Below are 110,873 nucleotides of genomic sequence, written 5' to 3'. Positions count from 1 at the left end.
GATCGCGCCGCTCCAGATGTTCAGGCGCGCCGTGGACTCCCCAATCGACCGTAGCTGCTTGGGAGACAGGTTCAGCGGCGTCGGCGCCGGCGTGCTCACAGGCCGCCCCCCGACTCGATCTCGCCGATCACCTCGGCCTCGAGAATGCTGTCCGTGTCGGGGTCGGGCAGGGCGTGCTTCTGCTGGATCTGGAGCAGCAGGTTGCCCAGCAGGCTGGCCATGTCGCCGTCCGCGACGCCGTTGCGGTTGATCAGGTCCAGGCCCAGCAGGGTCGCCCGCCGGTTGATGCACTTCAGCGCGGTCTCGGCGGCGTTGACCTCGCCCTTGAGCACCTTCGGCCACAGGCTGGCCATGATGCGGTCGAGCCGGTCGATCTCCAGCTTGAGAAGCTGCTCACTGGCCATCTGCTCCTGCTTGGCGGCCTTCTGCAGCGCCCGGTCGATGTCCTTCGACACCGAGGCCGCGCCCGAGTACCCCAGCCGCTCGGCAATGACCGTGGGCGATACTCCAGCGATCCGCATCTGCACGGCCTGGTAGCGCCGCTGGGAGATCTCGACCTGGCGGGCCTTACTGACGACCATGAGGGGCGCTCCTGATCTACTACGCTTCTCGGGTGCGGATGCGGATGCTGACCGTCCGGCAGCCATGGGCGGCGCTGCTCGTCGCGGGCATCAAGGACGTGGAGAACCGGAGCTGGACCACGCCGTATCGGGGCAGGCTCCTGATCCACGCGGGCCTCAAGACCGACCCCGAGGGCTTCGAGCTGATGGAGGAACTGGGCGTCACCCTCGACGGGCCGCTGCTGCGCGGCGTGATCCTCGGATCGGTGAACCTCGTCGAGATCCGCCAGGACAGCCGTTCGCCGTGGGCCCGCCCAGGCGAGAATCACTGGCTGGTCGCCGACGCTCTACCAGCGGTCACGCCGATGGCCGCGGTCGGCGCGCTCGGGCTGCGGCCGGCTCCGGCCGGGTGGACGAAGGCCTTCGCGGCTTAGAGCGCCTAACAGAATGATCTACGTTGTGCTTTGATCTCTCGCTGTAGCCAGCGAGAGGAGCGCGAGTGGCCAAGCCGAAGCCGTGGGAGGTCAGCGACGAGCTGTGGGCGGTGATCGAGCCCTTGCTGCCGCAGCGTCAGCGGCGGTTCCGGCATCCGGGACGCAAGCGGCTGGATGACCGGCTGGCGTTGCAGGGCATCTTGTTCGTGCTGCACACCGGGATCGCCTGGGAGCACCTGCCGCAGGAGCTCGGCTACGGCTCGGGCATGACGTGCTGGCGGCGGCTGGCCGAGTGGAACAGGGCCGACGTCTGGCAGCGGCTGCACGAGGTCCTGCTCGACCGGCTACGGGCCGCCGACGCCCTCGACTTCTCCCGGGCAGCGGTGGACTCTTCCCAGATCAGAGCGTTAAAAGGGGGGCGCAGACCGGTCCGTCACCGGTCGACCGAGGGCGGGCCGGCAGCAAGCACCACCTGATCACCGAGGCCACCGGCATCCCGCTCGCGGTGATCTTGACCGGCGCCAACCGCAACGACGTCACCCAGCTTCGCCCGCTGCTGGACGCCATCCCCAAGGTGCGCGGCAAGCGCGGCCGTCCCCGCCAGCGTCCCGACGTCGTGCTCGCCGACCGCGGCTACGACCACGACAAGTACCGCCGTCTGGTCCGTGAGTTGCAGATTCGCCCGCTGATCGCCCGACGCGGCACCGAGCACGGCTCCGGCCTGGGCAAACAACGCTGGGTCGTCGAGCAGACCTTCGCCCTGCTGCACGCCTTCAGACGCCTACGCATCCGCTGGGAGATCCGCGCCGACATCCACGAGGCATTCCTCAAGCTGGCCTGCGCACTCATCTGCTGGCGACGCCTCACCTCATTGCGTTAGGAGCTCTTAGGCGCGCGGCGCCACGTACTCAAAACTGACCAGGCCGAGACGGCGCGGGTCGAGCGTCTGCACGTGCATCCACTGGTGCTTGGAGCCGGTGCCGAGCTTCTTCTGGCCCTGGATCATCCGCCACCGCGGCGATCCGCTCCGGTAGGCGATCAGCGCCGGATGGCTGGACACCGACCGGTAGCGGAACCCCTGCTCGTACAGCCGTTGCCCCATCCACTCGGAGAAGCGGACGCCGATGCCGAGCCCCTGATAGTCGGGCAAGACCACCAGGCGGTGCTCCATCTTCAGGTTCCGCGTCGCAGGGTGCTGGAAGTGCCGGTACGCGAGGAACGCGACCGGCTCGCCGTCGACGAACCCGGCGAACTTCTTGCTGGAGCGGTGGAGCTCCCTGCTCAGATAGTGATGACGTGCGAAGACGGACCAGAGCTGCCCATCAACCGGCCGGATTTCGAGCTGGAGTCGGGGCCGGGCTTGAACCGACCTCCACTCGAACGACCCCGTCGAAACGTCCAGCACCCAATCCGGCTGCAGCCACTCCAGCACGTCGTAATGGCAGGTCACCGCAACGAACTGACGGCCACTGCGCCGTACGGTCTTCTGAATCGTATGGCTGGCGACCTTCGCAACCTGCCGGTCCACGACGCTGGTGAACTCGTCGATGACGACCAGGTCGCCGGACTCGGCCAGCGCCCGCGCGATCGTCGCCCGGAACGCCTCACCGTTGGACAAGGTCCGAAACGGCCGTAGCCACGCCGGCGGTGACGACAGGCCGACCGCGCCGAGCAGCGCCACGATGTCCTTGATGGACATGTCGGCCGGGAAGTCGTCCACCAGCGACCGGTCATCGGACCAGGTGTACGGGCTGGCGATGTGGTCGGGCCACAGGTGCCGTGCGACGCTGGTCTTGCCCGCCCCGGACGGGCCGACGATCAGCCCGACGTTCCACGGCTGCTCCTCGACCGGCACCTCCAGATGCCAGGAATTGCTCAGCCGCTCCTCCACGGGCACGTCGAACAGGCCCTGAAGCTGCAGGACGCGGGCGGTCTTGTGGACCGGTGCCGACACCGTGATCTCGGCTCGCACAGCACGACCTTCCAAGGGGTAGCGGGCGGGGGTTACATCAGGGCGCGGACGTTCCAGCCCTGACCGGCGAGCTGGTTGAGGAGTTGCACCTGCTCGGCCTCGCTGTCGCAGGTGACCACGACCCCCCAGACGACGGGCCGCGTGTGGGTCTCGGCGTCGCCCGGGTCGGGCAGCTCCTCCTCGTCGGCCGCGTCGGTGCCGGCCTGGTCGGCGCGGCCACCGCCCGAGGCCGGAGCGCGGTCGGAGGTGAGGGCTACCGCGTTGTCTGCGGCGATGGCTTCGGCCAGGTCGTCGAGGTCCTGCTCCGTCCAGCCGGTGCCGTCGAGGTCGTCGAGGCCGCGCAGCAGCTCGGCAAGGGCCTGGTCGTCGTAGCCGCCGATCTCCGCGGTGCGGTTGTCGGCGAGGAGGATGCGCAGCGCCGCGTCGTCGTCCACGTCGAGGATCAGGGCGGGCACCTGGCTCAGGCCCTTGGCCTTCGCGCCGCGCCAGCGGTGTTCCCCGGCGATGATCCGCATCCGGGACTTCTGGACCAGAATCGTGCCGTAGAAGCCGTTCTTCTCGATCGACTCGGCGATTACGTTCACGTCGCCCTGGTGGGGGTTATCCGGGTGCGGCTCAAGGTCAGCGACCGGGACCATGCGGTAGGTCTGGGAAACGACGCCGGGCACGGCAACCTCCGGAATCAGCTGAATGGCCAGCCGCCTGTGTGTAAGCTCCCGTGCAGCGACTCGGCGCACGTGATGCCGATAGCCCTCTCACATCGCGAAACTCATCGACACAAGCACTCGACACGCCACAGCTCAAACGATCCCCCACTAACGCTGCAGCTCTTCCTTGCGATCATCTAAATCACAAATAACGATCAAGCACAAATTCAAAGATCACAGGATTCAGCGATTTCGGGATCATGCGGCACGGCCCGTCCCCGCGTCCGTGGAGACGGTTGGCCACAGGGCACCTTCAGGCACTGCGCCTAAAGGTGCCCTCTGTCGGTGCAAGGACCTTGATGTCTGGTTTCCCTCTGTGGCTGTGCGTGCTCGTCGCAGCCTTGATGGCTCTGCCGTTAATGGTGGCGGTGCTGGCGTTCGTTCCAGCGCTCGCTCTATCAGTCGCCCTTCCGGAGGACCGACGAGACTGGCTTCTCCAAGTGCTTGATCGCTTCGTTGAGTGGTCAAGGCGATCTTCTCAGGCGCTGGAAAGATCGAGGAGGACAAGATCTGATGGGTGTGAGCCCCGTAGGCACTCGTTACTTGCGGGGCTCCTGCCCATTCCAGCAAGCAATCGCTATCGTGGCAGCATGGGCATGTCTTCCTGGCTCGCTGCAAGCACACCATTGCGGTGGATTCGAGGGCGCTTAGAGAAGATCGGCCGAGAGCTGTTCATGGACTTAGACGAGTTCGCCTTCCATATGGGCTGGACCATCTCAAAGCCATCATGGACCACTCGCGCCTACAGAGACGCCCGCTTTGACCAGCTAGCCTCCACAGGCAGGTTGGCCTACTCCGCTATATGGGGGGTAACAGACTCAGACAACGAGGGCGACGCCAAGCTCACTATTGATATGGCACCAGCAGTTGCCCAAGAGCTTGACGCTCTCTTTCGGGCCCTTGGGCCCCCACCCGATCAGCTTGGCGCCACGCATGGAGCATCCAGCCGGGGGGACGGCGGTGCAGCATCATGAACCTCGACCGACACACCGCTCAGCCCACTGGCATCGACATAGCCATGCTATGGACCAAACTCCCACCCGAACATCTGCGCGCAGCTCTGAAGGCGCTGGAGCCTCAATTGGTTCGCGACCACGCCTATCGCATGGAGTTGGCCAAGATTCAGGAGCGGAACGACGAGCGATCCCACCGATTGTTCATGGCGGGACTCCTTATCGGATGTGGAATCGCCGTAGCGATGCTGATAGCAGCCGTGATCGTAGGCATGAACGGGCAGGCATGGCTTGCGCTGGCATTCTCCGGTCCGAGCATGCTCGCATTGGTGGGTATGTTCGTACTGCGCCAATTCGACACCGCTGGACTCAGACAGATCCGTCGCGCTCAAGCAGCCGAGCCAGTAAATCCACTTCAGTCGGGGCCGGAGCCTGGCACGCCGTTGGCGAGTTGAGAGATCTCCGGCTCCACCGGACGCAGACGCCCCAAAGCACCGTGTGAGGGCGAGCCGGCCGTACCCGTCCACGACCGGCCGGTGGCCGCTCATGCGGCAGACGAGCATGAGACGGGGCAGGTCCGACAGCCACCACCCACGATCGACGAGTGCTCGGCTGCTGTCCTGCGCTTGTAGTTGACGGTGTGCCAGCGCATGACGATCTCCTTGAGGGACGGAAACAGCGCACAGCCCTTAATTTGAGTAGGTAAGATAAGCGCATGGCAGGTCTACAACGCATCACCCAGCCGACGCTCGACGTGCTGGAAGTGCTGCTACGCGCCCACAAGGAGGGCGAGAAGATCCACGGCTGGGCGATCATGAAGGAAGCGAAGCGCTCAGGCCCAACTGTCTACAACGCCCTCGATCGCCTCGAAGACGCTGGCTGGATCACTGGCGAGTGGGAAGAACTCGAACCCGACGCCAACCGGCCACGACGACGCCTCTACCGCCTCACCGGCGAAGGAGCACCAGCAGCCCGTGCTCTGCTGGTCGAGCGGCGACCAGCATCACCCAAGTACAAGCCCGCCCTCGGGTTCATACAGCTCGGCTGGTTGAGCATGCTGCAGTTCGGCGGTGAGCTTTGAACACGGCAGAGGTCATCCTCAGCATCGCTGCGGGGTTGGCAGTGAACGAGTTCTGCGACATCTGCCCATGGGCAGCCCGAAAGATTTCCACCTGGTCGGCGCACGCACGGTACGGGAAGTCCGAGCGAGCGGAGATTCGCGCCGAAGAACTTGCCGCCGTTATTGACAGCAGACCCGGAAAGCTATTCAAACTGCTTACCGCGCTGGCATTTGCCTGCGGGGCGACATCAACAAGAGCCTACAGAGTCCTTGTCTGGCTTCAGCTCTATTACAACGCGATTGGCGGCCGACCGAACCGCCGAAGGCCGTCCCGAAGGTATGGCGAGATCATTTACATCGGGCGTGGTTCGCCTACGGACTCCGAGGCAGAGAAGCGCTTCAGCATGTACCTCGGGAGCGAGCTGGTCTCGCACGGGATACAGCCTGACGAGCAAGCGGTCCTCCAGATCCGACCAACAGATCACATGCTACAGGCCCTAGGGCGCGTAAATCGTCGCGCTAGCGAGTGACCCATCGGCACGGCGGATGCAACTGTAGTTCCGGTGCCGCTTCTCACGTTTGTCGTTATGTCGGTGACCCGGAAAACAGCTCAGAGCGTTGCTAACAAGATCTACTTTAGGTCTATCCAATGACCACAGAAGGCTCGCGATCACCCATCAGCGTTGCTCTGAGACGCGCGAATCCCGCATGATCAGCGTTCCGAAAGTCCCGAAACGCGACGAATGCGAGGTTTGCGTACCTCACCAGACCCGCACGAGCCGGAACTGCTCGATGTCCTCGGCGTGGCCGACCGCGTACCGGCAGCCGCCGCACACCGCGCGGTCGGTCCACGTGCCCAGGTTGATCGCGCCGCAGTGGTGCAGCCATGCCGCCTTGTCCAGCGCGCTCGTTCTCGATCTGGGCACGTGATCCTCCTACTCCAGCAGCGACGCCACCACCTGCGAGGCGTCCTTCTCCAGCCGGTCCCGGCTGTGCAGATAGATCTCGGTCGTGGACACGTCGGCGTGGTTGAGGTCGAGCTGGATCTGCCGCATCGCGACGCCGGCCTCCTGAGCCAGCGACGCGTAGGTGTGCCGTAGGGAGTGCGGCGACACCTTCGACGTGATGCCCGCCTGCTTGGCGATGCGCCCTATCAGCTCGAAAGCTTTCGACCTGCTCCAGCTCTGGCCGGTCGAGGTCGCGAACAGGGGGCCCGTCAGGTCCTGCAGCTCAACCCCTTCGCGGCGCGCCCGCTCAGCGAGGTAGACGTCCAGCGCATGCGTCGTCTCCACCGGCAGCCGCCGAGTGATCGTGTCGCCGCCCTTGACCGTGATGCGCAGCGTCCGATATCCGCGGGCGAACCCGAGGTCGTCGATCTGAGCGTTGATCGCCTCGGAGATGCGGACGCCGGTCTGCAGCAGCAGCCGAATCAGTGCTGCGGTGCGCAGCCGTTCCCGGCCGTGGTCGGCGTCGGCCGCCCGGAGGAGGTCCTGCGCCTCCCCCTTGGTGAGGGCGACCGTCTCGGAGTGCTTGCGTGGGATTTTCGGCCGCCGCGTCTTCTTGAACCGGTTGGCGTCGAGCGCTTCGGTCGCGTGCAGGTACTCATACCATGACGACACCGACGACAGCACCTGAGCGACCGTCTTCGGCTTCGGTGGCCGGCGGGCCGTTTCCTGGTACCAGCGGGAGAACACGTCGCCGTGCGGCTTGCGCGCCTCCAGCGGGTCGAGGCCGGTCTCCGCGCAGAAATCGAACCACCGCCGGATGTTCCGTTCGTACGCCTCGCGCGTGTTCGGCGAGTCGTACGACCACAGCCACGCCCGGGTGAGGTCGAGGATGATCGACGGTAAGTCGAGCGGGAGCGCGAGGTCGCCGCGCGGCGCCTGGACCAGCTCGCCCGTCATCGGTCCGCCTCGTCGTCCTCGTCCTCCTGGTCGTCGCCGGTGGGCACCAGCGGGTCAACCCAGTCGAGGGTGTCGAGCACCGCGCCCTTCCGGCCGGCCCGCACCGCGGCGGCGACCAGCTCCCCGAGAGCGTCCATGTCGTGTTCGTCGAGGCGGTCGTACCGCTCCAGCCGATCGGACAACGCCGCCGCGCCGTCCCGCATGGAGCGGAGGGCCTGGCGCAACTCGATCACGGTTTCCCGGCGGAGGGCTCCGGTCTGGCTGCGGTAGCGGCGGGTGTCCTGCTCGTTCATCGCGCATCACCGACACGGGCGATCAGGTCGGGTGCGGCGGCCGGGTGGAGCCGGTCGCTGCTGTGGTTGCTCATGAGAGCACCTTTCACGAGGGAAGTGGATCACTCGTGACGGTACCACGGAGAGGGGAACATAACGTGGATTATGTTCCCCTCTTAAGGATCTTGTCGATTCGCGATTTCGATTCGATCACTCGGCTAGTGATCTTTGCCTGCCAACGCTCAAATAGCTCTGTGACCGACGAGCCGACCCACAAGACGCCCGACTCGCCCGGGGCGGGGCCCGTGCCACCGACCGCGTGGCAGCGCTTTTCCCGATCCCTGTGGCCAAGCCGCCTGGCGGGCGCTGCGGCCTTTGGTTACCTCATTGTGAGGGCGTTCGAGAGCGGTATCGCTGAGTCGCCGTCCTGGTTCCTCATAGCGCTCGGGCTCGGCGTCCTCGGCATTCTCCTAGCCGCCCTCTATACGACCAGAGATACGGCCAGAGATCCGACTCAGCCCTCGCCCACCATCGACCCCGCCGAACGACTTCGACAACGCATCAATGCCGTCAACCGTGCCGTTCAACAAGCCAACGTCGCGTTCATCGAGGCGGGAAAGCTCACAGACGAGCTACGACGCGAAGTAGCCGCGCAACAGGCCGCCCATCAACAGCTCACCGAAGAAGCTGAGCGGCAACGCACTCTCATCGCCATGGACCGTGAAGAAGCTGAGGCAGTGCAAGCCCTCATCCTCGGCAACACCGAGGCCGACAAACGTCGCCAGCGCCGTCGGGAGTGGATGTTCTTCCTGGCTGGTCTACTCTTCGCCGTGCCCCTCAACATCCTGTCGGATCTCATCGGCCCAAAGTAGGGTTCTTCCGCCTCTATCCGCCGCAGTCACGGGCGCAGGGCCGGCCTCTGGTTGCCGCCCCGCGGCCGCAGCGGCGCCCCCGCCTCCTCCAGAAGCCGGTGAACGAACCCGTACGAGCGGCCCGTCGAGATCGACAGCCCCCGAATCGACTCCCCGTCCATGTACCGGCGCTTCAGCTCCGCCTTCAGCTCCTCACGCTCCGCGCCCGCCACCCGCTGATACTTCCTGGCCATCACAGCCACCCCTGTCTGATCACTCTTATGCCGCCGCCGCCAGCCGAGCCCGCAACGCATCCCGGCCCTCCGGCGTCGACGGGACCTCGTCCCCCCGCCAGATACAGCCCTCGATCGTCGCCAAGTCGGCGAAGTCGTACACGACCTCGCGGCCCGACTTCCCCAGCACCCGCACGCCGTACCGGCGCGCCCACTGCCGGATGGTCACCGCCTCCCGGCCCAGCCGGGCAGCAGCGGTCTTCGCCGTCGCAGGGGACACGAACACCCCCCGAACAGCGGAAAGCCCTCGAACCATGATCGGTCCGAGGGCACACGTCTCTCCGTCGCCCGGAAGTGTTACACACCCCGCCGTCCGGCGCAAACCGAAAGCGGCACCGCAATCAGCGAGCCGCCTCCTGCTCCACCCGCCCCGACGCCTCCCGCTCCGAAACGTGCGCCCCGCACACGGCACACACGTAGAAGCCCGCCTTCACGTCCCAGTGGAACCGGCGCTCACCACACCGGCACCGCGCCGGCGTCCACGCCGGAGGCTCATCCCCCGCCAGCCGTTCCAGCACCGTCCGCCACGACAGGACGAAATCCACCAGCCCCACCAGATCCTCACGGACCAGGACGCTCTCCAGCCGGCCCGACTCCACCAACCAGCCCACCGCCCGCGACCGAGCAACCGCCGACCTCGCACCACCCAGACGCGGCCCCGCCCCCAGCCACTCCCGCGCCCGATCCTCGAAGTCCAGCAGCCCGCCCGTCAGCTTCTCCAGCAGCTCCCCCACCGGCGACACCGCAGGCTTCGGCCGCGACCCCGACACCCTCGACCACTTCGACGGCGGCCGGAACCCATCCGCCTCCCTCGCGAGCTGCGCAGCGAACGCATCCACCTCCAACAACGCCGCCCGCACCGACGCCGTACACCGACCGCACACCAGCGGCTCCCCCGGCCGCCACCGAACCACCGGCACCTCCGGCTCGACAGGAAGCTCCCCCACCTCGCCGCCCAGCACCCACGCGTCCACCAGATCCGCATGCGCATCACGAGCCGCCTCGAAAGCAGCCCACGCCCGCCGCGACCTCGCATTGCACGGACCCACGCACGCGCCCGACACCACCGACACCCTAGAAGCAAGACCAGACACGGCACCCCCGACCCCGAGACGAAACGCCACAAGGCTACAAGATCAAATTCTTTTCGCAGGAACCAAGCCGAATGCAGCCCTGGCCGGCCCCGATCCGGGGCCCCTGGGGGGCATGCGAAAGCGCCGGACCGCGCGATGCGGTCCGGCGCTGTCGGCGCGGCGCGCTACACGCGGACGCCTGCGCGGGCGGCAAGCTTACGCGCGCGGTCGGCGATCTTCGGAAGCGCGTCAGCTTGCCCCGTCCGGCACGTGTCGCGCAGCACTGACAGGAGGTAGAGCGCTGCCGAGATGTACTGCCGGGCGGCCACGTCGGGGTGCTTGAGCGCGCTGGCCTCTGCGGCGTTCAGGTCGATAGGGCTCCACCCGATACGGACGCCGCCGGGCCAACGCTCGACGGACACGGCAAGCGGAACGTTGTACTGCCCCAACGCGGCTGCCAGGACCTTCACGATGTCCCGCGTGGTGGCGTACATGGCCCGTTCCCGCTCCTCCCTGCCGGTGAGCTGTAGGGAGTCTAGGGAAGCCTCGAACGGGTCCATGTCGAAGTCACCCAGACGGTAGCCCGCCCACGGGTGGCGGACGGACAGACCATGCACCCGCCACTCGCGGCCCTGGTACTGCTTGCGCGGGCCGGTGTAGATGACCATGGTTCCGGTCGGCAGGTAGAGCGAAAGGGCGTGGCTGGCCTGCTGGGCGAACTTCGCCGCTCCGCGTTCGATGATGCTGCCCAACTGACAGGGGATCGGCTCGACAGAGCACACGCGGCACGTGGCCCTGTGCTGGGCAAGGGAGTGCAGGCCGTTGCGGGCGTGGTCGCGGGCAGCTTCGGCGCGCTCTCGGCTGAACATGACGGGGGTCTCCTGTGGCGTTGGTGGTGTTGGCTGGGGAGGGGCGGGCGCGCCCGTGGTGGCGACACAGGCGCGCCCGGTGGGGTTAGGCGTCGGACCTCTCGGCGGCCTTGACCATGGATTCGGCGGTCAGAAGCTCGATGATCTCCATGACCCGACCGAACGAAAGGCCGCGCTCCTCCATGACCTCGGCGTACGTCTCTTCGTTGTGGTCGGCCTTGAACTTCTCGGCGAACTTCCACACGAGGCGGACGGCGGCCGTGTCGGCGGCGACCTTCGCGGCGGCCTTCCGGCGGGCCTCGATCTCCTTGCGGTACTCCGCCATCTCGGGAAGCTCGGCGAGGAAGTTCTGCACCTTGGTCGCGCTGGTGCCGGGCACCTTGCCCAGCTCCACGAGAGTCGCCTGTCCGAAACCGAGCTGTGCGGCCACGCGCATGCCGATCAGGGCGTACGTCGTGAACTTGGGCGCGGTCTTGCCGGTGCCGAGCGTCGCGATGTACTCGGCGGGAACGTCCTTCAGTTCGTCGCCGGTGATGATCCGGTCAGCCACGCTGCCCTCGGAGTCGGCCTTGGCCAGCTCGTCAAGGCGGCCGGAAGCGGCCAGACCGATCACGACGTTGCCAGTCGGGCGGGAGACGCCCTGCCGGGAGAACGTTGCCTTGTGGGCGATGGTGACGCGCTCGATGGCGTCGAAGATCTCGGCGGGGTTCGTGCTGATCTGCATTGGTCTTGTCCTTCGTGGTGTTGGGTGCCCGCCCGGACGGTCCGGGCGGGCGGGTTGGTTAGAGCTGCTGGGTCTCGTCAGTTGCGCTACCGCTATTAGCGGGCTGATCAGCGGATTCGCTGGCTTGCCCACGTCTGCGGCGTCGCCACCTGATCAGCAGTCCGAGCGCGACGGCTCCGACTGCCAGCAGGGCGGCGGCCCATGCGGCCCACACGGTCACGGGGTCGCCGCTTGCCGTGTTCGCCGCGTTGAGCCTGCCGGGCTCTGGGGCGTCGGCCGTTCCGGGGTCGCCCTGGTCGCCCTTCGGTCCGGGCGATCCGGGCTTGCCGGACGGTCCGGCGCTCCCGTCCCGTCCGGGCGGCCCTGCCGCTCCGGTCGGTCCGGGCTCGCCGGTACCGGCGGGGCCGGTGGGCCCGACGCTGCCGGTAGGGCCGGGGTCGCCCTGCGGGCCGGTCGGTCCGGGGTCGCCCTTCGGTCCCTGCTCGCCCTGCTCGCCCTGAGGTCCGGGGGGGCCGGACGGTCCGGGCGGGCCCTGCTCGCCCTGCGGGCCGGGGTCGCCCTTGTCGCCCTTGGGGCCGGGGACGGGAACGGCGGTGACCGTTGCCGTAGGGCCGGGGCTTCCCTGGGGTCCGGGCGGGCCGGACGGTCCGGCGATGCCCTGGGGTCCGGGGTCGCCTTGGGGGCCGGGCGGGCCGGACGGTCCGGGTTCACCCTGGGGGCCCTGCGGGCCGGGCGGGCCGGGGGGACCAGCGAGGGTGACTGTCGCGGTTGGTTCGGCCGCGATCAGCTTTGCCGTAGTCACGTTCCCCCCTGTCAGTGTGTTCGCTACTAGGAGCGCGACGGCTGCCCCGCAGGTCAGCCACGCGAGCCGTTCGCTCGTTCGTATCTGCACATGACAAACGGTAGACCAGTGCAGATCTTTAGGGGCCCAATTCCGATAACGCTTTTCAGGCGGTTTTATAACGATTAGATCACGAAAAGGGCCGGCTGGCAGGCAAATCGAACTGATGTTCGAACTCTCATGGAACGGCTCATCGTCTGCATTGGCACCAAGCTGCCGGTTTCGCCGACTGGCGACCCGATGCCCACCCTCGGCAGGCTTTCGTGGATCTTGCTGACACTGAAACGCTCTCAGATCGACGTACAGCGCTCTATGTTCTGGGGGGTAGTAAAGAGTATCGGGAGAACCCTGTTCGTCGCTCTGCATTGATCTGAGAGCGTTCTAGATGGTGCGTCGTGTCGGATCTGGTGCGTCAGACTCGTCGGGATGCGTCTCGGGACAGCGAAAACCCATCAGCGACGAGGGGACGGCTCAGCCTCGTTCTGATGGGTTTTCGGCTCGTTTTGGCTGCTCTTCGGCCTGTTCTCGCGTGTTTCGGGCGGTCCCGCGCCTGGACGTGTTCGGCGTTTTCCCTGGTAGGAGGCTTGTCGGGTGTCGGGCTATCCGCCAACCTGCGGGTCACGCGTCGGGCATGGCCTTGGCGTCGGCGGCGCATCCGATGCAGGGCAGCGGCAGCCAGTGCAGGTCGCATCGGCCGGCTGTGCGGGTGGTGCGCGATGTCTTGGCCTGTTGGCGGGCTTCCTGGTCGCGTGTGGTTTCGTGCCAGGCGCGCAGGTCAGCGGCGGGGATGCCTGCGACGTACACGTGCAGGGACTTGCGGACGCGGTTCTCGTGGGCGATGACCTGGGCGATGCGCTCGGCCTCGTCCAGGGGGCACCCGATGCGTTTGGTGATGACCCGGGCGGCGCGGCTGGCCGCCGGGGTGTTCTTCTCCTCCTTGCTGATCTTGTCGTCGTCTGGGTGGTGGTCGGTGGCGGGTCGGTGCGGTTCCTCCTCGGCCCCGTACGGAGATGAGGATTGAAGTTGAGGAGTGGAGAGAGGATTGGGGGGAAGTCCAGGCTTCCCCCTTTTGGTCCCAAACTTCCCCTTTTGCGTCCCAGACTTCCCCCTTTCGGTCCCGGAAACGGGGAAGTCCAGACTTCCCCCTTTTCCGCCGGTCTCCCGGTCGTCCACAGCGTTATCCACAGGAGAAAGGGGGAAGTCAGGACTTCCCCCTTTTCCGGGGTGCGGCGCCCCCTCCGCCCCCGAAACGGGGACATCCGAGGGGCCCGCTTCGAGCTCCAGGTCCAGGGGCCGCGGCGGCTGCCCGGGCAGGTACCCAGGCATCGGAGGGATGTAGAACACGGTCGCCTTCCGGCGGCCGCCCCCGGTTTCGAGCACGACGAGCAGCCCGGCCTCAACCAGCCGCTCCCGCATCGCCTTGACCGACCGCACGTCGACCCGCGCCCAGTGAGCGATCTCCTCGCGCGTCAGCCAGCCGGTACGAGTCGCATCGTTGATCCGCCGGGCGATGGCGATCAGCGCGAGCAGGTCCCTCGGAGGCGTGCTCTTCGGCGCGTTGATCGCCACCTCGTCGGCGAGCTTGTAACCCATCAGGCCCCTTACGTGCTGTTCTTCCGTGGGAGCCACCGAGGGAAGAGGCGTCCCGCCACGATAGCGGTACCGCAATTAGCTCTCATCCGGCTCGCGGTGGCCGCCCGGTCAGGTCGTAGGCTTGCCGCCGGCCGGGATCGGACAGGACGTGGTACGCCTCCCCGATCTCCTGGAACCGGCTGGCGACCTCGGGGTCGGGGTTGACGTCGGGGTGGAGCTGGCGGGCCAGCTTGCGGTACGCCCTCCTGATGTCGTCCTGGGTCGCGGTCGAGGCGACTCCGAGCAGGTCGTACAGCCGCCCGGCTGGTGGATGTCTGCGTGGCGGGGGCGGGACCTGGACGCGCGGCCGACCGGTGCAGGTCGCGACGTGCGGCATCATCCGCTTCTCCGGCGGGACGAGCGGCTGGTCTTCGGTGATGCGGCGCGACCGGAGCACCCCGTGGACGTCTCTCCAGACGGCGGTGTTGCCGTCCTCGTGCGGGGCCAGGTCCACCGCGAAAGGCGCACCGGCCTTGGTGCGGGTCCAGCGGACGAACCGTCCGCACGGCATCTTGTCCTTGCTGCCCTGGCACGGCTTCACGTCAGCGCGGGAGAACACGCCACTCCCCCGTGTCCGATCGGGACAGTTCGATCACGCGGTGCCTCCGTTGTACCGGGCGAACACGGCGTTGATGGCGTCGAGCTCTGTCTTGACCTGATCGCGGTCGGCCTTCATCTCGTCCAGCTCGACGAGGAGGTCGGAGTGGGCGGCGCGCGCCTCGTCGCGCTGGGCGCGGGCTTCGTCGCGTTCGCGGATGGCCTGGTCCCGCTCGGCTTCGGTCCGCTTGATGGCCTGCTCGAACCCGAGGAGCGCCCGCAGCGCGGGGCCCGCGTTGGCCGGCGGCGCGATCTCGGCGGGGGCGGGGGTTGTCTTCGCCGGGGGCTTCGTCGTGCCGGTCTTCGTGGTGGCCGCGGCCGCGACGGTCCGGGGATCGGGCTTCGGTGTGGTCTTGGTGATGGTGAGTCCGCCGTCGTTCCATTCCAGCGCGATCCACCACACGGGCGGGTTGGCGCGGGGGCGGTGGCAGCGGGTGTGCTCGGTCCGGTTGAGGTACTGCCGGACGTCCTTCTCGTGCAGCGAGTCCCAGTCGGGGCATGCGGCCTTGATGATGTCGGCGAGAGCGCCCACCCACTGGACGCCGACGACGCCGCCGTTGGTCAACTGCTTGTCGCCCTGGTCGCGGGCAGCGTCGCGGAGCAGCCCCCACAGGGCTTCGGCGTCGGCGAAGATGTCGCGGGGCTTGTTCCTGACGACGGTGGCGGTGTCGCCGATCGCGGGCACGGTGGTGTCTCCTTCGGTGGTGGCGGGGGTGTTCTTGGTGAGGTAGGCGATCACCTCGGCCTCGCGGGCGTGCAGCATGTCCGCGTACGACTTGGACTCGACGGGGCCGGGGGTGTGAAGGAGGCCGCCTGACACGTACGGCTTGATGCCGTTCGCGAGGGCTGCGCCGACGAGTTCGTCAACGCTCCACCAGGTGTCACGGGGCATGGTGTCGGCTTTCTCGGGGGCGGGGTCGGTGGCGGCGACCATGGGGGAAGGTTTCGTGGGGTGGTCGTTCAGCAGGGACCGGATCTTGGTCCGGTAGTTGTCGAGGCCGCGGCCCATGGCCTGCAGCGGGATCTCCCCGGTGCGGCCGTTGGCGGGGTTGATGATCAGGAACTTGCCGTTGGCGAGCCGCATCTCGAAACCGAGGCGGTCCGTCTCGGTCTCGACGAGCTTCCTGACGTCGCCCTTGTTGGTCATCTGGCGGGCTCCTTCCGGATGCGCAATCCCAGGTGATCGGCGTACGCGGCGGTCCCAGCCGCGCCCTTGCTCGCGGGGTGCAGGTGGGCCAGGACCTCGAAGGCGCCCCCGCGGCCGGCGGCGAGGCCGAGCATGAACCCGTTGCGGTACGGTCCGGCGGACTTCGACAGCTCGCGGATGTGCCACGGTGCGGGGTGCGTCTCGACGGTGACGCCCGGCGTGTGGTTGGCCCATTCGTACGTCCAGCGGTCGCCGCCGGGCGGGTCGTCGGTGTCGGGGTTGTAGCCGACGATGACGTGGAGGCCTCCGCCGGCGCGCGCCAGCGTGGTCTCGAGGTCGGCGCGGACTCTGTGACGGGCGGCGCCCCGCCACCCGGTGTAGACCAGGGTGGCGGGGCGCGGGCTGACGAGGGCTTCGAGCTGGCTGCGGAAGTGCTGCCGGACGTGGTCGGCGGCTTCGGGCGGGACGAGCTGGTGGTCGAGGCTGCGGTTGAGCATGAGGAGCAGGGCGGCCCGCTCGTTAGGGGTGAGGCGGTTGAGCATCAGCCGTCTCCGTGGGTGCAGGTGTCGACGGTCTCGCCGTGCAGGGCGAGGTGGTCGGCGCAGGGCCAGGTGGGGCAGTCGTCGTTGGAGCAGGTGGTGACGGGCCGGGGGGCGCACATCCCGCACATGTTCAGGACTCCGACCACCCACTGCCTGCTGTGGTTGCTGCAGGAGACCCACTGCTCGGTTACGGTCGGCTGGTGACGGGCGTCGATCCGGACGAAGGCGGCGCGCAGGTCGATGCCGCCCTCATTGCCGGGGGTGTCGGTGGTGAGCATTTCGGTCCTTTCGGTGGCGGGCCAGTTCATGGCCTCGTCGCTGATGACGAGGGAGGCGTGCTGGCCCTGGATGGTCCGGCGCGCTTTCATTCGCTGTTTGATCTGGTCTTGCGTCGGCGGGGTGTAGGTGTGCCAGCCGGCCGAGCGGGTCCACCGCTGGAAGTGGTCGCGGTGCGCGAGGCCGCACCAGCGGCACCCGGACGGCGGCGCGACCACGCGCTCACTCATGGCCTCGCCGCACCCGGCGCCGCTCCCGCCGCGACATGTACAGCTGAATGCCGTACGCGCCGCCGCGGCGGTGGGCGATCCACTCGGCTTCGACGTAGCCGCCGGGCTCCATGCCTGTGGTGCGGATCGTGTCCACCAGCTCCGTCATCGACATGGGGAACAGGTGGCCAGCGTCGTCGAGCCACATGACGAACCCGGCGGCGCGGCCCCGGGCGAACTGCCCGAGCTGGAGCCGCGCGGTGAACGGCTCCGGGACGCGCCACACGATCTCCCCTTCGGGGACCCACGCCTGGCGCAGGAGGTTGCCGACCTCGTCGAACGGCACCAACGGCTTGTCGTCGTCGAGGTCAGTCACCGTCGTGCCCCTTGCCGGTGGCGAGCTGGGCCAGGGCGTGGCGGGCGAGGGCCGGTCCGCGCAGCCCGTTCGCGGGTGGCCGGGGCGATGGTGCGGGGGCGGGCTGGGCCTCGGGCGGCTCGCTCCAGCCGTTGGCGAGGAGCCAGGTGATGAACTCGAACGCGAAGTCCGTCGTGCTGGCCCGCTCCCCTGGTTCGGTGTGGTCGCGGTGGTAAGCGCGGTGCGCGAGCCCCTTGATCGCGTTCTCTCGGGCGGGGGTTGTCACGGTGTTCTCCTTTCTCGTGCTGCTTGGCGCTGCAGGCGCCGCCGGTAGGCCGTGCGCTCGTCTTCGCCGAGGCCTCCGGCGACGCCGTACTGCGCTGCGCTGGCCTGTAGGTGAAAGTCCAGGCAGTCGGTTCGGACGGGGCAGGTGCGGCAGAGCTGCTTGGCCCGCTCGATGCGGGCCTTCTTCTGCTTGGAGGTCTCTCGGGCTCGTCCTCCGTCGGTCCGAAGAACAAGACCAGGGCTTGCCCCCGGCAGGCCGCGCTCGCGCGCCATCCGCGTAGGCTGCTCATCAGCGCCTCTGCTCGATCAGCCCCAGCTCACGGGCGGCGGCGCTGTACCGTTCGGCCTGTCGCAGCGACGTCTGCATGGCGTCTGCGACCTGCTTGAGCGTCGCGCCGCTGTTGATCATGTCTGCGGCCCGCTGGACCTTCGCGAGACTTCTCGGCGTGAGGGGCGTCCAGGCCGGCCCGGTCTGGGGTCGGATGACCCGGAATCCGGCGTTGTCGAGGGCGTCGAGGATGCCGTCTGCGGTGGTGCCAACCGTCGCCAGAGCGTCGGAGATAACGTCGGATGCCGAGTCAGACATGGCGAATCTCCTGCTCGTCCACTTGATTGCGGTAGCGCTTTCGGCTCACGTGCCTACGCGCAGCTTGTTGAGGTTGATGCGCGCCCGATTCAGAAGGCGCTCCAGGGCTTCCCAGTTGGTGCCGAGCCGTTCGGCGATCGCTTCCTTGTCGATCTGCTGCGTCAGCGGGTTGATGGGCGGGTCCGTGGCGAGGATGAAGAGAGCGTCCTCCAGGAGAGCTTCGGCGTTCCGCCTGACTCGAAGCCCTTCGAGGGTGCCCTTCTTGTTGAGCAGGCTCAGATGGTTGTCGCACAGCAGCCGCTCGTCCTTCGACCCCTGGACGCAGGCCGGGTAAGAACAGCGGACCACCCGCCAAGGTTCGGCCGCCGGGTCGTCGATGGCGTCGGCCCACGCCTCGGCTGGTTGCCACCCGTAGTCGGCTGCGTCCTTCTGGCACTGGGTGACGGCGTTCGCGCGCATGTGCTCGCGCGGGTCGAGATGGAGCAGGTCCTCGTACGCTTCGTTGATCAGGCGCGCGGTCCGCAGACGGACCGTCGTGCGCTCACCACGCCGGAGAATCTTGAGCCCCACCCAGGCGACACCTGCCCGGTCTGCCACCTGGCGTACGGACCATCCAGCAACCGCCAGGGCACGCAGCCGCCGCATGGATCCGACCGCGTTAACCATGCAGGTCTCGGGCAGGTCGTCCACGGTGACGGTGAGGAGAGCGTCGGAGATCCGCGCCGTGATCCGGGCCGGCGGCGGTAGCTTCCGGGTGCGACTGCCTTCTGCGAGGTGCTTGACGTTCGTGGGGTAGACCCCGGCGAGCTCACCGATCGCGTCGTAGCTGACGAGCCAGATCCGGTGCAGTCTCAAGACGTGCTGCCGAGCCTCTTCCGCATCGACGAGCCCCTGCCAGGTACCTGCCTTGATTTTTCTGTGGCGCTGCCGCCCGTAGCGCAGGCGGGCTTGGGTGTAGGCGTCGGAGGTCATAGGACAACCTCCGGCCAGGTCAGCTTGGTCAGCGCGGCGCGGTGTGCCTTAGGCATGTCCGCGAGTGGGTGCCCGAGGTGGTCGGCGCCCAGCGCGGCGAGCACTGCGGCGTCGGCCATGTCGTGCTTGCCGCCGGTGTGGAACATCGGCAGGCGGCGGGCGACCGAATCGACGATCTCGTTCTTCTCGCCGCTGCCCTTGCCGAGGGCGTACGTCTTCAACGTGGCCTGCGGCACCTCGACGACGGGCACTCCGGCGTCGGCGATGATGCCCATCGTCCGGTAGTAGAGGTAGGAGCGTTCCCCGGCGCCGCCGCGGCCTCCGTCCTGCCGGTTGAACACGAGCTTTTCGACAAGGACGAGGTGGGCTTTCTCGGCGTTGGTGAGCACGATGATGTCGCTGGCCAGCCGGTTGAGCGCGCGGTACTTGCTCTGCAGGGGCAGCTTGGTGATGCCGTCGCGTCCTGTCTTTTCGCACCAGCCGAGGCCGGTCGCCATGCCGGTGCTGGTGAGGGAGATGTCGAGGCCGACGACGTGGTAGGGGATCACGGTTTCCATTCCTTCGGGGTTTTGAGGACCTTGTGCAGGTGGTGGTCGAGCCAGAAGTCGGACCACATGGCCGGGCTGGCGGCGACCTGCTCGGCCGGCCGGGCAGCCCGGTGGTCGCGGTTGCTTCGGAGGCGTCGCCGCTCGGCGCGGTGGGCGAGGAGTGAGAGGACGACCACCCCGGCGGCGATCAGCACGGTCAGTGCGCCGATCGCCGCCAGGATGGCCTTCACGCGGTGTCGCCCGCGTGGCCCTCAAGCTGGGCGCGCAGCGCGGTCTTCTCGGCGGCGGTGGCGAGCAGGTCGCGCTCGGCCGACTCGGCGCGCTCCGCTGTCGTGTTCAGATCCTCGGCCAGCTTGTATGCCAGCTCCGACGCGGCTTCGTACTCGAAGCGCAGGGCGGTCATCTCGGATTCGAGGTCGCGCCGCATCATCTCGGCACCGGTGATCAGTCCGAGGAGGATGCCGACGAGCAGGCAGAAGACGGCGATGACGAGCGCCCACACTCCGCCGAAGATGATCAGGCCGCCGAAGAACGCGATGCTCACGCCGAGGACGAGGTACTTCTGGTACGGCTCTGCCTTCTCTATGGCGATCTCGAACTTCGTCTTCACTTCGTGACCTCGCCTTCGATGCTGAGGATGTTGGGGTAGGACGAGGTGGCCGGGACGCGCCACCCGTTGACGTTGAGCCGGTAGGTGTGGCCGGTCTTGAGCGCCCCGTAGATGTCGCTGCTGTTGAACTTCAAGCTCAGCCAGGCGTCGGTGTTCTCGTAGACGCCCCGGTCGGTGAAGATGAGGTACCGGCAGTCGCGGCGGCTGTCGCACACCCGCTCCTTCGACTCCACGGTGGCGGTCTCGACGCGGCCGGTGCCGGTCTTGACCGCCGCGACGCCGATGATGATCGCGAGGACGAGGGCGAAGAAGATGAGCCCGCCGATGACCTCGATGTCGCTGCGTCTCATCGGCCACCTCCCTGGAGGGCGGCGTCGACCGTGGTCACCCGGCTGTCGGGCGACCCGAGGGCGTTGGGGATGGTGTAGCGGCTCATGCTGTTCCTTAGTGGTTGCTGTCGGCGTGGGCCTGGAGGAAGGCGACGCCGTCGTTGATGTTCTTGGCGAGCTCGAACGCGGAGGCGTAGCCGGGGAACCCCTTGGCGAGCTGGAGCCGGTTCGGGGTGTCGGCGGCCTCGAACGCGGCGAGGAGCTTCTGCACGAAGGTGCTGCCGGGCCAACCGCCCCGGCCGAGGTGGAACAGGACGTGTGCGGCGATGTCGGGGGTGATGTGCGGGTCGAGTTCCATGCGTTCTCCCGGGGCGGCGGCGCTGGTCACGGTGCTGGGGTCAGGTGGTGGCGTTCTCGCGGGCGTACCGGTCGTTGTCGAGCTTCTGCAGCGCGGCCACGATGTCGCCGCGCCAGCCGACGACGGCGGCGGACAGCCGGTCGGCGATCTGCAGGGCCTCCAGCAGGGCGGCCCGGTCGTTGAGCGCGGCGGGGTAGCGGCGGCTCCCCATGGCGAGGACGGTCTCCTGAGCGGCCAGCCGGTGCTCGATCGTGGCGGGGGTGACGTCGTCGTACTCGACGGTGATGGACTTCATCAGGCACTCCTTGAGGGGTAGGCCCGGTGCCCGCGGTGTGCGAGCGCCGGGCCGGGCGGCTAGATGTGGTAGTCGGGGGGCAGCGGGGCGTAGGGGTCTTCGACCTCCTCGCCGTGCCAGGCGTTGGCGAGACGGACGGCGACGACCCACGCGGCGTCGTGGACGGTGCGGGCCAGCGGGGTGCCGATGCGGGCTGCGTCGGCGACGGTGGTGTGCACGTCGCGGATGCGTTGCAAGCGCTCCCCCAGCTCGTCGAGCCGGTGGCGGAGCTGCTCGTACTCCTCGCGGATCGTGGGCTCAGGCATGTACTCGACGAGCAGCCGGAACGCCTTGCAGAGCAGGCAGTGGCGCCGGTCTTCACACGCTCCTGCATGGCGCGCGATCTCCGCGAACAGGGCGGTGCGGCGCTCGCGCTCGCGCTTGACTCGCGCGAGCCGGTCAGCGCGTAGTACCGCCCGCTGGTCGTTGGTCAGGCGCATCACTGGCCGCCGTCCGGGGTGACCTCGCTGTTGTTGAGCTTCTGCAGGAACGTGGCGAGGTCGGCGTTGGTGGCCTCGGCGACCGGCTTGCTCATGTGCTGCTCGAATGCGGCGGAGAGCTGCTGGTTGGTGCCGTCGAGGTCGGACCAGACGTTGACGATGCGCTGCTGCAGGTCCTTGCGGCGGGCGGCGGCCTGCTGCATGAGCAGCTTGACTCCGGTGTCCACCTGCTCGGCGTTGAGGTCCTTGGTCGAGGTCACGGTGACGCCCAGGTGTTCGGCGATCCAGGCGAATCGGGCGTCGTCGTTGGCCTTGGTCGCGCCCTTGCCGGTGTGGATGGTGACGCCGGCCTCGCTCAGCCAGATGCCGAGGTCGCGCAGCGCCTTAGCAGTCGGCTTCGGCTGCTCCTCGTCCTCGACGACCTCCCCGTCCACGATGTCCTCGCCGTCGTCGGCCGCCGCGGTGTTCTGCTCGCGGGCGCCCTGGAGGAGCGCTTCGGCGCGCTCGGACGCCTTGCGGGGTTCGTCCGCGATCGGACCCGCCGCGGGCTGGCCGAGCTGGTCGGCGAACTGCTGAAGTTGCTGCAGGGTCGCGGCCTTCATGGTGGTGCCGGTGCTGTCCCGGAACGCGGCGTGGAGCTGGCTCGTCGTGCCGGACCACGCGGTCATGATGTGCTGTCGCAGCCGGTCCGACTCGGGGTCGCTCGCCGCCGGCGGCGCGTCCGACCCCTGCGGCGGGCTGTGCTGGGCCTCCTCCTCGCGCGGGGCCTCGCTGGGCGGCGTGGCCGCCGGGGTGGGTTGTCCCTGCGGGGCGTTCTTGTCGGGCTGCGGGGGGAAGGTGGCGACGCGCGCCTTAGCGGCAGCCACCACTTCCTGCTCCCGGCCCTGCCAGGTGGGGTCGAGCTTGGACGTCCTCCAGATCGCCTCGACGGCTTCCCGGTCCATGGCCGCCTCGATCATCTTGAGGTAGTCGGTCGCGGGCGCAGCCTCGATCGCCCGCTGCCCACCGCCGCCACGGGCCAGCTCGGCGCGGCGGGCGACCTCTCCCGACATCAGCTCGTCGAAGCCGATGCCCTCGATCGTCAGGCCGGGCACCATGTACGTCGTGGCCTTGACCACGCCGTCCTTCGGGTCGAGGAACGATCCGGTGCGCTCGGCCACGTACAGCCAGGCGTCCACGTACGTCCCCGCGTGGGCCAGGAACTCGGCGGCGTTTGGCAGCTCGGCCGCGGCGTTGCCGCCCTTGCTGTCCAGCCGCCACAAGCCCAAGCTGGGCACTTCCTTGAGGAAGACGCCGAGTCGGGTGTGTGGCTTGCACGGCCGCCTCTTGAGCTCGACGTCCGCCCCGCACAGGCACGGGCCGACGAATGGGGGCTGCATCGCGACTCCGGTGCAGCGGCGGATGCACAGCTTGCCGTCCCAGAGCTCCATGTTCTGGCTCAGCCCGTTGGGCGGGACGATGACGGGGATGCGCTGCGCGTTGGTGATGACCTCGAACTGCGGGCCCTGCGGCGACTTCCACGGCTTGACCTCGCCGCCGTACTTCTCGGCGACGCCCCGGATCATGTCCTCGGACGGCGACGTGAACCGGAAGGTGTCGATCTTGCTGGGGTACTCCTTACCGTTCCGGCTGACCTTCTTGATGCCGAGGCGGATCCGGCCGTCCTGCCAGTGGCGGCGCTGCAGTACGGAGGGGTCGATGGGCATCAGGCGGCGTCCTTCCGGGTGTTGGTCTTGCTCGGGGGCTGGATGGGCTTGAAGCCGCGCATTTCGAGCCCGTGGACGTAGTGCGCGAGCGGCAGCAGCCCGCAGAACGCGGTGAACGCGTCCTGGTCGGCCGGGAGGGGCACGAAGCCGTAGCCGTTCGTGCGGAGGTTGAGGATCGCTGTGCCGACGAACGGCGGGATGGGGAACTCGTGCGAGTCGTCGTGGTGATCGGTCTCGCCGTACCTGCACTCGGGCGGGCAGATGAGGGCGACTTCCGCGTTCCGCAGCGCGGCGAGCTGCATCAGGTGGTCCTCGTAGACGGCGCTGGCCGGCTTGGTCAGGCTCGTCTTGATGTCCACGAGCCACAGCCCGGACGGCGTCGGGAGCGGGTTGGCTGGCACCGCGCGCGGTTTGAACTTCGGGATGATCGGCGACGTCGGGCCGGGGAAGCGCAGCTCGACCCAGATGTCGCTGGTCCCGGCGTACGGGATCGTGCGGTTGATGACGGTGCACTCGGCCGCCTTGATGTCGCGGCGGATGTCCACGCCGAAGTCGCGCAGGAACTCCAGGTAGGCGTCCACGAACGGGGCGGCTTCTTCGTCCGGGATGTACGGGGCGCCGAGGTTGATGGCCTCGGCGATGTTGTGGACCCGGCTTCCGAGGTCGGCCTTGCTGTCCCACTGGACTCGGTATTGGGCCTTGGCCAGCTTGATGAACGCTTCCATGTCGTCGGGGTCGGCGGCTGCGCGGTTCGCGGCGGGGAGGTTGTCCATCAGCCAGATCGCGGTGTCCCTTGCGGCGGCCGGGGCAAGCGCCTCGATCATGTGCTGGTCGATGGCGTTGGTGACGGAGATCTTCATCCGGTTCGGGTCGTTCGGGCTGAGCATCGGGTCGCAGTAGTAGCGGCCCGCGCTGGTGGGAACGGCGTGGCTCGGGTCGTACTCGTCGCGCTCGTCTTCGCGGATGACGATGTTCACGCGTCACCGCCGAGGTGCCCGTCATAGTCGGCCTGGCCGAACCAGCCGAACCGGTATTCGTCCTCGGTCATCGGGTCGAGGGCGGGGCCGCTGCCGTAGCTCGGCCGGCTCGGCGGCTGCGGCGTTTCGTTGGTCTTGAGAGCTCCGAGGTAGTCGGTCAGCTCCGCTTCGGTGGGGAGCGCGGTGCTCGGTGGCGTCACTGGGTGTCCTCTTCGTACTCGGCGGCCAGAAGTTTTCGGCCGGTCTCCTCGATGAGCTGGGCGGCGGTGTCGTAGTCGCCGAGGACGTCGGCGAGCAGACGGGTGAGCGCGGATTTCGCGTAGTGGTTCCAGTGCTCGGCAGCTCTTGTGGCGATGAGCTGCACCAGGTCGTCGGGAGGCGACACTTGAGTGGTGTCGGTCATGCTGATTGCGGTTCCGCTATTAGGTGTGCGGGATGTATTTGACGTGGACGAGGACGGCCTTGGCTCCGTCGTCCTTGGTGACGGTGCGGGTGGTGGCTTTGAAGGTGCCGTTGCCGTCGCCACTGAAGCCTCGGTAGCCGTTCTTGACTGCGTTGAAGAGGCGGTTGGCGTCGCGTCTGCCTTCGGGGGTGTCGGGGTTCTCGGCAATGACTGCCCATTTGCTGGGGTTCTTGCGAAGTTGGGCTGCCACGGGCTCGTACTCCTTGTTGATGCGGGTTCTGGCGGGGGCTGGATCTTCCCAGCGGAGGATGCCGTTGGGCATGGCGGTATGACGCTCCGTGATTGCTGGCTTTGTTTGTCGGGCGTTTTCATCAGCGCTTCTGCTTGTGCTCGCACATGATCGAACCGACATAACCGACACTATCGCGTTGTGACGCACCATGCAACGCTTGACGTGTCATTCACGTCATTGCAGCTACCTCGCATATGTCACGCAGAGTAATCGGACGTCTTGCGATGACATAGCCAGACCGACACGTCGATTGGTACCGTTGCGCCAGACTCGTATGACGCATCAACCGCCGCGAAAGGACACCCGACTCGCCGTGGCCGACCTCAGCCAGCCCTCAACAGTGGTTCAGTTCCTCATTGAACGCCGCAACAACCCAGGAGGGCTCAAGCGACGCATCTCCACCCGCGCCGCCGCCGCACGCGCAAAGGACCTGGCCAGCGACGCGATGTCCGAACCCACCTGGCGACGCATCGAGGCCGGCGAGAAAATCCCGGAAGACCGCGAGCTCGTGCTCATGGCGGCCGCGATCAACGACCTGGCGAACGAGCCCGTCATCACCCCAGACGACCTACACGAACGGGACCGACCAGCGGCGGCCGAACTGTTCCGCGAATGGATCCGGGAGCAAACCAAGGCGGAGCCCGCGCTGGCCACAATCGACGCGGACGTCACACCCGAGCATGTGCAGCAGAAGTTCCAGGCGATGCTCAGCAAGATACGCACGTTGAAAGGCGTCCCGCGAGACCAGCGCGGCCAGATCGAGGCCATCATGCTGGCCCAGATCGAGGCCACGCTGAACGCGACGGATGCTCAACTGCGGATTCTCAAGCCCGAGTAGCTAGTTCAGCCAGTGACGCGACGCGTAGGCGCCGAGCTGGAACAAGGTGGTCGCATCAGCCTTGCGCTTCAGCTCGTCGAGCCTGCGGTTGACCGTGCGCGAGTGCACTCCCAGAGCGCTGGCGATGCGATCGACGTGCGCGCCGCCGGCCAGCATCTCCACGATCATCATCTCAGCCGGCTCCAGCGTGCCGATGTCGGTGAAGCGCGCAGGGTCGGGCTGAAGCGGCAGCGCCCGCTCCCACTCGGCCTCGAAGACCTCGACCAGGAAGTCCACCAGCGTGCCAGGATGCACGAGCAGCATCTGCCTGGCGTCATGGCTCCGCGGGTAGCGGGGCGTCATCGCCATGCGCTGGTCCGAGATCAGGAGCTTGTGGGGCAACCTGTCAGCAAGCCTGATCTCACACCCCCGGTCGAGGGAGTGGTGCAGGCCGCTGATGGCGGGCTGGCTCTGGAAGGTTTTCCACTCAACGATGACGCGGCACTTCGCTGGATGGTTTACAAGATCCGAACCAGATTCTGCGCGACTTCGCACAGGCTGGAGCGGGAGGAACGGGTGCGTGATGAGCTGCAGGATCTCGTGCTCGGCCGTGGCGGTCAGCGTTTCGAACCAGTGCTGGATCTGCTCCCGGCTGGTGAGCAGGGTGACGGCGTCGCCCCCCTCGGGCTGATGCCCGGTGTCGTAGATGTGGTCCAGTTCTTCCACGTACGCCTGGATCCGCTGAAGCTCCGCCACCTGCATCGCGAGGACGCCGTTCATAGCGATTGAGGGACGCCGCGCCATCAGCGGGTTTCCGTGAACGAGGCCTCGGATCGTCAGCTCGTACAGGTCGTCGTGGACCTGGTGGCCGAACTGTTCCTCCAACACGTGGACGCTGGTGGGCCCTGTGGCGAGCAGGTGCCGGTAGAGGCGTTCCTGCTCAAGGCTGAGGCCGGCGATCCGGTGTGGCACGTCGTTTCCTTCCCGATGATGGCGCGGCTGCTCGTTCAGCGCGCGCCTGAGCTGATCTCCCCGCGCACTGTCTCGAACAAACGTTTGTGTTCCTGGCCGAGAAGGAACACGGCGCGGGCCGCGCGGACCCGCCGCCGCCACCAGATGAGCTGGACGGTGACGGGGACGGAGACTGCGGCGGTCCACAGCCCGGCCAGGGCGAACGCGGCCGCGCCGGCCCGGTCGGCGTACAGGGCGAGGAACGAGAAGACGGCCACCGCCCAAGCTGTAACCGACATCGCTGTCAAACTGAGAAGCCACATGCGGATGGCGTGGCAGATCATGATTCTCCGAGACTGGCTGGTCCTTGCTGTCATCCTGACCGCGCGTGCGGCTACATGCCGCCGAAGTGGAGGTACTCCGCCAACGCGACAGGCGCATCAATGGCGTCGGCGGCCGGAACCGTGCTCGCCTCGGCCTTGATGACGCTCGGGCCAGAAGCCGGCGTGGCGTCGTCGGCGCTGGCGGTGCCGGGAGTCAGCAGGAGCAGGGCGGCAGCGGCGAGGATGATGAGGTAGCCGGTCAGGCGCGGGCGCGCTCCCATGAGCTTGGGCATGTTGCAGTCCCCCAGGGTTGGAACGGTACGAACGCAAGGATGCGGACGCCCAGTTGACTTTTTGTCACTCGGGGCGTCACGCCATGGAGTGACCATAAAAGTCCTTTCGCGCGCGATTGTCTACATTTACGGGCAGCATCTTGGCGACATGGCGCATCTATGACAAGCCCACGTTCCCGATGACGAACGTGTCACGGACGTCCTGACCCGTTCATGGCGACCCCGGCGCGGAACGCACTTGTCGGACGGGGATGATAGAACGCTCTGGCAATCGTTCATGGGAGAAAGGCGGAAACGTGAACCGAGCGATGGCGTCCCTCGTGGCAGCCTTCGTCGCCAGCAACCTGACGTTCCTCGCGGCCATCGTCCACATCGTCCTGACCGGCAGGCTCGGCGGCATCGACATCGCCGTCGCGGGCGCGGCCTGCCTGACGGCGTGCGGGACGTTGCCGCTGATCGTCCGGCAGCGGCCGCGCATCAATGGCGTCACCACCGCTGCAGACGTTTATGAGATGGGATTAGAGCAGGTCAGCATAGGTCGCTGACACAAAAGCGGCACGCGAAGCAGCCGGGTCTAGATTATGACTACCCCGCGCGCTGGATAGCTCCTGAGTCAAGACTCAGGGTCAACTCTGTGTAGGCCATTTATCGCGTGCCGCGACGAATGTTCCGATGGTGGACACGGTGTACACCCAGCCCTGATCACGCAGGAGGGCAACGGCGGCACGAGCCGTCTTCTTGGCGACGCCGTATCGCTCCATGATCTCCGACTGCGAGGGCAGCACGTCGCCCGGCTTGTAGTCGCCCCGCTGGATGCCATCCACGATCTCGACGGCGATCTTCTCGAACTCCCGGGGTTCGCGGATCTGGGGGGCGTCGCGGGGGCCGACGTAGGAGCCTTCGGCGCGGATGGTGTAGATGGCGTCTTCCTCGCGCAGGACCTCCAGGGCCCTGCGCACCGTCAGCCGTGACGCCTGGTGGATGGCGCACATCTCGGCTTCGGTGGGGAGGGCCTGGCCGGGCTTGAGCCGGCCCGCGGCGATGTCGTCCTTGATGGCGTTGACGATCACCTGGTAGATCGGCACCGGCCCCCGCGGGCCTCGTTTCGTCATGGCCGAAGCATACATGTTGGGAACCTTTATAGACACGAAGGGTCTTAGCCGGGAAGGCGGCCGGAAACGAAAAAGGCCCCGGCGCCAGAGGCACCGGGGCGCGTATGTGTGCAGATACGCAGGGATCAGCTTACGCCGTCACCGGCCGCCCCTGACGGCGTCGTACACGTCACGGTCCAAGCGAGCGTCACCCAACGCGGTGTGTCTCGTCGCCCAGTCCTGGGCGACGCCGACGATCTCCCAAGACGGGCTGTCCATGTGGCCGTCCAGCCAATCCTCGACGTACGGCACGGCCTCAGCCTCGAACGCTTCGTCCACCTTGTCGTAGGCGGACAGCCGGCCGTCGATGTAGCCGATCAGTAGGGCTCGGATGTCGATCATGCGGTGGTGGGCAGTGAGGAGCTGCCCGTGGGCGCGCAGGAACTTGCCGAGGAACTTGCGGTCGTGGGTGGGGTTGTTGGCGACGATCGTGGCGCCGTCCAGCTCGCTGGCCAGACTACGAGCGATGCTGTCGGCGTCGGCCTCCATGTAGTAGTCGCCCTCGGCGAGCGGGTTGCCCGTGTGTTCCTTGATCCAGGGGCTACCAGCGATGTGGAGGGTGGGCGCGAGCTTCCGGCCGGCGCCGATGGGCTTGTGCTTCACGCGGCACCGCTCGTAGTAGCGGCCCACCTGTAGGGAGTTCGGGTCGGCGTGGGTCAGGTCCGGGCGGACCTGCCACCAGTATTCGACGTCGGTCCGGATCGGGGCGCGCAGGTCGCGGATGATGAGCCCGATCTCCCACAGGTTGCCGTGGCGCTCGTCGAGGGAGGTCGTTTCGAGGTCTATGAAGGCGAGCTTCTTCACTGGGCTGGTCTTCCTGTTCGTCGTGGCCTCCTCCCCGCCAGGCGAGCAGGAGAGGCAATTGCGTTACCGCTATTAGCGGGGAGACCTCGCACACGCGAGATCTCCCCGCTGGCGCGCTTAGCGAGAAGTGGGGGGCGAGGACAGGAGGACCCAGCCTTCGGCGTCGAGCTCCTTCCAGAGGGCTTCAAGGAACTCGGGCAGAGGCCCATCGCATCCGCGGAGGTAGAAGTCCCTGCGGCACATCACGTCGTTGTCGTCGTAGTAGCTGTGGTTCGTGTCGAAGTCGGCCGGGGCTTCGGTTCCCCAGAAGTGGGTCTCGAAGACTGGGCCGATGTCGGACGGTCCGGCGGTGGGGTCGACCAGGTAGTGCTTGATCTCGATCTGCCCGTTGTCGGGGTTGGTGCGGGTGTAGAGCCGAGTTTCCACTTGGTGCCCTTCCAGGTGTGGTGTTGGTGCTGGTAGCGGTGTGCCACCAGGTGGCGGGGATTTGTTGATCTTGTGATGCGCGATCATCTTCACTATAACATTGAGTGGACCAATATGGATAATCAGGGGTCCAATCCAAGGTCAACGCACGGAGGGGTTGACACGACAGAACGACAAGAAACCCCGTACGGTGAGAACCGCACGCCACACGCCACTACAGGAAGCCCAGCATGCCGCGCAACTCGAAGCCGCCGCAGAAGCCACGTCCCACGGACAACGTCGAGCAGCAGCCAAAAGCAGGACCGCAATCAAGTCGCCGAAGTGGGCCAAAGCGCGTTCGCGCCGTTCGGTGGACCGACCTGCTGCCCACGATGGTGTACCTGTACAGCGACGTCGACGACCGTCTCACCCGAGCTGTCCAAGCCACCGGCATGGGCCCACAAGAGACGTGGGAACTGGCCATCAACACCTACTGTGACGCGCTACAACCGCCCATTCCGGCCGAGTTTCCCGAGCCGATCAAGAAGGCCGATCTCAGTGTGCCGCGCGACCCCAACCCTCCCCCGCCGGGCACGCCCAGCGAACGCCCCGTAGCGCCGGGCTTCATGGTCCGGCTCACACGAAACACGAAGGCCAGGCTCGTTGCCGCGTGCAAGCAGGAGCAGATGGGAGGCAAGGCCGTCCTCAACGACGCCATGGAGGCATACCTTGACGAGCTGGACCTGGAGCACTAACTGGGGCTGCCGAACGACCTCAACGAATCCGGCATGCGCCGGCGCGCCGATGGGCTCAGACGATAGATCAGGGCGAAGCAGCGCGACGAGACCCGGCCGTCGCCGAAAGGCCGGGCAGCCGCTCCTCAGTCAACCAGGTAGTGCGCTTCGATATAGGCCACGGTGGAGTCGTACGGCTCCCCCACCGGCTTCAACGAGTACTCGCGGAAGACCGCAGCGGTGGCGCGACGAACACCTCGGCTGCGAGCGTCGGCGTTATCCCACGACCCGGCGAGGGTGTGGGTGACCACCTGGTCGATCTCCTCGGCCAGATTCCTCTCCGTGACCGTGAGCCCGGCCGGCGCGTGATCGTGGATGATCCGCGACAGGACACCCACGTGATCGTCATCCAGCACAACGGCCTCGTCAGGGTGCTTCTCGGCGTTCACGATGGCACGGGCGATCCGGAGCGCTTCAGCCAGGAACTCCAAGGCGTCCTGGGCGTTCTGGATGATCCGGTCCCGCAACTGCTTGATCCGCTCCGCGAGGGCGGTGTACTTCGCGGACCCCGGTTCAACGCCCTTGTCGAGGGCGGCCTTGATATGGTCCAGGATCTCCGCCGCGGACGGCGGCTTCCTGTCCTCGCCGTCGCCCTTGCCGGGATCGGGACGGACAAGGGCCAGCAGTTCCTTGAGGATGGCGATGCCCTGAGCGTCCAGGACAAGGGCCTCCTCCTGCGTGGCGACCACGGAGAAGGAGTGGACGTGGGCGTTGATGATGTCCAGGACCATCGGCCCCAGCTCCCTCAGCCGCTCCTTCCTCTCCTCGTCGGAGGACTGCTTGAACAGGGTCGTGTACACGGACCCGAACAGCGCGAAACCGTCCCGATACTTGGCGATCCGCTTGTCGGTGTTGATCAGCGGGTACAAGCGGGCCAGGAGCCGGTAGTCCCGCGTGAACACCTCGGCAGCACCGGGGTTGGCGTCCAGGAAGTCGTTGATGGCTCGCAGGGACTCGTATCCGTGGACGGTGAGGTCGAGGTCGTCCACATCCGCGAAGAGGTCTTCGATGCGGGCGAAGGCGGTGCGGAACTCGTCGACCAGCTCGGACAGGTCGGTGACGAACCCGCCGCCCTTGCCACTCTCCGGCGAGGCGGGATCGACGACAGCCCGCTGGACCTCTTCGGCCAAGCCGATGTAGTCCACGATCACGCCGGTGGTCTTGACGAACCCGGTCGGCGAGATCCAGGTACGGTTCGGGCGCGTGATCGTCTGGAACAGGGTGTGGGCCTTCAAGGGCTTGTCCAGGTAGAGGACGCCTTCGTTAGGGGCGTCGAACCCCGTCATCAGCTTCGCGGTCACCACCAAGAAGCACAACGGGTCGTCCGGGGTGAGGAAGCGGCGCTTCTGCTCCTCCTCCTCGGCCTCGGAGAGCTGGAACGGCCGCATGGCGGGGTCTTCGTCCTTGGAGTCCGAGACGGAGATGTTGACCTCGGCGGTGATCCGGTCGTGCTTGCCGACCTCGGCGAGCACCTGTGACGGCTCGAACCCGGCCAGCAGCTCGTTGATCTTGTCCGTGTAGACCACGGCCAGCTCACGGTTGTAGGCGACGACCTGGGCCTTGAGACCGTTGCGGTAGGCGCCGGCCAGGTAGTGGTCAACGATGTGCTGGCAGACCGCGTGGATGCGGTCGGGGTTGGCGAACACCGACGTCAGGCGTCCGAACTTGCGGGACAGGGCCTCACGGTCGGGATCGTCGAGGTCGAAGTCGTCGGCGAACTCATCGAACTCGGCCTGCAACGCCTGATCGTTGATCTCGAAGGCGACCGGGTGCGGGTCCAGCATGACCGGGACGGTCGCCCCGTCCAGCAAGGACCGGGACACCGAGTACCGGTGCAGCACCCTGCCCGGATCGGTCTCCTCGCCGAAGAGGGCGAAGGTGTCGGTGGCGAGGTTCCTGACGGGGGTGCCGGTCATGCCGAAGAACTTCGCGTTCGGCAACGCCGCGCGCATCTGCCCGGCAAGGGACTTCTTCTTGTCGGACTGGGTGCGGTGTGCCTCGTCGACCAGCACGATGATGTTGCTGCGGGTGGAGAGGTTCTTGCCGGCGTCGGCGAACTTGTGGACGGTCGTGGAGATGACTCCGCGCACGTCGTCGGCCAGCAGTGCCCGCAGCTCGGCGCTGGTGGCGGGCTGGTGGAAGTAGGCGTCCCCCATCGCGGAGGTGAACACCCCGGACGTTTGCCGGACGAGCTGGGTCCGGTCCGACAGGAGGATGATCGTGGGCGAGTCGGTGCGGGTGTCGGCCAGCAGCAACGACGCGGCGAACACCATCAGCAGGGTCTTCCCGGACCCCTGGTGGTGCCAGATCAGTCCCTTCGACCCGCCTGCCAGGACCCGCTCGTGGATCAGGTGCGCGGCCTCCATCTGCGGGTAGCGGGGCAGGTACTTCTTGTCCACCCCGCCCCCGGAGGTGTCGAAGAGGGCGAAGTTGGCGAGCATGTCTAACACCGTGGCCGGGTTGAGCAGCAGTTCGACGGAACGTTGCACGTCGGCTTGCCCGGACAGGTTCTCGTCGTCGGCTGTGGACCGGAACGGCTGCCACAGGTTCGTGGGCGCGCCGGCCGCACCGAACCGCAGCTTCAGCCCGTCGGAGGCGACCGCGAAGACGTTGGGGGTGAAGAACCACGGGTACTCGGTGGCGTACACGTCGTTGATCTCGCGGGCGGCAGTCACCCAACCGGACTTCGCAGTCGGCGACTTCACCTCAACCACGACCAGGGGCAGCCCGTTCACCCAGTACACGAGGTCGAATCGGCGGGAGGTCTTGCCGGGGACGGTGATGGTCACCTCGTCCGACACGACCAGTGTGTTGGCGGTCGGGTGCTCGAAGTCGATGACCTTCAGAGCGTGCCACGCGCCATCGGCATCCCGGAACTCCTTGTGCCCTCGCAGCAGGCGCAGCACCTGCTCGTTGGCCCGCACCAGCCCGCCCTCGACGGCGTTGACCGTGGCGACGATCTCCTCGACCACCGCGTCCACGTTGAACCCGCCGATCACTTCGGGGTTGAACTGGACGATGGCGTCCCGCAACAGGCTGGCCATCACCGTCTGTGTCGTCTCACGCGGCAGTGACCTGCCTGCGGTGAAGGTCCAGCCCATGGGGAGGGACCACTGGATCATCAGGTTCTGGAACTCGCGCTCCCGAATGCCCTTTGCCACGGCTCATCCCTCTAGCTCGGCGGACTCGATGTCGATGGTGCGATCCAACAACCCCGTCATTAGCCCTGCGCGCACGGAACGGAGACGGTGTGCCTCGGCCTGGGTCGCGGAGACGACCTCGCTCATCGCGTCGAGCTCCGCAGCGATCCTCTCCTGGTCCGCGACGGTTGGAAGGCGCACTGGCATCCGAAGCGCACGCATGGCGGTGATGTGCTTGATATTGGTGCCTCCCGCGATGTCGAGGAACGTGCCCGACTCATAGGCCCACAGGCACCAGTGGTTCACGAACGCCGAAACACTGACGCCCTGGACAGCTCGATACCGCATGAGCGTCTTCTGGAAGCAGATCGGTTCTGGCAGCTCTCCACGCCACATGGCCGGCATGCCGACAGCGGACTGACTTGCGCTGCCTTCGGACACGAGTACATCGCCGGGCACAAGGCCGAACACCTCGCGCTCCTTCGGGTCGAAGTTCATCTCCAAGACATCGTTCAGGTCGAGCGTCCCGTAGCCGACGTTTGCTGAACGGAGGTAGGGCGTCATGTAAGGTCCCGTGGCGTACTTCGGCGCCCGCTGTCGCCCCATTGTGATTTCGAACGCCTCGTGAGCACGAACTGCCGGAGCGTTCTGGTCGTTGACCAGTTCGGCGCGAAGTCGTCGCAGCACCATACGCAACGCTTTGACCTCGGTGTCGAGTGCGGTGATCTGATCGTCCACCGCATCAATAACCTCGACTATCCGCTCCTGCGTCGGCAACGGTGGGATAAAGGTCGGGGCCTCCTTGAAGACCGGCATTGTCGTACGGCGGCGGCGGACGATGGAGCCAATCGCACGACTGTCGAAGTACGGGGTGAGCACACCGCTCTCGAGTACCATCCCCCAGAACCTCGCGTCCTGCCCTTCGCGGACACGGAAAACTGGGTAAACCGGCGAGGTAATGCCAGCCCTTTCACCAAGCCACTGCCCGATAGCTCCAGTCCAAAGGAGGTACGGGTTCCAGGCAATGTCGAAGGGCTGGAGCACCTTGTACTTGCTCGTGTCGTCGGTAGCGACCCTTTTGTTGAAAACCTCGCTCTGGGGAACTATGCCGCGCCGCTCAGTGACGCTGAGCACCAAGTCAACCGCCTTGTCCTTGTTGCGGACATCGACGTGTTCGAGTACGTCGTCAAGGGTGCCTAGCTTCCATTCGAAAGGCTTAGTCATCAAAGCCTTCGATCCCTGCGGCGGCGAGCACCTGCAGCATGCGCGCCTCGGTCCTCTGGCGTTCGGCGCGGGCGAGGTTGTAGGCATCGATGAGGTTGCCGAGGTCTTCTTGCTCGGCAGCGGCCTGCTTGATATATCGCCCGATGTTGAGGTCGTACCCGTTCGCCGCGATCTCTGTGGCAGGGACGAATCGCGCCCCGAGCCCGCCTTCTCCGTCGGGGTTTACGGGATTGCCGTCGGCATCCAATTTCGAGTGGTAAGCGGTCACGATGTCGGCGATGTCGGCGTGGGTGAGGATGTTGCGATTCTTGGCCTTGGTGAACCGCTTGGAGGCGTCGATGAACAGTACGCCGCCCTGCCGCTCCCGGTCCTTGGTGCGGGGTGCGCGGAACACCAGGATCGCCGTGGGGATGGTGGTGTTGTAGAAGAGGTTGGCAGGCAGGCCGATGACTGCTTCGAGCAGGTCATCGTCCAGGACGCGCTGGCGGATGGCTGCCTCTTGGCCGCCTCGGAAGAGGACGCCGTGGGGCAGGACGACGCCGGCGCGTCCCTTCTTCGAGTTCATGCTGGCGATCATGTGCTGCACGAACGCCCAGTCCGCCGTCGAGGGCGGGGCGATCCCGCCGAGGGCGCGTGGGTCTCGGGTCCAGGGCTTCCACTTCAGGCTGTAGGGCGGGTTGGCGACGATCACGTCGAACTGCGCGATGGATCCGTCCGGCTTCTTGAAGCGCGGGTCCTTCAGGGTGTCGCCGACCTCGACCTTGAACTGGGTGAGGTTGTGCATGAACAGGTTCATGCGGGCTACGCCCGCCGTGTCCGGTACGGCCTCCTGCCCGTACAACTTGAGCGTGTAGCCACGTCCGCGGTGAGCCTTGAGGAGGTTCGCGGAGGCGATGAGCATGCCGCCCGACCCGCAAGTCGGGTCATATACCGACTCATAGTTCTGGGGGTCCAGAATCTCGACGATCAGCTCGACGACCTCACGGGAGGTGAAGAACTGGCCGGCTCGGGTGCCGGACCCGTCGGAGAACCGCTTCAGCAGGTACTCATACGCCCCACCGAGGACGTCGTGGGACATGTTGCCCTCGTGCATCTTCGGGGTGCGGTCCATCGCCTGCATGACCGCCGCCAGCACCTCCCCCGACAGCACCTCTTCGGAGGTCCAGGTCATGGACCCGAACAGGCGGGAGAACTTGTCAGGGTTGGCCGTCTCGATGGCTTGCAGGGAAGCGCGGACACGCTGGCCGAGGCCGGGCTGAGTGATGGTGGCGAGGATTGACGTCCAGGAGGCGCGACGCTGCTGGACGGTGCCGGGGTAGATGTACGGGATCTCGAACGACTGGTAGTCGCGGTACTCAATCTCGTGGGCTTCCTCGTCGGACAAACCGCCCAGACCCTTGTTTTCGGCCAGGAACTGCTCGTGCTGGTGCTCCCAGGTGTCCGACAGGTACTTCCAGAACATCAGCGGGAAGATGACGGAGGAGTATTGCGCTTCGGGCATCGCCACGCGCAGCTCGTCGGCGGCATCCCACAACCGGTTTTCGATCTCTTGCTGCGTCACTGCCATCAGTCGGGGGTTTCCTTGCTCGTCAAAGGGCGGCGGCCGAGGCCGGGGCGTTCCTGCTGGTCACCCGATCTGGGGCGTGCCCGGCATGGTCACGTTGGGCTTGTCCTACAGGGTGAACACACGAGGTGTCGTACTGGCAACCCATAAACGATATCCCTCCACCGGGCCGCAGATCTTCGCAAACGCTCCAATCGAGCGAGGCGCCCTGCAGTAGCCAGACGTCCCCACCGACAGATGACTTTGCAACGGCCCTCCCCCTCCTCGTGGACGCAGCTACCCGAGGAGGGGAAGGATGGCGCCGAGCCTGGCCGGCATAGCCAATTGCGGTCGCGCTTTTGATGGTTAGACTGCGGCGGGCAGGTAGCGTTCGAGCTCATCAGCCGTGATGCACTCGACCAGCGCCGAGACCAGCACCTCGGCAGCGGGCGGTGTGACGGCGTTGCCGTACTGCCGCACTTGCGATCTCTTGTCGCCGAGCACCACGTAGCCTTCGTTGAACGCCATACCTCTGGCGATCTCGTGCGGTTCGAGCATCCTGAACCCGACCTCGTTGATGTCGATCGCTGGCAGGTCGGCAGTGGCGAGCCCGTACCTGTCGTGCGTGGACAGCGTCCCCATCGGCTGCGATGTGGGCGCGGCAACGCCGGTGCGGTAGTACGGGATCAGCAGTGCCTCCGGCGGCTGCACGAGCCCGTGATGGTTACCGCCCGAGGTGATCGTGTGCAGCGGGTCGGAGAGCGGGCGGGCTCTCTCCTTGTCGCCGCCGCCGCGCATGGGGATCATGAAGGGTTCTGCCTGGACGAGCGCGTGGTTGCTGCCGTCCGCGACGATCGTCGCCAACGGATCGACAGCGGGATTGGTATTGCGTGGCCGGCCCGACCTGAGCAAGCTGAGGAACGGCGGGAACGCCACCGCAGTCTCGCGGCGCGCAGTCTGAGTGCGCATGGGCAGGTTCGCTGGCGCGGCCTGCTTGCCGTCGCGTCCTTCGGCGGGCACGAGCAGCGGAGGCAGCGCCACGCCGTCGTTCTCCCGAGTGGTGCGGGTGGGCATGGGCAGGGTGAGCGGCGTCGCCTCGGTACGCCAGGTGCCGCCGGTTGGCACGAGTAGCGGGACCCAGAACTTCTCGATCCCGGCCTTGATCCTGGTAACGGTCGCCTCGGCGTAGGGGCGGAACTTCTTACCGGGCTTGCCGTCACCGATTCGGCGGGTCGGCAGGGACAGGTCGATCGCTTCCCAGGCCGGTAGTGCCAGGGGCTCGACGACCGCGTTCTTACATGTCCTGTGCGGGCACCGGTAGCGGTACTGACGCCGGTAGGAGCCCATGTCCTTCGTGGGGTCCGTGAACACCTGGATCGCCTGCACCGTCTCCTCGCACACCGGGCACCAGGAGGTCGGGCGGAGCCATTTGTCCCAGTCGGGGTCACGGCCCAACGACTTGTGCCAGAACGCCACATACAGCCGGTCCCTGCTCTGCGGGGCGGCGAGGGTGCGCACCGGGTTGACGTGCATGGAGTTGAGCGCGATGACGCGGGTCTTGTAGCCGCAGCGGTGGAAGCGGCGCAGCCACTCGTTGAACCCGTCCCAGTCGCGTTCGGCTGGCACGTTCTCCACAACGCCCGCCTTGATGAGTCTGCCGCGCGAGTGGCAACCTTCCACGTAGTCGATTACCTGAGTCATCAACGCCCGGTCGGCTTCTTCGGCCTCCTCCTTCGCCTTCTGCTCAGGGGTGCGAACGTCGAACAACTCCCCCTGGCGGGTGTTGGTGTAGGTGCGCTTCTTGCCGCGGGCGAGGCTCCACTTCGTGCAGTCAGGGCTGAACCAGGCGATGTCGGCGTGCGGCCAGGTGAAGACGGGCGCCTTCCGGATGTCACCCTTCTTGTGAAGGGTGTCGGGGAAGTTGGTGGCGTGGGTTTCCAACGCCAATTCCCAGTGGTTGGCAGCCAGGGCCACCCTCACATAGGGCACTTCGTGCGCTCCTTGGGAGCTTCCTCCCGCGCCGCAGAACCAGTCCATGAGGTCCAGGGCGTTGCTGTCGTGGCGGTAGTAGGCCACGTTGTTCCTTTCGCATGCAGCAGGACGGCCTCGCCCTACGCAGGCAAGGCCGTCGGGATGGTGAGGGGTTAGAACGAGAGCGAGAGCTGGGCGGGCCCGTTGAGCCCGGCCAGCCATGCCGCCTCGAAGGAGCGATGGGTCTTGTCGTTCGCCAGCGCGGGCGCGGCGGTCAGCATGTGCTCGACGCACGGGTAGTAGAGGTTCCGGATGCGCAGCCACTCCCGGTGGTGGCGGCCCTCCGTCTCGACCTCGCAGCGGAGCAGGTGAGCGGCCCGGTCGACACGACGTCGGGACGTCACGCACAGACTCTCTCCAACGACGGCCTTCCGTCGGATCTGCTGATTCCAGACGTGTCCGCCCGATGATGGAGGAGAATTTAGGGCGTCCATCAGCACGTCTACGGAGGTCGAATGTCTCAAGAGGAAGCGCCTGGCCGAGACGTCTCGAACGTCGGGCTTAGCTATCAGGCAACCGGTGATCAAGCCAACTACCATGTACATAGTGATCAGCAGGTACACATCCGGGCACATGATGGCGGCACGGTCAACATCATCACTGTCCGGAGTAACGAGAACCTACTGGAGACGTTCCCAGGGTTGGTGTTGATCAGCGTCTTTCTAGAGGATGCTGCGGACGCGGAAGTGATCGAGGATGCTGTTCGAGCGGCTGCAGAGCAGCTTGGCCTCGAAATCGTCGCTGATAGCCCCCCGATTCTTGGATCCTGGTTCAAGCGCATGCTCGCCCGGGGAAAGGCGGAATTCACCGAAGACAGGATCCGCGCGACCATCGAGAGTGCCGTCCGCGCAGTGGAGCTGGAGCAGATCGAGAAGAGGCAGGCTCAGGTGAACGCGACCAATATAGGTGCAGTCGCTGAGCTCATCGAGAAGCTGAACGACACCCCCGCTGCAGTCGTTCAAATCGGCTCACTGATCCTAATCAAGGAATCTGAGACGCTGGTGGTAAGGGAGCTCACACCGCTAGAGCAAGCCACACTGCGGGATAACCCAATCCTCCTCAAGAACGCGCAAGCAGCAGCGGCAGTCCTTAACTCTGAAAATAGTGCAAGCACCGACCTCACGATCGAGCAGCCACCGGCAGCGCCTCAGATTGCCGGATAGTGGTGGCCCCCATCTGAGGAGGGGGCCACGTACAATCAGCCGCTATTGCTCGGCGGGGATGACCACGACGACCGTGTTGATGCCGGTCGCGGGGGCGAACGAGCCTTCGGGAAGCTGCTCGAACCAGCCGTCGCGCTCCTCCACCAGGGCGCGGAAGCTCTCGGCCGTCTTGAACGTGTGGTGGAGCACTCCGGCGGCCATCACCGCAACGAGTCGACCACCGGGCTTGAGGAAGCTGAGGGCGTGCAGGACGTGCGCGATGTCCTTGCCGCCGGAGAATGGCGGGTTCATCACGATCCGGTCGTAGCCCTCCTGCTCCACCCGTTCCAGGTCGAGGAAGTCCTGACGGCGGACGCAGTTCACGCCGGGAACGCGCTCGACGAGGACGTTCGCCAGGCCGTGGTCGAGCTCCACGCAGTCCACGACCGCGCCCAGCTCGACGGCCGCCAGGGCGATGTTGCCGGTGCCGGCCGAGGGTTCGAGCAGGGCCATGCCGGGCTCGATCTCGGCCAGCCTGATGAGCAGGTCCACGACAGCGGGCGGGGACACGAACGCCTCACGGTCTCGGCCAACGCGCACGTCGAGAGCCCGCTGCCCGGCCGCCTCCAGGAGGCTGGTGTCGAGCTTCGCCACCATGACCTTCGGCGCCGCCGGCTGAACCCGCTTGGGCTCCTTGGGCGCGATGACAACGGTCTCGTCGCCGTGCGGGCACTCGACCTTCGCCACATCGGTGTACTTCACCTTGGGCGTCCAGTGGTCCCGGAAGTCGAGCTTCACGGTGGTGGGGTTGATCTTGAGGGCGAGCCCGTTGTATCCCCAGGCCCACACGCGGTCGCCGACGTGGATGTTGTGCTTGCCCCACTCGACGAACTCGCCTTGCCCGGTGGCTTCGGCGAGATGCTGCCGGTCGTAGGCGAGCTGGTTTTCGATGTGCTCTTTCTGTGCGAGGAGCTGTTCGCGGTACTCGCCGGTCGCGGGCTTGTGCTCCTCGACGTAGTACGGCGTGCCGTCGTGCTTGCGGAAGGTCCGCGTGTAGCCGTCGAGGCCGCGCTGCACCCGCCGCAGGTCCGCCTCCAGCCGCTTGATCCGGCGGGCGGTGACGCGCGGCCTCGCGGAGTAGGCGGCCTGGTTGCCGACCGCGTTGGCGCGGCGGGCAGCCTCCTGGGCGGTCCGGTCCTCCTTGATGCTCTTGCGCATGGCGGAGTCCATGCGCTTCTGGTCCCGCCGCGCGCCGCCCTCGGAGTGGTGCCCGACGAGGATGGGCTGTCCGCCTGCGAACCGCTCCGAGATCTGGTTGGCCCGGTCGGCGGCCGCCGCGGCGTTGCCTGCGTGGCGCTGCGCCTTGGCCGCGAGAGCGTCACGCCGGTCGTCCAGCCGGTCGGCCTGGTCAGCGAGGACCTGCTTGCGGTCGCGCGGGGTGTCGTCGATCTCGACTTCGACCTCGAACCCGGCGGCGCGCAGGGCGTCGGCCGCGCCGTTGATCTTCCAACGCTTGGCCACCTGGTCCCGGGACTGGCGGATCCCGATCATCTTGATGGACGGGAAGAAGTGGAAGCCGTGCTTGCGCAGGATCTCCCAGGCGCCGTCGCCCTTGACGGTGCCGTGCACGAGGGTGCCTTCCTCGTGGGTATGCGTGATCGTGATCAAATGTGCCTCATTTATGGAGAGGCGCAGGGCAGCCACCTGCCGCCCTGCGCCGGGTGGTGGTTACTGCTGGGGGCCGTGCTCGCAGTCGTGGAGCAGGTGGGCGTCCATCGCGGCGTCGAGCAGCGCGATGCGGGTCTTGTCGCTCTCCCACGCCGCGCTGACCCGCTCGCGGCACAGCGGGCAGACGACTTGGAATTGCCGGGGCTGGCCGGCACTGGCCGGGATGTCGTAGTAGCCGTAGCTGCGGGCGTTGCGGGCGAGCTGGCGACGTCCGAGCCTCGTCGCCGGGTCGGTGTTCACTCCTCGCCGCCCTCGTCCTCGTCGCTGTCGAGGAGCTGGGCCTGCAGCAGCTCGATGACGATCACGCGGGGCGGCTTGGAGCCGGGTCGGGGCGCGAACACGGCGCAGGCCGGCGGGCACTGCGTGGTGCGGTCGTCCTCGCCCGCCGGGGTCGTACCGCAGTGCGGGCACCGGACGCGCGGCACGGTCTGGGCGACGTCGAACGTGCCCTTTCTCACGTAGAAGCGGGCCCCGCGCTTGGAGGACTGCCAGCCCTCCTCAGCCAGCTCCTTCTCCTTGGCCTTCTCCTCGTCGGGCTTCTTCCGGCCGATGTGGCGGAACGTGCCGAGGGACTTCTCCCCCTCGGCCACGGCGCGGCCCTGGCTCAGCCAGTAGTCGAAGCCGCCGCAGTGCGTCAGCGGGCGGCGCTGCGCGGCCAGCAGCAGCGCGTTCTGCAGTGAGTAGCCGGGCTCGTCGCTGGCGGGGTCGAGCTTCCAGCCGATGCTCGCCGCGATGTTGCGGAACTGCTCCAGCTCGGCCGGGTCGGACAGGCACAGCACGGCGTAGGCGTGCAGAGCCTCCCGCGCTGCGGTGCGGCTGGCGGCGCTGCGGTCCTTCATGGCTTGCGTGACGCGGCGCTTGCCGCGCTTCTTGGCGGTCGCCATCGTGGCGTTCTCCCTGTTCAGTTAGCTAATTGCGGTCGCGCTATTGGCGCTCAGGCGTGGACGATCTCGTGGCTGTCGGGGATGGAGACGGCGCGGTTGCAGCTCAGGCACTCGAAGCCGTCGCCCTCGAAGCTGCTGTCGCCGAGGTGCGCGGTGATCACGCCGTCCTCTGCGACGGCCAGGACGTTCTCCCGGCTCGCCACGTCCAGCTCGACGATGTTGCCGGGGATCCCGCAGTCGGGCCAGGGGCAGACGAGCTGGCCGTCCTCGATGAGGACCTCGGGCTCGTCGTCCTCGTGGGGTTCGTCGTCGTCTCCGTCGAGCGGCGTCTCACAGCACTTGGACACGACCGTTGCACGTGAGTCGCCGCGGGTGATGATGCGCGAGTTGAAGCCGCAGGACGGGCATGGACGCCGCTCGACGTGAGGGCTGTTGTCGTCCTCGTCCTGGCCGAAGGTGAGATCGTGGGGGTCTCGGGACACTACTCCTCCACCTTGGCCTCGGCGCGGACGTGCGTGGTGAGCGGGCTGCCCGTGGTGCCGCTGTCGTAGCGGACGATGAGCCGGACCTTCGTCTCGTCGTCGGGCCTGATGTCCGTCACCGTCCCGGCCTGGTCGCCGACGATGACCCGCTGGTCGAGGCGGAACGCCGCCATCTGCTCCCGGTTGCCGCGCAGGAAGCGGGCCAACTGCTCGCTCCCGATCAGCTCGGAGGGCTCCGACTGGCCGGGGTACTGAAGGGCGGCGGCCAGCGCGGTGCTGCCCTGGAACGCCACGACGATCTTCCAGCCGTCGCGGGTCAGGGACAGCTCCGTCGTGCCGTCGTCGGTCGAGCCGGGTTCGATGGCCCACCCGCACATCCGCGCCTTCGTGGTGATCACGCTGTGGCTGGTGTTCGGGTTGACGGCGGGCCTGGTTCTTCTGCTCATCGGATTCCTCTCAGTGCGGACACGGTGCGGGCCGTGTCGTAGACGGGGTTGGGCAGGTCAGCGGGGGCGCCGCAGCGGCACAGGCCGGTGATGACGACGCCCCCACGCATGTCGAGCCACCACCGGTCGGCGGCGGGCGGGAAGTAGTGGCTGAGCAGCGCCGCGGCGAGCTCGTTCCGTGGCCGGGCGGCGGGGTGCGACAGCCGGCCGACGATGAGGCCGGCGGCGGGGTACTCCTCGACCTCGGAGATCTCGGTGTCGTTGTCGCCGTCGCCGATGGTCAGCACTTCCGTCAGGTGCCGCAGGTCGAAGCGGTCGCCGTCGTCGGCCGTGCTTAGGTGCACGCGGGTGATCCACGCCGGATTCGCGGCGAGCAGCATCCCAATCACGGTGCTCGTCACGCTGGCTCGCCCTCGTGCGTCACCAGGTCGATCACGGCGACCGTCGTGTTGTCGCGGCCACGGCCGTGCCTGGCCAGGTCGAGCAGTTCCGCCAGGACGTACTCTCCGGCCCGGTCGGGCGCAGCGATGCGCGCCAGGTCGTCGAGCATCGCGTTCATGTGGTCGGCCCGGCCATCGAGCGGCAGGTGCGCGGTCAGGCCGTCCGACGCGAGGATGATGCGGGCGTAGTCGCAGGTGCCGGTGAGCAGGCGGTGCGGCCAACGGCCTTCCGCCTCGTGCTTCTCCTCGACGTTGCACGGCGTCGCGCATGGGTGGCAGGACGGCACGGTCAGGGGGACGACCTGGCCGTCCAGGCGCACCGCCCAGGCGGGTGAGTCGCCAACCCACGCCATGTCGAGCCCGCCGGGGGTGATCGCGGCGACGACCGCCGTGGTGATGCCCTCCTGGCCGGGAGGGGCGTCCTCGTTGCGCTGCTGCAGGTAGGTGCGGGCCGCGTGCAGGCCCTGGACACCGCTGTTGGTGGAGCCGGTGACCGCCGCGGCGATCTGCGCGCTGATCTGGGCGGCGTCGGCCGCGTCGGAGTCGTCGCCCGCTCCGTCGCACACCGCGACGGCCAGCGCCTACGAGCCGTCGAGCACCGCCACGTAGTCGGCCTGGCAGTGGCGGCCGTTCTGGATGCTGTCGAAGTGGACGCGGGCGACGCCCGGCACGTACATCAGGTTCATGCGGTTGCCTTTCAGTTGTCCCAGCCCTCTTCGGGCAGGGTGTTGAGGAGGCCGATGATCTGGGTGGCGCCCTCGCGCCTTCGGGTGGTGCGGTTCGGCTGCCAGGTGAGGGAGATCCGCAGGGCGCGGCCCTTGTCGGCGGAGACGTCGAGGGTGCCGAAGTACAGTCCGCGGCTGAGCGGGAGCTGGTAGATGCGGCGGTACGGCTCGTCGGGGATGTTGACGGTGAACCCGTCGTTGCGGAGCCGGTTGATGATCTGGAGCGCGGTGCGGTTGGGCTGCATGGGCATGGGCGGTTCCCTTCAGGGTTGGAGTTCGGGCGGAAGCTCGGTGATGGGGATGCGGCGGACGTGGGCCCCTGCGCCCCAGTTGCGGACGGTGTTCCAGGCGTGTGCTCGCGCCCACTCGCAGGGCACGGGGTGCCGGTTGTTGGGGTCGGGCTGCGGAGGAGCGCAGGTGATGCAGGGGCGGCCGGTGACGTAGACGTTGCCGCCGCCGTTCGGGCTGACGGCCATGTAGGCGTAGCCCCGCTCCTGGTCGAGGTTGTCGTTGCGCACGGCGACCTACCGCCAGTTGGTGGAGCAGGAGTAGCTGTGCATCTGCGGGGGCTCGTCAGCGCGGGCCGAGCACTCGCGGCACTGGTCACGGAGTTCGACGGGGAACGCGTCGGTGATGGTCTCCGGCTCCTGCTCGACGTCGTCGAGGTAGCGGCAATCGACGATGACACCGGGGCAGCCGTCGCCAGCGCACCAGTACAGGCCGTTCCAGTCGGGGTAGTCCGGGTCGACGAGGGCGCCACCGGGCAGGCACTCACGGAACCCGGCCCCGAGTCGGGTGTTGCCGCACAGGCAGGTGAGGGCGCCGTACTCGTCCACGGTCACGACACCCGGCTTCGGGCCGTCCGCTCGCGGGACGCGGACGGGCTGGACGCGCCGCAGTCGGTGGCCGCTGCGGTACGACGGGTACGAGATCACGCCGTCGTAGGCGAGGCGGCGCGCCTCCGCGCACTGCGGGGAGCCGCAGTGCGACGACAGGTAAGTGCCGTCGCAGTCGTACTCAACCTCGCGAGGCCGGGCGCGGCACCAGGTGCAAGCCGCGGCCCATGTCACCTTGGGCGGCAGCGGGGTGACGACGAGCGGCACGCCGCCGAGGCGGGCCATGTGCAGAGAGCGGATCACTCGGGACAGATCTGGGGTGGTGACAGGCTCGAACCAGTCGTGCCCGCGAAGCTCCAACCGGTAGCGGCGGACGGCGACAGCGATGTACTCCACGGATGCTCCTATTCCGGGCGGTCGGGGTGGATGCGTTACGCTGGACAGCGCGCCTTCGTTGTGGCGACGAAGGCTTCTGTGGTGTTGGGATGGCCGGGCCTGTGGCGGGCCCGGCCATCAGCCGTCTTCGGGGCCTACTGGTGGATCAGGACGCGCAGGGCGCAGGCGTTAACTGGCTCGACCCACACGCCAGGGGGCAGCGAGACCGGCTCGTACTCGATCGGCGAGTAATCCGGCCGGCCGCCGTGGGAGACCAGGAACGGCCACTCGTCCGCGCCGTGGTCCCAGACGATGACGCGGCCGCTGCCGTCGTCCCAGTCGGCGTCCATGACCTGCGGCCAGTAGTCACGGTTTCCGCCGAAGTGCTCGCCGATTGCGTCAGCGACCTGCTGCGCCAGCTCGTCGCCGATCTCGCCAGGGGTAGCGTCATCCCTGCTGGGCTGTCTAATTGCGGTACCGCATTCACCAGCGCGTGTGGCAAGCATCGCGTCGAACAGCGTCGAGCCTTCCTGCATGGCGTGCAGGATGGCCTCGTCGGCGTGGGCGGGGCCCCAGTCGGCGGTCTCCAGGACCGTGACGAGGGCGTGCCGGACGTGCCCGTACGGGCCGGGGTCGCGGGCGAGCTTCTGGTCATCGGCCTGGTTGAGGCGGCGCAGGAGGAGCAGCAGGTCTTCGGCGATGCCGCGGGTGGTGGTGTCCATGGTGGGCTCCAGTCGGGGGTGGCGGGGAGCGATGGTCAGATGAGACCCATGTTGAGCAGGGGCGAGACGTGGCCGTCCGGGCAGGAGCCGTCCATCTCGATCTCGTAGCCGTCGGGGCAGATGAAGGAGTCGCCGTAGGCGCTCCACTCCCAGCCGTCGGGCAGGTCGATCAGTCCGCGCATGTTCGTGGTCCTTTCGTGCTGGTTCAGTGGCCGGTGTTGGCGCAGACGGGCTTGCCGTCCGTCGTGCGGGAGACGGCGGGGCCGTCGCAGGTGCGGCAGGTGGCGCGGTCGCGGATCACGTCGAGCGCGGTGCCGATCGCCGCGCACGCGGCCGAGAACAGGCGCCGCTTGCAGTCGAGCCCGGCGTTGCCCCGGACGACCTGCTCGTAGTCGAGTCGGTCGTCGACGGCGGCGCGCATGGTCTCGATCAGCAGCAGTTCGGCGCGGATGGGGTCGAGGCCGTAGGTGGCGGGGAGTGCCTGGGCGGCGGTGAATGCTGCGGTGAGCAGCGCGCCTTCCAGTGAGCCGCGCTCGTCGAGCCGTTTGCGGCCGGCGACGTAGTACGGCATCGGGCGGCCGTCGTGGTACTCGACGCTGGGCGGCGTCTTCTGGGGGTTGGTGGGGGCAACCTCGTGCTCGTCGGTGTCGGGGTGGCTGTCGGGCTCGCCGACCAGCTTCCAGCCGTTGGCCGTGAGCAGGTCGTCCAGCGCGGGGGCGTCTTCGTCGAGGGGTACGCCGGTGTCGAGGATGGCGGCGACGTTGGGCAGGGGGAACAGTTTCGTCACGCCGTCCTCGTCGTACTCCTCGGCTTCGGTGATGGCCACCAGGTGGTGCGGAGGAAGGGGCGCGCCGTCGAGGCCGAGTTCGAAGGTGTCGGGTTCGTCGATCGCGACGGCCAGGTAGCGGGTGGTCGCCTTGGTCGTGACAGCGGGCGTCTCGGCCGGCTTGTCGCGCTCGCCGAGGTCGAAGATGACGTACCGGAGGACGGCCATCTGACCTTCGGGGGTGAGGTCGTCGTACGTGGCGTTCTCCGGGTACGGCGTGGGGCCGGTGTCCTTCTCGTAGGCGAAGTGGTGGGCGGCGGTCTGGGTGACGGCGTGCAGGTTGTCCTCGTACCGGTCGGGGGTGGCCGGGTCGGTCAGGAGCCGGGCGATGGTTGCGAGCATCTGGCTGGTGGTGCCACCCGCGTAGCGGATTGCCTTGACTGAGATGAGCAGTTCGGTGTGGGTTCGGGCGATCATCGTGTCCATGTCGTTCTCCTTGCTTGATCGAGGTGGCTAGCGCTCGGCGAGCTCGTATGAGCGGGCGATGATGGCGGACGCCGTTTCGGAGATGCCGAAGTCGTGTCGCAAGAGCACCCAGCCGTCCGTGACCATCTGCTGGTGCTCGACCTCCAGGAAGTTGTCCAGGCTTTGGTCCGGGTCCAGCTCGGCGTGTTCCTCGAACAGGTCGTCGGGCCCATAGCCGATCTGGGGGCTGGCGCCGGTGAAGTCGGTGTCTGCGTGCTGTCCGGCGAACCACAGCCAGGTCACGCCGCCGGTCTCGGTGACGTCGCCGGCTGCGTCCGTCTCGCCTGGGAGGTAGATGGTGAGGTGGCAGATCTGGATGCCGAGCGGTGACGTGTTGGAGGCGCGGGTGTAGAGCCGGGTGATCCTCTTCATGTCGCTTCCCTGTGACATGCCGCGGCCCCGCGACTGTGGCAGTCGCGGGGCCGGAGCCGGTTCGTTGATTGCGGTGCCGTTATCAGCACCAGGATGTTGGGCCTGTCCAACCGGGCGGGGTGCCGGTCGCGCCGTGTTCGTACGTGTTCCGGCTGGTCAAGGGCGTTCTTGCGGGGTGCTACGTCTTCGACGCTAACACATTGAGGGGGACTACCTAGACATTTAGGGGTCCAATCTCGACCCGTCGCATAACGGTTTGGTTAACGCGTCAGACGCGCTGAGAGCGCTCTAATGCGTCTAGCGCACCAGATGCACCCGGAAGCGCTCTTACGTGCGTCTCCGTGCGTCTCACGCGCACACAGCGCTACTTCTGACCTACCACTGTCCCGCGCTCGTGCCTTTACAGCGTAGATCCGAATTTGTCGTTTTGTCGGTACATGCGGGCCCGAGTGCGCGCCCGCGCCAGCGCCACCCGACGCCGCCTCGCCGCCTCGTCCTCCACGTCCACCTCGACCTCCGGCAGCGACGCCTCGATGAGCGGGGGCTGCGCGTCGATCGCCTGCTGCGCTTGCCAGTCGATCCAGGCCCACCGCCCCTCCTCCACCACCCGGCGCGACCGCACAGCCTCCCCCTTGCGGACACGCATCGCGCGAGCAGCAGCCGGCGACGACCGCGCCAGCAGTTCCCGTGCCTGCTGCGCCCTCTCGGCGTACTCGTCGCTCACGACGCCGTCCGCCGAAGACGCTCGACCTCACGTTGCAGCCGCTTCGCATCCAACGCCGCACGCGCCGCCCGGTATGCCTCACCCGGACCTGGCGAGCTGCCCGGCCTAGCGACGGGCGGGCCCGCGAGAGCTTCCGCCCGACTCAACCGCGCTGGCATCTCGACTGGCCCGCCGACGCGGCGAGCTCTCATCTCCGCAAGCCGCTCCCGCATGACCGCCTGCTCTGCGCGGAGGTGGGCGGCCGCGGCCGCGAGCCGCTGCGACTTGCCGGGCAGGGGCCGGCCGTGCTCGTCCAGCCACGCCGATAGCCGGAACCGCACCCAGCCGGGGACGTTGCGGATCTGGTCGCGGCTCGTCCAGGTGTAGGTCCAGGCCGTGCCGTCCGGCTGGTGGTCGAGGGCGTGCAGCACGTCGGAGGCGGTCCAACCGGCGGCGACGAAGACCCTGGTCAGGTGCCGGATGTACCACGGGGACAGCCGCCGCAGTGTGGTGCTCTCGTCGTGGATCTTCTGGGCGATCTGGAGCGCGTGCTTGCGGGTCCCAGGCGTGGCGGCGGCTTCGTTCGTCGTCGAGATTCGGTTCCGGCGGCGCGTAGATGATCTTTCCTCGCGCGCGTGCGTAGGACCTTCTTTGACTCTCTTAGGGAGAGTCAAAGAAGGGGGTTCAGTTGTCGTTTTGTCGGTGCACATGTCGCCTTCGTCCAGCTCTAGGGCGGGCGTGCACAGCACCCAGACAGCCGCCCGGTTGCCCAAGCCGTCGTCGGTGAGCCCGCAGTGGTTTCCCCTGCGGTAGCGGTTCGTCGTGCCCTCCTCGACGACGCCGAGGAAGCCGCGCTCCCTCAACCACCGGATCCAGCGCTTCACGGTGGACAGCGCCAAGTCGAGGTCATCAGCGACGCGCTGCTCGGTCGGGCGGGTCGTCAGCGTGGCCCAGTCGGCCCAGCCGGCGAGCTTGGCAGCCACCTCCGTGAGGTTCCGGTAGGCATGGCACTTCAGCGCGAGCGCATCAGGGTGCTCCTTGACGGCACGGAGGAACGCCTGCTGGGAGAGCGCGCGGCGCATGCCTTCGGGGACGGCCGACAGGACCGCTGCGCGAGACGGGATGGACGAGGGTTGCGTGGCGTTCGGCCGCGGCGGGCGCCGGTGGTGCGGGCGCGCCGGGGGGAACGCTTGGCGAGGTGATATCTTCGACTCCAAGCATTTTCTGTGGCACCCACCTGAGCGGTTCGTTCGGCGACCAACCTGGAACCGGTCAGAGGATGCGGTGTTGACGGTGATGTGGTGAGGCGCTCTCCGCTTGGCGGGGGGCGCCTTTCTTGTTGTCTGGCTCCGTGACTTCCGAGGGAGTGAAGTCGCGGTCGTGGGCTGTCGCCCTTGTGATGGCGGACTCGTGTGATACAAACAGCATGTTTCGACGTGTCAGATGCGTCAGACACACCATAGCGCGACGCGTGCGCTCGCACGAGACGTGTCCGCAAAGATCACAAAGCGCGTCACGAGGACTTCCGATGGTGGTGATCGCCACTCGCCTGCATGGCCCGGTACCAGGCGAAACGCCATCCAACGCGCACCGCCACAACCGACCAGGAGAAGCACGATGGCCCGCGTCAGAGACCTGTGGTTCACGACGGTCGAAGGACCTGACGGCAAGCCCATGCGGAAGAAGACCGCGAAGCATCCCGACAACGGCGGGAACCCGAACGCCAAGCGATGGCAGGCCGTATGGATCGGACCGGACGGCAGGGAGAAGACGGCCACCCGGCGCGTCAAGGACGAAGCCAAGAAACACGCCCGGAAGATGGAAGAGGACCTGGAACGGGGCGAGTACATCCATCCAGCAGCGGGTAACGCCGACTTCGACGTCTACGGACAGCGTTGGCTGGCCTCCCGAGCAGGTGCCGATCCAGCTTCTGTTCTGCGCTACGAGTCGATGTATCGTCTCCACGTCAAGCCGAGGTTCGGTGGACGCAAGGTGGGGTCGATCAAGCCATCAGAGATACAGAAGTTCCTCACCCAACTCTCTGACCGGTACGAACCTTCCACCCCGATTGCGGCGCTTCTCGTCCTTCAGGGCGTCCTGGATTTTGCTGTTGCGGACGAGAAGATCAGGAAAAATCCTGCCAAGGCCGAGATCGTCAGGGCGCCGGCACATGCGTACAAGAAGGTGGTCCCATGGCCGGATCGAGTGGTGCTCTCGATCATCGCTGCTCACCCTGAGCATCTGCGGGCTATGCCTGTCCTCGGGGCTGGGTGTGGCATGCGGGCGGGGGAATGGTTCGGCCTCGCCCTCGAAGATGTGGATTTCGAGGAGATGACTATCCACGTACGGCGTCAGGTGAAGAAGCTGAGGAGCGACTTCGTCTTCGCCCTGCCAAAGAGGGACAAGGAACGGACGATTCCCATGTCTCGATGGGTTGCCGAACATCTTCGTGCACACATCGAGGCCCACACGCCGCGGCCGTACACCCTGCCCTGGGAGAAGCCCAACGGGAAGCCGCGTACTCACAGCCTGCTGTTTCGGTGGGCAACAGACGATTTACACGTGCGGCACCGCAACTACGACGAGACTGTCTGGAAGCCTGCGCTCGTCGCGGCCGGGGTCATTTCCGAGCCGGTGAAGGACGCACGGGGTCGGCGACGTTACCTCACCACTCGGCAGCAAGGCACGCACCAGCTCCGCCACTACTTCGCCAGCGTCACCCTGGCAGGTGGTGTGACGATCAAGGATCTGTCCGAATACTTGGGGCACACCGATCCGGCGCTCACCCTCCGTGTTTACGCTCACATGCTGCCTTCGTCGCACGACCGAGTCCGCGACGCCATCGATCGGCAGTTCCGGCAACCTGAAAGCGGCTGAGGCAGAACTGAGACAGAACCGAGGTCCGCGCAGTGGCGAGAGACCAGTACGGCGTAGCGTGCCAGAGGCATGGCCCCACGAGTACGCCACCTCATCTGACGTGCGATTTGCTCAGCGGACGGGCAGGCCGGTGACGGCGCGGCCGATGATCAGGCGCTGGATCTCCGACGTGCCTTCGAAGATCGTGAAGATCTTGGCGTCGCGGTGGAAGCGCTCCACCGGGTGCTCGCGGGTGTAGCCGGCCCCGCCCAGGATCTGGATCGCCTGTTCCGTCACCCACACCGCCGTCTCGCTGGCCACGAGTTTGGACATCGAGCCCTCCGCCTGCTCGAACCGCCGGCCGTTGCGGGCCATCCAGGCGGCGCGCCAGGTCATGAAACGGGCGATGTCGACGCGGGTGGCCATGTCGGCGAGGAGGAAGGCGACGGCCTGGTTCTCGGCGATGCGGCGGCCGAACTGCTCGCGCTCGCGGGCGTAGTCGCGGGCGTACTCGAAGGCGGCGCGGGCGATGCCGACGGCCATGGCGGCCACGGCCGGGCGGGTGGTCTCGAAGGTGCGCAGCGCGGCCTGCTCGCCGGCGCGCTCGCCGTTGCGGACGCGGGCCAGCCGGGCCTCCAGCTTCTCCTCGCCGCCGAGCAGGCAGGAGCCGGGTACGCGGACGTCGTCGAGGACGACCTCGGCGGTGTGCGAGGCGCGGATGCCGTGCTTGCGGAACTTCTGCCCCATGGACAGGCCGGGCGTGCCGGGCGGGATGATGAAGGACGCCTGGCCGCGGGTGCCGAGCGCGGGGTCGACCGCGGCGACGACGATGTGGACGTTGGCGATGCCGCCGTTCGTGGCCCAGGTCTTGACGCCGTTCAGTATCCAGTCGCCGCCGTCGCGGACGGCGCGGGTGCGGATGGCGCCGACGTCCGAGCCGGCGTCGGGCTCGGAGGCGCAGAAGGCGCCGAGCTTGACGTCGTTCTCGGTGCCGAACATCTGCGGCAGCCACTCCCCCATCTGCTCGGGGGTGCCGTTGGCGGACAGGGCGGCGGCGGCCAGGCCGGTGCCGACGATGGACAGGCCGATGCCGGCGTCGCCCCAGAAGATCTCCTCGAACGCGACCGGCAGGCCGAGGCCGCTCTCCTCGAACCACTGGGTGGCGAAGAAGTCGAGGGAGTACAGGCCGGCCTTGGCGGCCTCCTGGATGACCGGCCAGGGGGTCTCCTCGCGCTCGTCCCAGTCGGCGCCCGCGGGGCGGATCACGTCGCGGGCGAACTCGTGCACCCAGTCGCGTACCTGCTTGACGTCGTCGCTGAGCTCCGGGCAGAACCCGCTCATGGGCCGCACACTCCCCTTCCGACCCCGCTGCCGGGGGTTACCAGTGGTAACACCTTACCGGTCAGTAGGCCCCGGCAGGAAGGCGGCCGGGAAGGGTGAGCATGGGCGGGCGTTCGGCGATGGCGATGTCCCGGCTGGTCACGTCGTGGCCGGTGAGCCCGCGCCGGAACTGGGCCAGCAGGCAGGACGGCTCGTGCCAGGTCTGGATCTTGCCCTGGCGCCGGAGGCGGGACCAGGCGGCCAGCATGATCTGGCAGGACATCGCCCCCAGGGCCTCGGTCGACTGCGGCGCGTGCTCGCGCGAGCCCAGGTCCACCTGGGCGAAGGCGTCCAGCCCCGCCAGGTCGAGCAGGTCGATGAGCAGGCCGAGCTCGACGCCGTAGCCGGTCAGGAAGGGCACCCGCTCCAGTACGGAGCGGCGGCCGGCGTACTCGCCCGCCAGCGGCTGGACGAACCCGGCCAGCTCGGGCCAGTGCAGGTTGATGAGCGGGCGGGCGACCAGCTCGGTGACCCGGCCGCCGCCGTTCGGCGCGCCGTCGAGCGGGCGGTCGTAGCAGCCCTTGACGTAGGCGAGGGTCGGATCGGTGAGCAGCGGGCCGAGCACGCCGCCGACGAGCGAGGCCCGGAAGTGCCTGATGTCGGCGTCGGCGAAGACCACGACGTCGCCCCGGGTGACCGCGAGCGACTTCCACAGCGCCTCGCCCTTGCCGTCGAGCGGCCGCAGGTGGGGCAGGATGTCGTCCTGGGCGTGCACGCGGGCGCCCGCCCGCGCGGCGACGCGGGCGGTGTCGTCACGGGAGCGGGAGTCGATGACGACGACCTCGTCCAGGAGGCCGTCCAGTTCGCGGCGCAGGATCCCGACGATCTCGCCGACGGTCGCGCGTTCGTCGCGGGCCGGGAGCACCACGCTGACGGTCGTCGTCCCCTTGGCGGCCAGCAGGTCCCGGACGGGCCAGTCACGGGCCGACGACGTACGGCGCCGCAGCCATCCGCGCACTTCGGGCAGCATCCTCCGACCACCTCCTCCCCACCCCCCGATACCCGTTATGTCGGGTTATGTACCATTTGCGTGGCGCTCCAGGAAGGTGTAGACGTCCGCCTCGTCCACGCCCGGGAACGACCCCGGCGGCAGCGCGGCGAGGACGTGGGAGTTGGCGCGGGCCGACGGCCAGGCGTAGCCCTCCCAGCGCTCGGCCAGCTCGGCGGGCGGGCGCCGGCAGCACTCGCCGTTCGGGCAGTCGGACTTGGTGCGGTGGGTGGTCTCGCGCCCCCGGAACCACCGCGACTCCTTGTACGGCACCCCGAGCGTGATCGCGAAGTCCCGCTCGCGCGAGGGGTCCACGTGCGCGACGCAGAAGTACGTGCCGGTCGGCGAGTCGGAGTACTGGTAGTAGACCGAGAAGCGGTCCGGCGACAGGAACACCTGCCGCCCCGACCACTGCAGGCACATCCGCTGCCCCTCGATCGCGCCCTGCTCGTCGGCGGGGAAGACGATGCCGTCGTTCTCGTACGCCTTGTAGATGGTGCCGCCCGCGTCGTTGCGCACGAAGTGGCAGACGAGGCCCAGGTGGTGCGTGGCGAGGTTGGTGAAGCGGTGGGCGGCCATCTCGTACGACACCGCGAAGACGTCCCGCAGGTCCTCGACCGACAGCGCCCGGTCGGACTTGGCCTCCTGGAGGTAGAGCGCGGCGGCCCGCTCGGGCACCAGCACGGCGGCGGCGAAATAGTTGGCCTCGGTGCGCTGGCGCAGGAAGTCGGCGAAGTCGCGGGGCTTGTCGTGACCGAGGGCCAGGTGGCCGAGCGTCTGGAGCAGGATCGTGCGCGGGGTGTGCATGCCGAGCTGCTCGTGTTTGACGTAGATGCGGCGGTTGCGCATGTCGGTGATGGAACGCACCGATCGCGGCAGGTCCTGGGCGGTGTGCACGGTGTAGCCGAAGTGGGTGACCAGGCTCTGGATCGTGCTCTGCGACAGCGCGCCGCTGCGGTAGCCGACGGCGTCCAGGGCCTCGGCGGCGGCCTGCTCGATCTCGGGGAAGTAGTTGCCGACCTCACGCTGACGGCGGCGCAGCTCGGCGTTGGCCACCCGGGCCTCCTCCGGGGTGGCGGTGCCGCGGGCCTGGCGGGCGCGCAGCTCGCCGTACAGGCCGAGCACGTGCTCCAGGACGTCGTTGGGCACACGGGCGGAGACCTTCAGCCGGGGCAGGCCGAGCCCCGCGTACAGGGGGTCGCGCTGGGCCTCCTCCAGGGCGATCTCCAGCTGGGCGCGGCGGTTGGGCGGCTGGCGGCGCAGCAGCTCCTCGACGGGCACGCCCAGCGCTGAGGCCAGCGATTTGAGCAGGGAGAGCTTCGGCTCACGTTTGCCGTTCTCCAGCAGGGAGAGCTGACTGGGTGCGCGGTTGACCCGGGAACCGAGGTCCGACAGCGTCAGGCCGCGCTGTTTGCGCAGGTGACGCAGGCGCTGGCCAAACGCGATGAGATCGAGCTCCTGCGTCAAAGACAGCGGTTCTTCGCCCAGCAACGAGGCCATGTAGGCATCTTAGACAGAAAATCTGCTCATCTTCTAGCCCATCGGGCAGCCGGGACAGGACGGTCCGAGCACGCCCGAGATTGGTCTAGGCCAACGGTAAAACTCGCGAATTCTTCCCCACTGAATACCCGCCAGTAATGGACAAGGAGGAAAATTTCACGATTCTTCTGCTCGACTGCGCCTGTTGGCCGGTGTCCTCCCGGGCACACACTCGGCACAGGCACCCAGGGGACGAAAAAGGAGTGACCATGATCGATCGCCTCAAGGGAGCTGCTCAGCAGCTGCAGGACGAATGGGACAACGACCCTCGCTGGGAGGGCATCGAGCGCACCTACAGCGCCGAGGACGTCATCCGGCTGCGCGGCAGCGTCCAGGAGGAGCACACGCTGGCGAGGCTCGGCGCCGAGCGGCTGTGGCAGCTCCTGCACACCGAGGACTACGTCCACGCGCTCGGCGCCCTGACCGGCAACCAGGCCGTGCAGCAGGTGAAGGCGGGCCTCAAGGCGATCTACCTGTCCGGCTGGCAGGTCGCCGCGGACGCGAACCTCGGCGGGCAGACGTACCCGGACCAGAGCCTGTACCCGGCCAACTCCGTGCCGGCCGTGGTGCGCCGCATCAACAACGCGCTGCTGCGCGCCGACCAGATCACCTGGTCGGAGGGCGTCGAGGCCCCGCACTGGCTCGCGCCCATCGTCGCCGACGCCGAGGCCGGCTTCGGCGGCGTGCTCAACGCGTTCGAGCTGATGAAGGGCATGATCGCGGCCGGCGCCGCGGGCGTGCACTGGGAGGACCAGCTCGCCTCCGAGAAGAAGTGCGGCCACCTGGGCGGCAAGGTGCTGATCCCGACCGGGCAGCACATCAAGACGCTCAACGCCGCCCGCCTCGCCGCCGACGTCTGCGGCGTCCCCTCACTGGTCATCGCGCGGACCGACGCCCAGGCCGCGACGCTCCTGACCAGCGACGTGGACCCGCGCGACCAGGAGTTCACCACCGGCGAGCGCACCGCCGAGGGCTTCTACCGGGTCCGCAACGGCATCCAGGCGTGCATCGCGCGCGGCCTGGCGTACGCGCCGTACTCGGACCTGCTCTGGATGGAGACCGGCACGCCCGACCTGGACGTGGCCCGCGAGTTCGCCGAGGCGATCAAGGCCGAGCACCCCGACCAGATGCTCGCCTACAACTGCTCGCCGTCGTTCAACTGGAAGAAGCACCTGGACGACTCGACCATCGCCAAGTTCCAGCGCGAGCTGGGCCACATGGGGTACAAGTTCCAGTTCATCACCCTCGCCGGCTTCCACTCGCTGAACTACTCGATGTTCGACCTCGCCCAGGGGTACGCCAACGACGGCATGACGGCCTACGTCGAGCTCCAGGAGCGCGAGTTCGCCGCCGAGCGGCGTGGCTACACCGCCACCCGGCACCAGCGCGAGGTCGGCACCGGCTACTTCGACCTGGTCAGCACCGCCGTGGCGCCCGACTCCTCGACCACCGCGCTCAAGGGCTCGACCGAGGAGGAGCAGTTCGGCCACTAGGGCACCCCTGATCTCGCCGGCCACCTCCAGGGCATGGGACGGTTCCCCGGCGAAACGGGCCGCGCCGGTCCCCCCAGCACCGGCGCGGCCCACCCATGTCCTTCCGCACGTCAGGTGGCCTCCTCGCCGGCCAGCGGGCCGGGGCGGCGCGCCCGCCGCGCCGGGAGCAGCGGCGCCGCGCCGACCAGCCAGTCGGCCAGCCGGTCGCGCTCGACCAGGATCAGCGGCTCCCGCGCGCCCAGCGCCTCCTCCCTGGCCTGCCGGGTGAGACGGCCGGAGGTGACGAGCACGCCGGTGTGCCCGGCGAAGGTGTTGGCGAGCGCGCCCAGGAAGTTGCGCACCTCCGGCGCGCCCACCGACCCGGCGTAGCGCTTGCACTGGACGGCGTAACGGCCGTGACCGGGGGCGACGGCCGTGATGTCCACCCCGAAGTCGCCGCTGCCGCCGCACTCGCGGACCTGGCGGAACCCCTCGGCGATCATCCGCTCGGCGACCAGGTGCTCGAACTCCGGGCCCGACATCAGATCGACCTTCTCCAGCTCGGCGTTGGCGGCGAGGAACCGCCGCCGTCCCGCCTCGATCGCGCGGCGCCGCAGGATCAGCCCGCCGACGAACAGCACCACGAGCAGGCCCGCGATGCCCGCCGCCCACCCCGGATGCTCGGCCGCGAACCAGGCCACGCCGCCACCGGCCACCACGATCGCGACGGCCACGACGTCCCGACGCCGCCAGGACGTCGCGCCGGCCCGGCGCCGCGCGGACCTCCCGGCGCCCCGACGCCGCCGGGACGTCGCAGCGCCCTGACGCCGCGAGGACGTGGCGGCACCCTTTCGCCGCCGGGCCGTCGCGGCGGTCCGCCGCCTCGGCGTCCCGCTGCCGGTGCGCTTTCCCGAGCCCCTCGCCATGACCCCTCCCTCCGGGCGATGCCGAAGGTCAGTATGCGCGCCGGGACCGACAGAATCCGGGGCTCAGACCGCGCCCGGCACGACCCGCGCCAGCTCCGGGACGCGGGCGCGGTAGCCGTCGAGCAGGGCGCGGGCCGTGGAGACCGAGTCGACCAGCGGATGCAGGGCGAACGCCGCCACGGCCAGCTCGGCCGACCCGCTCAGCGCGGCCTCGATGGTGGTCTGCTCGACCGCCTTCACCTGCTGCAACAGCCCCAGGAAGCGGCCCGGCAGCGGGCGGGTGGCCAGCGGGCGCACGCCCGCGCCGCCCACCGCGCACGGGACCTCCACGACCGCCTCGGCGGGCAGGCCGGGGACGGCCGAGCCGTTGCGCACGTTGAGGATCATCGTGGCCGGCTCGCCGCGCGACAGCGCGGCCATCAGCGCGAGCGCGATGCCCTCGTAGCCGCCCGCCTCCAGGTCGGCCGCATCGCGCTCGCCCGCCTCGGCCGTGTCGCGGACGTCGGCCATGTACGACTCGTCGCGCTCCCTGCGCGCCCGCCGCCACTCGGCCAGCGCCTGCCCGGGATCGGCCTGGACGGCGGCGTAGAAGGCCTCCTGCCCGTCCAGCAGGCTCTCGCCCCGGGTGCGGCCCCGGCTGGCGGCGATCGCCTCGCGGGTGAAGTAGTAGTAATAGAGGTATTCGTTCGGCAGGGCGCCGAGCGTGCGCACCCAGCCGGGCCCGAACAGCCGGGCCTCCTCGACCTGGCGCAGCGCCGTCTCGTCGGCGAGCAGGCCGGGCAGCACGTCCTGGCCGTCGTGGCCGAGCCCGCGCAGCCAGCCCAGGTGGTTGAGCCCCACGTAGTCGGGCTCGACGCGGGCCGGGTCGAGCCCGAGCGCGGCGGCGGCGCGCCGGATCAGGCCGATCGGCGAGTCGCAGATGCCGATCACCCGGTCGCCGAGGACCGTCCGCATCGCCTCGGTGATCATGCCGGCCGGGTTGGTGAAGTTGATGACCCAGGCGCGCGGCGCCAGCTCGGCGACCCGCTCGGCCATCCGCACGGCGACCGGCACGGTGCGCAGGCCGTACGCGATGCCGCCGGGACCGGTGGTCTCCTGGCCGAGCAGCCCCAGCTCCAGCGCGACCCGCTCGTCCGCGGTGCGCCCGGCCAGGCCGCCGACCCGCATCGCGGAGAAGACGAAGTCGGCCCCGCGCAGCGCCTCGTCGAGCGAGGTGGTGACGCGCACCGCGGGCGGGTCGTCGTGCCCTGCGGCGAGCTGACGCAGCACGTGGGCGACGACCGCCAGCCGGTCGGCGGAGACGTCGTGGAGCACGATCTCCTCGACCCGCGGCTTGGCCCGGTCGCGCAGCAGCGCGCCGTACACGAGCGGCACGCGGAAGCCGCCGCCCCCGATCACGGCCAGTCTCATACGAACTCCCTCACCCTCAAGCGAGCAGCACCTCGGCGCCCGCGGCCGTCAGGCTGCGCAGCGTGGCCGGATCGGCCCCGGCGTTCGTGACGACCACGTCGACGTCCTCGGGCCCGCACACGCGCAGGGCGCCCGTCCCGGGGAACTTGTGCCGGTCGACCAGCAGCAGCACCTGCCCCGCCGCGGCGATCATGGCCCGCTTGAGCGGCACCTCGGCGAGCGTGGTGTCGACGAGCTGCCCGTCGGGGCGCACGCCGCTGGCGCCCAGGAACACCCGGTCGGCCACCACCTGCTTCAGCGCGGCCTCGGTGAGCACTCCGACCAGCGAGTGGTAGGGACGCCGGACCATGCCGCCGAGCAGCAGCAGCTCGACCTCGGGGTCGCAGCGGAGCGCGTCGAGCACGGCGAGGCTGGAGGTGACGACCGTGACCCGCCGCCCGCGCAGCCGCCGGGCCAGGCAGGCGGTGGTGGTGCCGATGTCGAGCAGCACCACGTCGCCGTCGCGGATCAGCTCGGCCGCGCGTGCCGCCACGGCCTCCTTGTCCTGCCCGTCGACCTCGGCGACCTCGGCGAAGGGCCGGTCGGCGTCGGCGTCCAGGCTGGGGAGAGCGCCGCCGCGGACGCGGCGCAGCGTGCCGTCGCGGTCGAGCACCTCGAGGTCCCTGCGGATGGTGGACGGGCTCACGCCGAGCTGGCTGGCGAGATCGCGGACGCTGGTGGCGCCTGAGAGCCGGACGCGGCGCATGATCTCGGCATGCCGGAGGCGCTGGAGCACGGCGTCACCTTATCAGTCATTTCCGCCCAACAGTAAGCACCAAGTAAGCATTTCGTACGCATTTGGTGTCATCGTTCGCACGGAGGGCTTGAAGTGTGCGGGTAAACGTGCAAGATTGCGCACATCGCGGCGTGTCGAGGAGGCCTCATTCCCGTGACTGTTCAGGCGTACGACCCTCTCGCCGGCGAACGCACCCCCGGCAGCCCGCAGTTCGACGTGTTCCTGGCGGGCACGGTCTTCCTGGACATCATCTTCACCGGGCTGCCCGCCATGCCCGCCGCCGGCACCGAGATCTGGGCCGACGGCATGGGCTCGTGCCCCGGCGGCATCGCCAACCTGGCCATCGCCACCAGCCGCCTCGGCCTGCGCACCTCCCTGGCCGCGGCCTTCGGCGACGACGACTACGGCGACTTCTGCTGGCGCACGCTGGAGGAGCAGGAGTCGGTCGACCTGTCGAGGTCGCGCCGCTTCGAGCACTGGCACTCGCCGGTCACCGTCTCCATGGCCGTCGACCGCGACCGCAGCATGGTCACCCACGGTCACCCCTCCCCCATGTCCGCCTCCGAGATGATCGGCAAGCCGCCCCGCTCCAAGGCCGTGATCGTCACCCTCTCCGAGGACGAGCCGCTCGGCACCCCCGGCAGCGCGTGCAACTGGGCCGAGCTGGCGCACCGCGACGGCGCGCTGATCTTCGCCGACGTCGGCTGGGACCCGTCCGGCTCCTGGTCCTCCGGGGTGCTGGAGCAGCTGTCGATCTGCCACACCTTCATGCCGAACGCCGTCGAGGCCATGGCCTACACCCGCACCGACACCCCGCGCGACGCGCTCTACGCCATCGCCGACCACGTGCCGGTCGCCGTGGTGACCGACGGCGCCAACGGCGCGATGGCCATCGACTCCACCACCGGCGAGGAGGCGTTCGTGCCCGCGCCGCGGGTCAACGCGCTCGACCCCACGGGCGCCGGCGACGTGTTCGGCGCGGGCTTCGTGCTCGGCACCCTCTGCGGCTGGCCGCTCACCGACCGGGTCGCCTTCGCCCAGGTGTGCGCGGCCCTCGCCGTGCAGCAGTTCGGCGGCTCGCTCGCCGCGCCCGGCTGGGGCGACATCGCCGACTGGTGGCACGAGGTACGCGCCACGGCCCCCCACAGCGGCGCCTACGGCAGCTCGCTCGCCCGCCGCTACGCCTTCCTGGACCGGCTGGTGCCCACCGACCCGGTCGGCGCGGTACGCCGCGCCGCCGCCACCATCGCCCGCTACGCCGACGTCGGCGTCGCCCCCCAGCCCCAGCCGGGCGGCGAGGCGACCCCGGTGACGGACGCCGGATCCAGGAAAGAGGGTCCGCGGGACGACTCGCACGGGGGTGGCCCCGCGCACGACGACGGGGACCCCGGCACCTCCCGCGTGCCCGCGCAGAAGGAGTAACCATGACGTCCACGACGCGACGGACGGGCCGCACCCCGGCGATCGCACTGCTCGCCGCCGCCCTCGCCCTGACCGCGTGCGCACCCGGATCCTCCGCGCCGCCCGCCCCGCAGAGCCCGGCGGCCCCGTCCGCCGTGCGCACCGACGCCGCCGCCCTCGGCGACGTCACGCTCACCGTGTGGGACCAGGAGGTCCGCGGCGGGCAGGCGGCGCAGATGAAGCAGCTCAACGACGCCTTCCAGGCCAAATACCCCAACATCAAGCTCAACCGGGTGTCCCGCTCCTTCGACGACCTCAACACCACCCTCCGCCTCGCCCTCAGCGGCAACGAGCCCCCGGACGTCGTCGAGGCCAACAACGGCCGCTCCTCCATGGGCGCGTTCGTCAAGGCCGGCCAGCTCCTCCCGCTCGACGCCTACGCCGACGCCTACGGCTGGAAGCAGCGCTACCCCGAGTCCGTCCTGCGCTACTCCCGCTACAGCGCCGACGGCAAGCTCTTCGGCGAGGGCAACCTGTACGGCCTCCCCCAGGTCGGCGAGGTCGTCGGCGTCTTCTACAACAAGGCCAAGCTCACCAAGCTCGGGCTGCAGCCGCCGAAGACGTGGGCCGACTTCGAGACCGCGCTCGGCACCGCCAAGACCGCCGGCGAGGTGCCCCTGCAACTCGGCAACCTCGACAAGTGGCCCGCCATCCACGTCTTCGGCACCGTCCAGGGCCGGCACGTGCCGGCGGAGCAGATCTCCGCGCTCGCCTTCGGCCGCAAGGGCGCCTCCTGGACCACGCCCGAGAACACCGCCGCCGCCGAGCAGCTCGTCGGCTGGGTCGACAAGGGCTACTTCGCCAAGGGCTTCAACGGCCAGGGCTACGACCCCGCCTGGCAGGCGTTCGGCAAGGGCGAGGGCGTCTTCCTCGTCGCGGGCACCTGGCTGCTCGCCGACCTGGAGAAGGCGCTCGGCGACGACCTCGGCTTCATGCTGCCGCCGGGCGTCACCGCCGACGCCGCGCCGGTCGCGACGGGAGGCACCGGGCTGCCGTTCGCCATCACCGCCAAGAGCCCCCACCCGGACGCGGCGGCCGCGTACGTCGACTTCATCACCAGCGCGGACGCCATGAAGGTGCTCACCTCGACCGGCAACCTGCCGGTCGCCGAGACCGGGGAGCAGAGCGTCAAGGCGGGGCCGCAGCAGGACGTCTTCACTGCCTTCGGCACCGTCACGGAGAAGGACGGGCTGGTCCCCTACCTCGACTACGCGACCCCGACCTTCGCCGACACGCTCGGCGCGGCGCTGCAGGACCTGCTCGCCGGGAAGGCGAGCCCGCAGGAGTTCCTGGCCACGCTGGAGAAGGACTACAAGACCTTCGCCGAGAGCAACTGATGGCACGGCGGAGGGCGGCGGGGCGGCCTCCGGGCGAGCCCCGGCGCGTCGCCTACCTCTACCTGCTGCCGGCGTTCGTGATCTACGCGGCGTTCCTGCTGTTCCCGATCGGGCGGGCCGTGCAGTTCTCCCTCTACGACTGGGACGGGCTGTCCGTGGGCAGGTGGGCGGGCCTGGACAACTACGCCGCCATCGTGGCCGACGAGGGGCTGCGCGCCGCCTTCGGGCACGCGCTGGTGCTCGTCGTGTTCTACGCGCTGATCCCGCTGGCCATCGGCCTGGCGCTGGCGGCGGTGCTCAACCACGCCAAGGTGCGCGGGCTCGGCTTCTTCCGCACGGTGGTGTTCCTGCCGCAGGTGGTGGCGATGGTCGTGGTGGCGGTGGCGTGGCGGCGCGTCTACGCGCCCGACGGCACGCTCAACGGCCTGCTCGGCGCGCTCGGGCTGGACTCGCTGACGCGGGGCTGGCTCGGCGACTACACCTTCGCGCTGCCCGCCGTCGGGGTGGTCGGCACGTGGGTCGAGACGGGGCTGGTGACCGTGCTGCTGCTGTCCGGCATGAGCCGGGTGCCGCCCGACCTGTACGAGGCCGCGCGGCTCGACGGGGCCGGCGCGGTCAGGGAGTTCTTCGCGGTGACGCTGCCGTCGGTGCGCGGGGAGATCGCGGTCGCCCTGACGCTCACGGTGATCGCCGCGCTGCGCACGTTCGACCTGGTGTACGTGACGACGCGGGGCGGTCCCGGCACGTCCACGACGGTGCCGTCGTACGAGGTCTACCACCGGGCCTTCGGGCTCGGCCAGGTGGGCTCGGCGGCGGCCGTCGGGGTGACGCTGGCGCTGCTCATCTTCGTGATCTCGTTCGGGATCAACCGGTTCGCCGACAGGGGGCTCACGTGATCTCGCGCGGTGAGCGGGTGGCCAACTACGTCATCCTGTCGGTGTTCGCGGTGTTCGCGCTGCTGCCGATCGTGACGATCCTGGGGGCGGCGCTGGGGCCGTCCGACAGCGGCGGGACGGCGGGGGCGGCGAACTTCGCGGCGGCCTGGGAGGTGGGCCGGTTCGGGACGTACCTGCGTACGAGCATCGCGGTGTCGGCGTTCGTCGTGGTGGTCAGCGTCGTGCTGTCGGTCATGAGCGGGTACGCCTTCGGCACGATGCGCTTTCGCGGGCAGTCGGCGCTGTTCTACCTGTTCATGCTCGGGATCATGATGCCGAGCGAGGCCGTCGCGGTGCCGCTCTACTTCGACCTGCGCTCGCTGGGGCTGATCGACACGTTCTGGTCGGTGGCGTTGCCGCAGGTGGCGCTCTCGGTGGCGTTCGGCACGTTCTGGATGCGGGCCTACTTCCGCGCCTCGAACCGGGCGATCGTGGAGGCGGCGCGCATCGACGGGGCCTCGACGTGGCGGATCCTGTGGCAGGTGCTGGTGCCGCCGGCGCGGCCGGCGGTGGTGACGCTGACGGTGCTGGTCTTCATGTGGACGTGGAACGAGTTCCTCATCCCGCTGATCATGGTGACCAGCGAGTCGCTGCGTACGGCGCCGCTCGGCCTGGCGTTCTTCCAGGGCCAGCACACCTCGGGCTTCACCCTGCTCGCGGCCGGGTCGGTGATCGTGGCGACGCCGGTCGTGATCTTCTACCTGTTCCTCCAGCGACACTTCGTCCGCGGGCTGCTCCAAGGGGCGGTTCGCGAGTAGATCCTCCGGAGGCGCCATGCGATTGATCCTGTCCGCCCTTCTGCTGCTCGTCCCGGGAGCCGCCGCCCTGCCCGCCCAGGCGGCGGCGGCCGCTCCGGCCGCGCCCGTGGACCTCGACGCGCTGTTCGTCGGCGCGCATCCCGACGACGAGGCGTTCAGCCTGTCCACGCTCGGCCAGTGGAACGAGGACCATCGCGTCCGCACGGGCGTGGTCACCGTCACGCGGGGCGAGGGCGGCGGCAACGCCGTCGGCCCCGAGGAGGGGCCCGCGCTGGGGCTGCTGCGCGAGGCCGAGGAGCGCGCGGCGGTCGGCGGGGCCGGCGTGCGCGAGGTGTTCAACCTGGACGACGTCGACTTCTACTACACGGTGAGCGCCCCATTGACCGACCAGGTCTGGGGCGGCGACACGCTGGAGAAGGTCGTCAGGGTCGTCCGGCAGACCCGGCCGGAGATCCTGCTGACCATGGACCCGGCGCCGACGCCCGGCAACCACGGCAACCACCAGCAGGCGGCCAGGCTGGCGATCGAGGCGTTCTACGCGGCGGCCGACCCGAAGGCGTTCCCCGAGCAGCTCACGCGGGAGGGGCTGAAGCCGTTCGCGCCGGCCCGGCTGCTGACCGGCGGCGGGCGAGGCACGTCGCAGGTGGGGCCGTCCTGCGCGGCGACCTTCCGCCCGGCGAACCCGGCGCAGAACGTGTACGGCGTGTGGAGCGGGCGGACCTCCGGCGGCGGCCGGACGTGGGCGGCCATCGAGCGGGACTCCCAGCGCGTCTACGCCTCCCAGGGCTGGGCCGTCTTCCCCGACGTGCCCGCCGACCCCGCGCAGCTCGGCTGCGACTTCTTCACCCAGGTGGACGCGCGGGTGCCGTTCCCCGAGCCGGGCACCACGGCCGCGGCGGCGCCCACGGCGATCCTGGACGGCGTGCTGACCCGCCCGGCGGGCTCCGTACCGCTCGGCACCGGGCTGTCGCTGCGCACCGGCGCGTTCGACGTCCGGCCCGGGACGCCGTTCGCCGTGGAGGTCTCGGTGACCGCCCGCGAGCCGCTGGGCCGCTCGTCGGCCGCGCTGCGCCTCCCCGAGGGCTGGACCGCCACCGGCTCCGGCGACCTCGGCCGGATCACCCCCGGGCGGGCGGCGACGGCGCGGTTCACCGTCACGCCGGCGGCGGGGGCGGCGGGCCGGGCGCGGATCGGCGCGGTGCTGACCACCGAGCGGGGCCGCGGCTGGACCGACCGGCAGGTCGAGGCGAGCCCCGCCGTACGCGGCCGGCAGCAGCTCCTCCCGCAGGTCGCCCAGTACGAGAAGTGGACCGCCGACGTCGGCGTGCCGCAGCTGCGCGGCCTGGTGACGCCGGTGCTGACGCTGCCGTCGGGCGGCTCCCGGCAGGTCGGCGTCGTGGTGACGAACGTCGGCGACGCGCCGCGCGCCGGCACCGTACGCGTGGACCTGCCCGCGGGCTTCGCCGCCGACCGGGCCGAGGCGGCCTACCCCGAGCTGGCGCCGGGCGCGTCGGCGACGGTGCCGTTCACGGTCACGAACACCGACGCCGCGCTCAAGACGTCCAACGAGGGCGGCGACTACGCCTACACCGTCACCGTGGACGGCGTGGTCACCGGCCGGCCCGCGCTGGAGCTGGTGCCGGCGGCCACGATCCCGCAGGCCGGCGCCGCGCTCGACGTGGACGGGGACGACTCCGGCTACCCGGGGCCCGCGATCGACGTCTCCCGGCTGTGGGAGGGCACGGCGTGCTCGTCGGCGGCCGACTGCTCGGCCACGGCCCGGCTGGCCTGGCACGAGGACACGCTGTACGTGGCGGTCCGGGTCAAGGACGACGTGCTCGGCACCCGGCTGGCCGCCGCCGACTGCAAGCGGCACTGGCGTACGGACGCGGTGGAGATCGCGCTCGACCCGCGCGGCACGTCGGAGAACACCTCCACGACGTTCAAGGCGGCGGTGCTGCCGGTGACCGCCGAGGGGCCGCCGTGCGCGCTGCGCGACGCGGACAACCGGCAGGGCCCGGCCACCGGGATGCGGATCGCCTCCAAGGTCTCCCCCGGTGAGTACACGGTGGAGGCGGCGATCCCGCTGGAGCTGCTGCCCGGCTCGGTGGATCCGCAGCACCTCGGGCTCAACATCCTGGTGTACGACTCCGACACCCAGGACAAGACCGGGCAGACCCGGATCGGCTGGTCGACGTGGGGCGGCGTGCAGGGCGACCCGTACCGGTGGGGCGTGGCGTCGCTGGCGGGCTACCGGAGCACCGAGCGGCCGGCCCCCGATCCGGTCATCCCGGACACGGCGCTGTCCAGCCTGGACTCACCGCAGTCGCTGGAGCAGGCGGTCCGCGTGAACGTGCCACCGGCCGGCGGCCCCGCGGCGGCGGACGCCGGGCAGGTGGTCACGGCGGTCCGGGCCGCGAACGCGGTCACGGTGACGTTCCGGGCGGCGGGGCCGGGCAAGGCCCACCTGTTCGTACGGGACGCGCGGGGCACGGCGGGCTCGGCGGTCACCGCCGTGCCGCGCCGGGGCACGACGACGGTGAAGATCCCGCTGACCCGGGCCCTCGCCGCCGATCCCGCCGTGGTCGCCGGCTGGGAGTCCTCGCGCGGCGGCGCCTCGGCCTCCCAGGCCCGCGTACGCTGACCCGCGCGTAGGGGGCACGCGGGTGCCGGCCGCCCGCCAGTTGGTCCGGCCGGCACCCGTGCCCCCGTCCGGCCCGGTCAGGAGCTTCCCGTGGCCGTCGGCGTCGGCTGGGCCGACGTGGACGGGTCCGGGGACTCGCCGGGGCCGTCCTGGGGGATCGTGGTGATCGAGGCGGTCGGGCGCGGGCAGTCGCGGCGGGCCGCCGCGTCGCCGCGCCGCCGGCTCGCCGGGTTCGCGCACTCGCCCGGATCGGGGCCGCCCGGCTCGGGGCCGCCGGGTTCGCCGGCGGTGGGCGGCCGGGAGGTGTCCTCCCGGTTGGGAGCCGGGGTGACGACGGCGACGGTGGCCGCCGTGCGGGTGCGGGTGACGTACACGGTGGGGGTCCGGCCGGAAGGGCGCACGACGGCGGGGGTGGCGACGGCCGGGACCGTCCTCGGGGTGCCCGCGCGGCCGGGCGGCGGCGGGCCGCCGGTGCGGGTGGCGGGGGGACGCAGGGTGGAGTCGGCGCTGGACTGCGGCACCACGGCGGGCGGCGGCGCGACGGACCCGCCTTCCACGTCCTGCCCGGAACCGGACGCGGCGGCGATGACGGTGACCGCCGCGATCGAGACGGTGGCGAGGGCGGCGAAGGTCGCGTGCGACAGCTGAGCCCCCGCCCGCCCCCGGCGACGCCCGTCCCCCGGCCCGGACGCCACCGCGCTCGCCGGCTGCCCGGATGACACCGCCGGCGACACGGCCGGCGACACGGACGGCTCCCCCGACGACGGCCCCGGCGGTCCGGGGGACTCCCCCGACGGTGGGTCGTCGCCCACCGGGTACGGCACCGGAGTCCAGATCCGGCCGAGCACCCCCTCCACCGCCTGCCGCAGATCCCGCGGAACGCCGACCCCGCCCGCCGCCAGCAGCGCCCGCAGCAGTTCCGCGGCGTCGGGCCGCCGGCCGGGGTCCTTGGCCAGCGCCGCCTCCACGGCGGGCCGCAGCAGGACGGGCAGGCGGTCCAGCCGGGGCGGCTCGAAGAGGATGCGCCGGGTGATCGCCTCCGTCTCGTCGCCCCCGTGGCCGCTCCCGTACGGGTGGTGCCCGGACGCGGCGAACGCCACCACGCACCCCCACGCGAACACGTCGGCCGCCGGGAGGGCGTCGCCGCCGGTCAGCCGTTCGGGCGCGACCCAGCCGGGGCTGCCCATGACCTGCCCGGCCTGGGTGTGGGCGTCCGCACCGCGCTCGCCGGTGACGTCGCGGGCGATGCCGAAGTCGATGACGCGCGGCCCGCGCGGCGACAGCAGCACGTTGGCGGGCTTGAGGTCGCGGTGGACGAACCCCGCCTCGTGCACGGCCACCAGACCGGCCGCCGCCCCCAGTGCGACGCCGTAGGCGAGGCCGGGCGCGAGGGGTCCGGTGGCGAGGACGACCTGCGAGAGCGCGGGCCCCGGGATGTACTCGGTGACGAGGTACGGCCGCTCGTGGTCGGCGCCGTCCTCCAGCACGGCGGCGGTGCAGAACGGCACCAATCTGCGTGAGAAGGCGACTTCTTCGGCGAAGCGGGCCAGCAGCGTGGCATCGTGGAGGTGCGCCGCGTGCGGCGTCTTGAGCGCGACGAGGCCGCCCCGAGGGTGCTCGGCCAGGTAGACGACTCCCATCCCGCCCGCCCCGAGACGGCCGAGGAGCGGATATCGGCCGATGACGACCGGGTCGCCCGCCGCCAGGGGCCGCACGCCGGGAGGCATGCCGCTCTCACCACGCGCCATCCGGATTTCGCCTCTCCTGTCTGGAACACGGCCAAGGCACACTGTGGCCGCATCCGCGGAGGCTGTCCGCATGTCTTACTTAAGCGGTATTGGAGGTAAGGCGGTCATTCCCCGCAGGTGAGGAAGGGGAGGGCCGGAAGCTGCGGGTGAGGCTGGTGTTCCCCGGCCCCGGGGTGAGGCGTCAGCTCGCGAGGGCCGCGGCCTCCTCGGCCTCGACCTTCCTGTTCCAGTCGCGCTTGACCTCGCGCCAGGCCTCGTCGTCCACGCCGCGCCGCCAGTAGCCGGAGATCGACAGCCGCTCCAGCGGGATGCCGCGCTCGACGCGCAGGTGGCGGCGCAGCTCCTTGACGAAGCCGGCCTCGCCGTGGACGAACGCGTGCACGTCCCCGTCCGGGAACTCCAGCTCGCGGACGGCCGTGACCAGCCGCTCCCCCACGGGGCGGTCGCCCCGGTAGAGCCAGGTGATGTGCGCCTCGGCCGCCGTGCCGAGCTTCAGCTCGTCCTGCGGCCCCTCCACCTCGATGAGCACGTACGCGAGCGTCCCGTCCTTCAGTGCCTCCAGCGAGGCGGCGATGGCGGGCAGCGCGCTCTCGTCGCCCACCATGAGGTGCCAGCCCGCCTCCGGGGAGGGCGCGTAGCCGCCGCCCGGCCCCAGCAGGAACACCTCGTCGCCGGGCGCGGCCCGCTCGGCCCAGGGGCCGGCGAGGCCCTCGTCGCCGTGGACCACGAAGTCGAGCGTCAGCTCCAGCGCGTCGGGGTCCCAGGCGCGCACGGTGTAGGTGCGCAGGCGCGGCCACACCTCGCGCGGCATGGTCTCCCTGCACGCCTTCACGCTGAACGGACGGGGGTACTCGACGCCCTCGTACGGAAAGACGATCTTGACGTAGTGGTCGGTGAGGCCGGAGGTCGCGAAGTCCGCCAGCCCGTCGCCCCCGACCACGACGCGGACCATGTGCGGCGAGAGCCGCTCGGTCCGCTGGACGATCCCCCGGTGGTGGTCCACGGGCCTGTCAGCCATATGTCACTGCCCCCTGACGCAAGTAAGGTATACCTAACCTTACACGCTGCCGGGCGAACGGGGCCAGAAAGACCCCTCATTCAGGCAACGCTCAGGCCGCCGCCTCGTCATCCCGTACCGCCGGCCTGGCTCCCGCCGCGGCGAGGAACCTGGCGATGTGCCGGAAGGCCATCCTCGCCTCGGGCAGCACGTCGGCGAGGATCGGGAAGACGTGCGGCATGCGCCGCCACTCCTCGTACCGGACGGGGACCCCGGCGCGGCGCGCCGCCTCGGCCACCCGCCGCCCCTCGTCGCGCAGCACCTCGGTGGAGCCCGTCATGATCATGAGCGGCGGCAGCCCGGTGAAGTCGCCGAGCACCGGCGAGACCAGCGGGTCGCGGGGGTCGAGCCCGTCGGTCCAGCGGCGGGCCAGCCACCGCACCCGGCTGGCCGGCAGCAGCGGGTCCTGCCAGCGGTTGGCGCGGCGCGGGATGTCGGTGAGGTCGGTCCACGGCGACATGCAGACGGCGGCGGCGGGCAGCGGCAGGCCCCGGTCGCGCAGCGCCAGCAGCGTGGCCAGCGTCAGGTGCCCGCCTGCGGAGTCGCCGGCGACGATGACGTTCTCGGGGGCGTGGCCGCGCCGCAGCAGGCACTCGTAGGCGTCGAGGGCGTCGGCCAGCGAGTCGGCCAGTTTGTGCACCGGCCCCTGCCGGTAGTCGAGCGCCAGCACCGGGCGCCTGGCCACCACCGACAGCCGCCAGGTGATGGAGCGATGGGTACGCGGCGAGCACGAGAAGTAGCCGCCGCCGTGGAAGTACAGCAGCACCTTGTTCTCCTCCAGCTCCTCACCGCCGCGCACCCACTCGCCGCCGCAGTCGGAGAAGGCGGCCGGCACGATCGACACGTGCGCCGGCTGTGGCGCCTGCACCAGCCGGGCGAGCTCGCCGACGCGGGCGGCGCCGGCCAGCGCGAGCGGATGACGCATGAGGAGCGTGGACGCCGGCTTCAGCGTGCCCCACATGACTCCGGTCAGCGCGCGGGCCTGCCAGCTCAAGGGGTATTCGGGTACCACATCCCCGTTGATCCGCATAACGACCCTCCGACAGGTCTCATTCCCCCGGATACGGCCCTCGCTACCGGCCAGTAGGTATCTCATTTCTTACCCGGATATTTCCTAAATATTTCCGAGGGCGAGGGCGTGTTAAATCCGTTGCGGGCTCGCGGGCCACCGACGGATAATGCCCTGCTTTCCCATCGGCAGGCCCGCGCGCGGGCCCGGACACGGTTCGTCACCGTGTCGTCACACCCCGGAGGTGCGAGACCTTCCCGCTCTATGCCCGGCTCGTCCGGTACGGCTTCCGCAAGCACGCCACCTACGTGTGGGCCGCCCTCGCCGGAGCGTTCACCAACAGCGTGTTCGGCATCCTGCGCGCCTACATCCTCATCGCCCTCTGGCAGGCCCGCCCCGGCCTGGCCGGGTACGACCTCACCGACGCCGTCACCTACTGCTTCGTCACCCAGGCGCTCATCGCCCCGATGCAGCTCTTCGGCGGCGGCCTCGGCCTGCCCGAGCGCATCCGCAGCGGCGACATCGCGCTCGACCTGGTCCGCCCCGCCCCGCTGCAGCTCTGGACGCTGGCCGAGGACACCGGCCGGGCCGCCTACCTGCTCCTGGTGCGCGGCCTGCCGCCGATGGCGGTCGGCGCGGCGGTGTTCGGGATCACGCTGCCCGCCACGGGCGGGCAGTGGGCGGCGTTCCTGGCCGGCCTCGTGCTCGCGATCGTGGTCAGCTTCGGCTGGCGCTACCTGGTCGCGCTGTCGGTCTGCTGGCTCGTCGACGACCGCGGGGTGGCCGTCCTGTCGCTGGTGCTCAGCACGTTCTTCTCCGGCATGATGCTGCCCCTGCACATCTTCCCCGGCGCGCTCGGCGACCTCGCCGCCGCGCTGCCGTGGGCGGCCATGGTCCAGGTGCCCACCGACCTCTATCTCGGGACCGCGCCCGTCCTGCCGTCCCTGGCCTTCCAGGCGTTCTGGGCGGCCGTGCTGCTCGGGCTCGGCGCCCTGGCCACCCGGGCGATCCGCCACAAGGTGGTGATCCAGGGTGGTTAGGACCTATTTCCTGCTGGCCTGGACGTGGACGCGGGCCGCGGCCGCCTATCCCGTCTCGTTCTGGCTGATGACCGTGCTCAGCCTGGCCGTGGCCGCCATGGACCTCGGCGTCATCCTCGTCGTCTTCGCCAACACCACCAGCCTCGCCGGCTTCTCCCGTGAGGAGGTGCTGTTCCTCTACGGGGCGGCGAGCCTGCCGTTCACGCTGTGCGACCTGTTCGTCAGCAATCTCGACCGGGTGAGCCGGCACATCAAGGACGGCACCCTCGACACCTTCCTCATCCGGCCGGCTGGCGCCTGGCTGCAGCTCGCCACCGACCGCTTCACCCCCAGCCGCGCCGGCCGGGTCGTGCAGGCCGCCGCGGTGCTCGTCTGGGCGGTCGCGGCGCTCGACATCGATCCCGGCCGGCTGTGGATGCTGCCGGTGATGACGGCCACGGGGCTCGTCGTCTTCACCTCGTTGTGGACGCTGGCCGGGGCGGCCCAGTTCGCGCTGACCGACGCCCCCGAGGTGGTCAACGCCTTCACCTACGGCGGCCACCAGCTCACCCAGTACCCCCTCGCCATCTACGGGCGCGACCTGGTGCGCGGCGTCACGTACGTGCTGCCGCTCGCCTTCGTCAACTGGCAGCCCGGCCTGTACGTGCTGGGCCGCGACGACCCGTTCGGCACGCCGGAGTTCATGCGTTTCCTCGGGCCGGTCGCCGCGCCGGTCCTCGCCCTGCTGGCCGCGCTGGCCTGGCGGCGGGGCGTCAGGCACTACCGATCCACCGGGAGTTGACGATGATCGAGCTCGACCGGGCGGGACGCACGTTCAAGGTCAGGAAGAACGTCGTCCACGCCGTACGCGACCTGTCGTTCACCGTGTCCGCCGGAGAGTTCGTCGGCTGCCTCGGGCCGAACGGCGCGGGCAAGTCCACCACGATCAAGATGCTCTGCGGCATCCTCACGCCCACCTCCGGCCGGGTGCGCGTGGCCGGGCTCGACCCCTCGCGCCGGCGCACCGCGCTCGCCCGGCGCATCGGGGTGGTCTTCGGTCAGCGCACCACGTTGTGGTGGGACCTGCCGCTGGCCGACAGCTTCGAGCTGATCCGGCTGCTCTACAAGGTCGAGCGGGCCGCCTTCCGCGCCCGGCTGGCGGAGCTGACCGACGCGCTCGACCTGGGCGGGTTCCTGCGCACACCGGTGCGCCAGCTCAGCCTCGGCCAGCGCATGCGCGGCGATCTCGCGGCGGCGCTGCTGCACGCGCCCGAGGTGCTGGTGCTGGACGAGCCCACCATCGGCCTCGACGTGGTCAGCAAGGCCGGCATCCGCGAGTTCCTGCTGCGGGTCAACGCCGAGCAGGGCACCACGGTGCTGCTGACCACCCACGACCTCGGCGACGTCGAACGGCTGTGCCGCCGGGTCATGCTCATCGACCACGGCCGGCTGGCCTTCGACGGCACGCTGGCGGACCTGATGGCGACCGCGCCGGCCGACGCGGACATCGAGGACGTCGTCACCCGCCTCTACAAGGGCGAGACGGTGCTCGCCGACGGCCGGCCTGCCGGAGCGGATCAGTAGTAGCCGCCCTCCTGGGAGCTCTCGTAGTCGTCGTCATCGTCGTCGTACGGGCGCGACCAGCGCGACGGCATCAGCACGGGGATGAACAGGGCCACGCCCAGCAGGGCCAGCACACCCGTCGTCAGGAGGGTCTGCGCGCCGGCGCCGGCCTCCCTGACGATCTGGTCCACCGACGGCTCTGCGGGGACGAGGGAGATCGCGCGCGCCGGGTCGAGCGCGTAGACGACGGTCCAGGACAGCAGCGCCATGGACGGCACGAAGGTGGCGAGCGGCGAGACCCGGCCCGCCACCACGAGCCCGTACACCAGGCCGACCGCGGCCATCGCGCCGAGCGCGATCCAGAGCTTCTGGTTGTCGGCCGGGGTGACCGGGGCCTGCCCCGTGACGTGCGCTGCGGCTTGCGCGGCGGCCTGCGTCACGGCCCAGCCGCCGCCCGCCAGGACGGCCGCCGTGACCACTAACCCGATGAGGAAACCGCCTAAGTGCCGCAACGTTCTCACCTCTATGTCAACGTAGATCGGCACGACCCTAGCGACAAACAGTGTGCAACGCCCAGGCATCGCCCGGTTGAGGCCACAGGCAACCCTGCCCCGTGAGACGATGGGGCACACCCATGCGCGCGCGACTCCCCCTGAGGCTGGCGCGGACGGCGGCCTTCTCCGCCGTCTGCGTGACCCTCGCCGCCCTCGCCCACCTGGTGGGCGGCGGCTCCGGGCCCGCTCCGTGGGCCGCCGGGCTGGGGCTCGCGGCGTCGGCCGGGCTGGGGCTCGCGCTGACCGGCCGGGAGCGCTCGGCCCCGGTCGTCAACGTCGTGCTCGTCGGCGCGCAGCTCGGGCTGCACGAGCTGTTCGCACGGGCCGGCTCCCAGGACATCGCCTACGTCCCCGTGCACGGGCACGGGCAGGGGCTCGCGGTCAACGCCGGCATGCTGGCCGCCCATCTCACGGCCACGCTTCTCACAGGGGTGTGGCTGGCGCGCGGCGAGGCCGCGCTGTGGGCCCTGCTCCGGCGGGCCGGGCGGCGGCTCACGCTGCTGCGGCCGGTCGCCGTGCCCGCCGTGCGGCCCCGCCCGCCGGTGGCCGCCGCGCGGGCCGTCCCTCTCTCGCCGGTTCTCCGGCACTGCCTGGCCAGGCGCGGTCCTCCACTTCCCGCCTGACCGTTCTGACACCCCTGTTCTTCCCTTTCCTCTCAAGTGGAGTTTCCGCATGTCCTTCGTACGCCGGGCCGCGACCGTGATCGCCGCCGCCACCGCACTCACCGCCGGGCTCGCCCTGCCCGCCCTCGCCCACGTCACCATCCAGCCAGGCTCCGCCGAGCAGGGCGGCTTCACCAAGGTCGCCTTCCGGGTGCCGAACGAGCGTGACGACGCCTCGACCACCACGATCGAGGTCACCTTCCCCGCCGACCACCCGCTGGCGTTCGTGTCGGTCAAGCCCGTGCCCGGATGGAAGGTGAAGGTCACCGAGGGCAAGCTGCCCACGCCGGTCAAGACCCAGTACGGCGAGCTCAAGGAGGCCGTGACCAAGGTCGTCTGGTCCGGCGGCAAGATCGAGCCGGGGCAGTTCCAGGAGTTCGAGGTGTCCATGGGCCAGTTGCCCACCGACACCGACCAGCTCGTCTTCCCGACGAAGCAGACCTACTCCAGCGGTGAGGTCGTCGACTGGTCCGAGGCGCCCAAGACCGACGGCACGGAGGCCGAGCACCCGGCGCCGCTGCTCAAGCTCACCCCGGCCACCGGCGACGACGGTCACGGCGCCGTCGCCCCGCGCACGGCCCCCGCTTCCGCCGTGCCGAGCATGACCGCGACCGCGGTGGCGGCCTCGACGGACGGCGGCACGGACGGCACCGCCCGGCTGCTGGGCGGAGCGGGCCTCGCGGTGGGCGTGATCGGCGTCATCATCGGCGCCCTCGGCCTCCGCCGCCGCCCGAGCGCCTGACCCGCGCACCCGCCCGGCGGCGCGGCCGTCCTCGCTCCCGAATCCGCCCGCCCACGCGGCGCGGCGGCGCGGCCGTCCTCGCTCCCGATCCGCCCGCCCGGCGGCCTCGCCGCCGGCTCCTCATCCGCCCGCCCGGCCTCGTCGGCGGGCGGAGAAAGTTAGTTACGGCAATATAATCGTTTCATGGCATTGACGAACCTCGGCCTCCGCGCCCGGCAGGTCCGGCCCGTGAGGCCGATGCTCGTCCTGGCCATCTGCTGCACCAGCCTGTTCATCGTCGGGCTGGACAACACGATCGTGAACATCGCGCTGCCGTCCATCCGGCGCGACCTCGGCGCCTCCGTCTCCGGCCTGCAGTGGATCATCGACGCCTACACCGTCGTGCTGGCCTCGCTGCTCATGCTGGCCGGCTCGACCGGCGACCGCGTCGGCCGGCGGCGCACCTTCCAGACCGGGCTCGTGCTGTTCACGCTGGGCTCCCTCGCCTGCTCGCTCGCGCCGAGCCTGGGGTGGCTGGTCGCGGCCCGCGCCCTGCAGGCCGTCGGCGGCTCGATGCTCAACCCGGTCGCCATGTCGATCATCACCAACACCTTCACCGAGCCGCGCAGCCGGGCCCGCGCGATCGGCGTGTGGGGCGCGGTCGTCGGCATCAGCATGGCGCTCGGGCCGCCGCTCGGCGGCGCGCTCGTGGCCTCGGTCGGCTGGCGGTCCATCTTCTGGATCAACATCCCGGTCGGGCTGGCGGCGCTCGTGCTGTGCGCGCTGTTCGTGCCCGAGTCGCGCGCGCCGCGCCCCCGTCCGGTGGACGTCGTGGGACAGGCCCTGGTCGTCGTGCTGCTGGCGAGCCTCACGTACGGGCTGATCGAGGCGCCCGCCGCCGGCTGGGGGTCGGCGCAGACGCTGGGCTGCTTCGCGCTCGCCGCGCTGGCGCTGGCGGTGCTGGTGCCGTACGAGCTGCGCCGCCGCGAGCCGCTGATCAACCCGCGCTTCTTCCGCAGCGCGCCGTTCGCGGGGGCCACGCTGATCGCGGTGTGCGGCTTCGCCGCGCTCGGCGGCTTCCTCTTCCTCAACACCCTCTACCTGCAGGAGAGCCTCGGCTACTCGGCCCTGCACGCCGGTCTGCTGACGCTGCCCATGGCCGCGCTCACGGCGGTGTGCTCGCCGGTGTCCGGCCGCCTGGTCGGCACGGCCGGGCCGCGCGTCCCGCTGGTCGTCGCCGGGGTGGGGCTCACGGCCAGCATGCTCATGATGACCGGCCTGACCGCGCACACGCCGCTCTGGCAGCTGCTGACCGCGTACGTGCTGTTCGGGCTGGGGTTCGGGATGCTCAACGCGCCCATCACCAACACCGCCGTCTCCGGGATGCCGGTCGCCCAGGCGGGGGTGGCCGCCGCCGTGGCCTCCACGAGCCGGCAGATCGGTCAGTCGCTAGGCGTGGCGGTGATCGGCGCGCTGGTCACCTCCGCCGTACGCGGCCCGCTGCCCACCGGCTTCCCGCAGGCCAGCCACATCGGCTGGTGGGTGGGCGCCGGCTGCGGCGCGACGATCCTGCTGCTCGGCGTCCTCACCACGGGCCCCCGGGCCGAGCGGAGCGCCGCCCGCACCGCCGAGCGGCTCATCCAGGACGGAGGCCCCGCGTGAACGACCCGGAGGCCCCCGACGACCGCGCCGCGGCGCTCGCCCGCGTGTGGGCGGCGATGCGCGCGCTGGTGCTGGAGGACGACCGCCGCAAGGAGGTCGCCGACGCCCTCGGCATGAGCTTCTCGCGCGCCAAGGCGCTGCGCCGGCTGCTGCCCGGCCCGCTGACCATGCGCGAGCTGACGGCCTGGCTGGGCACCGACCGGCCGTACACGACGCTGGTGGTCGACGACCTGGAGAGCCGCGGCTACGTGCGGCGCACCGTCCATCCCGACGACCGCCGCCACAGGATCGTCACGCTCACCGAGGCGGGGCGGGCCGCCGCGGAGCGGGCCGATCGCATCCTGGCCCGCCCTCCGGACGCCCTCGTCGCCCTCAGTGCCGACGACCTGGCCGCCCTCGACCGCGTCATGGCCGCGGCCGGCTCCGCCGGGGCCGCTCAGGACGTGATGTCCTTGCCGGAGAAGCGGGCCCAGGCGATCGAGCCGAACAGCGCGATGTAGGCGGCGAAGGACAGCAGCCCGTCGCGGAGCGCCGCGAAGTCGACGGGGTCGCGCAGCACCGCGTCGAACGCGGTGAACCTGGTCGGCAGCAGGTACGGCGTGACCGGCTCGAGCGCCGGCACCGCGCGCACCACCTGGCAGACGACCAGCAGCACCAGGGTCCCCGCGATGGCGCCGATGGCGACCTCGGTGAAGGTCGACAGCGCCAGCGCGACGGCGGCCAGCGCGGCCATGGCGGCGCCCACGTAGCCGACGGCGAGCAGGATGCGCAGCAGCCCCTCCCCCATCGTGATCGTGGTGCCGGACAGCAGCGTCACCGAGCCGCCGGGGAACAGCGCGAGCCCCGTCAGCAGCGCCGTCACGGCCACGACGGCGGTGACCGCGTAGCCGAAGACGACCGCGTTGAGGTACTTGACCGCCAGCAGGCGTCCCCGGCCCACCGGAGCGGCCAGCAGGTAGCGCAGGGTGCCGCCGCCCGCCTCGCCGGCGATCGCGTCGCCCGCCACCACGCTCACCGCCACCGGCATGAGCAGCAGCACGAGGAACGAGAACGACAGGAACGTGAGCATGAGACTGTTGCCGGCGAGGTTCTGGACGATGCCGCCCATCTCGCCGTCGCCGGCCGTGCCCGAGGCGAACCGCAGGCCGATGCCGAGGATGACGGGGACGACGCCGAGCACCGCGAGCAGCGCCATGTTGCGGGGGCGGCGGAAGGTCAGGCTCAGCTCCGAGCCGAGCAGCCGCCAGAACGCGCCGATCCGGCGTTCTCCGGCCGCGGGCTCTCCGACGGCCCCGCCGGCGTCCTCCCCGGCGTCGCCGGCCAAGGGCTCGGGCGGGCGGCGTGCAACGGTGCGCAGGGTCTCCGTCACCGGCACCAGGCCGGGCATGCGGCGCAGCTGCTCGGCCGCGGCGGTGCCCGCGCCCGCCTGGGTACGGGTCTCAGCCGTCGACATCGAATCCCTCTCCTGTCAGTCCGACGAACACGTCCTCGAGGCTCGGCCGGACGACCGCGAGCCCTCGTACCGCCACCTCCTGCCCCACCAGAGCGGCATTGATCATCTCGGGCCGCTGACCGCCGAGTTCGGCGGTGACCTCGCCCGCGCCCGCCCGTACGCCGGTCAGGCCGAGCTCGCCGAGCACCCGCGCCGCCTCGGCCGCGTCCGGCGTCTCGACGCGGATGAGCGGGACCCGGCCGGCGCTCAGCGAGGCGATCGTGCCCTGCACGACCAGCCGGCCGGCCCGCATGATCGCCGCGTGCGTGCACATCTGCTCGATCTCGGCCAGCAGGTGCGAGGAGACGAAGACGGTGGTGCCGTCGGCGGCGATCTCCTTGACGAGGGCGCGCACCTCGCGGGTGCCCTGCGGGTCGAGCCCGTTGGTGGGCTCGTCCAGGACGAGCAGCTCGCGCGGCCCGAGCAGGGCGGCGGCGATGGCCAGCCGCTGGCGCATGCCGAGCGAGTACGTCCGGTAGCGCTTGCCGGCCGCGGCCGACAGCCCGACCCGGTCGAGCGCGTCGGCGACCCGCCGCCGGGCGGTGGCGCGGCGCGCCGACGGGTCGGCGGCGTCGAAGCGCATGAGGTTGGCCGCGCCCGACAGGTACGGGTAGAACGCCGGCCCCTCGACCAGCGCCCCCACGCGCGGCAGCGCCCTGGCGGGCGGCAGGCCGAGCACCTCGTACGCGCCGGCCGTGGGCGTGACCAGGCCGAGCAGCATGCGGATCGTGGTGGTCTTGCCCGAGCCGTTGGGCCCGAGGAAGCCGTACACGGAGCCGCGCGGCACGGTCAGGTCCAGCGCGTCCACGGCCACCTGGCCGCCGCGGAAACGTTTGGTGAGGCCGCGGGTGACGATGGCGGCGGAGCGGTCGCCGGCGGGCGGGGCCGCCCCGAAGGGCGCCCCCGCTTCCTGCGTCGTGCCGGTGACGGATGTCACTGCTGGTGTCACTTCGTCCCCGCCACGCGGACGAGCTCCTCCGGGGTGACCGCGCCGGCCAGCAGGCGGCCGTCGTCGGTCAGCAGGGCGGTCAGCAGCTTCGTCCTGATCAGCTTGCCGGAGCCCCACGTGCCGCTCACCGGGGTGGCGGACTTGAGCACGCTGTCCACGAGCGCGTTCGCCTGCGCGCCCCGGCCGTCCTGCCCGGTCTGCCCGTCCTGCCCGGCCGCCTCGGCCTTGAGGTCGGAGAGGGAGAACGGCACGACCGCGACGGTCGTCCAGCCGTCGCCGACCAGCTTGGCCTTGCCGGCCATGTCGGCGGCGTGCTCGGCGCGCTCCTCGGCCTTCGCGCCGATGCTCTCCTCGCCGATCGTGGCCTCCTTCACCTTGGCGCCCGGGGGCGGGGTGAAGGTGAAGTTCTCCGGGGCCGGCGGGGTGAAGGTCACCTGGGTGAAGCCCACCTGGTAGGCGGGTTCGGCCGACCCCTTGGCGTAGAGCTGCACCTGGAGCGGCATGTACGTCTCGCCGTCGAGCGCGATCCGCACCTCCTGCACCAGCGAGCTGCCCGCCTTGGGGGCCAGGACGAGCTGGTAGACCGGCCGGCCGGCCACCTCGGCGTTGTTGATCACCCGGACCGCGGTGTGCTCGTCCACCTGGGCGAGCAGCCGCTGCGCCGCCTGCTGCGGCGTCACGTCGGTCGGCTGCGGCGTCGGCAGCCCGTGCTTCTCGCCGTCGTCGGCCTTGATCCGCAGCCGGGTGGCGGTGTTGGCGGCGCTGTCCCAGTACCAGGACTGGTCGCCGTTGTAGATCAGGTTGGTCTCGTTGAGGTGGGTGGGCATGGCGACGCGGATCTTGTTCTCGCCGCCGTACCAGACCTTCACCTCGTGTGTGCCGGACAACAGGCTGAGCGGGCCGGTGTCCCCGCCGGTGACGGGCAACGCGGGCAGACCGAGCGAAGCGGTCTGCTGCACGGTGCCCGACATCGGCCTCATGCCCTGGTCCTTGGCGGTGGCCGCCGCGGCGTCGGCGAGCAGTTGCTCGGCCGAGCGCTCCGGCAGCGTGGGCTCGCCGCTCACCGCGGCGATGACGGGGCCGGCGCCGATCGCGGCTCCGATCACGGCCGCCGCCGCGATCGGGACTCCCCACCTCACGAGCGTGCCTCTACGCATCTCACTCCTTAACGGTATGTCGATGGCCCTAGCCTGCGTGAGGCATCCTTAGGCGGACCTGAGACTGTCTGAGACCCCTCTCAGTCTTCTCAGCGCGCTCTCAGCGACAGAACGGGAGAATCACCGCATGAGGGTACTGGTCGTCGAGGACGAGCGGCGGATGGCGGCGGCGCTCCAGCGCGGGCTCCAGGCCGAGGGCTTCGCCGTGGATCTCGCCCACGACGGCGAGGAGGGGCTGCACGCGGCCCGCCACGGCGACTACGACGTCGTGGTGCTCGACATCATGCTGCCCCGGCTGTCCGGCTACAACGTCTGCAAGCGCCTGCGCGCCGAGGAGAACTGGGTGCCGATCCTCATGCTGTCGGCCAAGGACGGCGAGTACGACATGGCCGACGGGCTCGACCTGGGCGCCGACGACTACCTGACCAAGCCGTTCTCGTACGTGGTGCTGGTGGCCCGGCTGCGGGCGCTGCTGCGCCGCGACGCGGGCCGGCGCCCGGCGGTCCTGCAGGCCGGCGACCTGTCGCTGGACCCGGCGCGGCGGCGGGTGGAGCGCGACGGCACCGCGATCGAGCTGACGCCGCGGGAGTTCGCGCTGCTGGAGTACCTGCTGCGGCGGCGCGACGAGGTGGTGTCGAAGTCGGAGATCCTGGAGCACGTCTGGGATACCTTCGACACCGACCCCAACGTCGTCGAGGTGTACGTCGGCTACCTGCGCCGCAAGATCGACGTCCCCTTCGGCAGAAACGCGCTGCAGACCGTGCGCGGCGCCGGCTACCGGCTGGCGGGCGACGGTGGCTGACGGGTCGCCCGACCAGCGGGTGACGGTGGCTGACAGGTCGCCCGGCTCGCCGCTGGCGTGGTGGCGGCGGCAGGGGCTGCGCTTCCGGCTGTCGGCGGTCGCCGTCGCGGTGCTCGCGCTGGCGCTGGCGCTGTCGGCGTCGGTGCTGCTCAGCGTCCTCGACCGGGCGCTGATGGCGACCGTGGACGACGGCACCAGGCGGCAGGCGGACGTCGTACGCGTGGCGGCCGACTCCGGCACGCTCACCACGCCGATCACCACCCACGACGGCACGATCGTGCAGGTGCTCGACGCGCGGAACCGGATCACGCACGTGACGTACGGCGCCGACCGGCTGGTGCCGCTGCTCGACGCCGCCGGCCGGGCACGGGCGCTGGAGTCCGGCAAGGCCGTGGAGGTGGACGGGCGGCCGTACGCCGTCCCGGGTTTCCTGCACGTGGTCGTGCTGCGCGCGGACCGCGGCCAGACCGTGCTCGCGGCGCGGTCCATCAGCGAGATCCGCACCAGCCTCGGCACGGCCGGCCGGGTCCTGATGGTGGGCACGCCCGCGCTGGTGGTGCTGCTCGCCGTGGCGAGCTGGCTGATGATCGGCCGCACGCTGCGCCCGATCGCGGCGCTGCGCCGCGGCGCCGCCGAGATCACGCACACGGCGCGCTCCCGGCGGCTGCCGGTGCCGGCCTCCCGCGACGAGGTGCACCACCTGGCCACCACGCTCAACGACATGCTGGCCAGGCTGGAGGAGGCCGAGCAGCGTCAGCGGGCGCTCGTCTCCGACGCCGCGCACGAGCTGCGCAGCCCGCTCGCCAGCATCCGGCTGCAACTGGAGGTCGCGCTCGGCCACCCCGAGGGGCAGGACTGGCAGGAGACCGCCGAGGGCGTGCTGGAGGACACCCTGCGCCTGTCCCGGCTGGCCGAGGACCTGCTCGCGCTGGCCCGGCTGGACGAGCGCGGCGGCGTCCCGGCCAGGCGCGAGCCGGTGGAGCTCGACGAGGTCGTACGCCGGGTCGTGGACCGCTACGCCGAGGCCCGGCTGACGGTCTGCGACCCGGTCGTGGTCCGCGGCGACGCGCTCGACCTGAGCCGGGTGCTGACCAACCTCATGGACAACGCCGTACGGCACACCTCCTCGAAGGTCGAGGTGGCGCTGACCGCCGACGGCGTGCTGACCGTCACCGACGACGGTCCCGGCATCCCGGAGCAGGACCGCGAGCGGGTGTTCAACCGCTTCACCAGGCTCGACTCCGGGCGGAGCAGGGACGAGGGCGGCACCGGGCTCGGGCTGGCCATCGTGCGCGAGACCGTGCGGGCGCACGGCGGCACGGTGGTCCTGGAGGACGCCGCGCCCGGACTGCGTGCGGTGGTGCGGCTTCCCGTGTCCCGATGAGGTGTTCCCGTGTCCCGGGGAGGATCTGCCCCCGGCCGCCGTCGCCGGAGAAGGGCGAGGCCGTGCTCTGGGGGCTGGATGAGGGGCCGCTGGAAGGGGCTCCCTCGGGGGCCGGGCCGCGTCGCCGGGCCCCGGGCTCGGACGGATGCCGGGCCTTGTCGGTGCGCTTCGGTGCGGTTGGGGGTTTCTGTAGGGGGGTTGGGGTGGGGGTGAGGGTTCTCGGGGGGTCGTCCGTGTCGGGGGATTCAGGGGTGAGTGGAGCGTTCCCCGGTTCGGTGGGTCAGGCGGCGGTCGTTCCCTTCTCCGCGGTGGCCAGGAAGTCCTGGGCGATCAGCGGCAGGCGGCGACGGGCGTGCACGACGGCGATGACGCGCCGCACGGCCGGTTCGAGCGAGCGCACCACGAGGCCCGAGCGGGCGGCCTGCTCGGCCATGCCGCGGTACCACAGGAGCGAGGCCCGGCCGGCGCGGACGGCGTTGAGCCAGCCGTTGCGCTCGTCGGTCTCCAGTACGACCGTCGGGGTGACGGCGTACCTGCCGAACATCGCGTCGAGCTCCCTGCGCCGGGTGCTGCCGCGGGCCGGGAGGGCCAGGCGCATGCCGTGCAGCCTGCCCATCGGCACCGGGTTGGGCAGTTCGAGCCCGGGCGGGGAGATCAGCACGATCTCCTGGCGTTCGAGGGGGTGGGTGACGAGGTCGGCGGGCACCGGCAGATCGGTGAGACCGAGGTCGGCCCGCTGGTCCCTGATGGCGCTGACGACCGCTTCGCGGCCTTCGCAGCGCACGATCTGGACGCGTACACCGGGGTGCTCGGCGGCGTAGGCGGGCAACAGCCGCCCCGCCAGACCGGGCTCCAGGCTGGGCGTCGAGGCGATGCGCAGTTCGGCGTCGGACGCGCCGGTGTGCTGGGCCAGGCCCTCGATCTCGTGGACGGCGTCGAGCGCCTCCCGTGCCAGCTTGACCACCCGCCGGCCCTGCGCGGTGACGACGACGCCGCGGCCGGAACGGGCGAACAGGGTCATGCCGAGCTCGCGCTCGAGATCGCGGATCGCGCGGGAGAGCGCGGGCTGCGCGATGTACAGCGACCTGGCCGCGTCGGTCATGGTGCGGTGCTCCGCAGTCGCGACCACATAGCGGAGCTGCTGGAGATTCATGCCAAGAAAGCTAGGACACCACCCGCTCCGCAGACCGAAAGATAACCGAGATCACCTCGAATGATTTCGGACTGTGACCGTGCACTGCTACATCCGTGACGGGTGATAAATCAGTATGCTTTTGCCCCAAATTTGCCAAGGGTCCGTCAAGTCGCCGGACAAAGCTCGGCAATGGGACAACGGGGCAAACGGGGAGACAGGGTGACAGGTAACGGGCAATATCCACCCCCGCCACAAGGGCCCGGTCAGCCACAGAGGCCACCCGCGCTGCCGTGGCCGCCGCCCGGGCACGGCCGGCAGCAGCAGCCGCAGGCCGGTCCGTACGGACCGCCTCCCCAGGCGCCCCCGCCCGCCTACCCGCCCCAGGGGCCCGGCCATCCGCCGCAGAACCCCGGCTACCCACCCCAGGGGCCCGGTCATCCGCCGCAGAACCCCGGCTACCCACCCCAGGGCCCCGGCTACCCGCCGCCGGGTCCCGCACAGCCACCGCAGGGGCCGGGGCACCCGCCGCAGGGGCCGGGGCAGCCGCCGTACCCGCCGCAGGGCGGCCCGACGCGGCCCTACACGCAGCAGATGCCACCGCCGCCTCCCCCGCCGCCGCAGTACGCGCAGCACTACCGGCAGCCCGCGCCCCCTCCCCCGCCGCCACCTCCGCCACCGCCCCCGATGCCGCCGCGGCAGTGGCAGCCGCCGCCGCGCCGCAAGTCGGGCATGGGCGTCATCGGGGTGCTCGGCGCGGTGTTCGGTTCGCTGGCGGCGCTGTTCGTGCTGATCGTCGTCGGCGCGGCCCTGCTGAAGAGCTCGTCGCGGTCGGAGACGACGACGCCGATCGCGGTCCCGACGTACGAGCCCACGCCGGAGCGCAGCCGCGCCACCCGGCCGCCGACCCGCCGGCCGACCGAGCAGCCGACCCGCACCCCGGAGGAGACGGTGACGCCGCCGGCGCAGGTGCAGGTCAACACGAGCCTCAAGAACAACAGCCTCTACCGGGCGGGCACGCTGCCCCGGATCCCCTGCCGGGCGGGCAACGCGAGCATCTTCAGCCACAGCCAGCTCAAGGCGCTGATCCTGAAGACGGGCAAGTGCATGGACCGGGCGTGGGGCCCGATCCTGGAGAAGCAGGGCTTCGACTTCCGGCCTCCGGGCTACGCCATCGCCTCCGGCCGGGGCCGGGGCGCCTGCGGCGACTACCCGAGCGCCGGGAGCATGGTGCCGTACTACTGCCCGCGCAACTCCACGATCTACGCCTCGACCTCGGCGATGGCGCGCGGCAACGGCAACGCCCGCGGCTACGGCCAGATCATCTCCTGGCACGGCGGCATCATCAGCATGATGGCCCACGAGTACGGCCACCACGTCCAGAACGTCACGGGCCTGATGAACTCCTGGTGGGACAGCACGCTGGCCTCCTCCAGCCGGAGCACCAAGCTCGGGCTCAGCAGGCGGCTGGAGCTGCAGGCCACCTGCCTCGGCGGCATGTGGATGCGCTCGGTCGCCGCCACCTATCCGGTGACCACGTCGCTGCGCAGCCGGCTGTACTGGTTCTACGGCCAGGTGGGCGATTATCCGGGCTATCCGCGCGACCACGGGACGCCCGCCAACAACAACCGCTGGTTCCGTCAGGGATGGGAGAAGAACAAGGTTTACCAGTGCAACACGTGGATGGCTCCGTCCTCCACGGTGTCCTGAAAGCCTCCTGTGAAATCCGCGCGGAGTTCATCTCGACTTGGGCAAGTGTCTGTGTTGTCCAGATATGGGGACTAGAATCCTGGCATTCTTGTCCCCGCATGGGGGCCGTTCTGCCTGGTAGGCGTCTGAAGGAGCCGGTGTGAGAAAGCGCGACGGGGAGGGCACCGTGCCTGGAGGCAGAAAGGAAGGCCCGGCGCGCAGGCCCCGCCCGGCCCCTGGCGCCCCCCGCTTCGCCCGGCCGCTCACGCCCGCCTCCGTGCTCGGCTGGACCGCGCTGTCGGCCGTCGCGCCCGGCGCCGCTCACCTGCGCGCCGGGCGCCGCCGTACCGGGCTGATCCTCATCAGCGTGTACGCGGTGCTGCTGCTCGGCGCCCTCGCCTTCGGGCTGACCCGTAACCTGGCCGACGCCGCCGCGTTCGTCGGCGACGGGATGATGCTCGCGGTGATCATCACCGCCTCGGCGCTCGCGCTGGCCTGGTTCGCCATCGTGGTCAGCTCGTACGTGGTGCTCAGCCCCAAGCGGCTCAACCAGCAGGGCCAGATCCTGACCGGCATCGTCGTGGGTGTGCTGTGCGTGGCGGTGATGGCGCCGTTCGCGTTCGTCGCCAACACCATGATCACCGTGCGCGACACCTTGGGGAACATCTTCCCGTCCTCCTCCGACCCGGGCACGCCGACGGTCGCGCACAACCCCGAGGACCCCTGGGCCGGCAGGACCCGCGTCAACTTCCTGCTCATCGGCGGCGACGCGGCCGGCAACCGCACCGGCGTGCGCACCGACAGCATGAACGTGGCCAGCATCGACATCAAGACCGGCAACACGGTGCTGTTCAGCCTGCCGCGCAACCTCCAGCACGTGCACTTCCCTGCCAGCTCGCCGCTGCACAAGCAGTTCCCCAACGGCTACATGGCCGAGCTGCCCAACGGCGGCCTGCTCAACGAGGTCTGGCAGTACGCCAACGACAACCCGCAGATCATGGGCGGCAAGAACATGGGCCCGCGGGCGCTGATGGACGCCATCGGCTACACCCTCGGCCTCAAGATCGACTACTACGCCCTCATCAACATGTACGGCTTCGCCGCCCTCGTGGACGCCATCGGCGGCCTGAAGGTCCACGTGGAGTCGGACGTCAAGTGGGGCGGCCTCTACGGCACCGCCGGCACCATCAAGGCCGGCTACCGGCGCCTCAGCGGCGAGCAGGCCCTCTGGTACGGCCGCTCCCGCGTCAACAGCGACGACTTCTCCCGTATGGCCCGCCAGCGCTGCGTCATCGGCGCCTTCGCCCAGCAGGCCACGCCCCAGGTCATCCTCACCAACTTCAGGAAGATCGCCGGCGCGGCCAAGCGCATGGCGCAGACGAACATCCCGCAGCCGCTGCTCCCGCCGATCATGGAGCTGGCCGTCAAGGTCAAGGACGCCAAGATCACCAGCCTGCAGTTCGTGCCGCCGGAGTTCTACTCGGGCCGCCCCGACTGGGCCAAGATCCGCCAGGCCACCAAGAAGGCGATCTCCGACTCCATGCGCCCGCCCCGCCAGGCCCAGACGGCGAACGTCACCGCCTCCCCGAGCGTCACCGCCCCCTCGACGTCGCCGACGCAGACCCGGGCAGCGGCGCCGACGCAGACGCCCACCCGCAACACCCAGAAGGCCGGCGCCAAGTCCCTGGACGAGCTCTGCGGCCTCTGACGAGGTCGCGTCAGGCGGCGGCACTCCTGCGGGGCAGCAGGGCGAAGGCGCCGACGTACAGCAGGGCGGCGACCACGAGCAGGCCCTTGTAGCCGATCACGAGGGCCGCGTACTCCAGGCAGCCGCCGACCATCGCCCCGAGCAGGTTCGCGCCGAAGGACGTGGTGGCGTCGGCGGTCTCGGCGAAGCGCTTGGCGAAGACCACGTTGGCCGCGAAGATCGGCAGGAACGCGACCGTGACGGCGGCCAGGGCGCGCAGCGGCACCGGCAGCGACAGCAGCCAGGCGTTCGGGACGAACCAGGCGAGCGCCAGGCCGGCCAGCAGCACGGCGTACATGACGGGTAGCGGCGGGGTGCGGAAACGGCGGGTGATCTCGACGGCGGCGAGCACCGCGACCAGCACGCCGGCGAAGACGACGGCGTTGACCACCCACGTGGTGCCGAACAGCAGCGCGAAGCCGGTCACGCTCTTGGTCTCCAGCAGCATGAACGCCACGCCCAGCAGGAACAGGTCGCTGTAGGGGCGCATCCGCCGGTAGGGCCCGGCGACGACGCGGACGGCGAGCAGGCTGACGGCGAGGATGAGCCCGAGCGTGACGAGGTAGAGCGGCGGGATCGTCGCGTCGTGCAGGTAGAGGAAGGGCCGGTCGTCGTCGGCGGGCGGCGGCGTGCCCGCGGCGGCGCCGGGCCACTCGGCGGCGCAGCGCTGGTCGGCGGCCGTCAACCCGGCGGTGATGACGGCCTGCTGCCCGGCGGTGCTGACGACGTCCACGCACGGCTTGTGGCCGAAGGCGCGCTGCATGGTGGCGGCGAGCCGGTCCACCAGCCAGCTCTCGCGGTAGTAGTTGTACATCGAGAACGTGCCGCCGGGCTTGAGGTGGGCGCGGGCGGCCCGCATGGCCTCCTCGGTGAACAGGTAGCTCTCCAGCCGCAGCGAGCTGGCCCCGGAGACGAGGGTGAGCGAGTCGGGCAGCGCGAACAGGATCAGGTCGTAGGAGCCGCCGCCGCGCTCAAGGAAGGCCCGCCCGTCGGTGATGTGCGTGGTGACGCGGGGGTCGTCGTAGGGGCGGTCGGGGTGCACCGAGCCGCCCAGCTCGCGCAGCTTGGGGTCGATCTCGACGGCGTCCACCCGCCGGGCGCCCTTGGACAGCGCGATCGCGACGTCGGTGCCGCTGCCCGCGCCGACGATGAGCACGTCCTGGGGCGGCTTGGAGGCCCGCTCGTACGGCAGCCCGTACTGGGCCTCCCACTGCAGCCGGGCGGCGGCGGGCACGGCCTGCTGGTGCGGGATGCCGTTGACCGCGATGTCGGTGACGGGCACCCCGAGCACCGTCATCGGCTTGGCGGTGACCTTGTAGTACGGCGACCAGACCGCCCCGGCCGTGAGCGTCTCGGTGAGCAGCAGCCCGACGACGGCCAGGGAGGGCACGGTGACCAGCCCGAGGTAGAGCGAGCGCGGCCGGGGCACGAGCAGCACGCCGTAGCAGACGGCCGCGATCAGCGCCCAGAAGACCGGCGGCGCGCTCAGGAACGACAGCGCGGTGAACGCCGCGATGCCGGTGAGGCTGCCGATGAGGTCGTACCGGTAGGCCTCCAGGCGGGGCAGCTCGGGGAAGCAGCGGCCGACCAGCTCGGCGGGCCCCATGAGGACGAGCGCGGCGGCGCAGAAGATGACCGGCAGGATGAGCCAGGCGGGCGGCCCGGTGGTGGACAGGCTCGTCCAGTAGAGGACGCCCTCGGTGTCGCGGTCGACGGTGACGGGGAAGGCCAGCACCACGATGGCGAGCGCGGCGAGCACGACCGGCGAGTAGTACGGCTGCCGCCGCGAGCGCCCCACCCGCAGGAACCCGAGCCCGATGCCGAGGAACGACCCGAGCAGCACGAAGTTCGTGAAGTAGCTCAGGTGGACGATGTTCGACCCGGTCCAGCGGATCAGCGCCAGCTCCAGGAAGAGCATGAAGGCGCTGGCGAGGACGAGCCTCGGCCGCACCGCCAGCCAGTGGGCCTTCTCTCCGTCGTCGACCGGCGTGCGCGCCTGGAGCGTCATGGAGCCTCACGGTAGTGAACGGACCGGGATCATGGAAGCCTGACAGGCCGGAAGAAATGTCGTCCGCTTCGCGGTTTTTGCGGCGTTTTCGCAGGTCAAGCCTGTCGAAGGCGCTGGACGGGCCCCGCCGGATGGAGCAAGGTGGGGTGACTCGCTCCCCACGACCTCCGGTGGTGACCCATGCGCGTGATGATCCAGCTCCGGCCCTCCCCCGATCTGGCCGCGGCCGTCGCCGACCCGTCTTCGAAGGTCACCACGGCCGACGTGGCCGCCGGTCTGGTGGCCGAGTTGCCGGGCGTCGAACTCGATCCGGCGTTCGCGCCCGTGACGGTGCCGCGGCCGGTCCCCCGGGCGGGCGGCGACCCGCTCCCGCTCAACCGGCCGCTCGACGTCTCGCTGGCCCCCGGCGACGCCTCGGTGCTGGTACGCGGCACGATCCCCGACGGCGAGCCGGCCGCCGGCGTCGCGCTGCGGCCGGACGTCGTCGGGGTGTTCGCCGACCCGGTCGTGGAGCCCTCGCCCGTCCCCGTGGGCGAGGCGCCGGTCGGCGACTGGCACGACGTCGAGCGGCTGCTCGGCGTGGCCGGGCTGCACGCTGAGGGGCTGGACGGCGCCGGCGTGGCGCTGGCGGTGCTGGACACCGGCGTCAACGCCGCGCACGCCGCGCGGCGGCTCGGCCGGGCGGTGACGGTCGACACCGCCCGCTGCTGGAGACCGCCGGGGGGCCGGTCGGCGCCGGCGCCGGGCGAGTCCGGGGTGGGCCACGGGACGATGTGCGCCTTCGACGCGCTGATCGCCGCCCCGCAGGCCGCGCTCATCGACATCCCGCTGCTGCCGCCCGTCCTGTCATCCGCCCTGCCGCCCGCCCGGCCTGACGCCCTGTCGCACGCCCTGCCGGGCGGCGCGGTCAGCGCGGTCACGGGCGGCCCGCTGCCGGGCAGTTCGCTGCCGGGCGGTCTGCTCTCGGACGCGGTGGCCGCCTTCGCGCACCTGCGCGGCGTGCTGGAGGCCCAGCCGGCCGAGACGCGGGCGCTGGTGGTGAGCAACTCGTGGGGGTCGTTCTCGCCGGAGGGCGACTTCCCCGCCGGGCATCCAGGCAACTACTCCGACAACGCGGCGCACCCGTTCAACCTCATGGTGGCCGCGCTCGACCGGATGGGGGCGGACGTGCTGTTCGCGGCGGGCGACCGCGGGCGGGAGCGCCCCGGCGGGCGCCGCCCGTTCCCGAGCCGGCCCATCGCGGGCGCGAACTCCCACCCGCGCGCGCTGTCGGTCGGCGGCGTGGACGTCAACGGCGCGCGGCTGGGCTGCTCCTCGCGCGGCCCCGGGCGGCTGACCGCCCGCAAGCCGGACGTGTGCGCGTACACGCGCTTCGCAGGCTCGCGGGCGTTCGGCGAGAGCGCGGCCGACTCGGGCACCTCGGCGGCGGCGCCGGTCGCGGCCGGGCTGGTGGCCGCGGTCCGCACCCGGTGGCCGGCCTCCCTGCTGTCGCCGGCGCAGCTGCGGGCGCTGCTGCGGCGCACCGCCGAGGACCGCAGCGAGGTCGGCTTCGACTACGACTACGGTTACGGCACCGTCGACCCCGGCGCGATCGTGGCCGCGCTCGACCGGCGCTCGCGGAGCGCGGCCTGACCCTCAGGCGTTCTCGCGGTTGAACACGCGCGTGCCGACGGTGAGGCTGACCGCGGCGAAGACCACGGTCACCGCCACGCCGAGCGCCACCGTCCCATTGGCGTAGTGGCCGTGGAACAGCTCGCGCAGCGCCTCCAGCGGGTAGCGGAAGGGGCTGAGGTGGGAGAGGACGTCGAGCCAGCCCGGCGCCATCGACATCGGCAGGAACGACCCGGACAACAGCACCAGCGGGATCACCGCGGTGGACATCACGGGCGCGAACAGGTTCTGGTCGAGGGTGAGCGCGACCGCGTACGACAGCGCGGCCAGGCTGACGCCGAGCACCAGCACCAGCGCGAACCCGGCCAGCACCCCGGCCGCCGGGGCCCGCAGGCCGAGGGCGTAGGCCGCGGCCAGCAGCAGCGCCGTCTGGATGATCAGCGTGACGGCGTTGTTGAGCACCCGGCCGAGCAGCAGCGCCAGCCGGCTGACCGGGGTGACGCGCATCCGCTCCAGCACGCCGGAGCTGCGCTCGAAGACCACGCCGAACCCGGCCAGGCCCATGCTCATCAGCCCGAGCTGGATGATCAGGCCGGGCACGAGCGTCTCCCACGTGCCGATCGTGACGAACAGCGGCCCGAACAGCACCAGGAACAGCAGCGGCTGCACCGCCCCGAAGACGATGCCGACCTTCTGCCGCAGCGTCGTGCGCACGCCGTGGCGGAACAGGACCCAGGTGTCGCGCAGCATCAGACCCCCGCCTCCTCGCGCAGTGAGCGGCCGGTGATGTCGAGGAAGACGTCGTCGAGGGTGCGTCCGCCGCTCTTCAGCGCGGCCGGCGTGCCCTCGGCCACGATCCGGCCGTGGTCGATGATCAGCAGCCGGTCGCAGAGGGCGTCGGCCTCGTCCAGGTAGTGGGTGGTGAGGAAGACCGTGAGGCCGCTCTCGGCGCGCAGGGCGCGGACGTGGTCCCACAGGTTGGCCCGGCTCTGCGGGTCGAGGCCGGTCGTGGGCTCGTCGAGGAAGAGCAGGACCGGCTCGTGCAGCAGGGCGAAGGCGATGTCGAAGCGGCGCCGCTGGCCGCCCGACAGCGCGGCGCCCGGCCGCTCCTCCAGCCCGGTGAGCTCCAGCCGGTCGAGGAGGGCCCGCGTGCGGGCGGCGGACTCCGCGCGGCCGAGGCCGTACAGCATGCCCTGCAGCTCCAGCTCGCCGCGCAGCGGCTCGGCGGGCGGGACGGCGCCGCCCTGGGACACGTAGCCGATGCGCCGGCGCACGCCGCGCGGGTCGGCGAGCAGGTCGCACCCGGCCACGACGGCGGCGCCCGAGGTGGGCCGCAGCAGGGTGGTCAGCATGCGCATGGTGGTGGTCTTGCCGGCGCCGTTGGGGCCGAGGAACCCGACGATCTCGCCGGGCCGCACGGTGATGTCCACGCCGGCGACGGCGGTCACGTCGCCGAAGGTCTTCGTCAGACCCGTTGTCTCAATCATTTCATCGCCTCCAAGATTGAGGTAACCACAATTTTGGAGTGACTGCAATTTGGGTAGCATGCAGGCATGGAAGAGGGGCTGCGGGAGCGGAAGAAGCGCGAGACCAGGCAGCGCATCGCCGACATCGCGATGGGGCTGTTCATGGCGAAAGGGTTCGACCACGTGACCGTGGCCGAGGTGGCGCGGGCGGCCGACGTGTCGGTCAACACGGTCTTCAACTACTTCGGGACGAAGGAGGACCTGTTCGCCGACCGGCAGGAGGTCGCCGTGGACCTGCCGGCGCGGGTGCTGCGGGAGCGGGAGCCGGGCGAGAGCGTGGTGCGGGCCTTCCGCCGCGACTTCCTCGACGCGATCGCCGGCCGCGACTGGCGCTACGGGCTCAACCAGGGCGCCGACGTCTTCGCCGGGATCGTCGCCGCCAGCCCCGCGCTGGTCGCCAGGATGCGCGAGCTCCAGGAGCAGCGCGAGACGGCGCTGGCGCGGGCGCTGGCCGACGAGCTCGACGCCGCGCCGGAGGACCTCTCCCCCCGGCTGGTGGCGGCGCAGATCCTCGCCGCCACGCGGCTGCTGGGGGCGTACGCGGCCGACCGCATGGCGGCGGGCGAGGACTGGGCGGGCATCGAGCCCGATCTCAGGAGGCAGGCGGAGCGGGCGTTCGACCTGCTGGAGTCGGGGCTCGGCGACCACGGCCGGCGGGCCCCGGGGGAAACCTCAGCTAGTGACGATGGCGACGGTGAACCCGAAGGCGACGAACAGCAGGGTGAGGGCCAGTAGGCCCGTGGCGACCATGCCGCAGACCCGCCCGGCCTGGATGTGGCCGCGGTTGGCGAACACGTAGCCGCTCTGGTCGATCTCGCGAAGCGCCGTGTTGCCCATCGACCAGGCGAAGGGGCCGATAAAGGTGCACACCACCAGGCTCAGGATGCCGAGCACGAGGATGGTCGTGCCGTTGGGGTGGTTGTGCACCTGGGGGCCGTAGTAGGGCGGGTCGTACGGGGGATATGACATGCGTCCTTATATACCGCCACTGTCTTGATCATGTTGCGCCATCATGGGACGGCACCTGTTCCATTCCCCTAGGAGCATCATCCGTGCGCGAACGCACTCGTGCCGTACTCGCCCATAAGCGCTTCCAGCGTTTCATCGTCGGGGTCATCCTGGTCAACGCCGCCACGTTGGGCCTGGAGACGTTCCCACCCGTCGTGGAGCGCTACGGCACCCTGCTGACCGTGGTGGACCACGCGGCGCTCTACATCTTCGCCGTCGAGCTGCTGGCCAAGATCTACGTCGAGCGGGCGCGCTTCGTCCGCGACCCGTGGAACATCTTCGACTTCCTCATCGTCGCCATCGCCTTCGCGCCCGCGACCGGCGGCCTGTCGGTGCTGCGGGCGATGCGCGTCCTGCGGGCGCTGCGGCTGCTGTCCGTGGTGCCCAGCCTGCGCCGGGTCGTCTCGGCGCTGCTGCGCGCCATGCCCGGCATGAGCTCCATCGTGGTGCTGCTGGGCCTCGTGCTGTACGTGGCCGCCGTGATGGCCACGAAGCTCTACGGCAGCGCCGCCCCCGACCGCTTCGGCACCCTGCCGACCTCGCTGTTCACCCTCTACCAGACGATGACGGGCGACGACTGGGGCAACATCGCCAGGGAGGTGATGACCCAGCACCCGTCGGCCTGGATCTTCTTCACCATCTTCATCCTGGTGTGCACGTTCGTGATCCTGAACCTGTTCATGGCGGTCGTGGTCAGCGCCATGGACGAGGAGAGCGCCGAGGAGCGCGCCGCGCTCCAGGACGACGCCGCCGTGCACTCCGAGCTGATCCTGCGGGAGCTCGCCGAGCTGCGCAAGGAGGTCGCCGAGCTGCGGCGGCACAGCCCCGTCGAGTGAGCCGCGCGCGGGGGGCGTCGCGTGAGTCACGCGCGGGGGGCGTCGCGCGACGCCCCCCGGCCGCGGTCAACGGGAGTAGAACTCCACCACGAGCTGCTCGTCGACGGGGATCGCGATCTGCTCGCGCTCCGGCCGGCTCGTCAGCGTGAAGCGCAGCTCGGCGAGGTCCACGGACAGGTACGCCGCCGTGCGCTCGTCGGCGTGGATGCCGGCGGCGGCGGCCACGAACGGCTGCATCCCGCGCGAGCGCTCCCTGACCGACACGACCTGCCCCGGCTTGACCAGGTAGCTCGGGATGTCCACCTTGCGGCCGTCCACGGCGATGTGCCCGTGGGCGATGTACTGCCGGGCGGCGTAGATCGACGGCGCGAGCCCGGCGCGCAGCACGAGGGAGGCCAGGCGGGTCTCCAGCAGCGTCACCAGCTCGGCGCCCGACGCGCCCGGCTTGCGCACCGCGAGGTCCCAGTAGCGGCGCAGCTGCCGCTCGGAGACGTCGTAGTACCAGCGCAGCTTCTGCTTCTCCAGCAGCCGCAGCCCGTAGTCGCCGGTGTTGCGGCGGTTGGTCTTGCGGCCGTGCTCGCCCGGCGGATAGGGGCGCGTCTCGAAGTAGCGGACGGCTTTCCTGGTCAGCGGGACGCCCGCGCGACGCGACAGTCGCACCTTGGGGCCGGTGTAGCGCACGTTCACCTCGATGTGATTAGGTAATCCTTACTTAGGTAAGCCTAACCTATCACTATGTCTGTTGCCCAAGGAGGCGTCATGCTGCCGATCCCCGAGCGGGTCCGCACCCTCGCCGCGACCGCCGAGGTCGCCAAGCTCGCCGTCGACGGCGTTCCCTCGCCCGCCCGCGGCGGCGTGGACGAGCGCGGCCGTCCGGTGCTCCTCGTGCGCCCAGGCGAGACCCTGCACGGCCTGGTCGGCGACGCCGTGGTGGCGGTGAACCTGACCGCGATGCGCAGGCTCGGCGCGGCCGCGCACCCGCGCGGCCTCATCGAGGTGCAGGGCTGGGCCGAGGCCGTCCCCGAGGACGAGGCGCGCGGCGCGGCGGTGGCGGTGGCCGCGCACTGCGCGGACGAGAGCCTGTTCGAGGCACTGGAGCGGTTCGGGCGGCCGGACGCGCCCCGGCTGCTGCGCCTGGACGTGGCCCAGGTCGTCTACCTGACCGGCCAGGAGTCGGGGATGCTGGACGCCGACGACTACCTGGGCGCGACGCCCGACCCGCTCACCGACGTCGCCGAGCGGGTGCTGGCCCACGTCAACGACTCCCACCGGCCGCAGCTCACGGCCGGGGTCTCACGGCAGCTCGGCGCGACGGCGGGCGAGGTGTGGCTGTGGGAGCTGGACCGCTTCGGCGCCACCGTACGGGTGGACGAGTCGCTGGTGCGCTTCCCCTGGCCGCGGCCCGCGCGGTCGGGCGGGTGCCTGGAGACGGCGCTGCGCGGCCTGCTCTGCGCCTGCTGACCCGCCCGGTCAGCTCCGCGCCCGCTCCATCCCGGCCAGGAGGTAGCCGAGCCCCTCGGCGAACGTGGCGTCCCACTCGGGCGCGAGACCGTGCGCGGCGAGGCCGGGCCAGCCGCCCGCCCGCTCGCGCAGGAACACGTCCACCTCCTCCCCCGCGCGTTCCTGCCAGGTGACCTGCGAGATCACCGAGCCCGTGACGAAGGCGGCCAGGCTGTGCGCGGCGCCACCGGGGGCGGGGAATCCGGCCGCGATCAGGGTCTGGAACAGGAACTCGGTGCGGGCCAGGGCGTTCGGGCCGAGGAGCGGGCGATCGAGGACGGTCGCCGACCACGGGTGACGCAGCAGGGCCGACCGCCAGGCGCCCATGAGCGCGCGCACCGGCTCGTGCCAGGGCTCGCCCGGCCGCGCCGCCGGCAGCGGCGCCTCTCCGAAGACCGCGTCGAGTGCCAGGTCGAGGACGTCCTCCTTGGTCCTGACGTGCCAGTAGAGCGTGGTCGAGCCGGTGCCGAGCCGCTCGGCCAGCCGGCGCATGGTCAGCCCGGTCACGCCCTCCTCGTCGAGCAGCGCGACCGCCTCGGCCACGATCCGCTCCAGCGTCAGCGTCTGCCTGGGCGCCCTGCGCGGACGCGACCACACGTTCTCCACGCCGCCGATAATACGTTGTACGCCGACCGGATCGATGGTCTAGTAATGGAACGACGATCGAGAGGGGCGGCGGCTTGGGGCACATCGAGGTGAGCGATCTGACGTACCTGCTGCCGGACGGGCGGCCGCTGCTGCTGGAGGCGTCGTTCAAGGTGGGCGACGGGGCCAAGGCGGCGCTCGTCGGCCCGAACGGCGGCGGCAAGACGACGCTGCTGCGGCTGATCGCGGGCGAGCTGCGACCGGACGGCGGGCGGGTGGCGAGCAGCGGCGGCATCGGGGTGATGCGGCAGTTCCTCGGCGAGGGCACCGTTCACGACCTGCTGCTCGGCGTCGCGCCCCGGCGGGTGCGGCAGGCCGCCGCGGACGTCGAGTCGGCCGCCGCGGCGCTGGCCAGGCGCGACGACGAGCCCGCGCAGCTCGCCTACGCCCAGGCGCTCGCCGACTACGCCGACGCGGGCGGCTACGCGCTGGAGGTCGTGTGGGACGTCTGCGCGGACGCGGCGCTCGGGCTGCCGTACGAACGGGTCGCCGGCCGCGGCCTCGGCACGCTGTCCGGCGGCGAGCAGAAGCGGCTCATGCTGGAGGCGCTGCTGCGCGGCCCCGACGAGGTGCTGCTGCTGGACGAGCCGGACAACTATCTCGACGTGCCGGCCAAGCAGTGGCTGGAGCGGGCGATCCGCGACTCGGCCAAGACCGTGCTGCTCGTCTCGCACGACCGGCAGCTGCTCGCCGAGGCAGCCGACCGCATCGTCACCGTCGAGGGGCGTACGGTGTGGGTGCACGGCGGCGGCTTCGCCACCTACGGCGAGGCGCGGCGGCGGCGCGCGGAGCGGTTGGAGGACCGGCGGCGGCGCTGGGAGGACGAGCGGGCCAGGCTGCGCCGCCTGGCGCACACGCTGCGGCAGCGCTCGGCGCACAACGACGCGCTGGCCGGGGCCTACCGGTCGGCGCTCACCAGGCTGGAGCGCTTCGAGCGCGAGGGCCCGCCGCGCCGGGCGCCGAAGGAGCAGAACGTACGCATGCGGCTGCGCGGCGGGCGCACCGGCAAGCGGGCCGTGACGTGCGAGGAGCTGGAGCTGACCGGGCTGCTGCGGCCGTTCTCGGCCGAGATCCACTACGGCGAGCGCGTCGGCGTCCTGGGCCTCAACGGCACCGGCAAGTCGCACTTCCTGCGGCTGCTGGCCGGCGAGCCGATCGCGCACACCGGCGCGGCCCGGCTCGGCGCGCGGGTCGTCCCCGGATATTTCGCCCAGACCCATCTGCGGCCCGACCTGCGGGGCCGGCCGATCGCCGAGCTGATCATGGCCGAGCACGCGCTGACCCGCAACGACGCCATGGCCGCCCTCGCCCGCTACGAGCTGGCCCCGGCGGGCGGGCAGGCGTTCGAGACGCTCTCGGGCGGCCAGCAGGCGCGGCTGCAGATCCTGCTGCTGGAGCTGTCGGGGGCCACGCTGCTGCTGCTCGACGAGCCGACCGACAACCTCGACCTGGCCAGCGCGGAGGCGCTGCAGCGGGGGCTGGAGGGGTTCGAGGGGACGGTGCTGGCGGTCACGCACGACCGCTGGTTCGCCCGCGACCTCGACCGGCACCTGATCTTCCGCGCGGACGGCGGGGTGCGGGAGTCCGCGGAGCCGGTGTGGGACGCCTGAGTCAGACCGGCTGGCGGCGCAGGGCGGTGACCGTCATGGTCTCGTCCACGGCCTCGGGCGCGAGCACGTGGTCGAGCACCATCACCGCGCACCCGCTGATGCCCGCCTGCGCGCCCAGCCTGCTCGGCTCGATGCGCAGCCGCCGGGTGGCGAGCGCCGTGGAGCGGCGGTAGACGACCTCGCGGATGCTCGACACCAGCGGCCCGAACGCCTCGGCCACGTCGCCGCCGAGCACCACGATCGACGGGTTGAGAATGTTGACCGCGCCGGCCAGCACCTCGCCGATGCGGCGGCCGGCCGTGCGCACCATGGCCATGGTCTCGGCGTCGCCGGCGCGGACCAGCGCGGTGACGTCGGCGATGGTCCTGACGTCCTTGCCGGCCGCGCGCAGCTCGCGCAGCAGCGCGGTGCCGCTGGCCACGGAGTCGACGCAGTCGGTGTTGCCGCAGCGGCACAGCACGCCGCCGCCGTCGAGCACGGGGATGTGGCCGATCTCGCCGGCCGCGCCGAGCGCGCCGCGCAGGATGCCGCCGCCGGCGATGACGCCCGCGCCGATCCGCGTGGACACCTTCACGAACATGAGGTCGCCGACGTCGGGGTAGAGGCCGCGGTGCTCACCTATGGCCAGCACGTTGACGTCGTTGTCGACCAGCACGGGGACGGGGAAGCGGGCCTGGATGACCGGCGGGATCACCACGCCGGTCCACGAGGCCATCACGCGGGCGCTCTCGGTGCGGCCCTGCGCGAACTCGACCGTCGCCGGCACGCCCATGCCCACGCCGCGGATCAGCTCGCGCGGGCGGTCGCCGAGCAGGTCGTCCCAGGTGTCCATGAGCAGCGGCAGCACGACGCCGGGGCCCTCCTCGACGTCCACCTGGAACTCGCGGCCGTCCAGCTCGCGCCCGGCCAGGTCGCAGACGGCGACGCGGGTGCGGGTCGCGCCGAGCGCGGCCACCAGCACCAGGCCGCCGCCGGCGTTGAACTCCAGCCGGACGGGCGGCCGGCCGCCGGTCGAGGGAGCGTCGGTGCGCTCCACGACCAGGCCGCGTTCGAGCAGCTCGGCGACGCGCAGCTGCACCGCGGGGCGCGACAGGCCGGTGACGCGGCCGAGGTCGGCCCGCGTCACGGCCTCACCGGTGCGGATGAGGCGGAGCACCTCGCCGCTCGTGGCGAGGTTCGCGGCGGTACGACGGGACATCGGCCAAGTGAACCACACCCGCTTGTGTAATGGAAACTCCAGACTTTCTTATCTCAGATGCCAAAACTCTGCTTGTGCACAACCCAAACTCTCGTTAGTGTCCGTTGTGTCCTCGCATTGGAAGATCTTCGGAGCTCGACACCGTGTCCACCTCTCCAGCAGCAGGCCCCGTCCACACCGCTGACCTCGTCGTCTTCGGCGGCACCGGCGACCTGTCCATGCGCAAGCTGCTGCCCGCCCTGTACCACTGCGACAGGGACGGCCGGCTCTCCCCCGAGACCCGCGTGATCGCCATGTCCCGCGGCGGGCTCGCCGACGCCGACTTCCGCGGCAAGGTGGACGCCGAGGTACGCGACTCCGTCCCCGTGGACGACCCCGCCGTGTGGCAGCGCTTCCTGGGCCGGCTGCACCACGTGTCGGTGGACGTCGGCGCCCCGGGCCACCCCGGCTGGCGCCACCTGGCCGAGCTGCTCGCCCCGCACGAGGACCGTGACCGGGTGTTCTACCTCGCCAGCCCGCCCCGCACGTTCGGCCCCTTCTGCCGCGAGCTCGCCGAGGCCGGCCTGGTGACGCCGCGCTCGCGCGTGGTGCTGGAGAAGCCGCTCGGCCACGACCTGCCGAGCGCGCAGCGCATCAACGACGAGGTCGGCGCCATCTTCGACGAGCGCCAGATCTTCCGCATCGACCACTACCTGGGCAAGGAGACCGTCCAGAACCTGCTGGTTCTGCGGTTCGCCAACGCCTTCCTGGAGCCGATCTGGAACTCCCTGTGGATCGACCACGTCCAGATCACCGCCGCCGAGACCGTCGGCACGCCGGGCCGGCGCGGCTACTACGACCACGCGGGCGCGCTGCGCGACATGGTGCAGAACCACCTGCTCCAGCTCCTCACGCTCACCGCGATGGAGCCGCCCGCGCAGAACGACCGTGAGGCCATCCGCGACGAGAAGGTCAAGGTGCTGCAGGCGTTGCGGCCCATCACGGGCACCGAGGCCGACCGGTTCACCGTGCGCGGCCAGTACGTCGGCGCCGGCGACGTGCCCGGCTACCTCGACGAGCCCGGCTCGACGCCGCCCACCGAGTCCTCGCGGCGGGTGGAGACCTTCACCGCGATCCGGGCCGAGATCAGGAACTGGCGCTGGGCCGGGGTGCCGTTCTACCTGCGCACCGGCAAGCGCATGCCGTACCGGCGCTCGGAGATCGTGGTGCAGTTCAAGGACGTGCCGCACTCCATCTTCCCCGGCGGCAGCCCGAACCGCCTGGTGCTGCGCCTGCAGCCGGAGGAGGGCATCGAGCTGCACCTCATGGCCAAGGAGCCGGGCGCGGGCGAGGTGACGCTGAAGCCGGTGCCGATGTCGCTGAGCTTCGGCAAGACGTTCACCGCCCGCGTGCCCGAGGCGTACGAGCGGCTGCTGACCGACGTGCTGGCCGGCAACCCCACTCTCTTCATGCGGCGTGACGAGGTCGAGGCCGCCTGGCGTTGGATCGATCCGATCCTGGACGCCTGGCGGGCCGCCCCCGCGCTGCCCGAGCCCTATCCCGCCGGCACGACCGGCCCCGCCGGAGCCCACGAACTGCTCGGCCGCAGCGGTCGTGCGTGGCACGAGGAGGAACTGTGAACCCCGCCAAGAACCCGCACATGAACGCCGTCGTCCAGGAGGTCACCGACCGCATCGCCGAGCGCAGCGCCGCCAGCCGGGCGAACTACCTGGCGCGGATCCGCCGCGACGGCGAGGCGGCGCGCGCCAAGGGCCCGGCCCGCGCCCACCTCGGCTGCGCCAACCTGGCCCACGGCTTCGCCGCCGCGCCCGAGGCGGACAAGCCGGCGCTGCGCGGCTCGGCCAAGCCGGGCGTGGCCATCGTGACCAGCTACAACGACATGCTCTCCGCGCACCAGCCGTACGAGACCTACCCGCCGGAGCTGAAGGCGGCGGTGCGCCAGGCCGGCGGCGTGGCGCAGGTCGCGGGCGGCGTGCCGGCCATGTGCGACGGCATCACGCAGGGCCGTCCCGGCATGGAGCTGTCGCTCTACAGCCGCGACGTGATCGCCATGGCGACGGCGATCGCGCTCTCGCACGACATGTTCGACTCCTCGCTGCTGCTGGGCGTGTGCGACAAGATCGTGCCGGGCCTGTTCATCGGGGCACTGCACTTCGGGCACCTGCCGGCGATCTTCGTGCCGGCCGGGCCGATGACCTCCGGCCTGCCGAACAAGGTCAAGGCGCGCACCCGCCAGCTCTTCGCCGAGGGCAAGGTCGGCCGGGACGAGCTGCTGGACGCCGAGGCGAAGTCGTACCACTCCCCCGGCACCTGCACCTTCTACGGCACCGCCAACTCCAACCAGGCGCTGATGGAGGTCATGGGCCTGCACCTGCCGGGCTCGACGTTCGTCAACCCGCACACCGAGCTGCGCCACGCGCTGACCGCGGCGGCCGGGCGGCGGGCGGTGGAGATCACCGCGCACGGCGCCGAGTACACCCCGATCGGCGAGCTGGTGGACGAGCGGAGCGTCGTCAACGCCTGCGTGGCGCTGCTGGCCACCGGCGGCTCCACCAACCACACGCTGCACCTGGTCGCCATGGCGGCCGCCGCCGGGATCGTCCTGACCTGGGACGACCTCGCCCGCCTGTCCGGGGTCGTGCCGTCGCTCACCAAGATCTACCCCAACGGCCAGGCCGACGTGAACCACTTCCGCGAGGCCGGCGGCATGCAGGTGCTCATCGGCGACCTGCTGGACGCGGGCCTGCTGCACGGCGACGTCATGACGGTGGCCGGGCCGGGACTGGACCGTTACCGCGAGGCCCCCGAGCTGGTGGACGGCGAGCTGGTGTGGTCGCCGGTCACCGGCGGCAGCAAGGACCTCGACGTGCTGCGGCCGGTCGCCGAGCCGTTCTCGGCGGACGGCGGGATCCACATGGTCGAGGGCAACCTGGGCCGGGCGGTCAGCAAGGTGTCGGCGGTCAAGCCCGAGCACCTGGTGATCGAGGCGCCCGCCAAGGTCTTCGACGACCAGCTCGACCTGCTGAAGGCGTTCGAGGCGGGCGAGCTGGACGGGCAGGACTTCGTGGCGGTCATCCGCTACCAGGGGCCGAGCGCGAACGGCATGCCGGAGCTGCACAAGCTGACCCCGCCGCTGGCGGTGCTGCTGGACCGCGGCCAGCGGGTGGCGATCGTCACCGACGGCCGCATGTCGGGCGCGTCGGGCAAGGTGCCGGCGGCCATCCACCTGTCGCCCGAGGCGGCCGACGGCGGCCCGATCGCGCTGGTGCGCGAGGGCGACCTGATCCGCCTGGACTCGGCGGCCGGGACGCTGGAGCTGCTGGTGCCGGCCGAGGAGCTGGCCCGGCGCGCGCCCGAGGGCCGGCCGCTGAGCGACGCGCAGTGGGTGGGCACCGGGCGGGAGCTGTTCGCCGCGTTCCGCCGGATGGCGGGCCACGCCGAGCAGGGCGCGGGGATCTTCGGCGTGAGCGGCGCCGAGTCGCCGCACCACGGCCCGGGGCTCGGCTTCCCCGCCGAGGCCGGCGCTTCCCACCTGGAGACGGGCGTCTCGGTCGGCGCCCGTCCGGCCGGACTGCCACGGTGACGTGTTTTATGACGGTACGGTGCTATATGTCCGCTTGGCGGACAATGACCGCTCATCACCCAGAACGTGCTCACGATCCCCTCTGGGACTCCGTGAGCGTCCATGGCATCCTTCGGAGGATGGCGAGCGATCTTGACGCCGCCCTGACCACCGGAGGTGCGCGGTGAGTGCCTTTGACCTTCCCTGGCTCGTCGCCGACGTCGGGGGGACCAACGCCCGCTTCGGGCTGGTCACCTCGCTGGACGAGCCGCCGTCGCACGTCGCGGTCCTGGCGGGGGCCGACCACCCCACCCTGCCCGACGCCGTGGCCGCCTACCTCGGGCAGCACGCGGGCGGGGCGCGGCCGGGGGCGGCCTGCCTGGCCCTCGCGGGACCGATCGACGGCGACCACTACCGGCTCACGAACTCGGCCTGGGCCGGATCCGTCCGCGACCTCGGCGTGCCCTACGCCAGGCTGCTCAACGACTTCGAGGCGCTGGCTCTGTCGCTGCCGCACCTGGGCGGCGACGACCTGGTGCCGCTCGGCGGGCCGGAGCCCGCGCACGGCGTCAAGGCCGTGCTCGGCCCCGGCACCGGGCTCGGCGTGAGCGCCCTCGTCCCGACCGAGCACGGCTGGACGCCGGTCCCCGGCGAGGGCGGGCACGTCACCGTGCCGGTCGTGGACGAGCGGGAGCTGGAGGTCGTCCGGGTCCTGCGGGCGCGGGGGCTGCCGCACGTGGTGGCCGAGCACGTGCTGTCGGGACCCGGCCTGGTCCGGCTGCACCGGGCGCTGGCCGAGGTCAACGGCGTGAGCGCGCCCGAGCTGTCGGCCGCCGACATCGTGGCCAGGCTGGACGACTCGCTGTGCGCGGAGACGGTGGAGGTGTTCTGCGGCCTGCTGGGCAGCTTCGCGGGGAACGTCGCGCTGACGCTGGGCGCGCGGGGCGGGGTCTACCTGGGCGGCGGGGTGCTGCCCAGGATCGTGGAGCGGGTGCGGGCCAGCGGCTTCCGCGCACGCTTCACCTCCAACCCTGATATGTCGGCATATTTGGAGGGCATCGGGACGTCGCTCATCGTCGCCCCGCAGCCCGCACTGACGGGCGCGGCGGCCTGGCTCAGCCAGCGCGCCCGCCGGGAACTGGTGAGCTGAGGACGGCCACCGGCCCGTCCCTTGACCTGGGGGCGACCGCCGGTCTGTCCTTTGACCTGAGGACGGCCACCGGTCCGTCCCCTGACCTGGGGGCGACCGCCGGTCTGTCCTTTGACCTGAGGGCGACCACCGGTCCGTCCCCTGACCTTGAGGACGGCCGCCGGTCCGTCCGTGAACTGATGCGGCCCGCCGCCGGCGGCGGTGGGCCGATGAGGAGAGAAGACCGCATGAGCTTGCTCGATCTGGCCCCCGTGATCCCCGTCGTGGTGATCGAGGACGCCGCGACCGCCGTGCCGCTGGCCCGGGCGCTGGTCGCCGGCGGCCTGCCGGCCATCGAGGTGACCCTGCGCACCCCGGCCGCCCTCGAGGCCATCGCGCGCATCGCCGCCGAGGTGCCGGAGGCCACGGTGGGCGCGGGCACCGTACGCACCGCCGAGGACATCGCCGCGTCGGCCGCGGCCGGGGCCCGTTTCCTGGTCTCGCCGGGGACCACGCCGTCGCTGGTCGAGGCGCTGGAGGCGAGCGGGGTGCCGTACCTGCCCGGGGCGGCCACCGTGTCGGAGGTCATGGCGCTGGCCGAGCGGGGGATCAAGGAGCTGAAGTTCTTCCCCGCGGAGGCGGCGGGCGGCGTGCCGTACCTGAAGGCCCTGTCGGGGCCGCTCCCCGACGTGCGCTTCTGCCCGACCGGCGGCATCCGCGCCACGACCGCCGCCGACTACCTGGCGCTGCCGAACGTCGGCTGCGTCGGCGGCACCTGGCTCACTCCGGTCGACGCCCTGGAGGCGGGCGACTGGGCCCGCGTCGAGAAGCTCGCCGCCGAGGCCGCGGCCCTGCGCCCCTGACCCACCGGCGCCGCACGCGTACGGGCCCGGCTACTGGCCCGGCTGGTCACCAGGGCACCACGCCGGCGCCGTCGAACAGGCCGCCGGTCGGCCCGTCGTCCGGCAGCGTGGCCAGCCGGATGGCGGCCGCCGCGCCCTCCCGTGCCGTCGCGGTCCCGTGGAAGGCGTTGAGGTCGGTCGCCACGTAGCCGGGGCAGGCGTTGTTGATGAGGATGCCGGTCCCGGCCAGCTCTTTGGCGTACTGGATGGTGACGGCGTTGAGCATCGTCTTCGACGGCGTGTACGCCCCGCTGATCGGCCCGAGTTCCACGCCGGGCGTGGTCTGCAGGGTCAGGGACGCGACGTGGCTGGACAGGTTGACGATGCGTGGCGCGGCCGAGCGGCGCAGCAGCGGCAGCATGGCGTTGATGACCCGGACGACGCCGATGACGTTCGTCTCCAGGGCCGCCCGCACGGTGGCGGGGTCGAGCGCGGTGGGCCGCTGCTGCGGGCCGCCCGTGATGCCGGCGTTGTTGACCAGCACGTCGAGCCGGCCGGCGCGCTCCTCCAGCAGCCGGACGGCGGCCGCCACGCTCGCGTCGTCGGTCACGTCGAGCGGCACGCCGAAGGCGTCCGCGCCGTCCGCGCGCAGTTTCGCCACGGCCTCCTCCCGCCGCCGCTCGTCGCGGGCGCCGACGCCGACGCTCCATCCCAGCGCGCCGAGGCCGGCCGCGATCTCGTACCCGATTCCCTTGTTGGCGCCGGTGACCAGCGCGATCGTCTGTTCGGTCATGGCTCCGATCGTGGCCGCCGGCCGGGCGCCGGGCCAACACCGACCGGGTACGGCAGCGATACCTCACGGGTATCGATCGCCCGGATAGCCTGGGGACGTGGAGACGCGGGAGCTGCGTTATTTCGTCGCCGTCGCCGAGGAGCTGCACTTCGGCCGGGCCGCCGAGCGCCTGGGGATCGCCCAGCCGCCGCTGTCGCGGACCGTCATGCGGCTCGAACGGCGGCTCGGGGTGAAGCTGCTGGAGCGGTCGAGCCGCAGGGTCACGCTCACCCCCGCCGGGTCGGTGCTCCTGGCCGAGGGCCGGACGATCCTCGCCGCGCTGTCGGCCGCCGAGCGCCGGGCCAGGGAGGCGGCGGCGGACGAGCCGCGCCTGATCCTCGCCACCAAGGCGGGCGCGTCCGGGGAGCTGCTGGCGAAGCTGCTCGACGCCTACGCCGCCGAGCCCGGCGCGGTCACCGTCGACCTGCTGCTGTGCGAGTCCCAGCAGCAGCAGCGCCTCCTGCGTGACGGCGAGGCCGACGCGGCGCTGCTGCACCTGCCCTTCGACTCGGTCGCGGGGTTCGACACCGAGACCCTGTGCACCGAGGGACAGGTCGCGGTCCTGCCCGCCGGGCATCCGCTGACCGCCCGGCCCCGGCTCATGTCGGCGGAGGTCGCCGCGCTGCCGGGGCTGCCGCAGGCGCGCTGGCCGGGGCCGGACGGCTCCTACCCCGAGGGGCCCGGCCCCGAGGTGCGGAGCCTGACGCAGCTGCTCCAGATGGTCGCGCTCGGCCGCGCGAGCGTGATCCTGCCCGAGTCCGTCCGGGCGAACCTGCGCCCCGACCTCGCCACCGTCCCCGTGGTGGACGCGCCGCCCGTGACGACGGTGATCGCCTGGCCGCCGCACAGCCGCTCCCGGGCGCTCGCCCACCTGGTCCGCGTGGCGACCGGCCGCTGAGCCACGTCGCCGGCGAGGAGCCGGTGCTGCGGGCGGCGCCGGCCCGGGCTGTGCCGTACGTGGCGCTGATCGCCGGCCGGGCGCGCGGCATCGGAGCCAGAACGCCCGGGGAGGTGGCCGTCTCGGTCTACGCCGAGCTCATCAAATTACGCTGACCTGGGTATTTGGAGACGCGGCCGCCGGGGTAGGCCAAGGAGGGTCAAGCCGCAGTCTCGGGGAAGCCCCCTCTTGCTCGCGGAGAGCGAAGGGACATTCATGCTCACGCAAACGGCCGGCCAGGAGCCACCGCTCGCCGACGACCGCCCGGTGTCGCACCCGGGGAGCCTGGAGAGGGGGATCGACATCCTCCTCGCGCTCAGCGGGGCGCGGCAGCCGGTCAGCCTCGCGCAGCTCTGCCGCAGCACCGGCCTGCCCAAGTCCACCGCCCACCGCATACTCGGCGTGCTGTGCGGGCGGGGGCTGGCCAGGCGGGCGGGCACCGGCTACCTGCCCGGCGACCTGCTGGAGGTGCTCGCGGGCGGGCCGGAACGCGGTCCGGGCGCGCGGCGGGCGGTGCTGCCCTACCTGCTCTACCTGTACGAGACCACCCGGCAGACGGTGAACCTGGCCGTGCCCTCCGGCCTGGAGGCCCGCTACGTCGAGCGGCTGTACGGCCACGACCGGGTCGCCTCCCCCTCCGACGCCACGGACCGCGCGCCGCTGCACTGCACGGCCACCGGCAAGACGCTGCTGGCCTTCGACGCCGGGCTGCGGCAGGAGTTCCTGGCGCGCGGCGCGTTCGAACGGCTGACCGGCCGCACGATCACCACGCTGGCGGGGCTGGAGCGGGAGCTGGCCCAGGTGCGGCGGCACGGGGTGGCGTACGCGCGGGAGGAGTTCGCCGAGGGCGTGTCGTGCGTGGCCGCGCCGGTCTTCGGGCCGGCGTTCGGCTCGCCGGGCGGGCGGATCCGCATGGCCGTGGGCGTGGCCGCGCCCGCGTACGGCGTGCCCCTGGGGCGGCTCGCCATCGCGGTGCGCGGGGCCGCGCAGGCGATCTCGGCGGCGCTGCTCGGCGAGCAGACGTCCCGATGACCGGAACGCCGCGGGGCCCCGCGGCCGGAAGCGTTCCACTGACCGAAACCCCGCGTTGCGGGCGGGCCTGGCGGCGCGATCACATGAGCGGCATGGACCTCCTTCCCGCTCCGGCCACCCCGGAGGCGCCCGCGGTCCGCTGGGCCAGGGCCCGCACGGCCCCGGACCCGCGGGCGCCGGTGGAACGTTCCACTGGGCGGGAGGGCGCGCGTGCCTAGGGGGCTGCCCAGGGCGGGCATGCTGCAGAGCCTGCGGCTCTCGGCCGCGCTCGTCCCGCCGTGGGCGCCGCACACGCTCCCCGGACGCGACCCGCTGCGGGCCCGTCCCCTGCTCGCCACCCTGGAGTCCCGGTACGGCGGCCGTCCCGTGTTCGTCCGCGGCCGGCGCGGCCCCGCCCTGCTGGTGCTGTCCCGGCGCGACGCGCTGCGCGTGCTGGTCGAGGAGCGCGAGGTCTACGCCGCCGGCGTCGAGGCCGGGCTGGAGGCGTGCATGCAGGAGCGTCCCTTCGGGCTGCCCGCCGACGTGCTGCGCCCGGCGTTCATCGAGATCGCCCGCGCCGAGGCCGCCGAGCTGACCAGCGGCGTGGTGGACTTCGACCGGCTCGACGCGCGCTGGCAGCGCGTGGCCCGCCGCTGCGTCTACGGCGACGGCGCGGCCGGCGACGAGGAGCTGACCCGGCTGCTGACCCGCCTCACGCGGGCCGGCCGGCGGCGCGCCAGGCGGCGCAGGGAGCTGCTGTCCGGCCGCTACGACACCCGCATCCTCGACCACCTGCGACGGGCCGAGCCCGGCAGCCTGGCCGGGCTGATCGCCGAGACCCCCGGCGAGGCCGAGTCGCGGGGGCTCATGCAGGCCGCCTACTGGCTCATGGGGCTCGGCGTCGTCTCGGCCGCGCTGATGCAGACGCTCGCGCTGCTGTCCACGCACCCGGCGCACCGCAAGGCGGCCCGCGCCGACCCCGAGCACCTGCGGGCCTGCCTGCGCGAGGCGCTGCGGCTGTGGCCGCCGGTGCCGGCGCTGTCCCGGGTGACCGCCGCCGAGACCCACTGGTACGGCGCCACCCTGCCCGCCGGCACCCCCGTGCTCGTCCCGCTGGCGGTGCACCAGCGCAGCGCGCGGCTGCCGTACGCCGACTCCTTCGCGCCGGAGATCTGGCTGAACGGCACCGCCGCCGACGAGTGGTGGGCCCGTCCCGGCTGCGACGCCATGCACCTGACGCTGGCCGTCGGCACCGCGTTCCTGGCCGCGGTGCTGCGGGAGGCCAAACCCAAGCCGATCGGGCGGCTGTTGTCCCCGCACCGCCCGATCCCCCACACCGCCGACCCCGCCCGGCTGCGCGTCCGGATGCGCCAGGCGCGCCGCAAGCCCAGCCGTTCCTGAGGCCATGCCTGCTCAGCGCCAGTGGCCTACGGAGGGCCCCTTCCTCCGTTAGAGTCTGGGGTACGAAACGGCATGCCGGGCGGAGGTTCGGTTCGGTTTGGGACGGGATGACCACGGCGAGAGGACGGCGACTTTGGGGCGCTCCGCAGGCACTCCGCTGAAGCCGGAAGACCCGCCGGCGATCGGTTCCTACGAGCTGGTCAGCCGTCTCGGCACCGGCGGCATGGGGGTCGTCTACCTCGCCAAGGCCGCCGACGGCTCCAGGGTGGCGCTCAAGGCCATCCGGCGCGACTACACCGCCGACCCGGTCTACCGGGCGCGCTTCCACGAAGAGGTGTCCAACGCGCGCAAGGTGGCCTCGTTCTGTACGGCGCGGGTGCTCGACCACGGCGAGGACCGCGGCGTGCTCTACCTCGTCACCGAGTACATCGACGGCATCTCGCTGGAGGACCACCTCATCGAGCACGGCGCGCTGTCGCCGTCGGTGCTGCACGCCGCCGCCGTCGGCGTCGCCGCCGCGCTCACCGCCATCCACGCCGCCGGGCTCGTGCACCGCGACCTCAAGCCGGCCAACGTCATGCTGACGCTGGCCGGGCCGCGGGTCATCGACTTCGGGCTGGCCCGCTCGACGCACGTCAACGCCCGGCACACCAACGCCGGCATGGTCATGGGCACGCCCGGCTGGATCGCTCCCGAGCAGGTCTTCGAGGGCCGCACCAGCCCGGCGGGCGACGTGTTCGCCTGGGGGTCGCTGATCGCGTACGCGGGGCTGGGCGGGCATCCGTTCGGCGAGGGGGACGCGTACGTCATGGCGGCGCGGGCCCGTACCGCGCCGCCCGACCTGCGGGGGCTGCCCGCGCCGCTCGACCGGCTGGTGGCGGCGGCCATCCACCCCGACCCGTCGCGGCGGCCGACGGCGCGACAGTTGCTGCTGGAGCTGGTGGAGGCCTCCGACGAGCCCGCCGCCCAGCTCGCGGCCACCAAGCACCTGACGAACGCCTGGAACGCCTCGGAGTTCGCCCCCCTCACCCAGCCCCCCGGCCCCCAGGGACACGGCGGTCAGGGACACGGCGGTCAGGGGCCTGGCGTGCAGGGACACGGCGGTCAGGGGCCTGGCGTGCAGGGACACGGCGGTCAGGGGCCTGGCGTGCAGGGACACGGCGGTCAGGGGCCTGGCGTGCAGGGACCTGGTCCTCAAGGACCTCAGGGGCTTGGGGCACAAGGGCCCGGCCCGCAGGGGCCCGGCGCTGTGCCGCCGGCCGAGCGCACGGGGCCGTCACCGCACGGGGTGCCGCCCGCGGAACGCACCGGGCCCACCCCTGGCATGCAGCCGCCGCCCGCCGAGCGCACCGGCCCCACCCCCGGAAGCAGCCGGGGGCCGCACGTGCCTCCCCAGGGCGCCCCGATCCCCCAGCACGCCCAGATCCCGCCGCAGGGGTCCCCGGCGCAGGGGGCGCCAGTGCAAGGAGTCCCACCGCAAGGAGCTCCAGCGCAGGGGTCCCCGCCGCAAGGAGCCCCGATGCAAGGGGTCCCGCCGCAGGGAGCGCCGATGCAGCAGGTGCCGCCGGGGGGCTCACCGCACCCCGGCGCCGCCGTGCCGCCCGGAGCGTCCGCGCATCCCGGGGCCTCCGCGCATCCCGGGACCTCCGCGCCGGC

At 70.6% G+C, this 110,873-nt stretch carries 123 protein-coding genes (2 of these 123 only partly in view); 40 read left to right on the top strand and 83 right to left on the bottom strand.

The annotated features are described in order from the left end of the window. A protein-coding gene (locus AC27IY_RS27145; protein ID WP_487179607.1) for a PBSX family phage terminase large subunit crosses the window boundary here: on the bottom strand, positions 1–99 show its start. It extends 1,188 nt beyond the left edge of the window; 99 of the gene's 1,287 nt are visible here — the first part of the coding sequence; its start codon is at positions 97–99; the stop codon falls past the left edge of the window. Further along, positions 96–581, bottom strand: coding sequence for a hypothetical protein (locus tag AC27IY_RS27140; RefSeq protein WP_487179605.1), 486 nt, complete (start codon positions 579–581; stop codon positions 96–98). The genes AC27IY_RS27145 and AC27IY_RS27140 overlap by 4 nt, the downstream gene beginning before the upstream one ends. Before the next feature lie 38 nt (positions 582–619). Between AC27IY_RS27140 and AC27IY_RS27135 the strand changes: the two genes are divergently transcribed. Both AC27IY_RS27135 and AC27IY_RS27130 read left to right on the top strand, forming a co-directional pair. Beyond that, complete coding sequence (locus AC27IY_RS27135) at positions 620–994, top strand: ASCH domain-containing protein (protein WP_487179729.1); 375 nt, start codon at positions 620–622, stop codon at positions 992–994. A 65-nt stretch (positions 995–1,059) separates the two neighbouring features. Beyond that, positions 1,060–1,874, top strand: a protein-coding gene (locus tag AC27IY_RS27130; protein ID WP_487177875.1) for an IS5 family transposase whose coding sequence is annotated in 2 segments (ribosomal slippage) — positions 1,060–1,405 and positions 1,405–1,874 — 816 coding nt in all. Because the reading frame shifts where the segments join, the coding sequence is not laid out codon by codon here. Positions 1,875–1,880: 6 nt separating this feature from the next. Here AC27IY_RS27130 and AC27IY_RS27125 read toward each other — a convergent pair. Together AC27IY_RS27125 and AC27IY_RS27120 are read right to left on the bottom strand one after the other, a co-directional pair. Then, entirely contained in the window at positions 1,881–2,966 is a 1,086-nt protein-coding gene (locus AC27IY_RS27125) for a GNAT family N-acetyltransferase (RefSeq protein ID WP_487179604.1), read from the bottom strand. A gap of 32 nt (positions 2,967–2,998) precedes the next feature. Further along, positions 2,999–3,604, bottom strand: coding sequence for a ParB/RepB/Spo0J family partition protein (locus AC27IY_RS27120; protein WP_487179728.1), 606 nt, complete (start codon positions 3,602–3,604; stop codon positions 2,999–3,001). 1,039 nt (positions 3,605–4,643) lie between these two features. Between AC27IY_RS27120 and AC27IY_RS27115 the strand changes: the two genes are divergently transcribed. Both AC27IY_RS27115 and AC27IY_RS27110 read left to right on the top strand, forming a co-directional pair. Beyond that, a complete protein-coding gene (locus AC27IY_RS27115) occupies positions 4,644–5,081 on the top strand; it encodes a hypothetical protein (protein ID WP_487179602.1) in 438 nt (145 codons plus the stop codon). Positions 5,082–5,341: 260 nt separating this feature from the next. Continuing rightward, positions 5,342–5,707, top strand: a complete 366-nt coding sequence (locus AC27IY_RS27110) for a PadR family transcriptional regulator (protein WP_487179600.1) — start codon at positions 5,342–5,344, stop codon at positions 5,705–5,707. A gap of 740 nt (positions 5,708–6,447) precedes the next feature. Here the strand turns inward: AC27IY_RS27110 and AC27IY_RS27105 are convergent. From AC27IY_RS27105 to AC27IY_RS27095, 3 genes are read right to left on the bottom strand one after another with little or no spacing between them, the layout of a single operon-like run. Then, entirely contained in the window at positions 6,448–6,612 is a 165-nt protein-coding gene (locus AC27IY_RS27105; protein ID WP_487179599.1) for a hypothetical protein, read from the bottom strand. A gap of 9 nt (positions 6,613–6,621) precedes the next feature. Then, a complete protein-coding gene (locus tag AC27IY_RS27100) occupies positions 6,622–7,590 on the bottom strand; it encodes a tyrosine-type recombinase/integrase (protein ID WP_487179597.1) in 969 nt (322 codons plus the stop codon). Further along, a complete protein-coding gene (locus tag AC27IY_RS27095) occupies positions 7,587–7,883 on the bottom strand; it encodes a hypothetical protein (protein WP_487179596.1) in 297 nt (98 codons plus the stop codon). The genes AC27IY_RS27100 and AC27IY_RS27095 overlap by 4 nt, the downstream gene beginning before the upstream one ends. Positions 7,884–8,116: 233 nt before the next feature. On the opposite strand from AC27IY_RS27095, the gene AC27IY_RS27090 reads away from it, so the two are divergent. Then, on the top strand, positions 8,117–8,734 hold the full coding sequence (locus tag AC27IY_RS27090) for a hypothetical protein (protein ID WP_487179595.1): 618 nt from the start codon (positions 8,117–8,119) through the stop codon (positions 8,732–8,734). A gap of 26 nt (positions 8,735–8,760) precedes the next feature. Here the strand turns inward: AC27IY_RS27090 and AC27IY_RS27085 are convergent, their stop codons facing one another. The 27 genes from AC27IY_RS27085 to AC27IY_RS26955 all read right to left on the bottom strand — a co-directional run bounded on the left by AC27IY_RS27085 (position 8,761) and on the right by AC27IY_RS26955 (position 25,141). Continuing rightward, on the bottom strand, positions 8,761–8,967 hold the full coding sequence (locus tag AC27IY_RS27085) for a helix-turn-helix domain-containing protein (protein ID WP_487179593.1): 207 nt from the start codon (positions 8,965–8,967) through the stop codon (positions 8,761–8,763). A gap of 25 nt (positions 8,968–8,992) precedes the next feature. Then, on the bottom strand, positions 8,993–9,226 hold the full coding sequence (locus tag AC27IY_RS27080) for a MerR family transcriptional regulator (RefSeq protein WP_487179592.1): 234 nt from the start codon (positions 9,224–9,226) through the stop codon (positions 8,993–8,995). A 121-nt stretch (positions 9,227–9,347) separates the two neighbouring features. Further along, positions 9,348–9,980, bottom strand: a complete 633-nt coding sequence (locus AC27IY_RS27075) for a hypothetical protein (protein WP_487179591.1) — start codon at positions 9,978–9,980, stop codon at positions 9,348–9,350. 284 nt (positions 9,981–10,264) lie between these two features. After that, a complete protein-coding gene (locus AC27IY_RS27070) occupies positions 10,265–10,948 on the bottom strand; it encodes a hypothetical protein (protein ID WP_487179590.1) in 684 nt (227 codons plus the stop codon). Positions 10,949–11,033: 85 nt separating this feature from the next. Next, complete coding sequence (locus AC27IY_RS27065) at positions 11,034–11,672, bottom strand: hypothetical protein (protein WP_487179589.1); 639 nt, start codon at positions 11,670–11,672, stop codon at positions 11,034–11,036. Between the two features lie 1,459 nt (positions 11,673–13,131). Further along, positions 13,132–14,106 (bottom strand): hypothetical protein, encoded by a 975-nt coding sequence (locus AC27IY_RS27060; RefSeq protein ID WP_487179588.1) that lies wholly within the window; start codon positions 14,104–14,106, stop codon positions 13,132–13,134. A gap of 82 nt (positions 14,107–14,188) precedes the next feature. Then, entirely contained in the window at positions 14,189–14,704 is a 516-nt protein-coding gene (locus AC27IY_RS27055) for a J domain-containing protein (RefSeq protein ID WP_487179587.1), read from the bottom strand. Positions 14,705–14,737: 33 nt separating this feature from the next. Continuing rightward, positions 14,738–15,889: a hypothetical protein gene (locus AC27IY_RS27050; RefSeq protein WP_487179586.1), complete on the bottom strand. Its 1,152-nt coding sequence runs from the start codon at positions 15,887–15,889 to the stop codon at positions 14,738–14,740. Then, complete coding sequence (locus AC27IY_RS27045) at positions 15,886–16,431, bottom strand: hypothetical protein (RefSeq protein WP_487179584.1); 546 nt, start codon at positions 16,429–16,431, stop codon at positions 15,886–15,888. The genes AC27IY_RS27050 and AC27IY_RS27045 overlap by 4 nt, the downstream gene beginning before the upstream one ends. Then, positions 16,431–16,937 (bottom strand): hypothetical protein, encoded by a 507-nt coding sequence (locus tag AC27IY_RS27040; protein ID WP_487179583.1) that lies wholly within the window; start codon positions 16,935–16,937, stop codon positions 16,431–16,433. The genes AC27IY_RS27045 and AC27IY_RS27040 overlap by 1 nt, the downstream gene beginning before the upstream one ends. Continuing rightward, positions 16,930–17,292, bottom strand: coding sequence for a hypothetical protein (locus AC27IY_RS27035; protein WP_487179582.1), 363 nt, complete (start codon positions 17,290–17,292; stop codon positions 16,930–16,932). The genes AC27IY_RS27040 and AC27IY_RS27035 overlap by 8 nt, the downstream gene beginning before the upstream one ends. After that, positions 17,285–17,557, bottom strand: a complete 273-nt coding sequence (locus tag AC27IY_RS27030) for a hypothetical protein (RefSeq protein ID WP_487179581.1) — start codon at positions 17,555–17,557, stop codon at positions 17,285–17,287. The genes AC27IY_RS27035 and AC27IY_RS27030 overlap by 8 nt, the downstream gene beginning before the upstream one ends. Then, the gene (locus AC27IY_RS27025) at positions 17,554–17,829 is read right to left on the bottom strand and encodes a WhiB family transcriptional regulator (protein WP_487179580.1); all 276 of its coding nucleotides are present in this window, start codon (positions 17,827–17,829) and stop codon (positions 17,554–17,556) included. The genes AC27IY_RS27030 and AC27IY_RS27025 overlap by 4 nt, the downstream gene beginning before the upstream one ends. A 16-nt stretch (positions 17,830–17,845) precedes the next feature. Further along, positions 17,846–18,142: a hypothetical protein gene (locus AC27IY_RS27020; protein WP_487179578.1), complete on the bottom strand. Its 297-nt coding sequence runs from the start codon at positions 18,140–18,142 to the stop codon at positions 17,846–17,848. A gap of 45 nt (positions 18,143–18,187) precedes the next feature. Then, positions 18,188–19,114 carry a hypothetical protein gene (locus AC27IY_RS27015; protein WP_487179576.1) on the bottom strand — a complete coding sequence of 309 codons (927 nt, stop codon included), beginning with the start codon at positions 19,112–19,114 and terminating at the stop codon, positions 18,188–18,190. Next, positions 19,111–19,662, bottom strand: a complete 552-nt coding sequence (locus tag AC27IY_RS27010; protein ID WP_487179574.1) for a hypothetical protein — start codon at positions 19,660–19,662, stop codon at positions 19,111–19,113. The genes AC27IY_RS27015 and AC27IY_RS27010 overlap by 4 nt, the downstream gene beginning before the upstream one ends. Then, entirely contained in the window at positions 19,659–19,892 is a 234-nt protein-coding gene (locus AC27IY_RS27005; RefSeq protein WP_487179573.1) for a hypothetical protein, read from the bottom strand. The genes AC27IY_RS27010 and AC27IY_RS27005 overlap by 4 nt, the downstream gene beginning before the upstream one ends. Further along, positions 19,889–20,272: a hypothetical protein gene (locus AC27IY_RS27000; RefSeq protein WP_487179572.1), complete on the bottom strand. Its 384-nt coding sequence runs from the start codon at positions 20,270–20,272 to the stop codon at positions 19,889–19,891. Before AC27IY_RS27000 ends, AC27IY_RS27005 begins: the two co-directional genes overlap by 4 nt. Next, complete coding sequence (locus AC27IY_RS26995) at positions 20,269–20,622, bottom strand: hypothetical protein (RefSeq protein WP_487179571.1); 354 nt, start codon at positions 20,620–20,622, stop codon at positions 20,269–20,271. Before AC27IY_RS26995 ends, AC27IY_RS27000 begins: the two co-directional genes overlap by 4 nt. Positions 20,623–20,716: 94 nt before the next feature. Then, positions 20,717–20,959 (bottom strand): hypothetical protein, encoded by a 243-nt coding sequence (locus tag AC27IY_RS26990; RefSeq protein WP_487179570.1) that lies wholly within the window; start codon positions 20,957–20,959, stop codon positions 20,717–20,719. 40 nt (positions 20,960–20,999) lie between these two features. Then, positions 21,000–21,254, bottom strand: a complete 255-nt coding sequence (locus AC27IY_RS26985; protein ID WP_487179569.1) for a hypothetical protein — start codon at positions 21,252–21,254, stop codon at positions 21,000–21,002. Between the two features lie 59 nt (positions 21,255–21,313). Then, on the bottom strand, positions 21,314–21,733 hold the full coding sequence (locus AC27IY_RS26980) for a hypothetical protein (protein WP_487179568.1): 420 nt from the start codon (positions 21,731–21,733) through the stop codon (positions 21,314–21,316). Further along, positions 21,733–23,439 (bottom strand): recombination directionality factor, encoded by a 1,707-nt coding sequence (locus AC27IY_RS26975; RefSeq protein WP_487179567.1) that lies wholly within the window; start codon positions 23,437–23,439, stop codon positions 21,733–21,735. The genes AC27IY_RS26980 and AC27IY_RS26975 overlap by 1 nt, the downstream gene beginning before the upstream one ends. After that, complete coding sequence (locus tag AC27IY_RS26970) at positions 23,439–24,416, bottom strand: hypothetical protein (protein ID WP_487179566.1); 978 nt, start codon at positions 24,414–24,416, stop codon at positions 23,439–23,441. Before AC27IY_RS26970 ends, AC27IY_RS26975 begins: the two co-directional genes overlap by 1 nt. Next, on the bottom strand, positions 24,413–24,616 hold the full coding sequence (locus AC27IY_RS26965; protein WP_487179565.1) for a hypothetical protein: 204 nt from the start codon (positions 24,614–24,616) through the stop codon (positions 24,413–24,415). The genes AC27IY_RS26970 and AC27IY_RS26965 overlap by 4 nt, the downstream gene beginning before the upstream one ends. Next, on the bottom strand, positions 24,613–24,819 hold the full coding sequence (locus AC27IY_RS26960) for a hypothetical protein (protein WP_487179564.1): 207 nt from the start codon (positions 24,817–24,819) through the stop codon (positions 24,613–24,615). Before AC27IY_RS26960 ends, AC27IY_RS26965 begins: the two co-directional genes overlap by 4 nt. A 19-nt stretch (positions 24,820–24,838) precedes the next feature. Further along, positions 24,839–25,141, bottom strand: a complete 303-nt coding sequence (locus tag AC27IY_RS26955; protein ID WP_487179563.1) for a hypothetical protein — start codon at positions 25,139–25,141, stop codon at positions 24,839–24,841. A 283-nt stretch (positions 25,142–25,424) separates the two neighbouring features. On the opposite strand from AC27IY_RS26955, the gene AC27IY_RS26950 reads away from it, so the two are divergent. Continuing rightward, positions 25,425–25,949: a hypothetical protein gene (locus AC27IY_RS26950; RefSeq protein WP_487179562.1), complete on the top strand. Its 525-nt coding sequence runs from the start codon at positions 25,425–25,427 to the stop codon at positions 25,947–25,949. On the opposite strand, the gene AC27IY_RS26945 is transcribed toward AC27IY_RS26950, so the two are convergent. From AC27IY_RS26945 to AC27IY_RS26935, 3 genes are all read right to left on the bottom strand, one after another. Then, positions 25,950–26,900 (bottom strand): hypothetical protein, encoded by a 951-nt coding sequence (locus AC27IY_RS26945; RefSeq protein ID WP_487179561.1) that lies wholly within the window; start codon positions 26,898–26,900, stop codon positions 25,950–25,952. Positions 26,901–26,935: 35 nt separating this feature from the next. Continuing rightward, entirely contained in the window at positions 26,936–27,178 is a 243-nt protein-coding gene (locus tag AC27IY_RS26940) for a hypothetical protein (RefSeq protein ID WP_487179560.1), read from the bottom strand. A gap of 95 nt (positions 27,179–27,273) precedes the next feature. Beyond that, positions 27,274–27,495: a hypothetical protein gene (locus AC27IY_RS26935; protein WP_487179559.1), complete on the bottom strand. Its 222-nt coding sequence runs from the start codon at positions 27,493–27,495 to the stop codon at positions 27,274–27,276. Positions 27,496–27,791: 296 nt separating this feature from the next. Between AC27IY_RS26935 and AC27IY_RS26930 the strand changes: the two genes are divergently transcribed. After that, positions 27,792–28,040: a hypothetical protein gene (locus AC27IY_RS26930; protein ID WP_487179558.1), complete on the top strand. Its 249-nt coding sequence runs from the start codon at positions 27,792–27,794 to the stop codon at positions 28,038–28,040. Between the two features lie 81 nt (positions 28,041–28,121). On the opposite strand, the gene AC27IY_RS26925 is transcribed toward AC27IY_RS26930, so the two are convergent. The 3 genes from AC27IY_RS26925 to AC27IY_RS26915 all read right to left on the bottom strand — a co-directional run bounded on the left by AC27IY_RS26925 (position 28,122) and on the right by AC27IY_RS26915 (position 29,876). Further along, complete coding sequence (locus AC27IY_RS26925) at positions 28,122–28,607, bottom strand: GntR family transcriptional regulator (RefSeq protein WP_487179557.1); 486 nt, start codon at positions 28,605–28,607, stop codon at positions 28,122–28,124. 138 nt (positions 28,608–28,745) lie between these two features. Continuing rightward, a complete protein-coding gene (locus AC27IY_RS26920) occupies positions 28,746–29,450 on the bottom strand; it encodes a 3'-5' exonuclease family protein (RefSeq protein WP_487179556.1) in 705 nt (234 codons plus the stop codon). A gap of 117 nt (positions 29,451–29,567) precedes the next feature. After that, positions 29,568–29,876: a hypothetical protein gene (locus AC27IY_RS26915; RefSeq protein WP_487179555.1), complete on the bottom strand. Its 309-nt coding sequence runs from the start codon at positions 29,874–29,876 to the stop codon at positions 29,568–29,570. 371 nt (positions 29,877–30,247) lie between these two features. Here AC27IY_RS26915 and AC27IY_RS26910 point away from each other — a divergent pair, with 371 nt between their 5' ends. Further along, positions 30,248–30,610 carry a hypothetical protein gene (locus AC27IY_RS26910; protein WP_487179554.1) on the top strand — a complete coding sequence of 121 codons (363 nt, stop codon included), beginning with the start codon at positions 30,248–30,250 and terminating at the stop codon, positions 30,608–30,610. Between the two features lie 125 nt (positions 30,611–30,735). On the opposite strand, the gene AC27IY_RS26905 is transcribed toward AC27IY_RS26910, so the two are convergent. The 5 genes from AC27IY_RS26905 to AC27IY_RS26885 all read right to left on the bottom strand — a co-directional run bounded on the left by AC27IY_RS26905 (position 30,736) and on the right by AC27IY_RS26885 (position 38,931). Continuing rightward, entirely contained in the window at positions 30,736–33,810 is a 3,075-nt protein-coding gene (locus tag AC27IY_RS26905) for a type I restriction endonuclease subunit R (RefSeq protein WP_487179553.1), read from the bottom strand. Positions 33,811–33,813: 3 nt separating this feature from the next. Next, a complete protein-coding gene (locus AC27IY_RS26900) occupies positions 33,814–35,013 on the bottom strand; it encodes a restriction endonuclease subunit S domain-containing protein (RefSeq protein WP_487179552.1) in 1,200 nt (399 codons plus the stop codon). Next, positions 35,006–36,580 carry a type I restriction-modification system subunit M gene (locus AC27IY_RS26895; RefSeq protein ID WP_487179551.1) on the bottom strand — a complete coding sequence of 525 codons (1,575 nt, stop codon included), beginning with the start codon at positions 36,578–36,580 and terminating at the stop codon, positions 35,006–35,008. Before AC27IY_RS26895 ends, AC27IY_RS26900 begins: the two co-directional genes overlap by 8 nt. A gap of 342 nt (positions 36,581–36,922) precedes the next feature. Continuing rightward, positions 36,923–38,632, bottom strand: coding sequence for a DNA cytosine methyltransferase (locus AC27IY_RS26890; RefSeq protein WP_487179550.1), 1,710 nt, complete (start codon positions 38,630–38,632; stop codon positions 36,923–36,925). Between the two features lie 68 nt (positions 38,633–38,700). After that, positions 38,701–38,931 carry a hypothetical protein gene (locus tag AC27IY_RS26885; protein WP_487179549.1) on the bottom strand — a complete coding sequence of 77 codons (231 nt, stop codon included), beginning with the start codon at positions 38,929–38,931 and terminating at the stop codon, positions 38,701–38,703. Positions 38,932–39,042: 111 nt separating this feature from the next. Here AC27IY_RS26885 and AC27IY_RS26880 point away from each other — a divergent pair, with 111 nt between their 5' ends. Then, positions 39,043–39,750: a hypothetical protein gene (locus AC27IY_RS26880; RefSeq protein WP_487179548.1), complete on the top strand. Its 708-nt coding sequence runs from the start codon at positions 39,043–39,045 to the stop codon at positions 39,748–39,750. 42 nt (positions 39,751–39,792) lie between these two features. Here the strand turns inward: AC27IY_RS26880 and AC27IY_RS26875 are convergent, their stop codons facing one another. The 16 genes from AC27IY_RS26875 to AC27IY_RS26800 form a co-directional block, all read right to left on the bottom strand. Continuing rightward, positions 39,793–41,397 (bottom strand): DUF3560 domain-containing protein, encoded by a 1,605-nt coding sequence (locus tag AC27IY_RS26875; RefSeq protein WP_487179547.1) that lies wholly within the window; start codon positions 41,395–41,397, stop codon positions 39,793–39,795. A gap of 60 nt (positions 41,398–41,457) precedes the next feature. Beyond that, entirely contained in the window at positions 41,458–41,697 is a 240-nt protein-coding gene (locus AC27IY_RS26870) for a hypothetical protein (RefSeq protein WP_487179546.1), read from the bottom strand. Next, positions 41,694–42,341, bottom strand: coding sequence for a hypothetical protein (locus tag AC27IY_RS26865; protein ID WP_487179545.1), 648 nt, complete (start codon positions 42,339–42,341; stop codon positions 41,694–41,696). The genes AC27IY_RS26870 and AC27IY_RS26865 overlap by 4 nt, the downstream gene beginning before the upstream one ends. A 50-nt stretch (positions 42,342–42,391) precedes the next feature. Further along, positions 42,392–42,823: a hypothetical protein gene (locus AC27IY_RS26860; protein ID WP_487179544.1), complete on the bottom strand. Its 432-nt coding sequence runs from the start codon at positions 42,821–42,823 to the stop codon at positions 42,392–42,394. Continuing rightward, positions 42,823–43,269 carry a hypothetical protein gene (locus AC27IY_RS26855; protein WP_487179543.1) on the bottom strand — a complete coding sequence of 149 codons (447 nt, stop codon included), beginning with the start codon at positions 43,267–43,269 and terminating at the stop codon, positions 42,823–42,825. Before AC27IY_RS26855 ends, AC27IY_RS26860 begins: the two co-directional genes overlap by 1 nt. Further along, entirely contained in the window at positions 43,266–43,649 is a 384-nt protein-coding gene (locus AC27IY_RS26850; protein ID WP_487179542.1) for a hypothetical protein, read from the bottom strand. Before AC27IY_RS26850 ends, AC27IY_RS26855 begins: the two co-directional genes overlap by 4 nt. 17 nt (positions 43,650–43,666) lie before the next feature. After that, entirely contained in the window at positions 43,667–44,275 is a 609-nt protein-coding gene (locus tag AC27IY_RS26845; protein WP_487179541.1) for a protein phosphatase 2C domain-containing protein, read from the bottom strand. 131 nt (positions 44,276–44,406) lie between these two features. Next, the gene (locus tag AC27IY_RS26840; protein ID WP_487179540.1) at positions 44,407–44,685 is read right to left on the bottom strand and encodes a hypothetical protein; all 279 of its coding nucleotides are present in this window, start codon (positions 44,683–44,685) and stop codon (positions 44,407–44,409) included. Between the two features lie 12 nt (positions 44,686–44,697). Next, positions 44,698–44,952, bottom strand: a complete 255-nt coding sequence (locus tag AC27IY_RS26835) for a hypothetical protein (protein ID WP_487179539.1) — start codon at positions 44,950–44,952, stop codon at positions 44,698–44,700. A 6-nt stretch (positions 44,953–44,958) separates the two neighbouring features. After that, positions 44,959–45,666: a hypothetical protein gene (locus tag AC27IY_RS26830; RefSeq protein WP_487179538.1), complete on the bottom strand. Its 708-nt coding sequence runs from the start codon at positions 45,664–45,666 to the stop codon at positions 44,959–44,961. Positions 45,667–45,800: 134 nt separating this feature from the next. Further along, on the bottom strand, positions 45,801–46,367 hold the full coding sequence (locus AC27IY_RS26825; RefSeq protein WP_487179537.1) for a hypothetical protein: 567 nt from the start codon (positions 46,365–46,367) through the stop codon (positions 45,801–45,803). Positions 46,368–46,402: 35 nt separating this feature from the next. Then, positions 46,403–46,549 (bottom strand): hypothetical protein, encoded by a 147-nt coding sequence (locus AC27IY_RS26820; protein WP_487179536.1) that lies wholly within the window; start codon positions 46,547–46,549, stop codon positions 46,403–46,405. A gap of 23 nt (positions 46,550–46,572) precedes the next feature. Beyond that, complete coding sequence (locus tag AC27IY_RS26815) at positions 46,573–47,619, bottom strand: hypothetical protein (protein ID WP_487179535.1); 1,047 nt, start codon at positions 47,617–47,619, stop codon at positions 46,573–46,575. Positions 47,620–47,646: 27 nt separating this feature from the next. Next, positions 47,647–48,030 carry a hypothetical protein gene (locus tag AC27IY_RS26810; RefSeq protein WP_487179534.1) on the bottom strand — a complete coding sequence of 128 codons (384 nt, stop codon included), beginning with the start codon at positions 48,028–48,030 and terminating at the stop codon, positions 47,647–47,649. A gap of 400 nt (positions 48,031–48,430) precedes the next feature. Then, positions 48,431–48,754, bottom strand: coding sequence for a hypothetical protein (locus tag AC27IY_RS26805; RefSeq protein WP_487179533.1), 324 nt, complete (start codon positions 48,752–48,754; stop codon positions 48,431–48,433). Then, complete coding sequence (locus AC27IY_RS26800) at positions 48,751–49,815, bottom strand: hypothetical protein (RefSeq protein WP_487179531.1); 1,065 nt, start codon at positions 49,813–49,815, stop codon at positions 48,751–48,753. The genes AC27IY_RS26805 and AC27IY_RS26800 overlap by 4 nt, the downstream gene beginning before the upstream one ends. A 535-nt stretch (positions 49,816–50,350) precedes the next feature. On the opposite strand from AC27IY_RS26800, the gene AC27IY_RS26795 reads away from it, so the two are divergent. Then, positions 50,351–51,610 (top strand): tyrosine-type recombinase/integrase, encoded by a 1,260-nt coding sequence (locus tag AC27IY_RS26795; RefSeq protein ID WP_487179530.1) that lies wholly within the window; start codon positions 50,351–50,353, stop codon positions 51,608–51,610. Positions 51,611–51,721: 111 nt separating this feature from the next. Here the strand turns inward: AC27IY_RS26795 and AC27IY_RS26790 are convergent, their stop codons facing one another. The 3 genes from AC27IY_RS26790 to AC27IY_RS26780 all read right to left on the bottom strand — a co-directional run bounded on the left by AC27IY_RS26790 (position 51,722) and on the right by AC27IY_RS26780 (position 55,457). Beyond that, positions 51,722–52,930, bottom strand: a complete 1,209-nt coding sequence (locus tag AC27IY_RS26790) for an acyl-CoA dehydrogenase family protein (protein ID WP_344219053.1) — start codon at positions 52,928–52,930, stop codon at positions 51,722–51,724. Between the two features lie 61 nt (positions 52,931–52,991). Next, on the bottom strand, positions 52,992–53,939 hold the full coding sequence (locus tag AC27IY_RS26785; protein WP_487179529.1) for a glucosyl-3-phosphoglycerate synthase: 948 nt from the start codon (positions 53,937–53,939) through the stop codon (positions 52,992–52,994). Between the two features lie 45 nt (positions 53,940–53,984). After that, positions 53,985–55,457 carry a helix-turn-helix domain-containing protein gene (locus tag AC27IY_RS26780; protein WP_371247183.1) on the bottom strand — a complete coding sequence of 491 codons (1,473 nt, stop codon included), beginning with the start codon at positions 55,455–55,457 and terminating at the stop codon, positions 53,985–53,987. A 248-nt stretch (positions 55,458–55,705) separates the two neighbouring features. Between AC27IY_RS26780 and aceA the strand changes: the two genes are divergently transcribed. After that, positions 55,706–56,989: an isocitrate lyase gene (gene aceA / locus AC27IY_RS26775; RefSeq protein WP_364452202.1), complete on the top strand. Its 1,284-nt coding sequence runs from the start codon at positions 55,706–55,708 to the stop codon at positions 56,987–56,989. Between the two features lie 110 nt (positions 56,990–57,099). Here the strand turns inward: aceA and AC27IY_RS26770 are convergent, their stop codons facing one another. The 3 genes from AC27IY_RS26770 to AC27IY_RS26760 form a co-directional block, all read right to left on the bottom strand. Beyond that, a complete protein-coding gene (locus tag AC27IY_RS26770; RefSeq protein ID WP_487179528.1) occupies positions 57,100–57,702 on the bottom strand; it encodes a restriction endonuclease in 603 nt (200 codons plus the stop codon). A 255-nt stretch (positions 57,703–57,957) separates the two neighbouring features. Beyond that, the gene (locus AC27IY_RS26765) at positions 57,958–59,304 is read right to left on the bottom strand and encodes a 6-phospho-beta-glucosidase (RefSeq protein ID WP_449952197.1); all 1,347 of its coding nucleotides are present in this window, start codon (positions 59,302–59,304) and stop codon (positions 57,958–57,960) included. A gap of 16 nt (positions 59,305–59,320) precedes the next feature. After that, positions 59,321–60,079: a DeoR/GlpR family DNA-binding transcription regulator gene (locus tag AC27IY_RS26760; protein ID WP_487179526.1), complete on the bottom strand. Its 759-nt coding sequence runs from the start codon at positions 60,077–60,079 to the stop codon at positions 59,321–59,323. Positions 60,080–60,232: 153 nt separating this feature from the next. Here AC27IY_RS26760 and AC27IY_RS26755 point away from each other — a divergent pair, with 153 nt between their 5' ends. Genes AC27IY_RS26755 through AC27IY_RS26735 form a run of 5 tightly spaced genes read left to right on the top strand, consistent with a single transcriptional unit; the run spans position 60,233 to position 67,214 of the window. After that, positions 60,233–61,501, top strand: coding sequence for a carbohydrate kinase family protein (locus AC27IY_RS26755; RefSeq protein ID WP_344219065.1), 1,269 nt, complete (start codon positions 60,233–60,235; stop codon positions 61,499–61,501). 2 nt (positions 61,502–61,503) lie between these two features. Next, complete coding sequence (locus AC27IY_RS26750; protein WP_487179524.1) at positions 61,504–62,877, top strand: extracellular solute-binding protein; 1,374 nt, start codon at positions 61,504–61,506, stop codon at positions 62,875–62,877. Continuing rightward, positions 62,877–63,773 (top strand): carbohydrate ABC transporter permease, encoded by an 897-nt coding sequence (locus AC27IY_RS26745; protein ID WP_344219069.1) that lies wholly within the window; start codon positions 62,877–62,879, stop codon positions 63,771–63,773. Before AC27IY_RS26750 ends, AC27IY_RS26745 begins: the two co-directional genes overlap by 1 nt. Next, positions 63,770–64,570, top strand: a complete 801-nt coding sequence (locus tag AC27IY_RS26740; protein ID WP_344219071.1) for a carbohydrate ABC transporter permease — start codon at positions 63,770–63,772, stop codon at positions 64,568–64,570. Before AC27IY_RS26745 ends, AC27IY_RS26740 begins: the two co-directional genes overlap by 4 nt. Positions 64,571–64,586: 16 nt before the next feature. Continuing rightward, positions 64,587–67,214, top strand: coding sequence for a sugar-binding protein (locus tag AC27IY_RS26735; RefSeq protein ID WP_487179523.1), 2,628 nt, complete (start codon positions 64,587–64,589; stop codon positions 67,212–67,214). A 77-nt stretch (positions 67,215–67,291) separates the two neighbouring features. On the opposite strand, the gene AC27IY_RS26730 is transcribed toward AC27IY_RS26735, so the two are convergent. The 3 genes from AC27IY_RS26730 to AC27IY_RS26720 all read right to left on the bottom strand — a co-directional run bounded on the left by AC27IY_RS26730 (position 67,292) and on the right by AC27IY_RS26720 (position 71,013). Beyond that, positions 67,292–68,962, bottom strand: a complete 1,671-nt coding sequence (locus tag AC27IY_RS26730; RefSeq protein ID WP_487179522.1) for a serine/threonine-protein kinase — start codon at positions 68,960–68,962, stop codon at positions 67,292–67,294. Between the two features lie 181 nt (positions 68,963–69,143). Further along, positions 69,144–69,980, bottom strand: a complete 837-nt coding sequence (locus tag AC27IY_RS26725) for a siderophore-interacting protein (RefSeq protein WP_423448485.1) — start codon at positions 69,978–69,980, stop codon at positions 69,144–69,146. Positions 69,981–70,071: 91 nt separating this feature from the next. Next, positions 70,072–71,013, bottom strand: coding sequence for an alpha/beta hydrolase (locus AC27IY_RS26720; RefSeq protein ID WP_344219079.1), 942 nt, complete (start codon positions 71,011–71,013; stop codon positions 70,072–70,074). A 323-nt stretch (positions 71,014–71,336) separates the two neighbouring features. Here AC27IY_RS26720 and AC27IY_RS26715 point away from each other — a divergent pair, with 323 nt between their 5' ends. Genes AC27IY_RS26715 through AC27IY_RS26705 form a run of 3 tightly spaced genes read left to right on the top strand, consistent with a single transcriptional unit; the run spans position 71,337 to position 73,631 of the window. After that, positions 71,337–72,068: an ABC transporter permease gene (locus AC27IY_RS26715; RefSeq protein WP_487179521.1), complete on the top strand. Its 732-nt coding sequence runs from the start codon at positions 71,337–71,339 to the stop codon at positions 72,066–72,068. Further along, a complete protein-coding gene (locus AC27IY_RS26710; protein ID WP_487179520.1) occupies positions 72,061–72,849 on the top strand; it encodes an ABC transporter permease in 789 nt (262 codons plus the stop codon). The genes AC27IY_RS26715 and AC27IY_RS26710 overlap by 8 nt, the downstream gene beginning before the upstream one ends. 2 nt (positions 72,850–72,851) lie before the next feature. Then, positions 72,852–73,631, top strand: coding sequence for an ABC transporter ATP-binding protein (locus AC27IY_RS26705; RefSeq protein ID WP_487179519.1), 780 nt, complete (start codon positions 72,852–72,854; stop codon positions 73,629–73,631). Here AC27IY_RS26705 and AC27IY_RS26700 read toward each other — a convergent pair. Further along, complete coding sequence (locus AC27IY_RS26700) at positions 73,625–74,131, bottom strand: hypothetical protein (protein WP_487179517.1); 507 nt, start codon at positions 74,129–74,131, stop codon at positions 73,625–73,627. The genes AC27IY_RS26705 and AC27IY_RS26700 overlap by 7 nt on opposite strands. Before the next feature lie 113 nt (positions 74,132–74,244). Here AC27IY_RS26700 and AC27IY_RS26695 point away from each other — a divergent pair, with 113 nt between their 5' ends. From AC27IY_RS26695 to AC27IY_RS26680, 4 genes are all read left to right on the top strand, one after another. After that, positions 74,245–74,787, top strand: coding sequence for an MFS transporter (locus AC27IY_RS26695; protein ID WP_344219089.1), 543 nt, complete (start codon positions 74,245–74,247; stop codon positions 74,785–74,787). A gap of 49 nt (positions 74,788–74,836) precedes the next feature. Next, entirely contained in the window at positions 74,837–75,568 is a 732-nt protein-coding gene (locus AC27IY_RS26690; protein WP_487179515.1) for a YcnI family copper-binding membrane protein, read from the top strand. A gap of 183 nt (positions 75,569–75,751) precedes the next feature. After that, positions 75,752–77,209: an MFS transporter gene (locus tag AC27IY_RS26685; protein WP_487179514.1), complete on the top strand. Its 1,458-nt coding sequence runs from the start codon at positions 75,752–75,754 to the stop codon at positions 77,207–77,209. Then, the gene (locus tag AC27IY_RS26680) at positions 77,206–77,709 is read left to right on the top strand and encodes a MarR family winged helix-turn-helix transcriptional regulator (protein ID WP_487179513.1); all 504 of its coding nucleotides are present in this window, start codon (positions 77,206–77,208) and stop codon (positions 77,707–77,709) included. Before AC27IY_RS26685 ends, AC27IY_RS26680 begins: the two co-directional genes overlap by 4 nt. Here AC27IY_RS26680 and AC27IY_RS26675 read toward each other — a convergent pair. The 3 genes from AC27IY_RS26675 to AC27IY_RS26665 are packed head-to-tail and all read right to left on the bottom strand — an operon-like array spanning position 77,646 to position 80,807. Next, positions 77,646–78,662: an ABC transporter permease subunit gene (locus AC27IY_RS26675; RefSeq protein ID WP_423470631.1), complete on the bottom strand. Its 1,017-nt coding sequence runs from the start codon at positions 78,660–78,662 to the stop codon at positions 77,646–77,648. The genes AC27IY_RS26680 and AC27IY_RS26675 overlap by 64 nt on opposite strands. Beyond that, on the bottom strand, positions 78,649–79,638 hold the full coding sequence (locus AC27IY_RS26670; RefSeq protein WP_487179512.1) for an ABC transporter ATP-binding protein: 990 nt from the start codon (positions 79,636–79,638) through the stop codon (positions 78,649–78,651). The genes AC27IY_RS26675 and AC27IY_RS26670 overlap by 14 nt, the downstream gene beginning before the upstream one ends. Positions 79,639–79,646: 8 nt before the next feature. Then, on the bottom strand, positions 79,647–80,807 hold the full coding sequence (locus AC27IY_RS26665) for a LolA family protein (protein WP_487179511.1): 1,161 nt from the start codon (positions 80,805–80,807) through the stop codon (positions 79,647–79,649). A 127-nt stretch (positions 80,808–80,934) separates the two neighbouring features. Here AC27IY_RS26665 and AC27IY_RS26660 point away from each other — a divergent pair, with 127 nt between their 5' ends. Then, complete coding sequence (locus AC27IY_RS26660) at positions 80,935–81,609, top strand: response regulator transcription factor (protein ID WP_329576095.1); 675 nt, start codon at positions 80,935–80,937, stop codon at positions 81,607–81,609. After that, positions 81,602–82,993, top strand: a complete 1,392-nt coding sequence (locus tag AC27IY_RS26655; RefSeq protein WP_487179510.1) for a sensor histidine kinase — start codon at positions 81,602–81,604, stop codon at positions 82,991–82,993. Before AC27IY_RS26660 ends, AC27IY_RS26655 begins: the two co-directional genes overlap by 8 nt. A 280-nt stretch (positions 82,994–83,273) precedes the next feature. On the opposite strand, the gene AC27IY_RS26650 is transcribed toward AC27IY_RS26655, so the two are convergent. Further along, the gene (locus AC27IY_RS26650) at positions 83,274–84,146 is read right to left on the bottom strand and encodes a LysR family transcriptional regulator (protein WP_344219107.1); all 873 of its coding nucleotides are present in this window, start codon (positions 84,144–84,146) and stop codon (positions 83,274–83,276) included. 573 nt (positions 84,147–84,719) lie between these two features. Between AC27IY_RS26650 and AC27IY_RS26645 the strand changes: the two genes are divergently transcribed. Then, positions 84,720–85,835, top strand: a complete 1,116-nt coding sequence (locus AC27IY_RS26645; protein ID WP_487179509.1) for a neutral zinc metallopeptidase — start codon at positions 84,720–84,722, stop codon at positions 85,833–85,835. A 139-nt stretch (positions 85,836–85,974) separates the two neighbouring features. Continuing rightward, positions 85,975–87,522 (top strand): LCP family protein, encoded by a 1,548-nt coding sequence (locus AC27IY_RS26640; RefSeq protein WP_487179508.1) that lies wholly within the window; start codon positions 85,975–85,977, stop codon positions 87,520–87,522. Between the two features lie 10 nt (positions 87,523–87,532). Here the strand turns inward: AC27IY_RS26640 and AC27IY_RS26635 are convergent, their stop codons facing one another. Beyond that, positions 87,533–89,569 carry a spermine/spermidine synthase domain-containing protein gene (locus AC27IY_RS26635; RefSeq protein WP_423448507.1) on the bottom strand — a complete coding sequence of 679 codons (2,037 nt, stop codon included), beginning with the start codon at positions 89,567–89,569 and terminating at the stop codon, positions 87,533–87,535. 180 nt (positions 89,570–89,749) lie between these two features. On the opposite strand from AC27IY_RS26635, the gene AC27IY_RS26630 reads away from it, so the two are divergent. Beyond that, positions 89,750–91,201: a S8 family serine peptidase gene (locus AC27IY_RS26630; RefSeq protein ID WP_487179507.1), complete on the top strand. Its 1,452-nt coding sequence runs from the start codon at positions 89,750–89,752 to the stop codon at positions 91,199–91,201. Positions 91,202–91,204: 3 nt separating this feature from the next. Here the strand turns inward: AC27IY_RS26630 and AC27IY_RS26625 are convergent, their stop codons facing one another. Continuing rightward, entirely contained in the window at positions 91,205–91,930 is a 726-nt protein-coding gene (locus tag AC27IY_RS26625; protein WP_344219116.1) for an ABC transporter permease, read from the bottom strand. Beyond that, the gene (locus AC27IY_RS26620; RefSeq protein ID WP_344219118.1) at positions 91,930–92,667 is read right to left on the bottom strand and encodes an ABC transporter ATP-binding protein; all 738 of its coding nucleotides are present in this window, start codon (positions 92,665–92,667) and stop codon (positions 91,930–91,932) included. The genes AC27IY_RS26625 and AC27IY_RS26620 overlap by 1 nt, the downstream gene beginning before the upstream one ends. A gap of 66 nt (positions 92,668–92,733) precedes the next feature. Between AC27IY_RS26620 and AC27IY_RS26615 the strand changes: the two genes are divergently transcribed. After that, positions 92,734–93,441, top strand: coding sequence for a TetR/AcrR family transcriptional regulator (locus AC27IY_RS26615; RefSeq protein WP_449952138.1), 708 nt, complete (start codon positions 92,734–92,736; stop codon positions 93,439–93,441). Here AC27IY_RS26615 and AC27IY_RS26610 read toward each other — a convergent pair. Next, entirely contained in the window at positions 93,379–93,675 is a 297-nt protein-coding gene (locus AC27IY_RS26610; protein ID WP_449952135.1) for a DUF4190 domain-containing protein, read from the bottom strand. The two genes, AC27IY_RS26615 and AC27IY_RS26610, sit on opposite strands and share 63 nt — an antisense overlap. Positions 93,676–93,758: 83 nt before the next feature. On the opposite strand from AC27IY_RS26610, the gene AC27IY_RS26605 reads away from it, so the two are divergent. Beyond that, positions 93,759–94,550 (top strand): ion transporter, encoded by a 792-nt coding sequence (locus AC27IY_RS26605; RefSeq protein ID WP_344219124.1) that lies wholly within the window; start codon positions 93,759–93,761, stop codon positions 94,548–94,550. Positions 94,551–94,616: 66 nt separating this feature from the next. Here AC27IY_RS26605 and rpsD read toward each other — a convergent pair whose 3' ends face one another. Next, complete coding sequence (rpsD, locus tag AC27IY_RS26600) at positions 94,617–95,231, bottom strand: 30S ribosomal protein S4 (RefSeq protein WP_344219140.1); 615 nt, start codon at positions 95,229–95,231, stop codon at positions 94,617–94,619. A 78-nt stretch (positions 95,232–95,309) separates the two neighbouring features. Here rpsD and AC27IY_RS26595 point away from each other — a divergent pair, with 78 nt between their 5' ends. After that, positions 95,310–96,011: a DUF2470 domain-containing protein gene (locus AC27IY_RS26595; RefSeq protein ID WP_487179505.1), complete on the top strand. Its 702-nt coding sequence runs from the start codon at positions 95,310–95,312 to the stop codon at positions 96,009–96,011. Between the two features lie 9 nt (positions 96,012–96,020). Here AC27IY_RS26595 and AC27IY_RS26590 read toward each other — a convergent pair whose 3' ends face one another. Continuing rightward, positions 96,021–96,656, bottom strand: coding sequence for a TetR/AcrR family transcriptional regulator C-terminal domain-containing protein (locus AC27IY_RS26590; protein WP_487179504.1), 636 nt, complete (start codon positions 96,654–96,656; stop codon positions 96,021–96,023). Between the two features lie 74 nt (positions 96,657–96,730). Between AC27IY_RS26590 and AC27IY_RS26585 the strand changes: the two genes are divergently transcribed. Continuing rightward, complete coding sequence (locus tag AC27IY_RS26585) at positions 96,731–98,305, top strand: ABC-F family ATP-binding cassette domain-containing protein (RefSeq protein ID WP_487179503.1); 1,575 nt, start codon at positions 96,731–96,733, stop codon at positions 98,303–98,305. Between the two features lies 1 nt (position 98,306). Here the strand turns inward: AC27IY_RS26585 and AC27IY_RS26580 are convergent, their stop codons facing one another. Then, positions 98,307–99,503 carry an ROK family transcriptional regulator gene (locus tag AC27IY_RS26580; RefSeq protein WP_344219132.1) on the bottom strand — a complete coding sequence of 399 codons (1,197 nt, stop codon included), beginning with the start codon at positions 99,501–99,503 and terminating at the stop codon, positions 98,307–98,309. A gap of 143 nt (positions 99,504–99,646) precedes the next feature. Between AC27IY_RS26580 and zwf the strand changes: the two genes are divergently transcribed. From zwf to eda, 4 genes are all read left to right on the top strand, one after another. Next, on the top strand, positions 99,647–101,122 hold the full coding sequence (gene zwf, locus AC27IY_RS26575) for a glucose-6-phosphate dehydrogenase (RefSeq protein ID WP_344219134.1): 1,476 nt from the start codon (positions 99,647–99,649) through the stop codon (positions 101,120–101,122). A gap of 20 nt (positions 101,123–101,142) precedes the next feature. Continuing rightward, entirely contained in the window at positions 101,143–103,086 is a 1,944-nt protein-coding gene (gene edd / locus AC27IY_RS26570; RefSeq protein WP_423472585.1) for a phosphogluconate dehydratase, read from the top strand. A gap of 163 nt (positions 103,087–103,249) precedes the next feature. Then, the gene (gene glk, locus AC27IY_RS26565; RefSeq protein ID WP_423470619.1) at positions 103,250–104,215 is read left to right on the top strand and encodes a glucokinase; all 966 of its coding nucleotides are present in this window, start codon (positions 103,250–103,252) and stop codon (positions 104,213–104,215) included. A gap of 227 nt (positions 104,216–104,442) precedes the next feature. After that, on the top strand, positions 104,443–105,057 hold the full coding sequence (gene eda / locus AC27IY_RS26560; RefSeq protein WP_487179502.1) for a bifunctional 4-hydroxy-2-oxoglutarate aldolase/2-dehydro-3-deoxy-phosphogluconate aldolase: 615 nt from the start codon (positions 104,443–104,445) through the stop codon (positions 105,055–105,057). A 46-nt stretch (positions 105,058–105,103) separates the two neighbouring features. Here eda and AC27IY_RS26555 read toward each other — a convergent pair whose 3' ends face one another. Beyond that, the gene (locus AC27IY_RS26555) at positions 105,104–105,829 is read right to left on the bottom strand and encodes an SDR family NAD(P)-dependent oxidoreductase (protein WP_487179501.1); all 726 of its coding nucleotides are present in this window, start codon (positions 105,827–105,829) and stop codon (positions 105,104–105,106) included. 97 nt (positions 105,830–105,926) lie between these two features. Between AC27IY_RS26555 and AC27IY_RS26550 the strand changes: the two genes are divergently transcribed. From AC27IY_RS26550 to AC27IY_RS26535, 4 genes are all read left to right on the top strand, one after another. After that, positions 105,927–106,766 carry a LysR family transcriptional regulator gene (locus AC27IY_RS26550; protein ID WP_487179500.1) on the top strand — a complete coding sequence of 280 codons (840 nt, stop codon included), beginning with the start codon at positions 105,927–105,929 and terminating at the stop codon, positions 106,764–106,766. A gap of 255 nt (positions 106,767–107,021) precedes the next feature. After that, entirely contained in the window at positions 107,022–107,837 is an 816-nt protein-coding gene (locus tag AC27IY_RS26545; protein WP_371247148.1) for an IclR family transcriptional regulator, read from the top strand. A 210-nt stretch (positions 107,838–108,047) separates the two neighbouring features. Next, positions 108,048–109,217 carry a cytochrome P450 gene (locus AC27IY_RS26540; RefSeq protein ID WP_487179499.1) on the top strand — a complete coding sequence of 390 codons (1,170 nt, stop codon included), beginning with the start codon at positions 108,048–108,050 and terminating at the stop codon, positions 109,215–109,217. A gap of 133 nt (positions 109,218–109,350) precedes the next feature. Further along, positions 109,351–110,873, top strand: partial view of a serine/threonine-protein kinase gene (locus tag AC27IY_RS26535; RefSeq protein ID WP_487179498.1) — the 5' portion only. Its footprint extends 1,060 nt past the window's final position; the window shows 1,523 of its 2,583 coding nt (coding positions 1–1,523); its start codon is at positions 109,351–109,353; its stop codon lies off the right edge, out of view.

Source organism: Nonomuraea sp. B208 (assembly GCF_057536035.1).
Note: the sequence above shows the minus strand (reverse complement) of the source record. Positions and strands in the feature narration are given on the sequence as shown.

Coding starts and splice junctions, on each gene's coding strand:
- AC27IY_RS27140 (WP_487179605.1), bottom strand. CDS start 581: ATGGTCGTCAGTAAGGCCCGCCAGGTCGAGATCTCCCAGCGGCGCTAC.
- AC27IY_RS27135 (WP_487179729.1), top strand. CDS start 620: ATGCGGATGCTGACCGTCCGGCAGCCATGGGCGGCGCTGCTCGTCGCG.
- AC27IY_RS27120 (WP_487179728.1), bottom strand. CDS start 3,604: ATGGTCCCGGTCGCTGACCTTGAGCCGCACCCGGATAACCCCCACCAG.
- AC27IY_RS27115 (WP_487179602.1), top strand. CDS start 4,644: ATGAACCTCGACCGACACACCGCTCAGCCCACTGGCATCGACATAGCC.
- AC27IY_RS27110 (WP_487179600.1), top strand. CDS start 5,342: ATGGCAGGTCTACAACGCATCACCCAGCCGACGCTCGACGTGCTGGAA.
- AC27IY_RS27100 (WP_487179597.1), bottom strand. CDS start 7,590: ATGACGGGCGAGCTGGTCCAGGCGCCGCGCGGCGACCTCGCGCTCCCG.
- AC27IY_RS27095 (WP_487179596.1), bottom strand. CDS start 7,883: ATGAACGAGCAGGACACCCGCCGCTACCGCAGCCAGACCGGAGCCCTC.
- AC27IY_RS27085 (WP_487179593.1), bottom strand. CDS start 8,967: ATGGCCAGGAAGTATCAGCGGGTGGCGGGCGCGGAGCGTGAGGAGCTG.
- AC27IY_RS27070 (WP_487179590.1), bottom strand. CDS start 10,948: ATGTTCAGCCGAGAGCGCGCCGAAGCTGCCCGCGACCACGCCCGCAAC.
- AC27IY_RS27065 (WP_487179589.1), bottom strand. CDS start 11,672: ATGCAGATCAGCACGAACCCCGCCGAGATCTTCGACGCCATCGAGCGC.
- AC27IY_RS27060 (WP_487179588.1), bottom strand. CDS start 14,106: ATGGGTTACAAGCTCGCCGACGAGGTGGCGATCAACGCGCCGAAGAGC.
- AC27IY_RS27050 (WP_487179586.1), bottom strand. CDS start 15,889: ATGACCAACAAGGGCGACGTCAGGAAGCTCGTCGAGACCGAGACGGAC.
- AC27IY_RS27045 (WP_487179584.1), bottom strand. CDS start 16,431: ATGCTCAACCGCCTCACCCCTAACGAGCGGGCCGCCCTGCTCCTCATG.
- AC27IY_RS27040 (WP_487179583.1), bottom strand. CDS start 16,937: ATGAGTGAGCGCGTGGTCGCGCCGCCGTCCGGGTGCCGCTGGTGCGGC.
- AC27IY_RS27025 (WP_487179580.1), bottom strand. CDS start 17,829: ATGGCGCGCGAGCGCGGCCTGCCGGGGGCAAGCCCTGGTCTTGTTCTT.
- AC27IY_RS27020 (WP_487179578.1), bottom strand. CDS start 18,142: ATGTCTGACTCGGCATCCGACGTTATCTCCGACGCTCTGGCGACGGTT.
- AC27IY_RS27015 (WP_487179576.1), bottom strand. CDS start 19,114: ATGACCTCCGACGCCTACACCCAAGCCCGCCTGCGCTACGGGCGGCAG.
- AC27IY_RS26995 (WP_487179571.1), bottom strand. CDS start 20,622: ATGAGACGCAGCGACATCGAGGTCATCGGCGGGCTCATCTTCTTCGCC.
- AC27IY_RS26990 (WP_487179570.1), bottom strand. CDS start 20,959: ATGGAACTCGACCCGCACATCACCCCCGACATCGCCGCACACGTCCTG.
- AC27IY_RS26985 (WP_487179569.1), bottom strand. CDS start 21,254: ATGAAGTCCATCACCGTCGAGTACGACGACGTCACCCCCGCCACGATC.
- AC27IY_RS26980 (WP_487179568.1), bottom strand. CDS start 21,733: ATGCGCCTGACCAACGACCAGCGGGCGGTACTACGCGCTGACCGGCTC.
- AC27IY_RS26975 (WP_487179567.1), bottom strand. CDS start 23,439: ATGCCCATCGACCCCTCCGTACTGCAGCGCCGCCACTGGCAGGACGGC.
- AC27IY_RS26960 (WP_487179564.1), bottom strand. CDS start 24,819: ATGACCGACACCACTCAAGTGTCGCCTCCCGACGACCTGGTGCAGCTC.
- AC27IY_RS26955 (WP_487179563.1), bottom strand. CDS start 25,141: ATGCCCAACGGCATCCTCCGCTGGGAAGATCCAGCCCCCGCCAGAACC.
- AC27IY_RS26940 (WP_487179560.1), bottom strand. CDS start 27,178: ATGTCGGTTACAGCTTGGGCGGTGGCCGTCTTCTCGTTCCTCGCCCTG.
- AC27IY_RS26935 (WP_487179559.1), bottom strand. CDS start 27,495: ATGCCCAAGCTCATGGGAGCGCGCCCGCGCCTGACCGGCTACCTCATC.
- AC27IY_RS26925 (WP_487179557.1), bottom strand. CDS start 28,607: ATGACGAAACGAGGCCCGCGGGGGCCGGTGCCGATCTACCAGGTGATC.
- AC27IY_RS26910 (WP_487179554.1), top strand. CDS start 30,248: ATGGTGTACCTGTACAGCGACGTCGACGACCGTCTCACCCGAGCTGTC.
- AC27IY_RS26900 (WP_487179552.1), bottom strand. CDS start 35,013: ATGACTAAGCCTTTCGAATGGAAGCTAGGCACCCTTGACGACGTACTC.
- AC27IY_RS26895 (WP_487179551.1), bottom strand. CDS start 36,580: ATGGCAGTGACGCAGCAAGAGATCGAAAACCGGTTGTGGGATGCCGCC.
- AC27IY_RS26880 (WP_487179548.1), top strand. CDS start 39,043: ATGTCTCAAGAGGAAGCGCCTGGCCGAGACGTCTCGAACGTCGGGCTT.
- AC27IY_RS26865 (WP_487179545.1), bottom strand. CDS start 42,341: ATGGCGACCGCCAAGAAGCGCGGCAAGCGCCGCGTCACGCAAGCCATG.
- AC27IY_RS26855 (WP_487179543.1), bottom strand. CDS start 43,269: ATGAGCAGAAGAACCAGGCCCGCCGTCAACCCGAACACCAGCCACAGC.
- AC27IY_RS26850 (WP_487179542.1), bottom strand. CDS start 43,649: ATGCTGCTCGCCGCGAATCCGGCGTGGATCACCCGCGTGCACCTAAGC.
- AC27IY_RS26840 (WP_487179540.1), bottom strand. CDS start 44,685: ATGCCCATGCAGCCCAACCGCACCGCGCTCCAGATCATCAACCGGCTC.
- AC27IY_RS26825 (WP_487179537.1), bottom strand. CDS start 46,367: ATGGACACCACCACCCGCGGCATCGCCGAAGACCTGCTGCTCCTCCTG.
- AC27IY_RS26820 (WP_487179536.1), bottom strand. CDS start 46,549: ATGCGCGGACTGATCGACCTGCCCGACGGCTGGGAGTGGAGCGCCTAC.
- AC27IY_RS26815 (WP_487179535.1), bottom strand. CDS start 47,619: ATGGACACGATGATCGCCCGAACCCACACCGAACTGCTCATCTCAGTC.
- AC27IY_RS26810 (WP_487179534.1), bottom strand. CDS start 48,030: ATGAAGAGGATCACCCGGCTCTACACCCGCGCCTCCAACACGTCACCG.
- AC27IY_RS26800 (WP_487179531.1), bottom strand. CDS start 49,815: ATGCGCCGCGCGCTCTCCCAGCAGGCGTTCCTCCGTGCCGTCAAGGAG.
- AC27IY_RS26795 (WP_487179530.1), top strand. CDS start 50,351: ATGGCCCGCGTCAGAGACCTGTGGTTCACGACGGTCGAAGGACCTGAC.
- AC27IY_RS26790 (WP_344219053.1), bottom strand. CDS start 52,930: ATGAGCGGGTTCTGCCCGGAGCTCAGCGACGACGTCAAGCAGGTACGC.
- AC27IY_RS26785 (WP_487179529.1), bottom strand. CDS start 53,939: ATGCTGCCCGAAGTGCGCGGATGGCTGCGGCGCCGTACGTCGTCGGCC.
- AC27IY_RS26780 (WP_371247183.1), bottom strand. CDS start 55,457: ATGGCCTCGTTGCTGGGCGAAGAACCGCTGTCTTTGACGCAGGAGCTC.
- aceA (WP_364452202.1), top strand. CDS start 55,706: ATGATCGATCGCCTCAAGGGAGCTGCTCAGCAGCTGCAGGACGAATGG.
- AC27IY_RS26765 (WP_449952197.1), bottom strand. CDS start 59,304: ATGAGACTGGCCGTGATCGGGGGCGGCGGCTTCCGCGTGCCGCTCGTG.
- AC27IY_RS26750 (WP_487179524.1), top strand. CDS start 61,504: ATGACGTCCACGACGCGACGGACGGGCCGCACCCCGGCGATCGCACTG.
- AC27IY_RS26745 (WP_344219069.1), top strand. CDS start 62,877: ATGGCACGGCGGAGGGCGGCGGGGCGGCCTCCGGGCGAGCCCCGGCGC.
- AC27IY_RS26735 (WP_487179523.1), top strand. CDS start 64,587: ATGCGATTGATCCTGTCCGCCCTTCTGCTGCTCGTCCCGGGAGCCGCC.
- AC27IY_RS26730 (WP_487179522.1), bottom strand. CDS start 68,962: ATGGCGCGTGGTGAGAGCGGCATGCCTCCCGGCGTGCGGCCCCTGGCG.
- AC27IY_RS26725 (WP_423448485.1), bottom strand. CDS start 69,980: ATGGCTGACAGGCCCGTGGACCACCACCGGGGGATCGTCCAGCGGACC.
- AC27IY_RS26705 (WP_487179519.1), top strand. CDS start 72,852: ATGATCGAGCTCGACCGGGCGGGACGCACGTTCAAGGTCAGGAAGAAC.
- AC27IY_RS26695 (WP_344219089.1), top strand. CDS start 74,245: ATGCGCGCGCGACTCCCCCTGAGGCTGGCGCGGACGGCGGCCTTCTCC.
- AC27IY_RS26690 (WP_487179515.1), top strand. CDS start 74,837: ATGTCCTTCGTACGCCGGGCCGCGACCGTGATCGCCGCCGCCACCGCA.
- AC27IY_RS26685 (WP_487179514.1), top strand. CDS start 75,752: ATGGCATTGACGAACCTCGGCCTCCGCGCCCGGCAGGTCCGGCCCGTG.
- AC27IY_RS26675 (WP_423470631.1), bottom strand. CDS start 78,662: ATGTCGACGGCTGAGACCCGTACCCAGGCGGGCGCGGGCACCGCCGCG.
- AC27IY_RS26665 (WP_487179511.1), bottom strand. CDS start 80,807: ATGCGTAGAGGCACGCTCGTGAGGTGGGGAGTCCCGATCGCGGCGGCG.
- AC27IY_RS26660 (WP_329576095.1), top strand. CDS start 80,935: ATGAGGGTACTGGTCGTCGAGGACGAGCGGCGGATGGCGGCGGCGCTC.
- AC27IY_RS26650 (WP_344219107.1), bottom strand. CDS start 84,146: ATGAATCTCCAGCAGCTCCGCTATGTGGTCGCGACTGCGGAGCACCGC.
- AC27IY_RS26645 (WP_487179509.1), top strand. CDS start 84,720: ATGCCACCGCCGCCTCCCCCGCCGCCGCAGTACGCGCAGCACTACCGG.
- AC27IY_RS26635 (WP_423448507.1), bottom strand. CDS start 89,569: ATGACGCTCCAGGCGCGCACGCCGGTCGACGACGGAGAGAAGGCCCAC.
- AC27IY_RS26630 (WP_487179507.1), top strand. CDS start 89,750: ATGCGCGTGATGATCCAGCTCCGGCCCTCCCCCGATCTGGCCGCGGCC.
- AC27IY_RS26625 (WP_344219116.1), bottom strand. CDS start 91,930: ATGCTGCGCGACACCTGGGTCCTGTTCCGCCACGGCGTGCGCACGACG.
- AC27IY_RS26620 (WP_344219118.1), bottom strand. CDS start 92,667: ATGATTGAGACAACGGGTCTGACGAAGACCTTCGGCGACGTGACCGCC.
- AC27IY_RS26615 (WP_449952138.1), top strand. CDS start 92,734: ATGGAAGAGGGGCTGCGGGAGCGGAAGAAGCGCGAGACCAGGCAGCGC.
- AC27IY_RS26610 (WP_449952135.1), bottom strand. CDS start 93,675: ATGTCATATCCCCCGTACGACCCGCCCTACTACGGCCCCCAGGTGCAC.
- AC27IY_RS26595 (WP_487179505.1), top strand. CDS start 95,310: ATGCTGCCGATCCCCGAGCGGGTCCGCACCCTCGCCGCGACCGCCGAG.
- AC27IY_RS26580 (WP_344219132.1), bottom strand. CDS start 99,503: ATGTCCCGTCGTACCGCCGCGAACCTCGCCACGAGCGGCGAGGTGCTC.
- edd (WP_423472585.1), top strand. CDS start 101,143: ATGAACGCCGTCGTCCAGGAGGTCACCGACCGCATCGCCGAGCGCAGC.
- eda (WP_487179502.1), top strand. CDS start 104,443: ATGAGCTTGCTCGATCTGGCCCCCGTGATCCCCGTCGTGGTGATCGAG.
- AC27IY_RS26555 (WP_487179501.1), bottom strand. CDS start 105,829: ATGACCGAACAGACGATCGCGCTGGTCACCGGCGCCAACAAGGGAATC.
- AC27IY_RS26545 (WP_371247148.1), top strand. CDS start 107,022: ATGCTCACGCAAACGGCCGGCCAGGAGCCACCGCTCGCCGACGACCGC.